The organism is Streptomyces sp. NPDC087420, assembly GCF_044744165.1.
Taxonomy (GTDB): Bacteria; Actinomycetota; Actinomycetes; order Streptomycetales; family Streptomycetaceae; genus Streptomyces.
In genome coordinates this window covers 1-115,343 of record NZ_JBIUXU010000007.1, presented here as the reverse complement: position 1 = coordinate 115,343, position 115,343 = coordinate 1, and the positions used below count along the sequence as shown (strand labels likewise).

At 71.3% G+C, this 115,343-nt stretch carries 85 protein-coding genes and 5 pseudogenes (1 of these 90 running past the window's edge); 52 read left to right on the top strand and 38 right to left on the bottom strand.

The genetic code is table 11. From position 1 onward, the window contains the following. Both ACIO1C_RS15900 and ACIO1C_RS15895 read right to left on the bottom strand, forming a co-directional pair. Positions 1-417, bottom strand: partial view of a hypothetical protein gene (locus tag ACIO1C_RS15900; protein ID WP_401863414.1) — the 5' end (the start) only. Its footprint begins 576 nt before the window's first position; the window shows 417 of its 993 coding nt (coding positions 1-417); it begins with the start codon at positions 415-417; the stop codon falls past the left edge of the window. A 124-nt stretch (positions 418-541) separates the two neighbouring features. After that, positions 542-1,249, bottom strand: coding sequence for a hypothetical protein (locus tag ACIO1C_RS15895; protein ID WP_401863412.1), 708 nt, complete (start codon positions 1,247-1,249; stop codon positions 542-544). A 212-nt stretch (positions 1,250-1,461) separates the two neighbouring features. Here ACIO1C_RS15895 and gcl point away from each other — a divergent pair, with 212 nt between their 5' ends. Next, positions 1,462-3,234, top strand: a complete 1,773-nt coding sequence (gene gcl / locus ACIO1C_RS15890; RefSeq protein WP_401863409.1) for a glyoxylate carboligase — start codon at positions 1,462-1,464, stop codon at positions 3,232-3,234. Between the two features lie 577 nt (positions 3,235-3,811). Here the strand turns inward: gcl and ACIO1C_RS15885 are convergent. Together ACIO1C_RS15885 and ACIO1C_RS15880 are read right to left on the bottom strand one after the other, a co-directional pair. Continuing rightward, entirely contained in the window at positions 3,812-4,702 is an 891-nt protein-coding gene (locus ACIO1C_RS15885; RefSeq protein ID WP_401863406.1) for a 2-hydroxy-3-oxopropionate reductase, read from the bottom strand. A gap of 138 nt (positions 4,703-4,840) precedes the next feature. After that, entirely contained in the window at positions 4,841-5,662 is an 822-nt protein-coding gene (locus ACIO1C_RS15880; RefSeq protein WP_401863404.1) for a TIM barrel protein, read from the bottom strand. Positions 5,663-5,890: 228 nt separating this feature from the next. On the opposite strand from ACIO1C_RS15880, the gene ACIO1C_RS15875 reads away from it, so the two are divergent. The 9 genes from ACIO1C_RS15875 to sigJ all read left to right on the top strand — a co-directional run bounded on the left by ACIO1C_RS15875 (position 5,891) and on the right by sigJ (position 14,093). Next, positions 5,891-6,838: a PhzF family phenazine biosynthesis protein gene (locus ACIO1C_RS15875; protein WP_401863402.1), complete on the top strand. Its 948-nt coding sequence runs from the start codon at positions 5,891-5,893 to the stop codon at positions 6,836-6,838. Between the two features lie 75 nt (positions 6,839-6,913). Then, entirely contained in the window at positions 6,914-7,246 is a 333-nt protein-coding gene (locus tag ACIO1C_RS15870) for a hypothetical protein (protein ID WP_401863399.1), read from the top strand. Next, positions 7,243-7,656: a helix-turn-helix domain-containing protein gene (locus ACIO1C_RS15865; protein ID WP_401863397.1), complete on the top strand. Its 414-nt coding sequence runs from the start codon at positions 7,243-7,245 to the stop codon at positions 7,654-7,656. Before ACIO1C_RS15870 ends, ACIO1C_RS15865 begins: the two co-directional genes overlap by 4 nt. 343 nt (positions 7,657-7,999) lie before the next feature. Further along, a complete protein-coding gene (locus tag ACIO1C_RS15860) occupies positions 8,000-9,469 on the top strand; it encodes an MFS transporter (RefSeq protein WP_401863393.1) in 1,470 nt (489 codons plus the stop codon). 207 nt (positions 9,470-9,676) lie between these two features. Beyond that, positions 9,677-10,186 (top strand): 2-oxo-4-hydroxy-4-carboxy-5-ureidoimidazoline decarboxylase, encoded by a 510-nt coding sequence (gene uraD, locus ACIO1C_RS15855; protein WP_401863391.1) that lies wholly within the window; start codon positions 9,677-9,679, stop codon positions 10,184-10,186. Positions 10,187-10,190: 4 nt separating this feature from the next. Continuing rightward, the gene (uraH, locus tag ACIO1C_RS15850) at positions 10,191-10,613 is read left to right on the top strand and encodes a hydroxyisourate hydrolase (RefSeq protein ID WP_401863388.1); all 423 of its coding nucleotides are present in this window, start codon (positions 10,191-10,193) and stop codon (positions 10,611-10,613) included. A gap of 5 nt (positions 10,614-10,618) precedes the next feature. After that, positions 10,619-11,554, top strand: a complete 936-nt coding sequence (gene pucL, locus ACIO1C_RS15845) for a factor-independent urate hydroxylase (RefSeq protein ID WP_401863385.1) — start codon at positions 10,619-10,621, stop codon at positions 11,552-11,554. Positions 11,555-11,607: 53 nt separating this feature from the next. Next, on the top strand, positions 11,608-12,993 hold the full coding sequence (locus tag ACIO1C_RS15840; RefSeq protein ID WP_401863383.1) for an 8-oxoguanine deaminase: 1,386 nt from the start codon (positions 11,608-11,610) through the stop codon (positions 12,991-12,993). 176 nt (positions 12,994-13,169) lie between these two features. Beyond that, on the top strand, positions 13,170-14,093 hold the full coding sequence (gene sigJ / locus ACIO1C_RS15835; RefSeq protein WP_401863380.1) for an RNA polymerase sigma factor SigJ: 924 nt from the start codon (positions 13,170-13,172) through the stop codon (positions 14,091-14,093). Positions 14,094-14,163: 70 nt separating this feature from the next. On the opposite strand, the gene ACIO1C_RS15830 is transcribed toward sigJ, so the two are convergent. The 4 genes from ACIO1C_RS15830 to ACIO1C_RS15815 form a co-directional block, all read right to left on the bottom strand. After that, a complete protein-coding gene (locus ACIO1C_RS15830) occupies positions 14,164-17,433 on the bottom strand; it encodes a GH92 family glycosyl hydrolase (protein WP_401864120.1) in 3,270 nt (1,089 codons plus the stop codon). A 354-nt stretch (positions 17,434-17,787) separates the two neighbouring features. Further along, positions 17,788-18,657 (bottom strand): chitosanase, encoded by an 870-nt coding sequence (locus tag ACIO1C_RS15825; protein ID WP_401863378.1) that lies wholly within the window; start codon positions 18,655-18,657, stop codon positions 17,788-17,790. Between the two features lie 160 nt (positions 18,658-18,817). Continuing rightward, complete coding sequence (locus ACIO1C_RS15820; RefSeq protein ID WP_401863377.1) at positions 18,818-19,627, bottom strand: chitosanase; 810 nt, start codon at positions 19,625-19,627, stop codon at positions 18,818-18,820. Positions 19,628-19,658: 31 nt separating this feature from the next. Then, positions 19,659-21,116, bottom strand: a complete 1,458-nt coding sequence (locus ACIO1C_RS15815; protein ID WP_401863374.1) for an MFS transporter — start codon at positions 21,114-21,116, stop codon at positions 19,659-19,661. Positions 21,117-21,279: 163 nt separating this feature from the next. Here ACIO1C_RS15815 and ACIO1C_RS15810 point away from each other — a divergent pair, with 163 nt between their 5' ends. Further along, the gene (locus ACIO1C_RS15810; RefSeq protein ID WP_401863371.1) at positions 21,280-21,681 is read left to right on the top strand and encodes a winged helix-turn-helix transcriptional regulator; all 402 of its coding nucleotides are present in this window, start codon (positions 21,280-21,282) and stop codon (positions 21,679-21,681) included. Positions 21,682-21,824: 143 nt separating this feature from the next. On the opposite strand, the gene ACIO1C_RS15805 is transcribed toward ACIO1C_RS15810, so the two are convergent. From ACIO1C_RS15805 to ACIO1C_RS15795, 3 genes are all read right to left on the bottom strand, one after another. Beyond that, the gene (locus tag ACIO1C_RS15805) at positions 21,825-22,409 is read right to left on the bottom strand and encodes a TIGR03086 family metal-binding protein (RefSeq protein ID WP_401863370.1); all 585 of its coding nucleotides are present in this window, start codon (positions 22,407-22,409) and stop codon (positions 21,825-21,827) included. Between the two features lie 138 nt (positions 22,410-22,547). Further along, positions 22,548-24,179, bottom strand: coding sequence for a malate synthase A (gene aceB, locus ACIO1C_RS15800; protein ID WP_401863368.1), 1,632 nt, complete (start codon positions 24,177-24,179; stop codon positions 22,548-22,550). A 267-nt stretch (positions 24,180-24,446) separates the two neighbouring features. Further along, positions 24,447-25,091 carry an NTP transferase domain-containing protein gene (locus ACIO1C_RS15795; RefSeq protein WP_401863365.1) on the bottom strand — a complete coding sequence of 215 codons (645 nt, stop codon included), beginning with the start codon at positions 25,089-25,091 and terminating at the stop codon, positions 24,447-24,449. A 226-nt stretch (positions 25,092-25,317) separates the two neighbouring features. On the opposite strand from ACIO1C_RS15795, the gene ACIO1C_RS15790 reads away from it, so the two are divergent. Next, a complete protein-coding gene (locus tag ACIO1C_RS15790) occupies positions 25,318-25,653 on the top strand; it encodes a DUF5955 family protein (protein WP_401863362.1) in 336 nt (111 codons plus the stop codon). A 65-nt stretch (positions 25,654-25,718) separates the two neighbouring features. Here the strand turns inward: ACIO1C_RS15790 and ACIO1C_RS15785 are convergent, their stop codons facing one another. Further along, on the bottom strand, positions 25,719-26,522 hold the full coding sequence (locus ACIO1C_RS15785; protein ID WP_401863359.1) for an IclR family transcriptional regulator: 804 nt from the start codon (positions 26,520-26,522) through the stop codon (positions 25,719-25,721). 278 nt (positions 26,523-26,800) lie between these two features. Here ACIO1C_RS15785 and allB point away from each other — a divergent pair, with 278 nt between their 5' ends. From allB to ACIO1C_RS15755, 6 genes are all read left to right on the top strand, one after another. Then, on the top strand, positions 26,801-28,150 hold the full coding sequence (allB, locus tag ACIO1C_RS15780) for an allantoinase AllB (protein ID WP_401863356.1): 1,350 nt from the start codon (positions 26,801-26,803) through the stop codon (positions 28,148-28,150). Positions 28,151-28,167: 17 nt separating this feature from the next. After that, positions 28,168-29,298, top strand: coding sequence for an allantoicase (gene alc / locus ACIO1C_RS15775; protein WP_401864118.1), 1,131 nt, complete (start codon positions 28,168-28,170; stop codon positions 29,296-29,298). Positions 29,299-29,431: 133 nt separating this feature from the next. Next, positions 29,432-30,058, top strand: coding sequence for a dihydrofolate reductase family protein (locus ACIO1C_RS15770; protein WP_401863353.1), 627 nt, complete (start codon positions 29,432-29,434; stop codon positions 30,056-30,058). Between the two features lie 75 nt (positions 30,059-30,133). Next, positions 30,134-31,357 (top strand): sensor histidine kinase, encoded by a 1,224-nt coding sequence (locus tag ACIO1C_RS15765; RefSeq protein ID WP_401863350.1) that lies wholly within the window; start codon positions 30,134-30,136, stop codon positions 31,355-31,357. Continuing rightward, positions 31,354-32,055 (top strand): response regulator, encoded by a 702-nt coding sequence (locus tag ACIO1C_RS15760; RefSeq protein ID WP_401863347.1) that lies wholly within the window; start codon positions 31,354-31,356, stop codon positions 32,053-32,055. The genes ACIO1C_RS15765 and ACIO1C_RS15760 overlap by 4 nt, the downstream gene beginning before the upstream one ends. Before the next feature lies 1 nt (position 32,056). Continuing rightward, entirely contained in the window at positions 32,057-33,244 is a 1,188-nt protein-coding gene (locus ACIO1C_RS15755) for a cytochrome P450 (RefSeq protein ID WP_401864115.1), read from the top strand. Between the two features lie 30 nt (positions 33,245-33,274). On the opposite strand, the gene ACIO1C_RS15750 is transcribed toward ACIO1C_RS15755, so the two are convergent. After that, positions 33,275-34,279 (bottom strand): Gfo/Idh/MocA family oxidoreductase, encoded by a 1,005-nt coding sequence (locus tag ACIO1C_RS15750; protein WP_401863344.1) that lies wholly within the window; start codon positions 34,277-34,279, stop codon positions 33,275-33,277. A 153-nt stretch (positions 34,280-34,432) separates the two neighbouring features. On the opposite strand from ACIO1C_RS15750, the gene ACIO1C_RS15745 reads away from it, so the two are divergent. The 7 genes from ACIO1C_RS15745 to ACIO1C_RS15715 all read left to right on the top strand — a co-directional run bounded on the left by ACIO1C_RS15745 (position 34,433) and on the right by ACIO1C_RS15715 (position 41,982). Next, positions 34,433-35,170, top strand: a complete 738-nt coding sequence (locus ACIO1C_RS15745) for a GntR family transcriptional regulator (protein ID WP_401864113.1) — start codon at positions 34,433-34,435, stop codon at positions 35,168-35,170. A 136-nt stretch (positions 35,171-35,306) separates the two neighbouring features. Beyond that, positions 35,307-36,335, top strand: coding sequence for a substrate-binding domain-containing protein (locus ACIO1C_RS15740; RefSeq protein WP_401863342.1), 1,029 nt, complete (start codon positions 35,307-35,309; stop codon positions 36,333-36,335). Continuing rightward, positions 36,332-37,408, top strand: a complete 1,077-nt coding sequence (locus ACIO1C_RS15735; RefSeq protein ID WP_401863339.1) for an ABC transporter permease — start codon at positions 36,332-36,334, stop codon at positions 37,406-37,408. The genes ACIO1C_RS15740 and ACIO1C_RS15735 overlap by 4 nt, the downstream gene beginning before the upstream one ends. Then, on the top strand, positions 37,405-38,202 hold the full coding sequence (locus ACIO1C_RS15730) for an ATP-binding cassette domain-containing protein (protein ID WP_401863338.1): 798 nt from the start codon (positions 37,405-37,407) through the stop codon (positions 38,200-38,202). The genes ACIO1C_RS15735 and ACIO1C_RS15730 overlap by 4 nt, the downstream gene beginning before the upstream one ends. Positions 38,203-38,482: 280 nt before the next feature. Further along, the gene (locus ACIO1C_RS15725; protein WP_327233695.1) at positions 38,483-39,646 is read left to right on the top strand and encodes an ROK family glucokinase; all 1,164 of its coding nucleotides are present in this window, start codon (positions 38,483-38,485) and stop codon (positions 39,644-39,646) included. Next, entirely contained in the window at positions 39,643-40,239 is a 597-nt protein-coding gene (locus ACIO1C_RS15720) for a hypothetical protein (RefSeq protein WP_401863335.1), read from the top strand. Before ACIO1C_RS15725 ends, ACIO1C_RS15720 begins: the two co-directional genes overlap by 4 nt. Positions 40,240-40,395: 156 nt before the next feature. Then, positions 40,396-41,982, top strand: a complete 1,587-nt coding sequence (locus ACIO1C_RS15715; RefSeq protein ID WP_401863332.1) for an MFS transporter — start codon at positions 40,396-40,398, stop codon at positions 41,980-41,982. A 41-nt stretch (positions 41,983-42,023) separates the two neighbouring features. Here the strand turns inward: ACIO1C_RS15715 and ACIO1C_RS15710 are convergent, their stop codons facing one another. From ACIO1C_RS15710 to ACIO1C_RS15685, 6 genes are all read right to left on the bottom strand, one after another. Beyond that, the gene (locus tag ACIO1C_RS15710) at positions 42,024-42,692 is read right to left on the bottom strand and encodes a class I SAM-dependent methyltransferase (protein ID WP_401863329.1); all 669 of its coding nucleotides are present in this window, start codon (positions 42,690-42,692) and stop codon (positions 42,024-42,026) included. Positions 42,693-42,746: 54 nt separating this feature from the next. Continuing rightward, on the bottom strand, positions 42,747-43,178 hold the full coding sequence (locus ACIO1C_RS15705) for a DUF2267 domain-containing protein (RefSeq protein ID WP_401863326.1): 432 nt from the start codon (positions 43,176-43,178) through the stop codon (positions 42,747-42,749). Between the two features lie 253 nt (positions 43,179-43,431). Then, entirely contained in the window at positions 43,432-44,760 is a 1,329-nt protein-coding gene (locus ACIO1C_RS15700; protein WP_401863324.1) for a glycoside hydrolase family 71/99-like protein, read from the bottom strand. A 130-nt stretch (positions 44,761-44,890) separates the two neighbouring features. Continuing rightward, the gene (locus ACIO1C_RS15695; protein ID WP_401863322.1) at positions 44,891-45,631 is read right to left on the bottom strand and encodes an SGNH/GDSL hydrolase family protein; all 741 of its coding nucleotides are present in this window, start codon (positions 45,629-45,631) and stop codon (positions 44,891-44,893) included. 404 nt (positions 45,632-46,035) lie between these two features. Then, a complete protein-coding gene (locus tag ACIO1C_RS15690) occupies positions 46,036-48,021 on the bottom strand; it encodes a heparinase II/III family protein (RefSeq protein ID WP_401863319.1) in 1,986 nt (661 codons plus the stop codon). 79 nt (positions 48,022-48,100) lie between these two features. Beyond that, positions 48,101-50,317, bottom strand: coding sequence for an ROK family protein (locus ACIO1C_RS15685; protein WP_401863317.1), 2,217 nt, complete (start codon positions 50,315-50,317; stop codon positions 48,101-48,103). A gap of 308 nt (positions 50,318-50,625) precedes the next feature. Here ACIO1C_RS15685 and ACIO1C_RS15680 point away from each other — a divergent pair, with 308 nt between their 5' ends. The 6 genes and pseudogenes from ACIO1C_RS15680 to ACIO1C_RS15655 all read left to right on the top strand — a co-directional run. Next, positions 50,626-51,594, top strand: coding sequence for an ABC transporter permease (locus ACIO1C_RS15680; RefSeq protein WP_401863314.1), 969 nt, complete (start codon positions 50,626-50,628; stop codon positions 51,592-51,594). Then, on the top strand, positions 51,591-52,520 hold the full coding sequence (locus tag ACIO1C_RS15675) for a carbohydrate ABC transporter permease (RefSeq protein WP_401863312.1): 930 nt from the start codon (positions 51,591-51,593) through the stop codon (positions 52,518-52,520). Before ACIO1C_RS15680 ends, ACIO1C_RS15675 begins: the two co-directional genes overlap by 4 nt. 95 nt (positions 52,521-52,615) lie before the next feature. Further along, entirely contained in the window at positions 52,616-54,241 is a 1,626-nt protein-coding gene (locus tag ACIO1C_RS15670; RefSeq protein ID WP_401863310.1) for an ABC transporter substrate-binding protein, read from the top strand. A 57-nt stretch (positions 54,242-54,298) separates the two neighbouring features. Further along, positions 54,299-57,436, top strand: coding sequence for an alpha-mannosidase (locus ACIO1C_RS15665; RefSeq protein WP_401863308.1), 3,138 nt, complete (start codon positions 54,299-54,301; stop codon positions 57,434-57,436). Between the two features lie 51 nt (positions 57,437-57,487). Further along, positions 57,488-60,520 carry an alpha-mannosidase gene (locus tag ACIO1C_RS15660; protein WP_401863306.1) on the top strand — a complete coding sequence of 1,011 codons (3,033 nt, stop codon included), beginning with the start codon at positions 57,488-57,490 and terminating at the stop codon, positions 60,518-60,520. Positions 60,521-60,877: 357 nt separating this feature from the next. After that, positions 60,878-60,982: pseudogene (locus tag ACIO1C_RS15655) on the top strand (NAD(P)-dependent oxidoreductase); the annotation flags it as partial. An 11-nt stretch (positions 60,983-60,993) separates the two neighbouring features. Here ACIO1C_RS15655 and ACIO1C_RS15650 read toward each other — a convergent pair. Together ACIO1C_RS15650 and ACIO1C_RS15645 are read right to left on the bottom strand one after the other, a co-directional pair. Next, a complete protein-coding gene (locus tag ACIO1C_RS15650) occupies positions 60,994-61,137 on the bottom strand; it encodes a hypothetical protein (RefSeq protein ID WP_401863305.1) in 144 nt (47 codons plus the stop codon). A gap of 83 nt (positions 61,138-61,220) precedes the next feature. Continuing rightward, a complete protein-coding gene (locus ACIO1C_RS15645) occupies positions 61,221-61,484 on the bottom strand; it encodes a hypothetical protein (RefSeq protein WP_401863302.1) in 264 nt (87 codons plus the stop codon). Positions 61,485-61,781: 297 nt separating this feature from the next. Between ACIO1C_RS15645 and pcaC the strand changes: the two genes are divergently transcribed. The 7 genes from pcaC to ACIO1C_RS15610 all read left to right on the top strand — a co-directional run bounded on the left by pcaC (position 61,782) and on the right by ACIO1C_RS15610 (position 67,802). After that, complete coding sequence (pcaC, locus tag ACIO1C_RS15640; protein WP_401863300.1) at positions 61,782-63,026, top strand: 4-carboxymuconolactone decarboxylase; 1,245 nt, start codon at positions 61,782-61,784, stop codon at positions 63,024-63,026. Positions 63,027-63,123: 97 nt separating this feature from the next. Then, entirely contained in the window at positions 63,124-63,756 is a 633-nt protein-coding gene (locus ACIO1C_RS15635; RefSeq protein WP_401863297.1) for an MBL fold metallo-hydrolase, read from the top strand. 108 nt (positions 63,757-63,864) lie between these two features. Beyond that, a complete protein-coding gene (locus ACIO1C_RS15630) occupies positions 63,865-64,644 on the top strand; it encodes an exodeoxyribonuclease III (RefSeq protein WP_401863294.1) in 780 nt (259 codons plus the stop codon). Positions 64,645-64,747: 103 nt separating this feature from the next. Further along, entirely contained in the window at positions 64,748-65,185 is a 438-nt protein-coding gene (locus tag ACIO1C_RS15625) for a DUF6278 family protein (RefSeq protein ID WP_401863292.1), read from the top strand. A gap of 180 nt (positions 65,186-65,365) precedes the next feature. Continuing rightward, on the top strand, positions 65,366-66,295 hold the full coding sequence (locus ACIO1C_RS15620; RefSeq protein ID WP_401863289.1) for a glutamate ABC transporter substrate-binding protein: 930 nt from the start codon (positions 65,366-65,368) through the stop codon (positions 66,293-66,295). Between the two features lie 8 nt (positions 66,296-66,303). Continuing rightward, a complete protein-coding gene (locus ACIO1C_RS15615) occupies positions 66,304-66,948 on the top strand; it encodes an amino acid ABC transporter permease (RefSeq protein WP_401863288.1) in 645 nt (214 codons plus the stop codon). Beyond that, the gene (locus ACIO1C_RS15610) at positions 66,945-67,802 is read left to right on the top strand and encodes an amino acid ABC transporter permease (protein ID WP_401863285.1); all 858 of its coding nucleotides are present in this window, start codon (positions 66,945-66,947) and stop codon (positions 67,800-67,802) included. Before ACIO1C_RS15615 ends, ACIO1C_RS15610 begins: the two co-directional genes overlap by 4 nt. Positions 67,803-68,023: 221 nt before the next feature. Here ACIO1C_RS15610 and ACIO1C_RS15605 read toward each other — a convergent pair whose 3' ends face one another. Beyond that, positions 68,024-68,761 (bottom strand): hypothetical protein, encoded by a 738-nt coding sequence (locus ACIO1C_RS15605; protein WP_401863283.1) that lies wholly within the window; start codon positions 68,759-68,761, stop codon positions 68,024-68,026. A 113-nt stretch (positions 68,762-68,874) separates the two neighbouring features. On the opposite strand from ACIO1C_RS15605, the gene ggt reads away from it, so the two are divergent. Then, positions 68,875-70,710, top strand: coding sequence for a gamma-glutamyltransferase (gene ggt, locus ACIO1C_RS15600; protein WP_401863281.1), 1,836 nt, complete (start codon positions 68,875-68,877; stop codon positions 70,708-70,710). Positions 70,711-70,807: 97 nt separating this feature from the next. On the opposite strand, the gene map is transcribed toward ggt, so the two are convergent. From map to ACIO1C_RS15585, 3 genes are all read right to left on the bottom strand, one after another. Beyond that, entirely contained in the window at positions 70,808-71,575 is a 768-nt protein-coding gene (gene map / locus ACIO1C_RS15595; RefSeq protein ID WP_401863278.1) for a type I methionyl aminopeptidase, read from the bottom strand. A gap of 66 nt (positions 71,576-71,641) precedes the next feature. Beyond that, positions 71,642-73,009 (bottom strand): pyridoxal phosphate-dependent aminotransferase, encoded by a 1,368-nt coding sequence (locus ACIO1C_RS15590; protein ID WP_401863275.1) that lies wholly within the window; start codon positions 73,007-73,009, stop codon positions 71,642-71,644. A 176-nt stretch (positions 73,010-73,185) separates the two neighbouring features. After that, positions 73,186-73,827: an NAD(P)-dependent oxidoreductase gene (locus ACIO1C_RS15585; protein WP_401863272.1), complete on the bottom strand. Its 642-nt coding sequence runs from the start codon at positions 73,825-73,827 to the stop codon at positions 73,186-73,188. A gap of 92 nt (positions 73,828-73,919) precedes the next feature. On the opposite strand from ACIO1C_RS15585, the gene ACIO1C_RS15580 reads away from it, so the two are divergent. The 8 genes from ACIO1C_RS15580 (at position 73,920) to ACIO1C_RS15545 (ending at position 83,250) form a co-directional block, all read left to right on the top strand. Then, entirely contained in the window at positions 73,920-74,369 is a 450-nt protein-coding gene (locus ACIO1C_RS15580; RefSeq protein WP_401863270.1) for a winged helix-turn-helix transcriptional regulator, read from the top strand. Between the two features lie 10 nt (positions 74,370-74,379). Next, positions 74,380-74,772, top strand: coding sequence for a PPOX class F420-dependent oxidoreductase (locus tag ACIO1C_RS15575; RefSeq protein ID WP_401863268.1), 393 nt, complete (start codon positions 74,380-74,382; stop codon positions 74,770-74,772). 236 nt (positions 74,773-75,008) lie between these two features. Next, positions 75,009-76,682: a hypothetical protein gene (locus tag ACIO1C_RS15570; protein ID WP_401863266.1), complete on the top strand. Its 1,674-nt coding sequence runs from the start codon at positions 75,009-75,011 to the stop codon at positions 76,680-76,682. Between the two features lie 176 nt (positions 76,683-76,858). Next, entirely contained in the window at positions 76,859-77,701 is an 843-nt protein-coding gene (locus tag ACIO1C_RS15565) for a nitrilase-related carbon-nitrogen hydrolase (protein WP_401863263.1), read from the top strand. Then, complete coding sequence (locus ACIO1C_RS15560) at positions 77,698-79,035, top strand: aspartate aminotransferase family protein (protein ID WP_401863261.1); 1,338 nt, start codon at positions 77,698-77,700, stop codon at positions 79,033-79,035. The genes ACIO1C_RS15565 and ACIO1C_RS15560 overlap by 4 nt, the downstream gene beginning before the upstream one ends. A gap of 142 nt (positions 79,036-79,177) precedes the next feature. Next, positions 79,178-80,581, top strand: coding sequence for a dihydropyrimidinase (gene hydA / locus ACIO1C_RS15555; RefSeq protein WP_401863260.1), 1,404 nt, complete (start codon positions 79,178-79,180; stop codon positions 80,579-80,581). A gap of 89 nt (positions 80,582-80,670) precedes the next feature. Beyond that, the gene (locus ACIO1C_RS15550; protein WP_401863258.1) at positions 80,671-81,672 is read left to right on the top strand and encodes a TIGR03842 family LLM class F420-dependent oxidoreductase; all 1,002 of its coding nucleotides are present in this window, start codon (positions 80,671-80,673) and stop codon (positions 81,670-81,672) included. A 60-nt stretch (positions 81,673-81,732) separates the two neighbouring features. Then, positions 81,733-83,250: an NCS1 family nucleobase:cation symporter-1 gene (locus ACIO1C_RS15545; RefSeq protein ID WP_401863256.1), complete on the top strand. Its 1,518-nt coding sequence runs from the start codon at positions 81,733-81,735 to the stop codon at positions 83,248-83,250. Between the two features lie 25 nt (positions 83,251-83,275). Here the strand turns inward: ACIO1C_RS15545 and ACIO1C_RS15540 are convergent, their stop codons facing one another. The 3 genes from ACIO1C_RS15540 to ACIO1C_RS15530 all read right to left on the bottom strand — a co-directional run bounded on the left by ACIO1C_RS15540 (position 83,276) and on the right by ACIO1C_RS15530 (position 87,831). After that, positions 83,276-84,331, bottom strand: coding sequence for a biotin/lipoate A/B protein ligase family protein (locus ACIO1C_RS15540; protein ID WP_401863254.1), 1,056 nt, complete (start codon positions 84,329-84,331; stop codon positions 83,276-83,278). A gap of 938 nt (positions 84,332-85,269) precedes the next feature. Further along, a complete protein-coding gene (locus ACIO1C_RS15535; protein ID WP_401863251.1) occupies positions 85,270-86,154 on the bottom strand; it encodes a TIGR03619 family F420-dependent LLM class oxidoreductase in 885 nt (294 codons plus the stop codon). A 117-nt stretch (positions 86,155-86,271) separates the two neighbouring features. Further along, positions 86,272-87,831 (bottom strand): dioxygenase, encoded by a 1,560-nt coding sequence (locus tag ACIO1C_RS15530; RefSeq protein ID WP_401863248.1) that lies wholly within the window; start codon positions 87,829-87,831, stop codon positions 86,272-86,274. 378 nt (positions 87,832-88,209) lie between these two features. Here ACIO1C_RS15530 and ACIO1C_RS15525 point away from each other — a divergent pair. After that, positions 88,210-88,464 (top strand): annotated as a pseudogene (locus ACIO1C_RS15525) (winged helix-turn-helix domain-containing protein); the annotation flags it as partial. A gap of 54 nt (positions 88,465-88,518) precedes the next feature. Continuing rightward, entirely contained in the window at positions 88,519-91,068 is a 2,550-nt protein-coding gene (locus ACIO1C_RS15520; RefSeq protein ID WP_401864111.1) for an ATP-binding protein, read from the top strand. Between the two features lie 142 nt (positions 91,069-91,210). Here ACIO1C_RS15520 and ACIO1C_RS15515 read toward each other — a convergent pair. The 8 genes and pseudogenes from ACIO1C_RS15515 to ACIO1C_RS15480 form a co-directional block, all read right to left on the bottom strand. Then, a pseudogene (locus tag ACIO1C_RS15515) lies at positions 91,211-91,558 on the bottom strand (integrase core domain-containing protein); the annotation flags it as partial. Positions 91,559-91,596: 38 nt separating this feature from the next. Further along, positions 91,597-92,301 carry a hypothetical protein gene (locus ACIO1C_RS15510; RefSeq protein WP_401863247.1) on the bottom strand — a complete coding sequence of 235 codons (705 nt, stop codon included), beginning with the start codon at positions 92,299-92,301 and terminating at the stop codon, positions 91,597-91,599. A 388-nt stretch (positions 92,302-92,689) separates the two neighbouring features. Further along, the gene (locus tag ACIO1C_RS15505; RefSeq protein ID WP_401863245.1) at positions 92,690-93,457 is read right to left on the bottom strand and encodes a hypothetical protein; all 768 of its coding nucleotides are present in this window, start codon (positions 93,455-93,457) and stop codon (positions 92,690-92,692) included. After that, the gene (locus ACIO1C_RS15500; protein ID WP_401863243.1) at positions 93,454-95,310 is read right to left on the bottom strand and encodes a class I adenylate-forming enzyme family protein; all 1,857 of its coding nucleotides are present in this window, start codon (positions 95,308-95,310) and stop codon (positions 93,454-93,456) included. The genes ACIO1C_RS15505 and ACIO1C_RS15500 overlap by 4 nt, the downstream gene beginning before the upstream one ends. Further along, on the bottom strand, positions 95,307-106,673 hold the full coding sequence (locus ACIO1C_RS15495; RefSeq protein WP_401863240.1) for an amino acid adenylation domain-containing protein: 11,367 nt from the start codon (positions 106,671-106,673) through the stop codon (positions 95,307-95,309). Before ACIO1C_RS15495 ends, ACIO1C_RS15500 begins: the two co-directional genes overlap by 4 nt. A 256-nt stretch (positions 106,674-106,929) precedes the next feature. Then, the gene (locus ACIO1C_RS15490; RefSeq protein WP_401863237.1) at positions 106,930-108,549 is read right to left on the bottom strand and encodes an ABC transporter substrate-binding protein; all 1,620 of its coding nucleotides are present in this window, start codon (positions 108,547-108,549) and stop codon (positions 106,930-106,932) included. A gap of 5 nt (positions 108,550-108,554) precedes the next feature. Then, on the bottom strand, positions 108,555-110,771 hold the full coding sequence (locus tag ACIO1C_RS15485) for a hypothetical protein (protein ID WP_401863235.1): 2,217 nt from the start codon (positions 110,769-110,771) through the stop codon (positions 108,555-108,557). Positions 110,772-110,936: 165 nt separating this feature from the next. Beyond that, complete coding sequence (locus ACIO1C_RS15480) at positions 110,937-111,245, bottom strand: hypothetical protein (RefSeq protein WP_401863233.1); 309 nt, start codon at positions 111,243-111,245, stop codon at positions 110,937-110,939. A gap of 164 nt (positions 111,246-111,409) precedes the next feature. On the opposite strand from ACIO1C_RS15480, the gene ACIO1C_RS15475 reads away from it, so the two are divergent. The 3 genes and pseudogenes from ACIO1C_RS15475 to ACIO1C_RS15465 form a co-directional block, all read left to right on the top strand. After that, positions 111,410-112,417, top strand: a complete 1,008-nt coding sequence (locus ACIO1C_RS15475) for a hypothetical protein (RefSeq protein WP_401863230.1) — start codon at positions 111,410-111,412, stop codon at positions 112,415-112,417. A 90-nt stretch (positions 112,418-112,507) separates the two neighbouring features. Next, the gene (locus ACIO1C_RS15470; protein ID WP_401863228.1) at positions 112,508-112,774 is read left to right on the top strand and encodes a hypothetical protein; all 267 of its coding nucleotides are present in this window, start codon (positions 112,508-112,510) and stop codon (positions 112,772-112,774) included. 10 nt (positions 112,775-112,784) lie between these two features. Then, a pseudogene (locus tag ACIO1C_RS15465) lies at positions 112,785-113,099 on the top strand (transposase); the annotation flags it as partial. A 391-nt stretch (positions 113,100-113,490) separates the two neighbouring features. On the opposite strand, the gene ACIO1C_RS15460 reads toward ACIO1C_RS15465, so the two are convergent. Both ACIO1C_RS15460 and ACIO1C_RS15455 read right to left on the bottom strand, forming a co-directional pair. Then, entirely contained in the window at positions 113,491-114,414 is a 924-nt protein-coding gene (locus ACIO1C_RS15460) for a pentapeptide repeat-containing protein (protein ID WP_401864109.1), read from the bottom strand. A gap of 69 nt (positions 114,415-114,483) precedes the next feature. After that, a pseudogene (locus ACIO1C_RS15455) lies at positions 114,484-115,224 on the bottom strand (transposase). Positions 115,225-115,343 lie beyond the last annotated feature (119 nt).

Below are 115,343 nucleotides of genomic sequence, written 5' to 3'. Positions count from 1 at the left end.
GTCCGGGCGCGGCAGATCGGGCACATCCACGGCGTAGAGCTGGGCCACCGGCACCATCGGGACGGGGCCGTCCTGCGAGATCCGCGCACTCTCGCCGATGAGGTCGACCGTGACGCGTTCTTCGGCACTCAGCAGGTCCGCGCCCTCGTCTCGGGGACGACGCCATGCCTGGGCGAGAATCCGCCGCCGCAGCCGTACATCCTCGGGTGCCGTCCCGAACTGATGGGGCCCACCGTGCTCCGGACAGGTCGGCCACGGTTCCCCCGCCGGCCACAACAGCGGACCGCCGATCGAACTGTCTGTTGTCGCAGGGGTGCCGGCACGGGGGTGCAGCCGTACGGCGGTGCGGGCGAACGGTGCGAGTTCGGGGAAGTGCGCGGCGATGTCGACCGGCCGGGGCGGGGTGGTACGGAGCATGCACGAGAGGCTATGCCCTGCGGGACGAGGTGATCGGTCCGTTGGGCCGCTCACCGATCTGACCGGAACCCGGACCCCGGAACCGGCCCTCGCCCGGCCGCCGGGCTACCACCCGGCCCCCGCGCTACCCGCCCGTCGTCACCAGTTCGTCCGCCGGGTCGTTCACCGGCTGCGGCGTGCCCGTGAGGTCCATGACGAACAAGGGGACGCCCAGGGTGTCGGCGCGGGCTCGGGCGTCGTTCGTGTAGCCCGCCAGGGAGAAGAAGACACCCACCACCGACGCGTTCAGGCCGTTGAGCCACAGGCACTCGACCGCGCGCAGTGAGGCCGGGGACGTGGTGGGGTCGACCTGGGCGAGCACGTCGGGGCCGCGCAGGTCGATGCCGGACGCGGGCTGTTCCGCCGCCTGCACCACGCCCTGGAAGCCCAGCCAGCGTAAGTAGAGCGCCGCCCCCGTCACCACGTCACGCGCGGTACGGATCGTCAGGGGACGGAAGGTGGGTCTCGGGGCCGCCGCCGCCCCGGCGGGCGGAGGTTTCGCGGGGCCGGTCGCGCGCGCCGCGGCCCCGCCCACCTCCCGTACCGGAATCCGCAGCACCGAACCGCACGGGCAGCCCAGCTCCGGCCGCGGCCAGTGGTCCTGCCGGCCGCACGCCGTGCACCGTACCCGTACCCACTCGTCCGTCCAGGTGCGGTGTGTGACCGGCTCCGCCGGGGCTCCCCGCAGCAGTGGCGGCTCGACCGGCGCGCCGCACGCGCACGGATACACCGTCGGCACAAAGGCATGGCTCCGGCTACAGGCCGGGCAGCGCACCGGAACGCTCTCTGCCATCAGAACCCCCTTCGAACACGCACCGCGGCCCATCGTCCACCACGAGCGTGGCCGGGGGGCGGACTTCGCCCATCCCTTGACGCGGTAGCGGGGCCCGCCTAAATTTGATTCCGTATAGCAGAACTAAACTTTCGCATTACGGAATTGGCGCTCTCAGGTGGCGCGACAGGGCCCGACTCCGCCAGCCGAAGCAGGAGCACTCCATGCCTCGAATGACCGCTGCCCGAGCCGCAGTTGAGATCCTCAAGCGCGAAGGCGTGACCAACGCGTTCGGTGTGCCGGGCGCCGCCATCAACCCGTTCTACGCCGCTCTCAAGGCCGCCGGCGGGGTCCGGCACACGCTGGCCCGTCACGTCGAGGGCGCCTCGCACATGGCCGAGGGCTACACCAGGACCCACCCGGGCAACATCGGCGTCTGCATCGGTACGTCGGGACCCGCCGGTACGGACATGATCACCGGCCTCTACTCGGCGACCGGCGACTCCATCCCGATCCTGTGCATCACCGGACAGGCGCCCCGGGCGGTGATCCTCAAGGAGGACTTCCAGGCCGTCGACATCGCGTCGATCGCCGCGCCCGTCACCAAGGCCGCGACCACGGTGATGGAGGCCGCGCAGGTCCCCGGCGTCTTCCAGCAGGCCTTCCACCTGATGCGGTCGGGCCGCCCCGGACCGGTCCTCATCGACCTGCCGATCGACGTCCAGCTGACGGAGATCGAGTTCGACCCGGAGACGTACGAGCCGCTGCCGGCCTTCAAGCCCGCCGCGACCCGCGCCCAGGTCGAGAAGGCGATCGCGCTGCTGAACGAGTCGGAGCGCCCGCTGATCGTCGCCGGTGGCGGCATCATCAACGCCGACGCGTCCGACCTGCTGGTCGAGTTCGCCGAGCTGACCGGCATCCCGGTCGTCCCCACCCTGATGGGCTGGGGCATCATCGCCGACGACCACGAGCTGAACGCCGGCATGGTGGGCCTCCAGACCTCGCACCGCTACGGCAACGCGACCTTCCTGGAGTCGGACTTCGTCCTCGGCATCGGCAACCGCTGGGCCAACCGGCACACCGGCAAGCTCGATGTCTACACCCAGGGGCGGAAGTTCGTCCACGTCGACATCGAACCCACCCAGATCGGCAAGATCTTCGCGCCGGACTACGGGATCGCCTCCGACGCCAAGGCCGCGCTCGAACTCTTCGTGACGGTCGCCAAGGAGCTGAAGGCGGCCGGCACCCTGCCCGACCGCACCACGTGGGCCGCGTCCGCGCAGGAGCGCAAGGCCACGCTGCACCGCCGTACCCACTTCGACAACGTGCCGCTCAAGCCGCAGCGTGTGTACGAGGAGATGAACCGCGCCTTCGGCCCCGAGACCCGGTACGTCACCACCATCGGCCTGTCCCAGATCGCGGGCGCGCAGATGCTGCACGTCTACCGGCCGCGCCACTGGATCAACTGCGGCCAGGCGGGCCCCCTCGGCTGGACGATCCCGGCCGCGCTCGGTGTCGCCGTCGCCGACCCGGAGGCGACGGTCGTCGCGCTCTCCGGCGACTACGACTTCCAGTTCATGCTCGAAGAGCTGGCGGTCGGCGCGCAGCACAAGATCCCGTACGTGCATGTGCTGGTGAACAACGCCTACTTGGGCCTGATCCGGCAGGCGCAGCGCAACTTCGACATCGACTTCGAGGTCAACCTCGAATTCGAGAACATCAACTCGCCCGAGCTGGGCGTCTACGGCGTCGACCACGTCAAGGTCGCCGAGGGGCTGGGCTGCAAGGCCATCCGGGTCACCGAGCCCGACCAGCTGCTGCCGGCCTTCGAGGAGGCCAAGAAGCTGGCGGCGGAGTTCCGGGTGCCGGTGGTGGTCGAGGCGATCCTGGAGCGCATCACCAACATCTCGATGAGCGGCAGCGACATCGCCAGCGTCAACGAGTTCGAGGACCTGGCCACCGAGCCGTGGCACGCGCCGACGGAGATCCTGCCGCTGAGCGGCTGAGCCGGGCGGGAACGGCACAACAGAGGGGGAGGGGTGGGGGGGGGGGGGGGCGGGGGCCCCCCCCCCCCCCCCCCCCCGGGCGGGGCCCCCCCCCCGGCCCCCCCCCGGGCGGGGGGGGGCGGGGGGGGGGGGGCCGCCCCGGGGGGGGCGGGGGGGGGCGGGGGGGGGGGGCCCCCGGGCGGGGGGGGGGGGGGGGGGGGGGGGGGGGGGGGGGGGGCCCCCCCCCCCCGGGGGGGGGGGGGGGGGGGGGCCGGCCCCCCCCCCCCCCACCCCTCCCCCTCTGTTGTGCCGGGAGACATGCGCAGACATGCGAGGACCGCGACGGCGGGGCCACCGCACTGGCTCGCCCGCCGTCGCGGTCCGCATGCTGTCCGGATCCGCCGGTCACCCCTGACAAGGGCCGGCGGAACCGGACGTCGGCACCGGAGCTGGTCTGCCGTCAGCTCCGGCGCGTGGTCGGAAGGTTGGCCAAGAAAGACAGGAGAGGGGTCCGGGCGGCGGCAGCGCCTGGGCGCGACAAGGACAGGTGTCAGCGCTGCCGCAGCCCGGGTTCAGGGGCGGTGCCAGGAGGGGAAGTTCACACCTGGTCACCGGAGAGGCGCTCCACGGAGCGCAGGAGGGCGGAGTGGTCGAGGCCGCCGTCGCCCTGCGCGCGCAGGGACGCGACGAGTTGGGCCACCACGGCCCCGACGGGCAGCGCCGCGCCGACGTTACGGGCGGCGTCGGTGACGATGCCCATGTCCTTGTGGTGCAGATCGATGCGGAAGCCGGGCTTGAAGTCGCGGTTGAGGAAGTTGTCCCTCTTGCGCGTCAGCACGGTCGAGCCGGCCAGGCCGCCGTTGAGGACGTCCAGCGCGGCGGCCAGGTCCACCCCGGACTTCTCCAGGAAGACCACGGCCTCGGCGCACGCTTGGATGTTGACCGCCACGATCAGCTGGTTGGCGGCCTTCACCGTCTGCCCCGAACCGTGCGGACCGCACAGCACGATGGTCTTGCCGAGGGCTTCCAGTACGGGCCTGGCCTCGTCGAAGTCGGCCTGCTCACCGCCGACCATGATGGACAGGACCGCCTCGACGGCGCCCGCCTCCCCGCCGGAGACCGGGGCGTCGAGGACCCGTACACCAAGGTCCGCGGCGTTCTTGGCCAGGTCGACCGAGGTCTGCGGGGTGATCGAGGACATGTCGATCAGCAGCGCGCCCCGCTTCGCGTGCGCCAGGATGCCGGCCTCGCCGTACGCGATGGCCTCCACCTGCGGCGAGGCCGGGACCATCGTGATCACGACGTCGGCGTCCCCGACCGCCTCGGCGATCGACCCGGCGGCCGTGCCGCCCGCGGCGGCGAGCCGGTCCAGCTTGTCCTGCTCCAGCGTGAACCCGGTCACCGAGTAACCGGCCTTGATCAGGTTCTCGGACATGGGGGAGCCCATGATGCCGAGTCCGATCCACGCGATCTTGGGGAGATTACTCATGCGGGGGCCTCTTTCGACACACGTACATCAGAAGGTCAGGTGCATCAGATGGTCAGGCGCATCAGGTGCATCAAGTGGTCAGTTGGCGAGTGGCCGGGGGGCGAGTGGTCAGGGGGCGAGTGGTCAGGGGGCGAGTGGTCACGTGGCGAGCCAGCCGAACGCCTCGGCGCTCGGGCGGTCGCCGGGCTTGTACTCCAGGCCGACCCAGCCGTCGTAACCGGCCTTCCGCAGCCGGTCGAGGAGATCCTCCAGCGGCAGCGATCCGGTGCCCGGCGCGCCACGGCCCGGGTTGTCCGCGATCTGCACGTGGCCGGTCTTGTCGGCGTACGTGTCGATGACCGTGGCCAAATCCTCGCCGTTCATCGACAGGTGGTAGAGATCGAGCAGGAAGGCCGCGTTCCCGAGGCCGGTGGCCGCGTTGACCCGGTCCACGACCTCGATCGCGGCGGGCGCGCTCACCAGGGGGTAGAGAGGGGACTCCGGTTTGTTGAGCGCCTCGATCAGCAGGGTCGCCCCGACCCGGTCCGCCGCGCGGGCGGCGAGGACGAGGTTGTCCAGGGCGAGGGTGTCCTGGAGGTGCGGATCGACGCCTTCGACGCGGTTGCCGTACAGCGCGTTGAGCGCCGTGCAGCCCACGGAGGCGGCGAAGTCGGCGGCGACGTCGACGTTGGCGCGGAAGCGCTCGGCCTCCACACCGGGTACGGACACCGCGCCCCGGTCGGGCCCCGGCAGCTGTCCGGCGTAGAAGTTCAGCCCCACCAGCCGGGTGCCCGCGTCGTCCAGCGCCTTCTTGAGCGCGTCCAGCTCGGCCTGCGGCGGTGTGGGGGTGTCGATCCAGGGCCACCAGAGCTCGACCGCGCCGAAGCCCGCCGCCGCGGCGGCGGCCGGGCGCTCCAGGAGCGGGAGTTCCGTGAAGAGGATGGACAGGTTCACATCGAAGCGCTGCTCGGAGTAACTCATGAGGGGCCAGGCGCTCCTTCCGTATTGCGGAAGTTATTTTCTGCTTGATGGAAGCCTGCCTGGGCGGCTCGGGGCCTGTCAAGTGCCGTTTCGGTAATTCCTCGGCCGCCCTCCGGTCCACCGGGGTCCGATTGGCCCCGGACAGGGCGATCGGGGCTCCCTAACGTCGGCGCCTGGGGGTCACTCGCACGCTCCCCGCACGCCCCGCGATCCCTGGAGGGACGTCCTGTGTCCGTCGGTTACCGCCACGTCGACGTGTTCGCCACCGGTCCGTACACCGGCAACAGCCTCGCGGTCTTCGGCGCCGACGGCGACCTGCCGGGCCGTACGACCGGCGGGCAGCTGCTCGCGATCACCCAGGAGGTACGGCACTTCGAGTCGGTCTTCCTCGCCCCGCCCGACGCGGCGGGGGTGGTCGGGGCGCGGGTCTTCGACCTGTTCGGCGAGCTGGACTTCGCCGGGCATCCGGTCCTCGGCGCTGCGGCCGTCCTGCACGAGCGGTCGGGCGCGGCCGGACCGCGCCGGTGGACCTTCCGGCTGCCGGGCGCGACGGTCGGCGTCACCACCACACCGTCCGCCGTCGGGGTCACCGCGCTGCTCGACCAGGGGCCGCCGCGTTTCGCGGGTGAGGTCCCGGCGGCCGGGCGGGCCGGGATCGCCGAGGCGCTCTCCCTGCCCGCCGGGGCCCTGGCCGATCTGCCCCTGGAGGTCGTCACCACGGGGCTGAGCTATCTGATCGTGCCGGTGACCTCGGGGCTCGCGGAGGCTCGGATCGCCCGCCCCGGGTTCGCCGAGCTGCTGGAGCGTTACGGGGCTCGGTTCGCGTACGTCCTCGATGTCGGGGCCCCCGGGGCGGCCGGCGGCCTCGGGGGACGGAATCCCGAAGGCCGGAGCTGGAACAACGACGGGGTGCTGGAGGATGTCGCCACCGGCAGCGCGGCCGGCTGCGTGGGTGCCTTTCTGGCCAAGCACGGGCTGGTCCCTCCGGATGCCGAATTCGCCCTCGCTCAGGGCCGGTTCGCGGGCCGTCCGAGCCTGATGCGGGTGATGCCCCAGGGGCCGCGGGACGCCCTGACGAACGTACGGGTCGGGGGTGAGGTCGCCCTGGTCGCCGCCGGGCGTCTCGACCGGCTCCCACCGGCGCGGGAGGGGGCTTCCGGCCCGGGTCCGGTCTGACGTCCGATCCGTTAAGGTCGACTTCCGGTACGACGGTCGAGGCTACGAGGTCGAGGCCACGACGGTGGAGGCGCGGTGCGACTGCGAGTGGAGTTCACGACCGAACCCTTCGACCTCGACGAGGCACCCGCGCACGCGGTGGTGGCCCGGGAGGTCGTGGGGAGCGCCTCGCTGGACTCCGTCGACGTCGGTCCGTTCGGCAACACCGCCGAGGGCGGCTCGGACGAGGTGCTGGCGGCGGTGAACGTGCTGCTGCGCGAGACGCTGGCGGCGGGCGCGACCCGGGTCTCGCTCCAGGTCAACGTGATCGACGCGGAAGCCGGGAGTGCGGAAACCGGGAGTCCGGGAGCCGGGAACGCGAGCGGCGGGAACGCGAGCGGCGCCCGCGGCACGGAGAGCGGTCGGTGACCGCGCCGCGCGACCACCCCCTCGTCGCCGCGGTCAAGCCGCTGGTGGACGCGATGGGCGGCGAGCTGATGGCGGCGGCCGAGGCGGAGCCCGACGATGTCGTGCTCGCCTGGGAGGGCGAGGACGTCCTCGCCGTACGGCTGCCGCAGCTCTCGGAGTCCCTGGACCACATCCTGGCCGCGCTGGAGCGCCGGCACGGCATGCCGCTCGCCGAGTTGGACCGTAAGTCCAAGCAGTCGGTCGTCCGGATACTGGAGGCGCGCGGCGCCTTCTCCGTACGGCACGGCGTGGAGACGGTGGCGAGCGCGCTCGGCGTCAGCCGCTTCACCGTCTACAACTACCTGAACTACGCCAACGAGCAGCGGGCGAAGGCGCGCGAGGACGGGGAGCGGCCGTCGGGCGACGCCTGACGCGTCGCTGAGCTGATCACTCGTCACATATTCCCTGGCGATTTCCCCGGCCCGGCCGACCGCGCGGCCACCCTCAAAGCTTGGCAAACATCAGGGCAAAGGCACGTTGTGCGGCGGCCGGATCCGCCGAGCTGAGGGTCGTACAGCGGCTCTTGCGCTCCGCACGGTGGCGACCGGATCACGTACGGACGCGTAACGGAAAGTCTTCGCCGAATAAGGGCGTATCACCCTATTTTTGGCGCAGGGCGGGCCTGCCTACTCTTACCGAATGAATGATCCCAATTCGGAAGAAAACGGATCTATGTCAACTGCGCCTCCTGACTCCCCCTCGGGTGCGTCCCGCGTGGCGGGCACCCTCTCGTCCACCCTCGGCGACTCCAAGTGGAAACCGGCGACCTGGGTCCTCCTGATCGTCCTCTGCGGAGCGCTCTTCCTCGACGGTCTCGACCTCACGATGGTCGGGGTCGCCCTGCCGGACATCGGCAGGGACCTGCGTCTGTCGGCCAGCTCGCTGCAATGGATCGTCAGCGGCTACGTCCTCGGGTACGGAAGTCTCCTGCTGCTCGGCGGAAGAGCCTCCGACCTGCTGGGACGCCGACGGGTCTTCCTCGCCGCCCTGTGCGTGTTCGGCGCGGCGTCCGTCATCAGCACCTTCGTCGACAGCGACATCCTGCTGATCGCCCTGCGCTTCATCAAGGGCGCGTCGGCCGCCTTCACCGTCCCGGCGGGGCTGTCGATCATCAACACCACCTTCACGGAGGGCAAGGCGCGAAGCCGCGCCATGGGGATCTACGCCGCGTGCGGCGCGAGCGGGTTCTCCCTGGGGCTGATCTTCGGCGGCCTGCTCACCGAGCTGAACTGGCGGCTCACCTTCCTCGTCCCGGGACCGATCGCCCTCGCGCTGGTCGTCGCGGGCCTGAAGGTCATCCCCCGTGTCCCGCACGGCAGGCTGAGCCTCTCCGGGCTGGACCTGCGCGGCGCGGTGAGCTGTACGGCGGCGCTGCTGCTCCTCGTGTACGCGGTGGTGGAAGCGCCCACGCACGGCTGGGGAAGCCTCTCCACCCTCGGGCTGCTGGCGCTGAGTGTGGTCCTGATGGCGGTGTTCGTGGTCCTGGAACGCCGGCACCCCACCCCGCTGCTGCGGCTGGGCATCCTGCGCTCCGGCCCGCTCGTCCACGCGAACATCTCGGCGGCGGTGATGTTCGGCGGCTACGTCGCCTTCCAGTTCCTGGTGACGCTGTACGTACAGAACTCCCTCGGCTGGTCCCCGATCCACATGGCCCTGGCCTTCCTGCCCGGCGGACTGATCGTGGTCCTCAGCGGCTCGAAGATCCCACTCCTCCTGGAGCGTTTCAGTACGGTCAAGCTGCTCCTCGCGGGCCTGACGGCCTTCGCGGCCGCCTACGCCCTGTTCCTGCGCGTCAGCCCGGGGCAGTCGTACGCGAACTTCATGCTGCCCACGATCCTGCTGCTCGGCGTCGGCTTCGCGCTCTGCTTCCCGGCGGTGAACGTGCAGGCCACGGCGGGCGTGAAGGACGAGGAGCAAGGACTGGCGTCCGGCATCCTGAACTCCAGCCTCCAGATCGGCGGCGCGATCGTCCTCGCGGTCGTCACGGCGATCCTGGGCACGGGAACGACACACATCCAGCACGCGCAACTGCTCCCGCACATGAAGACCGCGATAGGCGTCACCGTCGGCATCACGATCCTCGCGCTGCTGGTGACGATCGTCCAGTACACCCGCAACCGGCGCCAGGAGGCAGCGGCCGTGGAGCCCGCGCCGAGCGAGCGGCCCGAGTATTCGGAGGTATGACCTGACCCGGCCGGCCCGGACATGATCTGACCGGGAAGCACGAGGAGGCGATCAGGGCTTCGGCCCTGACCGCCTCCCGGCATGTGGTGGTGGTGTCCTGTGGTGGGGCGGAGAGGGCCCGTATACGAGATTTCAACAAAGTGTTGACGATGTGGGGGCGAGGGCGTTAGCTAGGCGCAGCCCGTTCAGCGCAGCCACGGAGGCACCGTGACGTATCGGCCACCGCCGGGCCTTGCCCGGTTCAACGTCTCGTCCGACAGTGCGGCCCTGGCCGTGCTCCGTGAGGTGTGTGCCAGTTCGGCGTGGGGGAGTGAGCTGCTCGCCCGGCGTCCGTACGCCACCCTGGACGACCTCCTCGCCGCCGCGGACACCGCCGTGGCCGCGCTGACGGAGGGCGATCTGGCCGAGGCGATGGCGGGGCACCCGCCGATCGGGCGGCCCGCGCCGGGGGACCCGGTCTCCTCCCGTGAACAGCGGGGGATGGCCGGCGCCTCCGACGCGCTCAAGGCGGAGATGCTCGAACTGAACCTGGCGTACCAGGACACGTTCGGCCATGTCTTCCTGATCTGCGCCACCGGCGCGACCGGCGAGCAGATGCGTGACGCTCTCAGGACCCGGATCGGTCATACGCCGGAGGAGGAGCGCGAGATCGTGCGCACCGAACTGGGCAAGATCAACCGCATCCGGCTGACCCGTCTCGTCCACGAAGGAGACTGATCCCTTGAGCACCCGCCCCGACCCCGGCAGTGAACCCCGCGACCACACCCCGGCGTCCGTGTCCACGCACATCCTGGACACCAGCGTCGGGCGCCCCGCCCCGGACGTCGCCGTCTCGCTCGCGGCCCGCGGTGGTTCCGGCGCCGCGTGGGCGACACTCGGCGGTTCGCGGACCGACGCGGACGGGCGCTGCACCCACCTGCCTGCGCTGCCGCCGGGCACCACACACGTACGGCTCGACTTCACCACCGGTCCGTACCTCACCAGCAGGACACAGGCCGAGGAGCGGCAGGACGCCCCCGCGCTACGGGACAGCGGTGCGTTCTTCCCGGAAGTGACGGTCACCTTCGCCGTCACCCCGGGCGAGCACTTCCACGTACCGCTGCTGCTCAACCCGTTCGGCTACTCCGTATACCGAGGGAGCTAGCAGGCATGCCCACCACGCTCGGACAGAACCAGTACGGCAAGGCGGAGAACCGGGTCGTCAAGATCACGCGGGACGGCCCCACCCACCACATCAAGGATCTCAATGTCTCGGTCGCCCTCTCCGGCGATCTGGACGAGGTCCACCACTCCGGCTCCAACGCCCATGTCCTGCCGACCGACACCATGAAGAACACGGTGTACGCGTTCGCCAAGGAGCACGGCATCGAGTCCCCCGAGCAGTTCGGCATCGTGCTGGCACGGCACTTCGTGACCACCCGCGAGCCGATCGGCCGGGCGCGCGTCCGGATCGAGGAGTACGCCTGGGAGCGGATCGGGACCGGCGGCGGGGGCGGGGGCGGTGGCGGTGGCGGTGAAGGCGGCGGGCACTCCTTCGTCCGCCGGGGGCAGGAGACCCGGGTCAGCCAGATCACCTTCGACGGCGAGCGGGTGGAGGTCGTCTCCGGACTCAAGGACCTCACCGTGCTGAACTCGACCGACTCCGAATTCTGGGGGTTCGCCAAGGACAAGTACACGACCCTCAAGGAGGCGTACGACCGGATCCTCGCGACCGACGTCTCCGCCCGCTGGCGGTACGGGTGGTCCGGCGACGAAGGCGGCGCGCCCGACTGGAACGAGTCGTACGAACAGGCCAAGGGCCACGTGCTCACGGCCTTCGCCGAGACCTACTCGCTCTCGCTCCAGCAGACCCTCCACCAGATGGGCACCCGGGTCCTGGAACACCGTGAGGAGATCGACGAGATCCGGTTCTCCCTCCCCAACAAGCACCACTTCCTGGTCGATCTGGCGCCGTTCGGGCTCAAGAACGACACCCCCGACGGAGCCGTCTACCTCGCCGCGGACCGCCCCTACGGCCTGATCGAGGCCACCGTCCTGCGCGACGGCGCCGACGCGCGGATCTCCCCGGACCTGACCACCCTCTGACCTCCGACCCGTGATCCCGCGTCCCACCCTCCCGTACAGGAAGAGGAACCGCCATGGCGGCACCGCGCGTCTCGCGCATCGTCATCGAGAACTGCGCCGTCGCGACCGTGGACGCGCACGACACCGAGTACACCTCGGGCCACGTCGTGATCGCGGACCACCTGATCGAGTCCGTCGGCGCGGGCCCCGCCCCCGCCGGTCTGGAAGACGTCGTACGGCGTGTCGACGGCACCGGCCATCTCCTGACGCCCGGCCTCGTCAACACCCACCACCACTTCTACCAGTGGATCACCCGCGGCCTCGCCACCGACCACAACCTCTTCGACTGGCTGGTGGCGCTGTACCCGGTCTGGGCGCGCATCGACGAGCCGATGCTCCGCGCCGCTGCCCGGGGCTCCCTCGCGATGATGGCCCGCGGCGGTGTCACCACCGCCATGGACCACCACTACGTCTATCCGCGCGGTGCGGGCGATCTGACCGGCGCGATCATAGAGTCCGCCACCGAGACGGGCGTACGGTTCACCCTCGCCCGGGGGTCCATGGACCGGGGCGCGTCGGACGGCGGCCTGCCGCCGGACTTCGCCGTCGAAACCCTGGACGGCGCCCTCGCCGCCACCGAGGAGGCCGTCGACCGCTACCACGACACCTCCTTCGACGCGATGACCCAGATCGCGGTGGCGCCCTGCTCCCCCTTCTCCGTCTCCACCGAACTCCTCAAGCTGGGAGCGGAGTTGGCCCGCCGCAAGGGAGTCAGGCTGCATACGCACGGCAGTGAGACCGTCGAGGAGGAGCAGTTCTGCAAGGAACGCTTCGGGATGGGCCCGACCGACTACTTCGAATCGACCGGCTGGCTCGGCGACGACGTGTGGATGGCCCACTGCGTCCACATGAACGACGCGGACATCGCCGCCTTCGGCCGTACGGGCACCGGTGTCGCCCACTGCCCCTCGTCCAACGCCCGTCTGGCCGCCGGGATCGCGCGGGTGCCGGACATGCTCGCCGCCGGCATTCCCGTCGGCCTCGGGGTGGACGGAACCGCCTCCAACGAGTCGGGCGAACTCCACACCGAACTGCGCAACGCCCTCCTGATCAACCGTCTGGGCGCCCACCGCGAAGCAGCTCTGACGGCTCGTCAGGCATTGCGCCTCGGTACGTACGGCGGGGCGCGGGTGCTGGGCCGCGACGGGCAGATCGGCTCGATCGAGGCGGGCAAGCTCGCCGACCTCGTGCTCTGGAAGATGGACACCCTCGCCCACTCCTCCATCGCCGACCCGGTGACCGCGCTGGTCCTCGGGGCCGCCGCCCCCGTCACCCTCTCGCTCGTCAACGGACGGACCGTCGTCGAGGACAATCACCTCACCACGGTGGACGAGGACGCCGTCGCCCGCTCCGCCAGGAGCGAGGCCCGGCGTCTCGCGCGGATCGCCGGACAGGACTGATCCGCCCCGGAACTCCGGTCGGGGGGGACGGCCCCCGGCCGGACCCCCGGGTCCGGGGACCCGCGGGCCCCCGGGCGCCGGGCCCCCGGCCCCCGGCCTCCGTCACAATCCGTCCGTCCGTTCCGTCAGGAGGGTGTAGGAAGACGCACCCCTGCTCGCACCGAGGACCCTGACTGATGGACGAACGACCCCTCGCCGGGCCCTCCCCGGCCGACGACTTCCTGGCGGAACGCTTCGAGACACACCGCCCCCAGCTGCGGGCGGTCGCCTACCGGATGCTCGGCTCGCTGACCGAGGCCGACGACGCCGTCCAGGAAGCCTGGCTGCGCCTCGGCCGCGCCGACAGCTCCCGCATCGAGAGTCTGGGCGCCTGGCTGACCACCGTGGTCGGGCGGGTCTGCCTGGACCTCCTGCGCACCCGCGCGTCCCGGCGCGAGGAGCCGCTGGGCGGGGTGTACGTCCCCGACCCGATCGTCAGCAGGGAGGACGGCGTCGACCCCGAGCAGGAGGCCCTGCTCGCCGACTCCGTCGGGCTCGCGCTCCTGGTCGTCCTGGAAACGCTGGCCCCCGCCGAGCGGCTCGCCTTCGTCCTGCACGACATGTTCGCCGTGCCCTTCGACGAGATCGCCCCGCTGGTCGGCCGTACGCCCACCGCCGCGAGGCAGCTCGCCAGCCGCGCCCGCCGCCGCGTCCGGGGCACACCGACCGTCCCGGACGCCGACGTCGGGCGGCAGCGGGAGGTGGTCGACGCCTTCCTCGCCGCGTCGCGCGGCGGGGACTTCGACTCGCTCGTCGCGCTGCTCGACCCCGAGGTCGTCCTGCGGGCCGACCACGGAGCGGCGGCCCCGCCCGCCCGCCGTGAGATCCACGGCGCGGAGGCGGTGGCGAACCAGTCGCTCACGTTCTCCCGCCTCGGTGCCGGGGGCGGCGGTGTCCTGCGGCGGGCCCTCGTCAACGGAGCCGCCGGCGTGGTCGTCTCCCGCGAGGGCCGGCCCCTGTCGGTCCTGGGCTTCACGGTGACGGCCGGGAGGATCGTCGCGATCGACATCCTCGCGGACCCTGAGCGACTGGCCCGGCTGGACCTCACGGTCCTGGACTGAGAGCGGGCAGGAAAGGGAAAGGGCGGGGCGGGGGCGACCGAAGTCGGCCCCGCCCCGCCCCGCCGTCCGGTCAGGCCGTCGCCACCGCGAACACGTGGATGACACCGCCGTCGGTCGTGTCCGGCAGCGTCACGCTCGCCAGCCGCTTCCCCGCCTCCAACGGGATCGGCGCCGTGGCGAAGACATCCGTACCGACCGGGTCCACCCCACCGCCCGACACATCGCGGTACGTGGTGTGGACCGCCACGACGTTGCCGAAGGACGGCTGCTGGCTGCCACCGCCCAACGTCCAGTCGCTGAAGCCGATCTGGGCCCGTTGGGTCGAGCCGTCGGTGTACGTGAGGGTCACCGCACCCGTCGTCGCGCCGTTGATCGCACTGCCCAGCAGACTCAGCTTCGTCGCGTCCGGCGAGCCCGCCGACAGGTCGAGGACCTGCGGCGCACCGCCGCCCACCACTTCGATGTTGTCCGGGTCACCCGGGTTCACCGCGGGCCACGTGAAGTCGAAACCGCCCGCGGAGACCGTACCGCCGGGCTTCGCGCCCGCTCCCGCGAGGGCCTTGGCCGAGTAACTCCAGCCCTGGCCGTCGAAGTTGGCCTGCGGGTTGTTGTCGTCCGCCGAGATACCGGCGTTGTTGAGGTTCCACAGCACACTGTCCCGCGCGGCGACCGTCACCGCGAGCGACGTCTTGGGCAGGGTCGTACCGGACGCCGAGGTCAGCGTCACCGGCACGGTGTAGAAGCCGGGCCGCGCGCCGGCCGGGGCCGTGACGGTGAACTTCTCGCTGCCCGAACCGCCCCCGGCCACCGCGAAGTCGCCCTCCGACGGCGTCACGGTGACTCCGTCCGGCGGGGTCGCCTTCCAGTGCACGGTGGTGGCCGCGTCCTCGATCGTCCGCACCCTGACCTCGGAGCCGGTCCCGTCGCCGCCCGGCTCGACCTTCACCTGGCCCGGCGCCGTACCGGTGAAGAACGGCACCCCGCCCTCGCGGAAGGACGGCGGGGCGTCGGCCGGAGCGCTGCCCCACGCCTTGTCCGGCTCGCTGCCCAGCGTGTAGTCCAGGGTGCCGCCGTGGGTGACGAAGGAGGCGGGCACCCACGGCTTGGCCGACTTCCTGCCGTCGGTGCGCAGCCCCCGTACGTACAGGTTCTCCGCCGAGGCGCCCGGCGCGTTGACCGTGATCTTCTTGCCGTGTCCGGTACGGATCACCGCGCGCGGGAACAGCGGCGCGGAGAGCACCAGATCGGCCCGGCTCGGCACCTGCGGGTACATGCCGAGCGCGGAGAAGACGTACCAGGAAGACATCGTGCCCGCGTCGTCGTTACCCGGAATGCCGCCCGGCTGGTCGGTCCACAGCTGGTCCAGCTCCGCGCGTACGGTCTCCTGGGTCTTCCAGGGCGCACCCAAGTAGTTGTACAGGTAGGGGGCGTTGATGTCCGGCTCGTTGGTGGGGTCGTAGCGGGTGGGGTCCTGCGCCGAGAAGTCGAAGGCGCCTTCGGGCGTACGGAAGAACGCGTCCAGCCGCTTCACGGCGGTCTCGTTGCCGCCCATCGCGCGGGCAAGGCCGGCCACGTCCGAGTAGACCATCCAGGTGTAACGGGCGCTGGTGCCCTCGACGAAGCCGCTCTCGGTGCCCGGCGAGAACGAACCGCCGACCCAGCTCCCGTCCGCCTTCCTGTCCCGCATGTAGCCGCCCTGCGGGGTCGCGTTCGCGTCGAAGACGTACCGCCACGCGCCCGAACGCTCCAGGAATGCCTTCTGGTTGGCCCGGTCACCGGTGGCGCCTGCCAGTTCCGACAGACCGTGGTCGGCCGCCGCGTCCTCCAGGGTCTCGGCCGCCCCGCCCCAGCAGTGGCAGCCGTCCGCCGGTACGTACCCCAGCTCCAAGTACTTGTCGAGCGCGGGGCGCTGTCCGACACACTCCACGTTGCAGCCCGCGCTGTCCGAGTCGTTGGCCGTCGGCACGGTCGCCGCGGTGATCAGTGAGCGCAGCGCGCCCTTGACGTCGAAGTCACGGCCCCCGAAGGCGTGGATCCCCGCGAGGGCTGCGGCCGACGGATCGCCGGACATCACACTGGTCTTGCCGTTCTCCAGCAGCCAGCGGTCCCATTCGCCGTCGCGCTGGTTCGCGTAGTTGAAGAGGGACTGGGCGTAGTCGCTGCCCGCCCTCGGGTTCAGCAGGGTCATCAACTGCACCTGCGCGCGGTACTGGTCCCAGCCCGAGAAGGTGCCGTACTGCGCCTTCTGGCCCTTCGCCAGCCGGTGCGGCTCGCGGTCCGCGCCCAGATACCGGCCGTCGACGTCGCTGGTCAGGGTCGGTTCCAGCATGGAGTGGTACAACGCGGTGTAGAACGTGGTGCGTTGGGCGTCGGAGCCGCCGCTCACCTTGATCTTGTCGAGTTCACCCCGCCACGCCGACTCCGCCCGCGAGCGCACCGAGGCGAAGGTCTTGCGGGGCGGGTTCTCGGCGCGGAGGTTGGCCTCCGCGTTCGCCGCGCTGACGTACGAGATCGCCACCTTCGCCTGGACCTGGGCGGTCCCCGGCGCGAACGTCACGTACGCGCCCGAGCCCTTGGCCGCCGCCGGAATGCCGTTCGAGCCGTAGCCGGTGCCACCGGAGGCCGAGGTCGACCCGGGGTTCAGGGTGGTGTCGGTCCAGGTGCCGGTCTTCGCGAACGGCTGGTCGAAGTGGGCGGTGAAATAAAGGGTGTAGAGGTCGTGGCGGTTGTTCGCGCTCTGCGGGCCGCAGAAGTTGCCGGCACTGACCGAGCCGGTCACGGTCCGCGCCGCCGCGTCCACCCGGACGGTCGCGTCGCCGCTGCCCGTCTCGGAGTTGGACGTACGGAACAGCATGCTGGCGGGCTTGTCCGCGGGGAAGCCGAAGCGCCCCGAGCCGGTGCGGGGGGTGGTGGTCAGCTCGGCGGACGCGCCACTGGCCAGCCCGACCTTGTAGTAGCCCGCCTCGGCGGTCTCGTCCGCGTGGGAGAACGTACTCGCGTACTTGGCGTCGGTGGTGTCGGCCGTGGGGGAGGAGTCGACCTCGCCGACGTACGGCATCACGGGGATGTCGCCGTTGGCTCCGTAACAGCCGACGCCGTTGAGGTGGGTGAGGCTGAAGCCCCGGATCTTCGTCGCGCCGTACTCGTACCCGCCGGGAGCGGGGGTCGAGACCTGGCTGCCCCGGGAGTTCTGCGGACTCCAGGCCAGCATGCCGAAGGGCTGTACGGCGCCGGGGTAGGTGTTGCCCGCGTTGGTGGAGCCGATGAGCGGGTCGACGTACGCCACGGTGTCCCGCACCTCGCCCCGGACGCCTCCCGGAGTTGAGCCGGGCGAGGTCAGCGAGGCGGCCGACGCGGGGACGGCGACGGCCAGGGAGAGGACCGTACCGAGCGCCGCCACGACGGCGACCACCGCGCCGCCCGGGGTACGGCGCCGGGGTGGGCGGAGCGCCGGCCGGAGCCGCCTCGCGCGAGCGCGACCTGAGGGGGTGTCTGACACCGTTCCCTGCCCTTCATCGGTTCGGACAACGCCTGAGCGGACAACGTTGTCATGATCGGGTCAGGATGGTCCTCCGGGTGATCGCCAGGTGTCAAGAGTGCGCGTGCGGCGCGCCGTACCCAGCGCCGCACGCGCACCGATCAGAGGAGCGGACCCTTTCGGACCCTTTCGGACCCGCTCGGGCCGCCGGACCGCCTAGCCGATGTGGAAGCTGTCCCCGTACACCTTCCAGTCGAGCGGCGGGTTCAGGTTCAGGTTGCCCTTGCTGAGGAACACGCGCTGGGCCGTGTCCACCCGGCTGGTGTCCGAGTGGGCCTCCTCCTGCTGCATCGCCCAGACGCGGGCGTCGAGGAAGGCGTTCAGCCAGGTGGTCTCGTTGCCGCCCTGGGCCGGGGGCTTCGCCTTGGTGAGCGCGCGCTTGCGGATGCCGCCGAAGCTCGTGCCGTCGTTGCCGTCACCGTGCATCACGATGGCGTCGTAGTAGATGAACTGGCCGAGGACGCCGACGCCGTCCGACTTGCCGCGGCTCACCGCGGGGTTGAAGTAGACGCGGTCGCGCTCGTCGTTCTGGGCGGTCTGGAACTTGGTGTCCTTGGCGGCCGTCTTCCAGGCGCTGACGAAGCCGGAGCCGAGGCCCGTGTGCGAGTCCGTGCCGTCGACGGCACGCAGCGCGGGCAGGTACTTGGCGAGCGCGTTGCCCGGCACACGCTGGGTGTAGAGCTCGACCAGGTCGAGCATGTCGTGCGTACCGGAGCAGAAGCCGATGATCCCGGCGGTGTAGCCGCGGCCGTCGCCGATGTCCTCGATGTAGCCGTACTGCGCCTTCCAGTCGAGCGAGGAGTTCTCCGCGCTCGACACGAGCTTCATGGCGATTTCCTTCTTCGCCGGGTCGTCGAGGCCGATCGCCGCGGCGGCCCGCGGGCCGGCGGTGGTGGCCGTGACGGCCCCGGGCGCGGGCGCCGTGTTCGCGACGGCGGTGGCCGGAATCGCCACCAGGGCGAGTCCGAGCAGGGCGTGGGGGAGGAGCTTGAGCCGGCGCGAGGAGCGTATGGGGGACGTGGACACCTGAGGCCTCCAGAGGGGGATTCCCGCGTGGGTTGTTTGTTAGGAAGCTTTCCTACCAAAGGATTCAGACCGCGTACACCCGTTCGATGCAAGGAAGATCTGGCGCCGGGGTGGTTCGGGCGGTTCTGCGAGGGAGTGTTACGCGCGGCGACCGGGGGCGTTACTCACCGGCAATGCGGTAACGGTCGCCGTACACCCGCCAGTCGAGCGGGGTGTCGAGGTTCAGATTGCCCTTGGCCAGAAAGAGCCGTTGGGCGGTTTCGATACGACTCGTGTCGGAGTGGGAGGGCTCGCGGCGGATCGCGGCGACCCGCGCGTCCAGGAACGCGTCGAGGTACTCCTTCTCGCCGCCCCCGTCGGCGGGCGTGTCGGCGGTACGCAGGGCCTCGGCCCGGATCGTACGGAAGCCGACCGTGCCCTTCGTGTCGCCCGAGCCGTGCATCACGTACGCGTCGTAGTAGATGAACTGCCCCAGCGCGCCCAGCCCGTCGGCCTTCGCGCGGGACACGGCCGGGTCGAAGTACCGCCGGTCGCGCTCGGTGTCCTGCGCCGCGCGCAGCGCGGGATCCCGGGCGGCCTTCTTCCAGGCGGCGGTGAAGGGGGCGCCGAGGCCGGCGTGGGAGGCGGAGCCGTTGACCGCCTTCAACGCCGGCAGGAAGGAGGCCAGTTGGTTGTCCGGGCGGGTGGCCGTGTACCGCCGCACGACCTGGAGGAGGTCGCCGCAGCCGGTGCAGAAGCCGACGATCCCGGCGGTGTAGCCGCGGCCGTCGCCGATGTCCTCGATGTAGCCGTACTGCGCCTTCCAGTCCAGCGAGGAGTTCTCCGCGCTGGAGACCAGCTCCATGGCGATCTCCTTCTTCGCCGGGTCGTCCAGCCCGGCGGGCGCGCCGGCGGCCGGGCCGCACGCGGTGCAGAGGACGAGCGCCACCAGGGCGAGCACGGACAACAGGCGGCGGAGCGTGGGGATCACGTGTCGGAACTTTCCTCGGGGTGCGGACCGCTCACGAGATTACGCGCGCGCTCCCGGCGGAGTTGTCCGTCGTGTCCCGCGTGTCCGCCGCGGTGTCCGTCGTCTCCTCGGTCGCCGTGTCCGCCGCCGTGTCCTTCGCCGTCTCCCCGGCCGGTCCCCGCCGCAGCAGGGCGACCGCCGCCACGAGCGCCGCCGTGGCCACCCCCGCCGCCGAGAGGAACGCGAGCCGGTAGCCGCCGCCCGTCGCCGAGGCCGCGTCCTCACCGGCCGCGAGGAGGTCCCGCGTACGGTCCGAGGCGAGGGCCGCGTGCACGGCGAGACCGAGCGCGCCGCCCACCACCTGCGTCGTGTTGAACAGGCCGGACGCCAGCCCGCCGTCCTCCGGTCGTACGTCGGCCATGGCCAGGCCCGTCAGGGCGGGCATCGCCAGCCCGAAGCCGACCCCGAGCAGGAGCATCACCGGCAGGACGTCCGTCGCGTACGAACCGTCCGTGGGCGCCCGCCCGAACAGCGCCAGCCCGCCGACGATCAGGACGAGCCCGCCGAACAGCAACGGCCGTGGTCCGAAACGGGCGTTGAGCCGCGCCGAGAATCCGAGCATCATCACCCCGATGACCACCGGCGCGGGCAGGAAGGCGACCCCGGTGGCCAGTTCGCCGAGGCCCAGGACCCGCTGGAGGTAGAGCGCGCCGAGGTACTGGAAGGTGAACATCCCGGCGACCATGAGCATGTGGACGAGATTGGCGCCGGTGACGGTACGGGACCGCAGCAGCCCCAGCCGCAGCAGTGGATCGGCGGCGTACGACTGCCGGGCGGCGAAGGCCGCGAGGAGCAGCACGGACAGCGCGCCGAGGCCGAGTGTGCGGGCCGATCCCCACCCGTGGTCGGTGGTCCGCACGAGTGTGTACACCCCGAGCATCAGCGCGCCCGTCACCAGGACGGCGCCCAGGTAGTCGGCGCCTTCGCGCAGGCCCTGCCCGCGGTCGTCCGCCAGGACCCGTCGCGCGGCGATCAGCGCGGCGGCGCCGATCGGCAGGTTGATGAGGAAGATCGCGTGCCACCCGAGGGCGGCGGTGAGGGCGCCCCCGAGAAAGGTGCCGATGGCGCCGCCCGCGGCGGCCGACGCGCTGAACACCGCGATGGCTCGCGCCCGTTCGTGACCCTCGGGGAAGAGGGCCACCAGCATGCCCAGCACCACCGCCGAGGTCATCGCCCCGCCGACGCCCTGGAGGAAGCGCGCGGTGACCAGCGTTCCGGCGCTGGGGGAGAGGCCGCAGAGCACGGACGCCACGGTGAACACGGCCAGCCCGGAGACGAACATCCGGCGGCGGCCGAGGAGATCACCCAGCCGGCCGGCGAGCAGCAACAGGCCCGCGAAGGCGATGAGATACGCGTTGACGACCCACGCGAGCCCGGCCGGCGAGAAGCCGAGATCGGACTGCATCGCGGGCATCGCGACGGTCACGATGCTGCCGTCCAGCACGGTCATGAGGCTCCCCGCGCACAGCACGGCAAGCGCCGTCCGGGGCGAAGGATGAGAGGGTGGAACGGTCTGTACGTCCCTGTTCATGGGTCCTGACCTCCAAAGGCGCACGATCTGTAACGGAGGTCATCGTGGGTGACCGTGAAGCTCGGCAGAAGGAGGCACTTCGATGTCCCAGGGGAACACGCGTGTAACCACCCAGGTCGTGCACGCGCAGGCCTGCCCGGTCCGGGAAGTTCTTGACAGGGTCGCCGGGAAATGGAGTGTGCTGATCATCGTGGCGGCGGCCCACGGGCCCATCCGCTTCACGGAGTTGGAGCGCTCGATCGAGGGCATCAGCCGCCGCATGCTCACACTGACGCTGCGGAACCTGGAGCGCGACGGACTGCTGACCCGTACGGCGCACGCGACGGTCCCGCCCAAGGTGGAGTACGAACTGACGCCGGTCGCCCGCGAGTTGCACGCGAGCCTGCTGGGCCTGACGGACTGGGCCGAGCGCCACCGGGTGACGATCGCGGAGTCCCGGGCGGCGTACGACGAGGCGCACGGGCGCGGACTCAACGCGGTCTGAGGCGCCCGACCCGACCCCCGACGCACCCGAACACGCCCGCCCGGCCCCCCGACCGGGCGGACGCGCCCCTAGGGGAGGCCGCCGAACTGCCGTCCCCTGCGCGGCGGTTCGGCGACACGCGCCCTGGTACGAACGGCGATGGGTTACGCCTCGGGCAGCCGGTCGGGCAGCCAGTCCGGCCGCCGGCCGCTCAGCCCGATCACCTGGTCCAGCAGCGGCGCGTCCCCGCCCACGGCGACCGGCGGTCCGAAGATCCCCTCCGCCGGCCGGGGCGCGCTGAGCATCCCGTACGACGCCCGCAGGCCCGCCTCGTCGGCCTCGTACACCTGACCCGTGGCGCGCGCCACGTCCCAGCCGTGCACCAGCACCTCGTTGAGGGCGACCACCCCGGCCACCTCGCCGGGCAGATCCACCCCGCCGACCCGGGTCCCGCCCTCCCAGGCGGCGGCATCCCGCCACGCGGCGGCCAGTTCGTCCAGCTGCCGTGGCAGTGCCTCGCGCCAGCCCTCCTCCAGCACGGGGAGGTTTCCCGGCTCGGGCGCCGTGTCCGTGGTCGCGCCCCGCTTCTTGGCCGCGGCGTCCCGGAACGCGATCGTCAGCCCGGCCAGATGCGCGAGGACGTCCCGGACGGTGTAGGCGGGACAGGGGGTCGGCCCGGCCAGCCGCTCGTCCGGGACCCCGGCCGCCACCCGGGCCGTCGCGCGGCACACCGGACCGAGATCGATCATGCCGGGCGCTGGACCCGGGCCTGCCCCTGCCGTCGCCTGCGTGTCCGTATCCGTATCTGTATCCATGCCAGTGCAGACCGCCCCCGCCGGCAAAACTCATCGCAGGCGGGGGCGGGAATGCTCAGAGGGCGGGAATCCTCAGCCGCGCAGCTGTTCGTACGCCGGGAGGGTGAGGAAGTCCGCGTAGTCCTCGTCCAGGGCCACCGTCAGCAGCAGGTCGTGGGCCTGCTGCCACTTTCCGGCCGCGAACGCCTCCTCGCCGCTCTCCGCGCGGATCGCGGCGAGTTCGTCGGCGGCCAGCTCGCGCGCCAGCTCCGGAGTGGCCCGTACCGTCCGTCCTTCGTGCTCGAACTCCACCCCGGCGTTGATCCACTGCCAGATCTGGGAGCGGGAGATCTCGGCGGTGGCCGCGTCCTCCATCAGGTTGAAGATCGCCACGGCGCCGCTGCCCCGCAGCCACGCCTCGATGTAGCGGATGCCGACCTGCACCGCGTTGCGCATGCCGTCGTACGTGGGCCGGGCGTCCAGGGAGTCGACGGCGATCAGGTCCCCCGCCGCGACATGGACGTCCTCGCGGAGCCGGTCCTTCTGGTTCGGCCGGTCGCCGAGGACCGCGTCGAAGGACGCCATGGCGATCGGGACCAGGTCGGGGTGGGCCACCCACGAGCCGTCGAAACCGTCCCGCGCCTCGCGGTCCTTGTCGGCCTTGACCTTCTCGAAGGCGACCTTGTTGACTTCGGGATCGCGGCGGGACGGGATGAACGCGGCCATGCCGCCGAGCGCGTGCGCGCCGCGCTTGTGGCAGGTACGGACGAGGAGTTCGGTGTACGCCCGCATGAACGGGGCCGTCATCGTGACCGCGTTGCGGTCCGGCAGGACGAACTTGGCGCCGCCGTCCCGGAAGTTCTTCACGATCGAGAACAGGTAGTCCCAGCGGCCGGCGTTCAGCCCGGACGCGTGGTCGCGCAACTCGTAGAGGATCTCCTCCATTTCGTACGCCGCCGTGATCGTCTCGATCAGCACGGTCGCCCGGACCGTGCCCTGCGCGATGCCGAAGTAGTCCTGCGCGAAGACGAAGACGTCGTTCCACAGGCGCGCCTCCAGATACGACTCCGTCTTCGGGAGGTAGAAGTACGGGCCCTTGCCGAGGTCGATCAGCCGCTGGGCGTTGTGGAAGAAGTACAGCCCGAAGTCGACCAGCGCCCCCGGCACCGGCTCGCCGTCCAGCTGGAGGTGACGCTCCGCCAGATGCCAGCCGCGCGGGCGCATCACCACGGTCGCGAGCTCGTCGGCTGCCCTGAGCGCGTACGACTTGCCGGTGGACGGATCCGTGAAGTCGATGCGGCGCTCGTAGGCGTCGATCAGGTTGACCTGGCCCAGGACCACGTTCTCCCAGGTGGGCGCGGACGCGTCCTCGAAGTCCGCGAGCCAGATCCTCGCCCCGGAGTTGAGCGCGTTGATCGTCATCTTGCGGTCGGTGGGGCCGGTGATCTCCACCCGCCGGTCGTCCAGCGCGGCCGGCGACGGCGCGACCCGCCAGGTGTCGTCCGCGCGGACGGCGGCGGTCTCCGGCAGGAAGTCCAGGCTGGAGGTACGGGCGATCTCGGCGCGCCGCTCGGCACGGTGTGCCAGCAGTTCGTCGCGGCGGGGGGTGAACCGCCGGTGCAGCTCGGCCACGAACGTGAGGGCCGCCTCGGTCAGGACCTCGTCCTGGCGGGGCAGGGGCTCGGCGTCCACGACGGCCAGGGGGGAGGGAGCTGGTGCGGACATGGTCTCTCGACTCCTTCGGCGAGCTGCCGGGTGGTGCCCGGCGGCCGGTTGCTCGCCTCGGACGGCACTGAGTGCCGTGGCGCCGGGATGCGGTCGCAGGTGTCCGCCCGGGGGGCGGGCACACGTGACCTGTGGATACTAGTTTCCTCATGGTGGAACTTCAATGGTTTGTTGATGTCGAGACTCTCCGCGTCGAGGCATCGTGGCGCGCAGTGCCACGGGTTGTCGCCGGTGGCGCGCCGGCTGTCCCCGTACCTCTGCGCACCTTTACGCGGGGGGCTCCAGGTGCCGCAGATCCTCCTCCGTGTCGATGTCGTACGCCCGCGCGACATCCCCGCACTCGACCAGCGTGATGTCGTTCTCATGGGCCGTCAGATATCCGCGTGCCCCGCGATCGCCCCGGGCATCCGCCGCGATCTCCACCCAGCGATGGCAGCCGAACAGCACGGGATGCCCGCGCTTCCCCCCGTACGCGGCCGACGCGAGCGAGTCGGCGGACCGGTGGTCGGCCACGACCCGGGCCACCGCCTCCGCGCCGATCCCCGGCTGGTCCACGAGCAGCACCACCACCGCCCTGGCGTCCGTGGCGGCCAGGGAGGTGAGCCCCGCGCGCAGCGAGGAGCCCATGCCGTCGGCCCACCCCCGGTTATCGACCAGGACACACCCCGGCAGCTCCGCCCGGCGCCGCACCTCCTCCGAGGCCGCCCCCAGCACCACGTGCACCGGATCGCAGCCCCCCGCGTGGAGCACCCCCGCCGCCCGCTCGACCAGGAGCGCCCCCCGGTGTTCGAGCAGCGCCTTGGGGCGCCCGCCGAGCCGCCGCCCCCCGCCGGCGGCGAGCAGCAGTCCGGCGACGCGCGGGCGGGTGCCGGGGGGACGGGAGCGGTTCCGTTCGTACGGTGCGGCGGCCATCTGCCCTGGATACCTCATCCCGGGGTGTGGCCGCATTTCGGGTCCGCGGGAAATCCTTTCGCATTCCCGCCGTATTCGGTCCATGGAGTGGCGCATACCGCTCGGGATGACGTTAACTTGCCTGCGAACCTTGGCGCTTGACCATCGCCGCGAGAGGTCGGACATAACGGCGCGGGCTTCCGTGCCAGGGCTGGGCCGGAACAGACGGCCTTAGGGGGGGACAGCTTTGTTGCGCAGCGTGGGGCAACCGCGGGTGACAGAGAGCTACGGGCGGGGTGAGCGGCGCGAGGAGCCCGGTGTCGTGGAGCTGCGGGCCGCCGTGTCGCGGCTGCGGCGCGAACTGGCCGCGTATCCGGCGGAGTTCCGGGACCGGGCGATCGCCGAGGACGAACTGTCCGCGCTCGCCACGATGGCCGCGAACGGGGCGCCCGAGGTGCCGCGCATGCGCCGCTCGCTGCTGCTGATCGTCGGCTCGATCGGTTCGGTGAGCGCGCTCACGTCCCCGCTGCTGGCGGTACGGGCGGCCGTGGACGTCTTCGGGAACGCGTCCCGCCCCCGCTGAGCGAGATCGGAGCGGCCTGAGAACGTCAGGCCTGCGGCGCGGACGCCAAGCCTGCGGCGCGGACGTCAGGCCTGCTGCGCCGCCGTGCTCGCCAGCGCGGCGGACAGGTCCCTGGCCACCTCCTGGAGCACCGGCACGATCCGTTCCGTGACCGCCTCCGTCACCCGCCCTGCCGGACCCGAGATCGAAATGGCCGCCGCCGTGGGGGAGTTGGGGACGGACACCGCGACACAGCGGACGCCCATCTCCTGCTCGTTGTCGTCGATGGCGTACCCGGCGCCCCGTACGGTCTCCAGGGCGGCCAGGAAACCCTCGGCCGTCGTGATCGTCTTCTCGGTGGCGGCGGGCATGCCCGTCCGGGCGAGCAGGGCGCGCACCTCCTCCGGCGGGGTGTGCGCGAGCAGCGCCTTGCCCACTCCGGTCGAGTGCGGCAGGACCCGCCGGCCCACCTCCGTGAACATCCGCATGGAGTGCTTGGACGGGACCTGCGCCACGTACACGATCTCGTCGCCGTCCAGCAGCGCCATGTTCGCGGTCTCGCCGGTCTCCTCGACCAGCCGGGCCAGATAGGGCCGCGCCCAGGTGCCGAGCAGCCGGGCCGACGACTCGCCGAGGCGGATGAGCCGGGGGCCGAGCGCGTACCGCCGGTTCGCCTGCTGGCGTACGTAGCCGCAGGCCACCAGCGTGCGCATGAGACGGTGGATGGTGGGCAGCGGCAGCCCGCTGCTCGCGGACAGCTCACTCAGCCCGACCTCGCCGCCCGCGTCCGCCATCCGTTCGAGCAGGTCGAAGGCGCGCTCCAGGGACTGGACGCCGCCGCTGGCGGTGGTCTTGGCGGCGTCGGTGGTGCTGGCGCTGGACGACGGCACGGCACGGTCCTTTCGGGGCGGGCGGGTGGGCAGGCACGCAGCCTACCGGGCCGGGCCCGGGGTGATCTTTTCGTGCTGTATGACAGCAACGGTACCTTCTGCCAGGCGAAAACTGGATTCCGCTCCGTGGAAATAATCCAGTGTAGCGCGCGGGCGCCCGGGCGGCGCGGGCTCCGGCGGGCCGGTCTTGACGGGGCCCGGCGGGAGGTGAAGACTCCTTCAACAGTTCGTTGAATTCCGTGGCGGGGAATTCCGTGGCGGGGAAGCGAGGGGCGCCCGTGTCCGAAGTGAGCCTGGTACTGCGCTCGACGCGCGTCGTCACCCCGGACGGGATCCGCCCCGCCTCGATCGCCGTGACCGGCGCGGACGGCAGGATCGCGGCCGTCCTCCCGTACGACTCCGAGGTGCCGCCCGGCGCACGCCTGGAGGACACCGGGGACGACGTGGTCCTGCCCGGCCTCGTCGACACCCACGTGCACGTCAACGACCCGGGCCGGACCGCCTGGGAGGGCTTCTGGACCGCCACCCGCGCCGCCGCGGCCGGCGGGATCACCACCCTCCTCGACATGCCGCTCAACTCCCTGCCGCCCACCACCACGGCCGCGAACCTGCGGGTGAAACGGGAGGTGGCGGCCCCCAAGGCCCACGTCGACACCGGCTTCTGGGGCGGCGCGATCCCCGGCAACGTCAAGGACCTGCGGCCGCTGTACGACGCCGGCGTCTTCGGCTTCAAGTGTTTCCTGTCGCCCTCCGGCGTGGAGGAGTTCCCCGAGCTGGACCAGGAACAGCTCGGCCGCTCGCTCGCCGAGATCACCGGCTTCGGCGGCCTGCTGATCGTGCACGCCGAGGACCCGCACACGCTGGCCGCCGCGCCCCAGCGGGGCGGCAGCGACTACGCGGGCTTCCTCGCCTCCCGGCCCCGCGCCGCCGAGAACGCGGCGATCACCCGGCTGATCGCGGAGGCGCGGCGGCTCGGCGCGCGGGTGCACGTCCTGCACCTGTCGTCGTCGGACGCCCTGCCGCTGATAGCGGCGGCCAAACGCGAGGGCGTGCGGATCACCGTGGAGACGTGCCCGCACTTCCTCACTCTCACGGCCGAGGAAGTCCCGGACGGGGCGACCGAGTTCAAGTGCTGCCCGCCCATCCGCGAGGCGGCGAACCAGGACGCGCTCTGGCAGGGGCTCGCCGACGGCACGATCGACTGCGTCGTCTCCGACCACTCGCCCTGCACCACCGACCTCAAGACCCCCGACTTCGCCACCGCCTGGGGCGGCATCTCCTCGCTCCAGCTGGGGCTCCCGGCCGTCTGGACCCAGGCGCGCCGCCGCGGCCACACCCTGGCAGACCTCGCCCGCTGGATGTCCACGGCCCCCGCCGCACTCGCCGGGCTGAACCGCAAGGGCGCCGTCGAGGCGGGCCGCGACGCCGACTTCGCCGTCCTCGCGCCCGACGCGTCCTTCACCGTCGACCCGGCCGCCCTCCAGCACCGTAACCACATCACCGCGTACGCGGGGAAGACCCTCTACGGCGTCGTGCGGTCCACCTGGCTGCGGGGCACCCGTATCGCGCACGAAGGCACCCTCGCCGAGCCCGCCGGCCGACTGATCGAAAGGAACGACCGACCTTGACGCAGGCACCCGCGCCCCTGACGCAGGCACCCCCGCCCTCGTTCACCGGTGACGCCCGCCCGTACGGCGGCGGTGATCCGTACGCCGACTACCGCACCGCCGCCTTCCCCTTCACCCACCTCGTCGACCTCGCGGACCGGCGGCTGGGCGCCGGGGTCGTCGCCGCCAACGACGAGTTCTTCGCCGAGCGCGAGAACCTGCTCGTCACCGGGCCCGCCGTCTTCGACCCCGAGCGGTTCGGGCACAAGGGCAAGATCATGGACGGCTGGGAGACCCGGCGCAGACGCGGCGCCGACGCCGGACGGCCGCACCCCGCCGACGGCGACCACGACTGGGCGCTGATCAGGCTCGGCGCGCCCGGCGTCATCCGGGGGATCGTGGTCGACACCGCCCACTTCCGGGGCAACCACCCCCGGGCCGTCTCCGTCGAGGCGACCTCGCTGCCCGGCTCCCCGTCCCCGGCGGACCTCCTCGCCGACACGGTGAAGTGGACGACGCTCGTGCCCCGTACCCCCGTCGGCGGGCACGCCGCCAACGGCTTCGTGGTCGGCGCCGAACAGCGCTTCACCCACCTGCGGCTCAACCAGCACCCCGACGGCGGGATCGCCCGGCTGCGGGTGCACGGCGAGGTCGCTCCCGACCCGGCGTGGCTCGCCGTGCTCGGTACGGTCGACCTCGTCGCGCTGGAGAACGGCGGCGTGGTCGAGGACGCCTCCGACCGCTTCTACTCCCCGCCCGAGCACACGATCCAGCCCGGCCGCTCCCGCCAGATGGACGACGGTTGGGAGACCCGGCGCCGCCGGGACCTCGGCAACGACTGGATCCGCTACCGGCTGGTGGACAGGGCCGAGATCCTTGCCGCCGAGATCGACACCGCGTACCTGAAGGGCAACGCGGCCGGCTGGGCGACCCTGTCCGTGCGGGACGCGGAGGCCGCGGAACCGGACGCCTGGACCGAGATCCTGCCGCGGACCCGCCTCCAGCCCGACACGAACCACCGCTTCGTCCTGGACCCGGCCGTCACCGCGACCCACGTACGGATCGACATCTTCCCGGACGGCGGGATCTCCCGGCTGCGCCTCTTCGGCTCCCTCACGGAGGAGTCCACGACCCGCCTGGCGGCGCGCCACCGGGAGCTGGGCGGCTGACCCTCTCCCGGGCGCGGAGACGAGGGCGGCGGCGGGGGCGCCCGACCGACGAGTTCCGCGGTCGCCGGAGGTCCCACCTGTTGATACACCGAACAGGAGCGCGGAAGTCGCGGGAGCGCAAGGGAGCAGCACCATGGAACTGACCGCCACCACCTTCGTCTCACTCGACGGCGTCATGCAGGCCCCCGGCGGGCCCGGCGAGGACACCGGCGGGGGCTTCCCGTACGGGGGCTGGGTCGTCCCGTTCTCCGACGACGACATGGGCGCCTTCGTCACCGAGAACTTCGGCCGCGTCGACGCCTTCCTCCTCGGCCGCAGGACGTACGACATCTTCTCGTCGTACTGGCCGCTCGTGACCGACCCCGCCGACCCGGTGGCGGGCCCCCTCAACACCCTCCCCAAGTACGTGGTCTCCACGACCCTGGAGAAGGCGGAGTGGGAGAACACCAGGGTCATCTCCTCGGACGTGGCGGAGGAGATCCGCCGCCTCAAGGCGCGGCCGGGGCGTGAGCTCCAGATCCACGGCAGCGGCGCTCTCGTCCGCTCGCTGATGGCCGAGGGGCTGATCGACACCTACCACCTGCTGGTCTTCCCGGTCCGCCTCGGCAGGGGCGCCCGCTTCTTCCCCGAAGGAGGGACCCCCGCCGCGTTCCGTACGACCGCCGCCAGGACGACCTCCACGGGGGTGGTCATCCACACGCTCAAGCCGGCCGGACCCGCCACGTTCGGCTCCTTCGACCTGCCGCCGGAGCGGAAGTAGACGCCTGTGTGACTTTGGTAGCCGGGCCGCTCCACGGGGTCCCCACCACCCCCCGGCCTGCCTAAATTGGTCCGCATGACGCGTACGGAACACCCCTGGCTGCTCCCCTCGGAGATGGTCGACCCGAGGGGGCCCGAGCTGCCCGGGGACCGGGGCAGGCCCCGCCCCCGCAGGACCGTGCGGGACTGGGTCACCGACACCCTGATGTTCCTGGGCGCCGCCGGTTTCGGGATGATCGCCACCGACACCGGCCAGGTGGCGGGCAACGCCGACGGTGTCGTCTTCCTCGACGTGATGCTCGGCGCGCTCGCCTGCTGCGCCCTGTGGACGCGGCGGCGCTGGCCCGTCGGCCTCGCGGTGGTGCTCGCGCTGGGCATGACGGTGGAGCCGGTGGCGAGCGGGGCCGCGATGGTGAGCCTGTTCAGCGTGGCCGTGCACCGCCCGTTCCGGCCGGTCGCCGCCATCGGCCTGCTGTCGATCGTGACCGGGACCGTGCAGTCCGTCGTACGGCCCGACCCGACGACGTCCTTTCTCACCTCCCTGATCGCCACGGTGCTCCTGGTCCTGCTGGCGGTCGGCTGGGGGCTGCTCGTACGGGCCAGGCGCCAGCTCGTCGTCGCGCTGCGCGAACGCGCCGTACGGGCGGAGGCCGAGGCCGACCTGCGCGCCGAGCAGGCGCAGCGGCTCGCCCGCGAGTCCATCGCCCGGGAGATGCACGACGTGCTCGCCCACCGGCTCTCCCTGCTCAGCGTCCACGCGGGCGCCCTCGAATTCCGGCCGGACGCGCCCGCGCCCGAGGTCGCCAGGGCGGCCGGAGTGATCAGGGACAGCGCGCACGAGGCGTTGCAGGACCTGCGGATGATCATCGGGGTGCTGCGCGCCCCCGGCGACGACGGCAACCGCCCGCAGCCCACCCTCGTCACCCTGGACGAGCTGGTCGCCGAGTCCCGCGCGGCCGGCATGAAGGTCACCCTCGACAGCGGGGTCGCCGACGTGTCCGCCGTACCGGCCGCCACCGGCCGTACTGCCTACCGCATCGCCCAGGAGGGCCTCACCAACGCCCGCAAGCACGCCCCGGGCACCGAGGCGACCGTCGTGGTGAGCGGCGGCCCCGGCGACGGGCTCACCGTCGAGGTGCACAACGCGGCCCCCTCCGGGGAGGTCCCGCGCGTCCCCGGCTCGGGCCAGGGGCTGATCGGACTGACCGAACGGGCCGCGCTGGCCGGCGGCCGGTTCGACCACGGACCCACGGGAGACGGCGGTTTCGCCCTCCGCGCCTGGCTACCGTGGGCCGCATGACCATCCGGCTGCTCATCGTCGACGACGACCCCCTCGTCCGCGCGGGACTGACCTTCATGCTCGGCGGCGCCGAGGACATCGAGATCGTGGGGGAGGCCGCCGACGGCACCCAGGTCGCGCCCCTCGTCGAGCGGTGCGCCCCCGACGTCGTCCTGATGGACATCCGCATGCCCGCCATGGACGGACTGACCGCCACCGAGGCGCTGCGGGCCCGCCCCGACGCCCCCGAGGTGCTCGTCCTGACCACCTTCCACGCCGACGAGCAGGTGCTGAGGGCGCTGCGCGCGGGCGCCGCCGGGTTTGTCCTCAAGGACACCCCGCCCGAGCGGATCGTCTCCGCCGTACGGCGCGTCGCGGCGGGCGACCCGGTTCTTTCACCGGCGGTTACACGCCAGTTGATGACCCATGTGGCGGGCACCTCCCCGGGCGCCACCCCGGACACCCGCCGGCGCGGCGCGGCCGGCCGGCTCGCCACCCTCGCCGACCGGGAGCGGGAGGTCGCGTACGCCGTCGGCCGGGGCAGGTCCAACGCCGAGATCGCCGCGGACCTCTATATGAGCGTGCCGACCGTCAAGGCCCACGTCTCCCGGGTCCTGGCCAAACTGGGGTTCAACAACCGTGTGCAGATCGCCCTGTTGGTGCATGACGCGGATCCGGCCACCGGCGACGGAGGCGACCGGGGCGGTGACGTACGGTGACATGATGGCGATCATCGAACTGGAAGACTACGGGCCGGACTTCAACAGCGATCCGTACCCGTTCTACGCGAAACTCCGCGAGTCGGGGCCCGTTCACGAGGTACGGGACGACACGGGCCAGCGGTTCTGGCTCGTCGTCGGGTACGAGGAGGGGCGCGCCGCCCTCGCCGATCCCCGGCTCTCCAAGTCGCCGGTGGCCGGCGGTCTGCCGGAGGAGGCGATGGGCCCGCACGTCCTGACCAGCGACCCGCCCGACCACACCCGGCTGCGGAAGCTGGTCTCCCGGGAGTTCACCGGCCGCCGCGTCGAGAGCCTGCGCCCGCGGGTCCAGCAGATCACCGACGGCCTGCTCGACGCGCTGCCGGCCACCGGGCGGGCCGACCTGGTCGACGTGCTGGCCTTCCCGCTGCCCATCACCGTCATCTGCGAACTCCTCGGTGTGCCGCACGAGGACCGGGACACCTTCCGCGCCTGGACCAACGGGTTTGTCGCGCCCCGGTGGCCGGGGGACGCGGAGGCCGCGGCCGGGGAACTCACCGCCTACCTCGACCACCTCATCAAGGACAAACGGGCCGCGCACCCCGGCGACGACCTGCTCTCCGCGCTGCTGCGCACCAACGCCCAGGACGACGACCGGCTCTCCGCCGACGAGTTACGTGCCATGGCCTTCGTCCTGCTGGTCGCCGGCCACGAGACGACGGTCAACCTGATCTCCAACGGGGTACGGGCCCTGCTCGACCACCCCGAGCAACTGGCCGCCCTGCGCGCCGACTTCTCCCTCCTCGACGGGGCGATCGAGGAGATGCTCCGCTACGACGGCCCGGTGGAGACCAGCACCAGGCGGTTCGCCCTGGAACCGGTCGCGTACGGGGACGTGGTGGTCCCGCCCGGCGACATGGTCCTGGTCGCCCTCGCGTCGATCGACCGCGACCCCGCCCGCTTCACCGCCCCGGACACGTTCGACATCCGCAGGTCCCGGACGCCGGGCCGGGGCGGCGGCCATCTCGCCTTCGGCCACGGCATCCACTTCTGCCTGGGCGCCCCGCTGGCCCGGCTGGAGGGCCGGATCGCCGTCCGGTCCCTGCTGGAACGCTGCCCGGACCTGGCGCTCGACCCGGCGGCGGGGCCGTACGACTGGCTGCCCGGCCGGCTGATCCGCGGCACGCGCCGGCTGCCGGTGCGCTGGTGAGCACGCCTTCCAGCGGGGCGCCTACGACCCTCAGGCCCCCGGGATCTCCGCCAGCGCCACCGGCCGGTGCTCACGGCGCGAGCGCTCGCACGCCTCCGCGATCCGCAGCGCGTGCAGCGCCTGCCGGCCGTCGCACGGGTTGTCCAGCTCGCCGTTGACGACCTGGATGAAGGCGTCCAGCTCCGCCTCGTAGGCGGGGGCGAACCGCTCCAGGAACCCCGGCCACGGGTTGTCGCAGCGCGGCGGGCCCTTCGGCTCGGTCGAGGTGATCGGCGTACGGTCGTCGAGGCCGACGGCGAACTGGTCCAGCTCCCCGGCCAGTTCCATCCGTACGTCGTACCCCGCGCCGTTGAAGCGGGTGGCCGTGGCCGTGGCCAGCGTCCCGTCGTCCAGAGTGAGCACCACCGCCGCGGTGTCGACGTCGCCCGCCTCGCGGAACATCGCGGGCCCGGCGTCGGAACCCGTCGCGTACACCTCCACCACCTCGCGGCCGGTGACCCACCGCATGATGTCGAAGTCGTGCACCAGGCAGTCCCGGTACAGCCCGCCGGACAGCGGCAGATACCCGGCGGGCGGCGGCGCCGGGTCCGACGTGATCGCCCGTACGGTGTGCAGCCGCCCGAGCTTCCCCGACCGCACGAGCTCCCGCGCGGCGGTGTACCCCGCGTCGAAGCGGCGCATGAAGCCCAGCTGGAGCACCGTGCCCGCCTTCTCGACATCGGCCAGCGCGCCCAGCGTCCCCGGCAGGTCCAGCGCTATCGGCTTCTCGCAGAACGCGGGCAGCCCGGCCCGCGCCGCCCGGCTGATCAGGTCGGCGTGGGCCGAGGTGGCCGAGGCGATCACCACGGCGTCCACGCCCCAGGCGAAGATCTCGTCCACGGAGGGAGCGGCGGTGGAGCCTGTCCGGTCCGCGACGAAGGACGCCCGTGCGGCGTCGGTGTCGGCGACCACCAGGGCCCCGACCTCACGATGGCGGCTGAGCACTTCCGCGTGAAACGTTCCGATGCGGCCAGTGCCGATGAGTCCGATGCGCATGGCCCCAAGGTGGCGCCACGCTCCTCGCCGTGTCAAGCATTTGTCCTGACAATCGAACTTCACCACTTCCCGCCGACATTCCCGGCGGCTACGCTCGGCGACGTGCCCCATCAGCCGAGATCGTCCCAGCCCGGGCAGGAGACGGAGCCCTCCCTGCCGCTCCAGCTCAGCGTGGACCGCACCAGCCCGGTGCCCCTGTACTTCCAACTGTCCCAGCAGCTGGAGGGCGCCATCGAACAGGGCAGGCTGGCCCCGGGCAGCCTCCTCGGCAACGAGATCGAACTGGCGGGCCGGCTCGGGCTGTCCCGCCCCACCGTCCGCCAGGCCATCCAGTCCCTCGTCGACAAGGGCCTGCTGGTGCGCCGCCGCGGCGTCGGCACCCAGGTCGTCCACAGCCAGGTCAAGCGCCCCCTGGAGCTGAGCAGCCTCTTCGACGACCTGGAGGCGGCGGGCCAGCGCCCCGCCACCCGCGTCCTGTGCAACACCCTGGAACCCGCCACCGCCCGGATCGCGGCGGCGCTCGGGGTGACGGAGGGCGCCGAGGTCCGGCTGATCGAGCGGCTGCGGTACGCGCACGACGAGCCCATGGCGTACCTCCGCAACCACCTGCCGACCGGCATGTTCGAGTGCGACACCGCACGGCTGGAGGCCACCGGCCTCTACCGGATGATGCGGTCCGGCGGCATCACCCTGCACAGCGCCCGCCAGTCGGTCGGCGCGCGGGCCGCCACCCCGGAGGAGGCGGGACAGCTCACCGAACCCACCGGGGCCCCGCTGCTCACCATGGAACGGACCACGTTCGACGACACCGGCCGGGCCGTCGAGTTCGGCTCGCACATCTACCGCGCCTCGCGCTACGCCTTCGAGTTCCAGCTGCTCGTACGCCCCTGATCCCAGCCGCCCGTGCGCCCCTGAATTCCACCTGTTCCGTACCCGACGGTTACCTGCCGGGGGCCCATGACCGATACTTGGGCGCCGGAACGGTACGGGACAGATCAGGAAGACAGATCAGGAAGGGCGCTGCGTCGTGGCAAAGGTCGGTACAGGGGTGCGCGCCATGGGCGCCGTGCTGGCTGCGGTGCTCGGGGCCTCGGCGCTCGCGGGATGCAGCAGCACAGGCGGCCTGCGGGCCGAACAGCGGGCGGCACGGGCCTCCGCGGAGGGACAGGCCGCGGGCCGGGCCGCGGTGTCCACCCCGAACTGGACCGTCGCCATGGTCACCCACTCCGGGGACGGCGACACCTTCTGGGACATCGTCCAGAGGGGCGCCGAGCAGGCGGCGGAGAAGGACAACATCAAGTTCCTCTACGCGCACAGCGACCAGGGCCAGGAGCAGGCCCAGCAGGTCCAGTCGTACATCGACAAGAAGGTCGACGGGCTGATCGTCACGCTTGCCAAGCCCGACGCGATGAAGGACGTCCTCGCCAAGGCCCGCAAGGCCGGCATCCCCGTGATCACGGTCAACTCCGGCGCCGAGCAGTCCAAGGCCTTCGGCGCGCTGAGCCACATCGGCCAGGACGAGTCGATCGCCGGGGAGGCCGTCGGCGACGAACTGGACAAGCGCGGCAAGAAGAAGGCGCTCTGCGTCATCCACGAACAGGGCAACGTCGGCCACGAACAGCGCTGCGCCGGGGCGAAGAAGACCTTCGACGGATCGATGACCAACCTGTACGTCGACGGCACGAACATGCCCGACGTCCAGGCCTCCATCGAGGCGAAGCTCCAGGCCGACCCGTCCATCGACACCGTCGTCACCCTCGGCGCGCCCTTCGCCGACGCCGCCGTCCAGGCGAAGAAGTCCGCCGACAGCAAGGCCGAGATCGACACCTTCGACCTCAACGCCGCCGTCGCCGCCTCGCTCAAGGCCGGGACGCTCGGCTTCGCCGTCGACCAGCAGCCGTACCTCCAGGGGTACGAGGCCGTGGACCTGCTCTGGCTCTACCGCTACAACGCCGACGTGCTCGGCGGCGGACGCCCCGTCCTCACCGGACCGCAGATCATCACGCAGAAGGACGCCGGGGCACTGGCGGGCTACACCGACCGGGGTACGCGATGACCACGAGCGCACCCCCCGTGAAGGACCGTCCCGGCGGACCCGCCGGACCGGGCGCGGGTGACGAACGGCTGCTGGGCGCCTCCCCGTTGCGCAAGCTCCTCGGCCGCCCCGAGCTGGGCGCCGTCGTCGGCGCCCTCGCGGTCTTCCTCTTCTTCGCGGTCGTCGCGGACTCGTTCCTGCGGATGTCCAGCTTCGGTACGGTCCTCTACGCGGCCTCGACGATCGGGATCATGGCCGTCCCGGTGGCGCTGCTCATGATCGGCGGCGAGTTCGACCTCTCCGCCGGGGTCATGGTCACCAGCTCCGCCCTGGTCACCTCGATGTTCAGCTACCAGATGACGGCGAACGTCTGGGTCGGCGTGTTCGTCTCGCTGCTGGTCACCCTCGCCCTGGGCGCCTTCAACGGCGTCATGCTCACCCGTACCAAACTGCCCAGCTTCATCATCACGCTCGGCACGTTCCTGATGCTCACCGGCCTCAACCTCGGCCTGACGAAGCTGATCAGCGGCACGGTCTCGACCAAGGCCATCGGCGACATGGAGGGCTTCCCCTCCGCGAAGAAGCTCTTCGCGTCCCAGCTGACCCTCGGGAACATCGAGCTGAAGGTCACCATCCTCTGGTGGATCGCCCTCGTCGCGGTCGCCACCTGGATCCTGCTGCGCACCCGCTTCGGCAACTGGATCTTCGCGGTCGGCGGCAACGCCGACGCGGCGCGGGCGGTCGGTGTGCCGGTCGCGAGGACCAGGATCGGCCTCTACATGGGGGTGGCGTTCTGTGCCTGGATCTCCGGCCAGCACCTGCTGTTCTCGTTCGACGTCGTGCAGTCCGGCGAGGGCGTCGGCAATGAGCTGACGTACATCATCGCGGCCGTCATCGGCGGCTGCCTGATCACCGGCGGGTACGGCTCCGCCGTCGGCTCCGCGGTCGGCGCGTTCATCTTCGGCATGACCAGCAAGGGCATCGTGTACGCGGAGTGGAACCCCGACTGGTTCAAGTTCTTCCTCGGAGCGATGCTCCTTCTGGCCACCCTGCTCAACGCCTGGGTGCGCAAGCGTGCGGAGGCGACACGATGACGGCCCTGGTCGAACTCGACGGCGTCAGCAAGTACTACGGCAACGTCCGCGCCCTCGAAGGGGTCTCCCTGGAGGTCCACGCCGGCTCCATCAGCTGCGTGCTGGGCGACAACGGCGCCGGCAAGTCCACCCTGATCAAGATCATCTCCGGGCTGCACCGGCACGACGCCGGCGACTTCCTGATCGACGGCGGGAAGACCACGCTGTCGTCCCCGCGCGAGGCTCTGGACCGGGGCATCGCCACGGTCTACCAGGACCTCGCCGTCGTCCCGCTGATGCCGGTCTGGCGCAACTTCTTCCTCGGCTCGGAGCCGACGCGCGGCTCCGGCCCGTTCAAGCGGCTCGACGTGGACCTGATGCGCGCCACCACCCGCGCCGAGCTGCTGCGCATGGGCATCGACCTGCGCGACGTCGACCAGCCCATCGGCACGCTGTCGGGCGGCGAGCGCCAGTGTGTGGCCATCGCCCGCGCCGTGTACTTCGGCGCGAAGGTCCTCGTCCTGGACGAGCCGACCGCCGCCCTCGGGGTCAAGCAGTCCGGCGTGGTCCTCAAGTACGTGGCCGCCGCGCGCGACGCGGGCCTCGGCGTGGTCCTCATCACCCACAACCCGCACCACGCGTTCCTCGTCGGCGACCGGTTCACGCTGCTCAAGCGCGGTGTCATGGCAGGCAGCCACACCAAGGACTCGATCACCCTGGACGAGCTGACCCGCCAGATGGCGGGCGGCTCCGAGCTGGAGGAACTGACCCACGAGCTGTCCCGTCCGGCCGCCCCGGGGCCGGCCGCGGAGTAAGCGCGGGGCCGCGCCCGACGTCGTACCGGAGCCGTACGGGCCCCGCGCGGCGGCCGTACGACCGGCCCGTGCCGGGCCCGTACCACCCCGTGAACCCCGGTCCGTGGCGACCCCGGGCAGGGCGGATGGCAGAATCGGCCCCGGCGGGCACCGTCCGCCGCCGCCGCCCGCCAGGGCCCGGCCCCGACCCCGCAGGGACAACACGACTCGTGCGAGCGATCAGCCGAGGACGCACTCGGTACGGCAGGCCTGAGCCGACGGACACCAGGGAGCCGGGCCGATGAGCACGTACCGCGACTTCGCGCACCGCGGGTCCGCCCGTGGCACGGTCCTCAGGACCGTCGGCACCAGGGAGCGCCGCTCTCTCCTCACCGCGCCCCGGGTGCCGACCGTCGGCATCGACATCGGCGGTACGAAGGTGATGGCCGGGGTCGTCGACCCGGACGGCAACATCCTGGAGAAGATCCGGACCGAGACCCCGGACAAGTCCAAGAGCCCCCGGGTCGTCGAGGACACCATCGTGGAGCTGGTCCTCGACCTCTCCGACCGGCACGACGTACACGCCGTCGGCATCGGCGCGGCCGGCTGGGTCGACGCCGACCGCTCGCGCGTCCTCTTCGCCCCGCACCTCGCCTGGCGCGACGAACCCCTGCGGGACGCGATCGCCGGGCGCCTCGCCGTCCCCGTGATGGTCGACAACGACGCCAACACCGCGGCCTGGGCGGAGTGGCGCTTCGGCGCCGGACGCGGCGAGGACCACCTCGTCATGATCACGCTGGGCACCGGCATCGGCGGCGCGATCCTGGAGGACGGCCGGGTCAAGCGCGGCAAGTACGGCGTCGCCGGCGAATTCGGCCACATGCAGGTCGTCCCCGGCGGCCACCGCTGCCCCTGCGGCAACCGCGGCTGCTGGGAGCAGTACAGCTCCGGCAACGCGCTCGTACGGGAAGCCAGGGAGCTGGCCGTCGCCGACTCGCCGGTGGCGTACAACATCATCGACCGGGTCAAGGGCAACGTCCACGAGATCACCGGACCACTGATCACCGAACTCGCCCGCGAGGGCGACGCCATGTGCATCGAGCTGTTCCAGGACATCGGCCAGTGGCTCGGCGTCGGCATCGCCAACCTCGCCGCCGCCCTCGACCCCTCCTGCTTCGTCATCGGCGGCGGCGTCAGCGCCGCCGACGACCTGCTCATCGGCCCGGCCCGCGACGCCTTCCGCCGCCACCTCACCGGGCGCGGCTACCGCCCCGAGGCGCGCATCGTCAAGGCCGAGCTGGGCCCCGAGGCGGGCATGGTCGGCGCCGCCGACCTCGCCCGGCTGGTGGCGCGCCGCTTCCGCAGGGCCACCCGCCGCCGCGTCGAGCGCTACGAACGCTACGAGCGGTACGCCCAGGCCATCCGTACCAGCCGTACGGCCCCGACCGAGGAACCGCCGTCATGACCACCCTCCCCCCGCACGTGCCGCAGCCGCAGCCGGTACGGCCGGGCGACGACGGCAAGCCCCCGGAGGACCGCCGTCACCGCAACCGCCGCCGCTGGCTGACGGCCATCGTCATCGTGCTGCTCGTCGGCGTCCCGGCGGGCTATCTGGTGGTCTCGGCCGAGCAGAGCCGCAGCAGCGGCCGCGACAAGGAGGCCGAGTCCTCGGCCACCGGCCTCCAGCCGCTGCGCCCCTCCAAGATGAAGCGCCGCATCTACGAGGTCCCGGTCCCCGGCGGCGCCACCGGTCTGCGCTACTACGAGACCAGCAACTGGAAGTCCAGCCGGCTGTACGTCCAGTTCGACGTCACCTCGGGACGGCTCGACACCTTCCTGACGGAGATGGGCGTCACCCGCTCCTCCCTCAAGGAGGGTGCCATCCCCATCTCCGCCCGTGACCAGCGCACGGTGGGCTGGGACTTCGACATCCCGGACCACGCCTGGGCGGGGGTGAGCCACAACCAGAAGGACCCCAGACCCAGCCAGGACGTGGTGGTCGACCTCTCGGACCCGGCCTTCCCCCGCGTGTACGTGGTGTCCACGGCGACGCCCTGACCACGGAGCGCTTCCGGCGCGGGGCCGGGCCCGGGTGGCTCACGCCCCGGACCAGGTTCGCCCGGCTGGCCCGCGCGGTGAAGGCGAGCCGGGACCGCCGGGGGGAGATAGTCGGTGGGACCGGTACGCCCCTCAGGCCGTGGACGAGGAGTGAGCATGCCTGATGCCGACCCCGAGGCGCCCGAACCGGGCGGATCCCGCCCCGCCCGCCGGGCCGGGCACGCCCCGCCCGCGCAGAACAAGTGGTGGACGCTGACCGCCGTGTGCCTGGGCACGTTCATGCTGCTGCTGGACATCACCATCGTGAACGTGGCGCTGCCCGACATCCAGCGGTCGCTGCACGCGAGCTTCTCCGACCTCCAGTGGGTCGTCGACGCGTACTCCCTCACGCTGGCCGCCCTGCTGCTCACCGCGGGCAGCCTGGCCGACATGTACGGCCGCAAGAAGCTCTACGTCATCGGCCTGGCGGTCTTCTGCCTCGCCTCGCTCCTGTGCGGACTCTCGAACAGTTCGCTGATGCTGCAACTGTCCCGGGGGCTCCAGGGCATCGGCGGCTCCATCATGTTCTCGGTCTCGCTGGCGCTGCTGGCGGACGCGTTCCGGGGCAAGGACCGCGGGGTCGCCTTCGGGATCTGGGGGACCATCACCGGACTGGCCGTGGCGATCGGACCGCTGCTCGGCGGGGTGCTCACCACCGGCCTGTCCTGGGAGTGGATCTTCTACGTCAACCTGCCCATCGGGGTGATCGCCGTCGCGATCACCGTGCTCAGGGTCGCCGACTCCCGCAACCCGGAGGCCCGCCACCCCGACTGGCCGGGCTTCGTCCTCTTCACCGCCGCCCTGTCGAGCCTCGTGTACGCGCTCATCCAGTCCAGCCACGACTCGTTCTCCGACCCAGTGGTCATCGCGTGCCTCGCGGCGTCGGTCGTGCTCATGATCGCGTTTGTGGTGGTCGAGCTGCGTGTCTCGCAGGCGATGTTCGATCTGGGACTCTTCCGGAAGCCGACCTTCACCGGCGGTCTGATCGCGGCCTTCGGCCTCAGTGCCTCCCTCCTGTCGATGCTGCTCTACCTCGTGCTCTACCTCCAGGACATCCTCGGGTTCAGCGCCCTGGGGGCCGGCGTGCGGCTGTTGCTGATCTCGGTCGGCATCCTGGTGATGTCCACGGTGTCGGGACGGCTCTCCTCCCGGATGCCGGTGAAGTGGCTGATCGGACCCGGCCTGCTGCTGATCGGCGGCGGGCTGCTGTGGATGCGCGGTCTGAACGCGTCGAGCGAATGGACCCATCTCATCCCCGGCATGCTCATGTCCGGCGCCGGTCTCGGCCTGGTCAATCCACCGCTGGCGTCGACCGCCGTCGGTGTGGTCCAGCCGGCGCACGCGGGCATGGCGTCGGGCATCAACTCGACGTTCCGCCAGATCGGCATCGCCACCGGCATCGCGCTGCTCGGCACCCTGTTCTCCAGCAAGATCAAGTCCTACGTGACCGACCACATCGCCGCGATCCATGGCGTCGGCGACATCGGCTCCCGGATCTCCACCGCCGTCCAGTCCGGCACGGTCACCCAGACGCTCGACTCCCTGCCGGCCGCGGCCCGGGCCCCGGTCGAGCACCTCGCCGCCGCGGCCTTCACCTCGGGCCTCAACGAACTCCTCCTCGTCGGCGCGATCATCGCGCTCGCCTCGGGCGTGATCTCGTTCTTCACGATCCGTACCAAGGACTTCGCGCAGCAGCCCTCCTGACCCCGGGCGCGGATCAATGTGCCGCTTCCGGCGGCCGGTGGTCAGTGGGGTCGCTTGGCCATGACCACCACGCCCGGGCCGGTCTGCTCGTCGGCGGGGAGCCGGAGTTCGGCGACGGGGTGCAGGCCGGCCTGCTCGATCAGGGCCACGAGTTGGTCCGGGCGCCATTTGTGGGTGGTCCAGCGAACGGGCACCCCTCCGTAGGCCTCGGTGCGCCGTGCGTCCTCGTCGCCGACGTGGGTCGCGGTGATGAAGTGGCCGCCCGGCTTCAGGGCGCGCGCGAAGTGGGCGAGGACCTGGGGGAGGACGTCGCGGGGGAGGTTGAACAGGGACCACCACCCGAGCACACCGCCGAGAGACGCCTCGCCGAGGTCGAGTTCGGTGGCGGAGGCGACGCCGAAGCGGCAGTGCGGGTAGAGGCGGCGCGCGTTCTCGATCATGCGGGGGGAGAGATCGACCCCGGAGACGTCGAGACCGCGTTCGGCGAGGTAGCCGGTCACCGTTCCGGGCCCGCAGCCGACGTCGAGGACGGGTCCGAGCCCGCTCACGGTGTCGGCGAAGGCGTCGATCGACGCCTTGAGCCAGGGATGCGTACGGATGTCGCCGAATCCCGTGGTCAGCACCATGTGGGCGTAGTTGTCGGCGACACGGTCGTAGGACTCACGGACCTCGTCGAGATCGGCCGGGCGGTCGATGGGGTGTGCGCGCATCGGCCCACCATAGGGGGCGTGACGGTACGTCGCTGTCAGGACGCCCGCGTTGTTTCAGGCGGCCTGGGCGCGTGACGTCTGGCCGAACAACGGGGCGTAGCCGGCGGGAAGTTGGGTCAGGAGGTGGGGGAGGAGGGCAGGCCCCACCAGGGTGGCGAGGTTGGTGAGGACGGTCTCGGTGTCCCAGCACGCGACGGCGTAGCCGGCGCCGGTCCGGGTGGCGATGTCCTCGACGAAGTCCCGGTCGGTCAACGGGTGGGCGGCGGACGCCTGACCGGTGAGGAGCGCGGAGGCCTCGGCGGGGAGGCAGCCGACGAGGAGGGCGCGGCCCTGATCCGTCAATTGCGGGGCGAGGGCGGGGAGTACGGCTCGCAGGGCTTCCTCGGCGCGCCGACGGGTGGGGTAGACACCGTCGTACCGGATCTTCTCCAGAAGCTGTCCGTACGTCGCTCCTGGTGCGGGCCGGGTCGCCTTGTTGAGGGTCATCGCTTCTCCATTCGCCCTTCTGACGTCACTCGTCTGCCCGCTTCCCGGGCAGCCACACCCGGCGATTCGAGTACGTTCGGAAAGGGAGAAGGAAGCCGTGGGAAGGAAGCCATGGGGAGGAAGCCGTGGGAAGGAAGCCGTGGGGAGGAAGCCGTGGGAAGGCCTGCCCCACCGCGGACAGCGGGGACGGGTGGCGGACGTCTCCGTCCGCCACCCGCTTCCCCCGCCGCCCCCCGGCAGGTGGTTCCTCGGGTCAGCCGACGGGCGGGATCGGGATCGTGGTGCTGATGGGGGCCGAGCCGTTGATCATCTTGGTGGCCGCCCCGGCGAGCCGCAGGTAGTAGTTGGACGAGACTTTGGTCCCGTCGGCGTCGAGCGTCAGGAAGTACTGGTTCGTGGGGATCTGTGACTTGTCGGTCGCGGCCGGCGCGATGGCGGTGGCCTCGTCGTACTCGTCGAACATCGCGATGAAGGCCGACTTCGTACCGCTCCGGGCGACCGCCACGGCCTGCTGCCACATGAAGTTTCCGGTCTTCCGCGGAATCTCGTTCTTGGGCGATCCGGGCTTCCAGTTGGACCAGGCGAAGCCCGGATAGATGACCGGCTGGTAGTCCTGCCCGTTCGCCCTCAGCTTGGCCATGTCGTCGATGAACAACTGCTGGTCGACGACGCCGTTGCCGACATTCCACGGGGAGACCATGTTGAGCGCCGCGTAGACGGAGGCGAAGCCCGGCTTGCCGTTGTAGTCGGTGCGCCAGCCACGCGGCACGCCGCCGATCACGTAGCAGCCCTTGCTCTTGAACCAGTTGATGAGCTGAAGCGAACTCGCCGCGGTTCCCGGCCGGTTGAGCACTCCGATGCCCCACAGCTCGACCACGGGCTTGCCGCCCTCGCGGGCGTAGGAGGCGGAGTTGGTCAGCCCGAGCGACCCGGTGATGGTGTTCGTCCAGTCGTTCTGGATCGTCGAGACCAGGTTGGCGTCGGTGAGACCGCTGATGTCGTACTCGATGTAGAAGCCGCGGCCGTACTTCTGGGCCGCGTCCCGTGCCTTCGACTGGATGTCGTTGCGCTGCTTGAAGCGGGGCTGGCCGGTGGCGGCGATGTCACTGCCGAATCGCTGGAGGGCGGCGCCGTCGATGCCGTACTGCTGCATCCACTTGAAGTGCTGGTCGACCACGGCGGTCGAGTACGAGCTGAACAGCTTGGCCGGCTGGCCGTTGCCGAGGTTCGCGTAGCCGGTCTGGTAAAGGCCCGCCGCCGGGTAGAGCGAGATGTCGGGGTACAGCTCGAACGTCTGGTTCCCCGGGGCCGGGGTCCCGCTGGCCCAGTGGGTCCAGGAGTTGATGGGGGAGCCGTCACCGGCGGCGGCGAACCAGCCCTGGTAGCCGGCGTACACCTTGCCCTTGACGCCGGGGGCCGCGGCGGCGGCGTCGGTCTGTGCCGACGCCGCCGTGGCGTCGGCTCCGGTGGTCCCCGCGTTCGCCGCGGACAGGTTGCCGGCACCGGCCCAGGCGGCGGCGCCCATGCCGACAGCGCCCGCACCGCGCAGGAAGGTACGTCGGGAATGCTCTCGTTCGCTCATGCTGATCCTCTGCGTGAATGTGTTGTGGGGGTACGTGCACCAGGGAGTACGTGCACATGGCGGACGGCCCCGCGTCGGGCAGCGCGCGTTGTCGTGCCGCGGGGCGTGGCCGCCGGAACGAGCCGGGCGGTCAGCGGGCCGTGGTCTGCCTCGCCGCGAGCGGGACGAGCGAGGACGGCACCGAGCGGAGTGCGTTGAACCACACCGTGGCCATCTTCTCGTAGCCGGCCTTGGTGGGGTGAATGCCGTCCGCGAGGTCCGAGGTGGTCAGCGCCTCGTACATCTTCACCAGGTGGACGCGTGAGCCCTTCTGGGCCACCAGCGAGGGAATCGCGGCGTTGTACGCCCTGACGCGGCCTTCGAGCGTGCTGTTCGACTGCGGCGGGATGGTCGCCACGAACAGTTCGCTCCGTGGCTTGGCCGCGCGAATCTTGTCGATCAGCGCGGAGAGGCGCCTGGGCGCGTTCGCGATGTCGTAGTTCTGGTTGAGGTCATTCGTTCCGATGAGGAGCATGACGGTGCGCGGGTCGCTCTGGCCCAGCCAGGTGTTGATGTTCGTGTCCAGCTGGTCGATGCGCCAGCCGGAGTGCCCCTCGTGGTCGCGGTCGCCCAGTGCCGTCGGGCCGTTGGTCTGGGTTCCGACGAAGTCGACGCGGTAACCGCCGGCGGCGAGGAGTTGCCACAGTTTCACGCGATAGCCCCCCGGATAAGGGGTGAAGCCGTCGGTGATCGAGTCGCCGAGCGGCATGACGCGTACCCCGCCGTTGGACTGACCGGGGACGGCCGCCGAGGCGGGGGTGCGGCCCAGCGCGGCTCCGGCGGCGGCGAGGGCGCCGGTGACGATCACCATTCGTCTGGTCGGCTGTTGCATGGGGAACTCCTTTGGGGGAGGGAGTCGGGGATCCCAGGTGGGGGAAAGCCAGGTGGGGGGAAAGCCAGGGGGGGGAAGCCAGGTTGGGGGGAGAGAGCGGGGCCGGCTTGGCAGACCGGCCCGCGTGTGGGGGCGCGGCACAAGGTCCTGCGGGTCCGAGATACCGCCCTGGTGCGGGGGCGGTTGAGTGCAAGGAAATTCAGTGGATTGTGTTACGTCAATACCTTCGGCCCGCTCAACCTGGGTGAACTCCCGAGTGGAAACCTTGTTACCTTCCGACCGCTGCCCTGTTTCGGGCGGGTGAACTGGCCATGTCGGGCGGAAAACACCTTCCTGGCACGTCACCCGGCGGTTTGTTCCGCGCCGCGAGGTGGATCGTAATTACTTTTACATGCGACCCCGGGTCACGTCTCCAGCGGCCGTGCCTCCACGGTGTGGCCGCCCTCGCTCGCCGGCCGGCGGGCCGTGAGGACCAGCCGGTGGATCGCGGGTCCCCAGACCCGGGTGAACGCGGGGTCGGTGAGCGGGATCGTCTCCGCCTCGGCGGCGAACGCCGTGGAGTCCCAGCTGAGTCGCAGACCCCGCCCGGCCGGCCGGACGACGGTCGCCGTGCCGTCCGGCCCGATCGTGACCGTACCGCTGACAAGGAAGTGCAGGGCCAGGGACGCGGGAGGGGTACGGCACCGCCAGGCGTCGGCCACCTCGACACGTTCGCCGGCGCCGCGTACGAGACGGACGGTCCTGGACCACGTCTCCAGGCCGGCCTCCGGCGGGTAGGCGGCCGCCAGATCACACGTCAGCTCGTCCGCGTCCGGGCCGCGGCGGGCGGCCACGGCCCCGGAGCGGAACCGCGCTCCCGGGGGCTGGCCGAAGCCGTTGACGACGGGCACGTTGTGGTACTCGCTGGTCATCGACCAGATCCCGTAGCGGTTCTCGTTGAACGTCTCCCTGCGGTACGTACCCACACCGGCGTCGATGACCAGCGGCTGCGCGTCGACGGCGATGATGAACGAGCCGACGTCGTTGTGGTTGTGGCTCTCGTCGTTGTGGCCGCCCTTGGCCGCCACGAGCAGCCCCCGCGCGGACCCGGGTTCCGCGCGGGCGACCAGCACCTGGGTGTCGGGCAGCCAGGTGTGCCCGGGCAGCGGGAAGGCGGCGGGCGGCGCGCCGTGCCACTCGGTGTCGAGCAGGTCGTCCAGGGCGCGGCGGAGGTCGAAGGGCTCGTCGTGGAGCGGGAGCGCCTCGTCCGGCTCGCGCAGGGCCCGGGCGTGCGCGCTCACCTCCGGCTGACCGGTGCGCCGGCCGAAGCGATGGAGCAGCGCGGGAGCGGTCTCGCGCGGACGGGCGGGACCGTCCGCGAAGTTGACGGCCCACCCGTCGCCGATCCAGGTGGACACGGGATAGCGGGCCATGGCACGGATCAGCGGATGGCCGAAGACGCCCGCGTCGGTGCCCAGCAGCGAGGTGAGGGTCTCCAGGCACTCGAAGAGGCTGGCACCGGCGCGCCACCAGTAGTGCGGCCCTTCGTCACAACCACCGTCCCGTGGATGGGCCCGGAGGTAGTTCTCCAGCCCCTGGAGGATGCGGCACACCAGGGCGGCACGGCGCTCGTCGGACTCCTCGGTCAGCGCGGTGGCCAGCAGCAGCTCCGAGTGGATCCATGGGTTCCAGTTGTTGAGCTTGGCCGTCGAACCGTCGTACCACCCCCACTCGTCCCGCTCCAGATAGGGCAGCAGGACCCGGGTGGACACCTCCTGGCGCAGCCGGCGGCGTACCAGCGGATCGTGCCGGTCCAGTTGATCGCCCACGAGCGTGTCGGTGAGGGCGAGCAGGACGGCCGTGCCCGAGGCGCCGAGGTCCAGAGTGGGGCGGCCGGGGTCGGCCAGCAGGCCGTGCCGGGGGCCGAGGACCCGGAAGTCGTGGGCGGGCCATGCCCAGGTCGTCTCCTCGCACAGGGCCCACACGCCGTCCATCACCTCGTCGGTGAACGCGTCCGTGTTGCCGGTCGTCCCGGCCGTCACCGCGGTGGCGAGGACGGCCCGGGCGAGCCGGGCCCGTCGTGCGAAGACCGGCCCCTGGTAGCCGGAACGGTCACCGTCGCGGGCGAATCGGGCGAACAGGGAGGCGGGCAGGCCCGGCCAGGGCAGTCCGAGCGACGCGGAGGCCGCCCCCAGGACACGGGTCCGGGTGTCGTCGCCGATCGCCCGCCACCGCCGGTCCGCCGGCGGGGGTACGGGGCTCCACCGGCCGATCCCGGGCATGCGGGCCGCGACCAGCGAGGGCGGGAACAGCCGGGTCAGCCGCGGGTATCCGGACCCGTCGTCGGGGTCCGCCGGCGGCGTGGTGCCGGGTGCCGCGGATTCGGGCTGCGGCGATGTCGGCGATGTCATCTGGTCGGTTCCTCTCAGAAGGGGGTGGGTGACGCGGGCGGACGGCGGGACCGTCCGTGGCCGGAGCGACCGGTCCGCCTCAGGCGGCCGCGCCGCTGTGGGTGCGCAGGCGCGGGGCGAAGGCCATGTGGAAGACGCTCGCCGCCGCTCCGACCGCGGCCGCGGAGGCGCTCAGCGTCGAGTACGTGACCCGCACCGTGCGGACCCGGCGGGCCATCGGGAAGCGGTTCACCGCCCCGGAGATCTCCGCCAGATACAGCTCGGCGACCTCGGGCGGCACCGCCGGGCCGCCGACGATCATCAACTCGGTGTCGTACAGATCCGTCATGGCGACCGCGCCCCGCGCCACGACGCGTGCCACGTCACGGATCGCGCCGGCCGCGCGGGCGTCGCCGTTCGCCGCCGCACCGCACACCGTGTCGTACGTGACCTCACCGCCCGGCACGGTGAGTCCCGCCTCCCTGGCCCGGGCGACCACGGCGGACATCGGGGCGCATTCGGGCACCATCTCGGGGCCGCCCCCGGGTGCCACCCGGCCGAGGGCGTAGGCCGTCAGCTCGCCGAACTCACCGGCGTTGCCCGACGTGCCACGGTACACATCGCCGTTGAGGAACGCTCCGCTGCCCGCCCCCGCTCCGAGGTAGAGGTAGACGAAGTCACTGCCGCTCTCACCGGCGCCGAGCCACCGCTCGCCGATCGCCGCTGCCGTCGCGTCCTTCTCCAGGAGCACGGGAAGCCGCAGGATCCGGTTCAGTTCGGCGCGCAACGGGACTTCACCCCACCCAGCCCACAACGGCGGGTCGAGGAGGACCCCCTCGTGCACGTCGAGCGGGCCCGGCGCCGCCACTCCGACGCCGAGGATCTTCGCCCCCAGCGAGCCCGCCGCGTCGACGGTCTCGGTTGTCGTCCGGGTCATCCAGTCCATGCACGACTGCGGATCGCTCTGCGCCGTGACATCGAGCGTGTGGGTGTCCCGTACGTTGCCGCACAGGTCGACCAACACGAGGGTGATCTTCTCCGGGTCGACGTGGATGCCGATGGCGCACGCCGCGTCCTGGGACAGCTTCAGCGGCACCCGCGGCTTGCCCTTGCCCGTCGAGCGGCGCTCCTCCTCCACCAGGAAACCGGTGGTGAGCAGGTTGCGCGTGATCCTGGAGACCGCCTGGGGCGTCAGCCCGGTGCGTTCCGCGATCTCGACCCGGCTGAGGGAACCCCTGACCCTGACGGACTCGATCACCAGCTTCTCGTTGAAGGAGCCCAATGCCGGCTGGTCGAAGGCGCGATGCACGGTACGACGGCGTGCGGCCGCCTCCTGCCGGCCCTGGCGCAGCCACCGGAAAGGCGTGCCCGGCGGCGACTTGGGCAGCTCCCGTGCCGCGTCGGCCAGCGAGTCCAGGGCCACGCGTGCCGACCGCGGCTGGTGCCGCAGTTCGAGCTGCGCCATCAGACAGACGGTCGAGGCCCACCCCATGGCCGCGGGCGCGGTGTGCCGCCTCGCGGTGTGCGGCAGCCCCGCGGGGCCGGCGGAGTCCCCCCAGGTGATGACATGGAGCCGGCGTGCGGACCACCGGGCGGCGAGGGAGGGCGGCAGGGGCGGAACGGGCGCCGCCTTCGGGGCCGGCCGCCGCCCGCCGGCTTCGCAGGACGCCTGTTGCGGTGGTGAGTCCTTGATCCGGGGGCCGGTGACGCGGGCGGGGTGGTCCGGGTAGTCCGGCTGCGTCCCGCGCATCATGGCGGTCAGCGCCGCGTAGCGCATCTGCCGCTCCTCGGCCGTCGCGGCGCCGACCCGTGGCTGCTGGCCGGAGGCGGCCTCGGCGATCACCACGAAGGCCGCGCCGTCCGCCGACGATCCGGCGGAGAGGAGTTCCGGGCGGTGGCAGGACAGCGGGGGATCGACCGGGAGCAGGAGGGGCGCGTCGGTGGCGCCCGGCCGGACCTGCCAGCGCTGCCACACCTTGCCGAGCGCGGTGTGGGAGAGCCCCAGATGATCGGCCAACGCCCGTGCCGACCAGACGCGTTGGGGCGGCGGCGGACCGGCGAGTGTCGCGGCGACGACGTCTGCCTCGTCGATGCGGGCGGGACGTCCGCTGCGTGGACGGTGCTCAAGTCCGGCCAGGCCGTGCGCCGCGTAGCGCTGTCGCCAGGCGGTCACCGTCGGGCGCGAGATTCTGAGTTCGCGCGCGCTCTGCGAGACGGACAGTCCCGCCGCCGCGTCCCGCACGATTCTGAGCCGGACGGCGCGGTCGCTCCTGTCCTTCGCCCAGGCGCTGAGTTCCGCGAGATCCCGGTCCGTCAATGACAATTCACCTGGCTTGTGCATGATCCCTCAGGAACCTTGTCTGTAAAAGTAGTTAGTGGCCATTCAGTTCGTGTCGGCCTGCTGGGGCGAGTGCCTCCGCCCTGGCGGCCAAGGGGCCTGCGACCTGGACGAACGCGCCGGGCACTGCCCTATCTCTACACCTCGCGAAATCGCCCTGCAACACTCGGGTAACGGGTTTTCACAGCTCAGAGGCATTGACGTCGAGCAATCCAAGGGATTTACATGGCCCCGCCGGTCCGGACGCGGACGAGGCCGCCCGTATCTCCGGGAAGGGACCAGACGACATGACCACAGTTGACCGGCCGACGCTCCGGCCGGACCAGCGGGAGAGGCCCCGCAAGGGCGGCGCTCCCGCGTCGCCCCGCCGCCGTAACAAGGCACTGTTCTGGTTCGCGGTCCCCGGCACCGTCGTGCTGTTGCTCTTCCAGTACGTACCGCTGCTCGGCAACATCATTGCGTTCCAGGACTACCAGCCCTTCACCGGCATCATGCACAGCAGGTGGAGCGGTTTCGACAACTTCAAGATCCTCTTCAACGGTGACCCCGCCTTCCTGCACGCTCTGGTCAACACACTGCAACTGACCCTGATCCAGGTGGTGTTCGTCTTCCCGTTGCCGGTTCTGCTGGCGTTGCTGCTGAACAGCCTCGTCAGCGAACGGGTCAAGCGGGTGGTCCAGAACGTGCTGTACCTGCCGCACTTCCTGTCCTGGGTCGTCGTCGTGGCCATCTTCCAGCAGATGCTCGGCAACGCCGGCCTGGTGAACGTCTTCCTCCAGGCACACGACCTGGGCACGTGGAACATCATCGGCAACCCCGATCTGTTCAAGGAACTGCTGACCTCCCAGGTGATCTGGAAGGACACCGGGTGGGCCACCATCCTGTTCCTCGCGGCACTCTCCCGGGTCGACACCGACCTGTACGAGGCCTCCGCCGTCGACGGCGCCAGCCGCCTCAGGCAGACGTGGCACGTGACACTCCCGGCCCTGCGCGGACTGGTGGTCCTGCTGCTGATCCTCCGGCTCGGCGACGCCCTGAGCGTCGGCTTCGAGCAGATCGTTCTCCAGCAGACCGGTCTGGAGAAGAACACCACGGAAGTGCTGGACACCTACGTGTACAACAACGGTCTCGTCGCGGGGCAGTGGGGCGTCAGCGCGGCCGTCGGCCTGGTGAAGGGCCTGGTCGGCGTGGCGCTGGTCCTGGGGGCCAACAAGATCGCCCATCTTCTCGGCGAGGAAGGCATCTACCGCAAATGAGCACACTCTCCACCGTGGGCCGCGGGTCCACGCGCTCCTACAGTGCCATCCCCGGCCAGTCGGGCGGCTCGCCGTGGTGGCGGTCGGTGAAGTTCCTCGTCCTGCTGGTGTGCGTGGCCCTGGTGGCGATCCCGTTCCTGGCGGTGCTCTCCACGTCACTCGCCGACACGGCCCAGATCAACAAGACCGGTGGGTTCGTGGTGTGGCCCGACCACCCCACACTCGACTCCTACCGGGCCCTCCTGGGCGGCGGCCTCGTGTCCCGGGCGATGCTCGTCAGCGTCGGTGTGACCGTCGTCGGCACCCTGGTCAGCCTGTCCGCGTCCATCTCGCTCGCCTACGGCCTGAGCCGGCCCGGCTCCTTCGGCCAGAAGCCGATCCTGCTGCTCCTGGTGTTCTCGCTGCTGTTCGTGCCCGGCCTGATCCCGAGCTACCTGGTCGTCAAGCAGCTTGGCCTGATCAATAGTTATTGGTCGCTGATCCTGCCCACCGCCGTGAACGCCTTCAACGTGATCGTCCTGCGCTCGTTCTTCACCAGCCTTCCCGGCGAGCTGATCGACGCGGCGCGCATCGACGGTGCGAGCGAATGGCGCATCCTGACCCGGATCGTCCTGCCGCTGTCGAAGGCGTCGGTCGCGGTGATCGGCCTCTTCTACGCGGTCTCGTACTGGAACGCCTTCTTCAACGCCCTCATCTACATCAACCAGTCGGTCAAGTGGCCGCTCCAACTCGTCCTCCAGACCTACGTGGTCAACAACGCCGCCATCGGACAGGGGCAGACGGCCGACCCCGCCGCCGCGCTGCCGCCCACGGTCGCGCTCCAGGCGGCCATCCTCGTCCTGTCCATCGTCCCGATCATCGTCATCTACCCGTTCCTTCAGAAGCACCTGACCAAGGGAGTGATGATCGGCGCGGTCAAGGGATGAGCCGCCCGGACGACGTTCACGGCGTCCGCGCCGGCCGCCGTCCCCGGGGCCCCGCCACACCCCGTACCGACCGCACGGAAGAAGGGAATCCCCCCATGGGTGCGCACCTCACCCGCAGAAACGTCCTCCTCGCGGGGCTCGCCACGGCGGCCCTGCCCGCCCTCGCGGCCTGCGGCGACGCCGAGGCCCCACCGCCCCCCTCGGCCAACGCGGCCGTGAAGCCGCCGGACTACGTTCCCTACCGGGGCGTGCAGCCCGACCTCCCCGGCACCAAGTCCGGGGTCCTCAACGGCTATTACCACTACCCGAGGCACCCGGTCGCGGCGGCCCCCGACGGCCCGCCGGCCGAGGGACCGCCCATCGACGTCATGACCCTGACGTTCACCCCCGTACCGCCGCCCGCGTCCAAGAACCCGATGTGGCGGAAGCTGAACGAGACCCTGGGCACCGAGCTCGACTACGAGATCGTGCCGGTGGCCAACTACCCGGTGAAGTTCGCCCTGACCGTGGCCGGCGGTGACCTGCCCGACGCCATGCTGGTGCTCCCCACGGCGCCCCGGCAGCCCGGCACACTCAACGCGCTCTTCGAGGACCTGTCGCCGTACCTCTCCGGCAGCGGAGTGCGGCGCTACCCCTACCTGGCGAACATACCCCCCGCGTCCTGGGGTCCCATGATCGTCGCAGGCGGCCTGTACGGCCTGCCGATGCCCCGCGCGAACAGCGGGTCCGCCATGTTCTACCGGTCCGACCTCTTCAAGGAGAAGGACCTGGACCCGCGTCCCACGTCGTTCAAGGACTTCCTCCAGCTGAGCAAGGACCTCTCCGACCCCCGGCACGGGAAATACGCCAACGGGGACCCCACGGTCACGCTCTACTTCATCCTGGAGATGCTGCACGGCGCGAACACCTGGCGCGAGACGAACGGGAAGTTCACCTGGTGGCTGGAGGAGAGCGACATCCTCCACCAGGCCCTCGACGCCATGCGCCAGTTGGTCAGGGCGGAGACGATCCACCCGGACGGCTTCACCACCCTCGGCAAGTTCAAGGACTGGTTCGGCAACGGCCAGATCGCCATGAACTACGACGGCAATCTGGCCTGGAACCAGTACCTCCTCCAGTACGGCGCCACCGACCCGGAGTTCGACATCGGCGCGATGATCGCGCCCGGGTTCGACGGCGGCGAGGGAACACACTGGGCCGGCCAGTCGAACTACGCGATGCTCGCCCTGAAGAAGGCGCCCAAGGAACGCATCGAGCAGCTGCTCCGGGCCTTCAACCTGCTCGCCTCGCCCTTCGGCACCGACCACTACCTGCTGCGCAAGTACGGGGTCGAAGGACACGACTTCACCTACAAGGGGCCCGACCCGATCATGACCCCGGTGGGCGCCACCAACGTGGTGCTCCCCACCAACATGACCACGGACGCCTCCCAGAGCCTCTACTACCCGCAGGACGCGGAGCCCGTACGGCGCCAGTACGCGTTCCAGCAGAGCGCGGTGGAAGTCCTCGTGCCCGACGCCTCGTACGGCCTGTACTCGGAGACCAACGTCACGTACGGCGGTCAGGCCAGGGTCGACATCATCGAGGGCCCGCTGAAGGGCTACATGCGGTCCAATGCGAGCTGGGACGACGTCCAGAGCGCCGTGAAGGGATGGCGCACGTCGATCGGCGACAAGATGCGCGGCGAGTTCGAACACGTTTGGGCCGGGCTGCACTCCTGACCCGGCCAGGCCCCCTTCACCCGAACCCGAGAACCACCACGAAAGGGATCTCGCACTGTGCACGACGACCGACGGATCACCGAGGCACGCGTCCGCAAACTGCTGGAGCGGGTCATCAGGCCCGCTCTGTACAGTGCGGCCCGCCCGCTCGCTCTCCAAGCCTGGCACGTCGACGGTGAGCCGGTGCCGTACGCCGAGGCCGAACGAGCCTCGTACGGACCGATGGCCCTCGGCGAGACCTGGGGCCGGCCCTGGGGCACCACCTGGCTCAAGGCGCGGGCCGAGATTCCGGCCGAGTGGGCGGGCAGCCGCGTCGAAGCCGTCTTCGATCTCGGGTTCGACCTGAGCCGCGGCCCCGGCGGGCAGGCCGAGGGACTGGTCCACATCGGCGGCGCCCCCGTGCAGGGACTGCACCCCTACAGCCGCAGCGCCCTGCTCACCACGGACGCGGCCGGCGGCGAGAGCGTCGACCTGATGGTGGAGCTCGCCGCCAACCCCAACATCTCCGGCAGCCAGGCCCGGGGCACCCACTTCGGCTCCCTGGAGACGGCGGGCGACGAGCACCAGTACCGCCTCGACCGGGCCGAGATCGCCGTGCGCGACGAGGAGGTCTGGCACCTGTTGCACGACATCGAGGTGCTCGACGAACTGATGCACGAGCTGCCCGAGGGGTCCGCGCGCCGCCACGAGATCCTCTACGCCCTGCGCCGGGCCGCCGACGCGCTGGACGCCCAGGACGTCAGCGGCACGGCGCGCGCGAGCCGGGACGTGCTCGCCGGCGTCCTGTCCCGCCCAGCCCACGCGTCCGCGCACACGGTGACCGCCGTCGGCCACGCGCACATCGACTCCGCGTGGCTGTGGCCCGTACGGGAGACCATGCGCAAGGCCGCCCGGACCTTCACCAACATGACCACCCTCGCGGCGGAGTATCCGGAGCTCGTCTTCGCCTGCTCCTCCGCCCAGCAGTACGCGTGGGTCAAGGAGCAGCAGCCGCAGGTCTTCGAGCGCATCAAGAAGGCGGTCACCGCGGGCACCTGGGTCCCGGTCGGCGGCATGTGGGTCGAGGCCGACGGCAATCTGCCGGGCGGCGAGGCCCTGGCCCGCCAACTGGTGTACGGGCGGCGCTTCTTCGCCGAGGAGTTCGACGTCACGCAGGAAGGGGTCTGGCTGCCCGACTCCTTCGGGTACACCGCCGCGTATCCGCAGCTCGCGAAGCTCGCCGGGGCGAAGTGGTTCCTCACCCAGAAGCTGTCCTGGAACGAGACCAACCGGTTGCCGCACCACACCTTCGACTGGGAGGGCATCGACGGGACGCGGATCTTCACCCACTTCCCGCCGGTCGACACCTACAACGCCGAACTGACTGGGCGTGAACTCGCCCACGCCGAGCGGAACTTCGCGGAGAAGGGCCCGGCCACCCGCTCGCTCGCGCCCTTCGGCTTCGGGGACGGCGGCGGCGGCCCCACCCGCTCGATGCTGGAGAAGGCCCGCAGGCTCCGCGACCTCGAAGGCTCACCCCGCGTCGAGGTCGGCGACCCGAACGCGTTCTTCGAGGCGGCCCGCGCTGAGTACCACAACCCCCCGGTGTGGCGCGGTGAGTTGTACCTGGAGAACCACCGGGGCACGTACACCAGCCAGGCCCGTACCAAGCGCGGCAACCGCCGCAGTGAATCCCTGCTGCGCGAGGCCGAGTTGTGGGCCGCGACGGCGGCGGTACGAGCCGGTGCCCCGTACCCGTACGAGCGCCTGGAGTCGCTCTGGCGGCGCGTGCTGCTCAACCAGTTCCACGACATCCTGCCCGGCACCTCCATCGCCTGGGTGCACCAACAGGCCGAGCAGGTGTACGGCGAACTGCGCGCGGAGCTGGAGGAGATCATCGGCGAGGCGGCCGGTCACCTCGGCGACACCCCCGACACCCCCGCCCACACGTTTCTCAACGCCGGCCCGTACGACCGCCGCGAAGTGGCCTTCCTCCCGGCGGCCCCCGCCGGTCCCGGCCTCCCCGGCGGCCAGCGCCTCTCCGACGGACGGGTGGCCGTGCTGGCCGAGGTCCCGGCCCTCGGCACCGGCGGCACGCCGGACACGCCCGCGACACCCGTCACCGCCCGCCCCGAGGACGGCGGATTCCTCCTGGCCAACGGGGTGCTCTCGGTGCGGATCGACAGCCAGGGCCTGGTGACGTCGGTGTACGACCACACCGCCCGGCGCGAGGCCATCGCCCCGGGAACCGCCGGCAACCTGCTCCAGCTGCACCCGGACGACCCGAACGTCTGGTCCGCCTGGAACATCGATTCCCACTACCGCGACACGGTGCACGACCTGCGCGAAGCCCACTCCGTGACCCTGGACGAGGACGGCCCGCTGCTGGCCTCGGTGCGGGTGGAACGCAGGTTCGGCGCCTCGGTCCTGGTCCAGCACCTGGAGCTGTCGGCCGAGAGCGGGCAGCTCACCGTGCGCACCGACATCGACTGGCAGGAGCGCGACACCGTCCTCAAGGCGGCCTGGCCGCTCGACGTCCACGCGGAACGGGAGAGCGCCGAGATCCAGTTCGGCCATGTGCAGCGGCCCACCCACGAGAACACCAGCTGGGACGCGGCCCGCTTCGAACTGTGGGCCCACCGCTGGGTCCATGTCGGCGAGCGGCACTGGGGAGCCGCCGTGCTCAACGACTCCACCTACGGGCACGACGTCCGCCGCGACACCCGCGAGGACGGCGGCACCACCACGACCCTGCGCCTCTCCCTGCTGCGCTCCCCGCACAGCCCCGACCCCCAGGCGGACCGGGGCCGGCACTCCTTCACCTACGCGCTGTTGGCGGGAGCGGGGATCGAGGAGGCGATCGCGGGCGGATACGCGCTGAACCTGCCGCTGCGTCCCGCGCGTGCCACGGCGGCGCCGCTGGTGACCCTGGACACCCCCGAGGTGGTGGTGGAGTCGGTGAAGCTGGCCGACGACCGCAGCGGTGACGTGGTGGTGCGGCTGTACGAGGCGTGCGGCGGCGCGGTCCGGGCGACCCTCACGGCGGGCTTCCCGCTCGCCCGGGTCAGTGACTGCGACCTTCTGGAGAACCCGGAACGCGAACTGCCGCTGTCCGGAGACCCCGCAGACCCCGCAGACACCGCCTCCGCCGCTTTCCGGATGCGCCCCTTCCAGATCCGTACCCTGCGGCTGCACCGGGACCCGGTGACTCCGTAGGACCCCGACTCCACAGGCCCCCCACTCCGTAGGCAAGAGGAGCTCCCTTTCATGCACGACGACCGGAACCTCGTCGAAGCCCGTCTGGAACGCGTCCTCAGGGAACGCCTCCGACCCGCCGTCCACCCCGTCTCCACCCCCCTGACCGTGGAGATCTGGACCGCCCCTGGCGAACCCGTGCCCGTGGCCGAGGGGCTGGCCGCCCCGACACGCCCCATCGCCCCCGGCACTCCCTGGGGCGCGCCGTGGGGCACCAGCTGGTTCAAGGTCACCGGCACGGTCCCCGCCGCGTGGTCGGGACGCACCGTCGAGGCCGTACTCGATCTCGGGTTCACCCCCCGTACCCCGGGATTCCAGTGCGAGGGCCTCGTGTACCGGCCCGACGGCACCCCGGTCAAGGGACTCCATCCGCGGAACGCGTACGTGCGCGTCGGCTCCCCCGTGGCCGGCGGGGAACAGGTCCACTGGTACGTCGAAGGCTCCTCGAACCCCGATCTCGAAGCGTCCGGCGTGCCGTTCCGGCCGACCCGCATGGGCGACAGGGCGACCGCGGGTGACGCGCCCCAGTACGTCCTGGGCGAGATGCGGCTGGCCGTCCTCGACGAGACGGTGTGGAATCTCGTCATGGACCTGGAGGTCCTCGGAGAGCTGATGGCCGAGCTGCCCGTGGACGGGGCACGCCGCTGGGAGATCCTGCGCGCGGTCGGCCGCGCGCTCGACGCCGTGGACCTCCAGGACGTGAACGGGACGGCCCGGGCCGCCCGGGACGAACTGGCCGGCGTGCTCGCCGCGCCCGCCGTCCGAGCGGCGCACCGCGTCAGCGCCGTCGGCCACGCGCACATCGACTCGGCATGGCTGTGGCCGCTGCGCGAGACCGTCCGCAAGGTCGCCAGGACCGCGTCGAACATGACCGCGCTGCTGGAGGACAACCCGGACTTCGTGTTCGCCATGTCGCAGGCCCAGCAGTACGCGTGGATCAAGGAGCACCGGCCCGAGGTGTACGCCCGGGTCAAGCAGGCGGTCGCGGACGGCAGGTTCGTGCCCGTCGGCGGCATGTGGGTGGAGTCCGACACCAACATGCCGGGCTCGGAGGCGATGGCCCGGCAGTTCGTCCACGGCAAGCGCTTCTTCCTGGAGGAGTTCGGCCTGGAGGACGACGAGGTCTGGCTCCCCGACACCTTCGGATTCGCGGCCGGACTGCCGCAGATCATCAGGGCGGCGGGCGCCACCCGGCTGCTCACACAGAAGATCTCCTGGAGCCGGACGAACACCTTCCCCCACCACACCTTCCTCTGGGAGGGCATCGACGGAAGCCGGGTCTTCACCCACTTCCCGCCCGTCGACACCTACAACTGCGAGGTGTCGGGGGCCCAGATCGCCCACGCGGCACGCAACTTCAAGGAGAAGGGCGTCGCGTCCCGCTCCCTGGCGCCGGTCGGCTTCGGTGACGGCGGGGGCGGCACGACCCGCGAGATGGTCGCCAAGGCGGCCCGGCTGCGCGACCTCGAAGGCTCGGCGACGGTCGAGTGGGAGAGCCCCGCGGCCTTCTTCGACAAGGCACAGGCCGAGTATCCCGAGCCGCCCGTGTGGGTCGGCGAGCTGTACCTCGAACTGCACCGCGCGACCCTCACCAGCCAGGCGCAGACCAAGCGCGGCAACCGCCGCAGCGAATCACTGCTGACCGAGGCGGAGTTGTGGGCCGCCACCGCGACCGTGCGCACCGGTGCGCCGTACCCGTACGAGGAGTTGGACCGTATCTGGAAGACGGTCCTGCTGCACCAGTTCCACGACATCCTGCCGGGCTCGTCGATCGCCTGGGTGCACCGCGAGGCCCGCGAGACCTACGCGCGCCTGGCCGGGGAGCTGGAAGCCATCATCGGGGAGGCGCAGCGCGCCCTCGCCGGTGACGTCTCGGGCGGCACGGAGCTGGTGTTCAACCCGGCGCCGCACGCCCGCGGCGGCGTGGCCGCGGGGGGTGCCTCCGCGCGGCCGGCCCTGGGGGACACGGTTGTGCCCGTACCGTGCGACGAGGGCGGATACGTGCTGGACAACGGCCTGCTCCGGGTGGTGGTCGATGGACGTGGTCTGGTGATCTCCGTGTACGACCACGCCGCGGGGCGGGAGGCGATCGCGCCGGGACAGGCCGCCAACCTCCTCCAGCTCCACCCCGACCTCCCCAACCAGTGGGACGCCTGGGACGTCGACGCCTTCTACCGGAACGTGGGCAGCGACCTGACCGACGTGGCCGAACTCGGTGTCGAGGGGGCGGCGGTCCGTGTCGCGCGGACCTTCGGCGCCTCGCGGGTCACCCAACTGCTGTCCGTCCCGGTGGACGCCAAGCGGCTCGACCTCACGACCGAGGTGGACTGGCACGAGACGGAGCGCTTCCTGAAGCTCGCCTTCCCGCTGGACGTGAAGGCCGACCGGTACGCCTCGGAGACGCAGTTCGGCCACGTCTACCGGCCCACGCACCAGAACACGAGCTGGGAATGGGCCCGGTTCGAGGCGTGCAACCACCGCTTCGTCCACGTCGACGAGCCGGGCTGGGGTGTCGCGCTGGTCAACGACGCGACGTACGGGCACGACGTGACGCGGGCGGTACGGACCGGTGCCGACGCCGGTACGACGACCACCGTGCGGGCCTCGTTGCTGCGGGCGCCCCGCTTCCCCGATCCGGAGACCGACCAGGGCGTCCACCGATTCAGGCACGCGCTGGTGCCGGGTGCGACGATCGGCGACGCGGTCCGTGAGGGCCACCACGCCAACCTTCCCGTACGGCGGATCACCGGCACCGCGACCGAGGTCGTGCCGCTGGTGACCGTCGACCACGACGCCGTCGTGGTGAGCGCGACGAAGCTGGCCGACGACCGGAGCGGCGACCTGGTGGTCCGCCTGTACGAGGCGCACGGCGCCCGGGCCCGCGCCACGGTGCGCGTCGACGGCGCGGACGCCGGCCGCGCCGTCCTCACGGATCTGCTGGAGCGTCCCCTCGCGGACGCCGGGCCGCCGGTGCGGACCGGCGGCGGGGTCGAACTTGTCCTGCGGCCGTTCCAGCTGGTGACCCTCCGGCTGCCCCGCACCTGACACCAGCCGTACCCGGCCACCTGACACCACGCACACCCGGCCACCGTCCCACCGCCGTGTGTGTCACGGACCCGGCCGTCGCCGGGTCCGTCCTCCCGCCGGAACTGCGGGCGCGGCTGTCCGCGGTGGTCCGCCTCGCCCCGGATCCGGCGGGCCCGGATACTGGACGAGGTGCCGCTACCGGGACGGGTGGGCCCGCCTCCAGCAGCCGTTCGGGCGCCGACGGGCAGACGGTGGGCATCGTCGGAGCCTCGCGCATCGGCCGCCGGGTGATCGCCGAACTGGCCAGGTCGGACGCGGGCTACCAGATCCTGCTCAGCGACCCCTGCGTGACGGACGACGCCCGACGGAGGCGCGCTGATCAACACCGCTCGGGGCGCCGTCGTCGACACGGCGGCCCTGACCCGGGAGTGCCGCGACGGCCGCCTGGAGGCGTACCTGGACGTCACGTTCCCCGAGCCGCTGCCGCCCGATCACCCGCTGCTGTTCCTGCCGAACGTCCTGGTCACCCCGCACATCGCGGGAGCGCAGGGCAGCGAGGTCCGGCGGCTCGGGCGGTACGCGGTCGCGGAGGTCGAGCGGTGGGTGGCGGGGGAGCCGCTCCTGGGCGAGGTCACGCGCGAGGCGCTCCCGCGCCTGGCGTGACGGAGCGGTGGCCGTCGCCGTCCGGGATCCGGCCCGCGAGGATCGGTGAACCGCGCTACTTCTTCTTGCCGCTCTTCGCCGGGGTCTGCGCCAGGGTGCTCGCCGCCGCCGCTTTCTCCGCCTTGGTGGCCTTCTTGCTGTTCAGGACCTTGCCCGCGGCCGAGGCGGCCTTCTTGCCGGTCTGCCCCTCGCTCTTCGGCGCCTGCGACACCGCGCTGGCCGCCGCCGTCTTCTCGGTCTTGGTGGCCTTCTTGCCCGCCAGCGACTTCCCGGCCGCCGTCGCGGCCTTCTCCCCGGTCTGAGCCTTGTTCTTCGACATGTGAGTCCTTTCGACAGCGGATGCGCGCGTGACGCGCGTGCTCCGCGGAGGGCTGTTCGTGCCTTGGTGCGCGTCTACCCCCCAACACCCCCGGCACGCCGGTCCAGTTGACACGAAGACGCCGATCGCGCGTGCCGGTGTCCGCGTTTCCCGGGGGATCCGCCGGCGCGCAGCGTGCCGTTACGGCTGCCCCGGCCGCCTTCGTGGGACTCCGTGAGATGTGAGAGCGTGCGGGGCGTGAGTCTGACGACAGAGAAGACCCTCCAATACCGCTCTGACGGGCCGGAAGACGGTCCTGTGTTGATCTTGGGCCCGTCCCTCGGCACCACCTGGCACATGTGGGACCGGCAGGTACCCGAGCTGGCCCGCGGTTGGCGGGTGATCCGCTTCGACCTGCCCGGGCACGGCGGCGCCCCCGCGCACCCCGCCACCAGCGTTCCCGAACTCGCGCAGCGGCTGCTGGCCACGCTCGACGCGCTCGGTGTGCAGCGCTTCGGGTACGCGGGCTGTTCCGTCGGCGGTGCCATCGGCGCGGAGCTGGCGCTGCGCCGCCCCGACCGGATCGCGTCCCTCGCCGTGGTGGCCGCCTCGCCCCGGTTCGGCACCGCCGACGAGTTCCGCCAGCGGGGGGTGATCGTCCGCGCCAACGGCCTCGACCCGATGGCCCGTACCGCGCCCGAGCGCTGGTTCACGCCCGGCTTCGCCGCCGCGCAGCCGGCCATCGTCGAGTGGGCCGTCCAGATGGTCCGTACCACCGACCCCGGCTGCTACATCGCCGCCTGCGAGGCGCTCGCCGCCTTCGACATCCGCGCGGAGCTGGGCCGTATCACCGTCCCGACCCTGGTCCTGGTCGGTGCCGAGGACCAGGTCACCGGTCCTGCCGAGGCGCGCACCCTGGTCGCCGGCATACCGGACGCCCGGCTCGCGCTCGTCCCCGGCGCCTCGCACCTGGCGCCCGTCGAGCAGCCCGCCGCCGTCACGGACCTGCTCGTCCACCACTTCTCCACGGCCTGGTTCAACCCCTCGGACACCGCCACCGGGCTGACCGTGCTGCCCGACCGGGCCGTCGCCCCCGCCGTCTCCCCGACCGTCGGCCCGGTGGCCGAGATCGCCCCCGCCGAGCAGCCGCGGGCCGTGGGCGGCCTCCCCGGCGCGGTACGCCCCGACCCGTACGAGCCGGGCATGCGGGTACGCCGTGAGGTCCTCGGCAACGCGCACGTGGACCGGGCCATGTCCGCCGCGGACGACTTCTCCGGCGACTTCCAGGAGCTGATCACGCGCTACGCCTGGGGCGAGGTGTGGACCAGGGAGGGCCTGGACCGCAGGACCCGCAGCGCGGTGACGCTGACGGCGCTGGTGGCGGGCGGCCATCTGGAGGAGCTGGCCTTCCACACGCGCGCCGCCCTGCGCAACGGCCTCACCCCGGCCGAGATCAAGGAAGTGCTGATGCAGACGGCCGTCTACTGCGGGGTCCCCGCCGCGAACTCCGCCTTCCGCGTGGCCGCGACCGTGATCCAGGAGGAGACCCGCCCCCAGTCGTAGGAGGATGGGACTCCGGGGGCGTAGGAGGATGGGACCCGGGCGGGATCGGGCCCACAGCGTTCGGTCCCCCAGCGCTCAGAGGGAGAGGTGCTCCGCGGTGAGGCTCACCAAGAAGACACATGCCTGCGTCCGGCTGGAGAAGGACGGGCGGACGCTGGTCATCGACCCCGGGATGTTCACCGAGGCGGACGCGGCGGTCGGCGCCGACGCCCTGTTCGTCACGCACGAACACCCCGACCACTTCGCGGAGGACCGGCTGCGGGCCGGGCTGGAGGCCAACCCGGCCGCCGAGCTGTGGGCGCCGCGCAGCGTGGCCGACCAGATCTCCGCGGCCTTCCCCGGCCGCGTCCACGCCGTGGGCCACGGCGACACCGTCACCGTGGCCGGGTTCGACGTCCGGGTCCACGGCGAACTGCACGCCGTGATCCACCCCGACCTCCCGCGCGTCACCAACGTCGGCTATCTCGTGGACGGCTCGCTCTTCCACCCGGGCGACGCGCTGACCGTGCCCGACCAGCCCGTCGACACCCTGCTGCTGCCCCTCCAGGCGCCCTGGAGCAAGGTCTCCGAGGTGATCGACTACCTCCGTGAGGTCAAGCCGGTGCGTGCGTACGACATCCACGACGTGCTGCTCGCCGAGCCGGGCCTGGGGCTCTACGGGAGCCTGCTCGGGTCCCTGGGCGGTACGGAACACGACAGGCTGGCGCCGGGCGCCTCGGTGGACGTCTGAGGCGCGACCGGGACGGCGCGTCCGGGACGGCGCTTCCGAGGCGCCGGGGGGCGCCGTCCTGGCCCGCCGCTCCGGTGACTGTCCGACCCCGCCGATAGGCTGGGGAGCATGCGCATCGCGACCTGGAACGTCAATTCGATCACTGCCCGGCTGCCCCGGCTGCTGGCCTGGCTGGAGAGCAGCGGGACGGACGTGTTGTGCGTCCAGGAGACCAAGTGCACGGAGGAGCAGTTCCCCTCCGAGCAGCTGAAGGAGCTGGGGTACGAGTCCGCGGTCCACGCGACCGGCAGGTGGAACGGGGTGGCGCTGCTCTCCCGGGTGGGCCTGGAGGACGTCGTCAAGGGCCTGCCCGGCGGGCCCGAGTACGAGGGCGTGAGCGAGCCGCGCGCCGTCTCCGCGCTCTGCGGGCCTGTCCGGCTCTGGTCGGTGTACGTGCCCAACGGCCGCGAGGTCGGCCACGACCACTTCGCGTACAAGCTGCGCTGGTTCGACGCGCTGGGCTCGGCGGTGCGGGAGGACGCGGCGGGGGAGCGCCCCTTCGCGGTGCTCGGTGACTTCAACGTCGCCCCGACCGACGACGACGTCTGGGACCGGTCGCGGTTCGACGGCGCCACCCATGTCACCCCGGAGGAGCGGGCCGCGCTCGCCGCGCTGCTGGCCGAGGGGCTGACGGACGTGGTGCCCCGCCCGCTCAAGTACGACCATCCGTTCACCTACTGGGACTACCGCGAGTTGGGCTTCCCCAAGAACCGGGGCATGCGGATCGACCTGGTGTACGGGAACGGGCCGTTCGCCACGGCCGTCAAGGACAGCTACGTCGACCGCGAGGCGCGCAAGGGCAAGGGCGCCTCGGACCACGCCCCGGTCGTGGTGGACCTCGACCTCTGAGCAACCATCCGGCTCCGGGCGCGGTCTCTCCGTGCGGGACCACCCCGGCGCCCGGCCGCGCGCCCTATGGTGACCCGGCCGGGGGAATGGCAGGCTGAGCAGTATGAACATCCCTTTCTTGGACAACTGGCGCAAGCGGCACGGCGACACACCCGGTTTCCCGGCCGCCTCCGCCGCCGGGGAGTCGGCCGGTGTCGCCGAGCTGCTCTCCGAATGCGAGCTGCTGCGCGTCCGGGCAGGGCAGAGCGGGCTCGAACTGGACGACTCCCCGGCGTCGTTGGAGGCACTCGACCAGCTGCCGCCGCGCTGGCGCGACGACCCGGAGGAGCTGCCCTGGCTGGGCAACGACGCGGGCCTCTATCTGGGCACGGTCATCGTCCGTACGATCCCCGGCGCCGTCTGGAACATCTGGCCCGACGGCCATCCCGTCGTACGGCTCGCCTCCGGCCGGGAGATCCAGGTCGTCGAGGCGGGCGTCGAGTGGGCCGGCACGGGCGCGCCCGAGCTGTCCCAGGTGTACGCGGAGGCCCAGGAGGTCTAGGGCCTGGCGTTTGGACCCCGGTGGCGTCGCGGAGTCCGGCGCGCGAGCGCCCGTACCAGCGCGCCTGTGCAGTAAATACGGCTTATGCCCGATTTTAGCGTGTCGGCCGTGAAGTCCCTTGTCCGGCTGGATAGTTTGCGCTGACCTCGACCGGTCGAGAGGGGGTGAGTGCGGACCGTGATGCCCGGCAGACCGCCGCGTACGGCGCGCACGTTCACGGCTGCGGCGCTCGTCCTGCTCGCCGCCGCGCTCGGCGCCGGCTGCGGCAAGGACGGCAGCCCACCGGTGAAGGGACCCCGGGTGGGCGCCCTGCCCCGGTACGCCGTGGACGGCGGCTTCCGGCTCCCCGCGTCGGCCACCTGGAACCAGGCGAAGCGGCGCGGTCACCTGGTCGTGGGGGCCAAGGAGGACCAGCCGTACATGGGCGAGAAGGACCCGGCCACCGGCGTCTACTCCGGCTTCGACATCGAGATCGCCCGGATGATGTCCGCCTCCCTCGGCTTCGCCCCCCGGTCCGTCAGCTTCCGTACGATCGCCTCCGCCAACCGCGAAACCGCCCTCCAGAACGGGCAGATCGACTATTACGTCGGCACCTACACGATCAACGACAAGCGCAAGAAGCTCGTCGGCTTCGCCGGTCCCTACTACCTCGCGGGGCAGTCGCTGCTCGTCGGCGCCGGCGAGAAGGACATCAAGGGCCCCGCCGACCTGGCCGGCAAACGGGTCTGCTCGGCCGCCGGGTCCACCCCGTACCAGCGGATCCAGCAGGACCACCCACGCGCGGAACTGGTCGCGTACGACGCCTACTCCGTTTGTGTGGACAATCTGCTGACCTTCCAGGTGGACGCCGTCACCACGGACGACACCATCCTCCAGGGCTTCGCGGCCAAGGTCCCCGACGAGCTCAAGGTGGTCGGCGAGACCTTCTCCGAGGAGCCGTACGGCATCGGCGTCCCGCGCGGCGACCACGCCCTGCGCCTGGCGCTCGACGACGCCGTCGAGGCCCACCGGAGGAACGGCGACTGGCAGAAGGCGTACGACGCCACCCTGGGCCTCTCCGGCCGCCCCGCGACCTCCGCCCCGCCCGTCGACCGCTACCCGGCGAGCTGAGGCCGGCCATGGACGTACTGACCCAGAACTTCTCCCTCTACCGCGAGGGCTTCCTGAGCACCGTCGAGCTGACGTTCTACGCGTCGCTGATCGCGCTGTCCGTGGGACTGCTCATGGCGGCCTTCCGGGTCGCCCCCGTCCGCGCCCTGCGGGCGGTCGGCGCGACCTGGGTGAACATCCTGCGCAACACCCCCCTGACCCTGCTGTTCTTCGCGGTCCTGCTCGGGCTGCCGCGCTTTGGACTGGTCCTGCCCTTCCGGCTGTTCGCGGTCCTCGCGCTCGGCTGCTACACCTCGGCGTTCATCTGCGAGGTGGTGCGCTCCGGCATCAACACCGTGCCCAAGGGCCAGGGGGAGGCCGCCCGCAGCCTCGGGATGACCTTCCCCCAGACCCTGGCGTACGTCGTGCTGCCCCAGGCGTTCCGTACGGTCATCCCGCCGGTCGGCTCCACCCTGATCGCCCTCGCGAAGAACTCCGCGATCGCCGGCGCGTTCAGCGTCACCGAGCTGCTCGGCACCTACCGGACCCTCAACGAGCGGGGGTTCAGCATCGTCTGGACCTTCGTCTGGATCGCCGTCGGCTACCTGATCATCACCCTGTCGCTGAGCGCCCTCTTCGGCGTCATGGAGAAACGCTGGGGGATCGCCCGGTGAGCGAGTCGACGGTCCTCTACGACCTCCCGGGCCCCGGCACCCGCCGGCGGCACGGCCTGTACGCGGTGGTGTCGACCGCCGCGCTGGTGGGTGTCGTCTGCTGGCTGCTGTTCCTCCTGCTGGACTCCGGGCAGTTCGCCGCCGTCAAGTGGACTCCCTTCCAGTACAAGGGGATTCAGGAACTGCTCCTGCGCGGCCTGGGCAACACCCTCAAGGCCTTCGCGCTCGCGGCCGTGCTCTCGCTGGGGCTGGGCGTCGTGCTGGCCGCCGGGCGGCTCTCCGCCCACCGGCCGGTCCGGTGGCTCGCCACCCTGCTCGTCGAATTCTTCCGGGCCATGCCCGTCCTGGTGATGATCTTCTTCATCTTCGTGGCGCTGCGGGTGCAGGCACTGCCCGCGCTGGTGGCCGGACTGACCTTCTACAACGGCTCCGTGCTCGCCGAGGTGTTCCGTACCGGAGTCAACTCGGTCGAGCGCGGGCAGCGGGAGGCCGCGTACGGGCTGGGCATGCGCAAGACCCAGGTCATGAGCTACGTGCTGGTGCCGCAGGCGGCACGGGCCATGCTCCCCACGATCGTCAGCCAGTTGGTGGTCGCGCTCAAGGACACCTCGCTGGGCTATCTGATCACCTATGAGGAGTTTCTCCACGCGGGAAAGCTCATCGCGTCGAATCTCGACTACGATTTGCCGTTCATCCCTGTGGTGATGGTGATCTCGCCGATCTACATCGGGATGTGCATGCTGCTCTCCTGGTTCGCCCACCGGCTGGCCAGGCGGCAGCGGCGCAGTCCGAGAACAGAGGCCGCGGGGGTACCCCCGGCCGAACCAGGGACGCTGCTGCCGGGCGCGCAGTAGCTCAGGGGCAATGGCCCGTCCGGCAGCAGCCGGAGATCACTTCTCGTACCGAGGACCGGCGTGCGCCAACGTCCGGCCGGGGCGGGTGGAAGGTCAGCTGCGAGCCGGTCGGGTTGTGCTCGATGTGGAGCGGGCCCGCGTCGCGGAGGTAAGCGGCGGGGGTGCCGTTCCGCGGCGTCCGGCCCGTACTCGTACGGTCGCTCCCGTTTCCCGTCTCCCGCCTACGCCGCGTCCGCCCCCTGCGGGGCCTGCCGGGCCTGCTGGGCCGCCCGCGTCACGTCCGCCACCAGCTCCACCACGTCGGGGCCGTACGCCTGCGAGTTGACCACCTTCAGCAGCAGGCAGAACGAGCCGCCGCCGTACTTGCGCGCCAGCTTCTCGTGGTGGCGGGCCAGATAGCGGGAGGCCGCCTGGTTGGTGATCGCCCGCTGCCCGCAGAAGAGGAAGACCGGGCGCGCCCCCTCGCCGGCGGTGAGCCGCGCGAGCAGGACGTACTCGGCGACCCCCGGCTCCGCCGCGTACCGCTCGGAACCTATTTCGTACGCTCCCCGGTCCGGCCCCGGCTCCGACTGCGTGTTGATCGTCACACCGGGCAGCAGCGTCTGGAGGTGGGCCGTCATCCGGCGGTTCGAGGCCGGGCCGCCGAGGCAGAACTCCGTGCGCTCACCGAAGCCTTGCTGGGTGGCGTCGTGCTGGACGATCCTCGCGTGCGCGCCGCAGTCCTTGATGAGGGCGGACAACTCCAGCAGGGCGAAGACGTCGTAGCGGTGGACCGCGCCGTCGCCGCCCGCCTCCCGGTTGACCACGAGCAGGCAGTCGGAGTGCCCCGGGAGCCCGAAGAAGGCCTGCTTGCGGCGCAGTGCCCGCCGCCAGAGATAGGTGCGGAAGATCCACCCCAGAGAAGCGGTGACCCCCGCGGCGACCACGCCCAGCACGATGTTGCGTACGTCGTCCGTCATGGGCGCGCATGCTAGCGGGGGCGGGCCGCCACCGCACCACTGTTCGAGACGGTCCTGGCGGGCAGGTTGCCGTGAAGTTACAGTGCGCGGACGGTTCCTGACTGGAGGTACGGATGCATCGCTCCGCTGTTCGGAATGTGTCGGCCGTGGCCGTCGCCGCGGCCATGCTCGCGGTGGGCGCGGCCGCGCCGCCCTCGACGGCGGCCCCCGGGGCTTCGGCTAAGACCCCCGCCACCAAGCCGCCGGTGAAGACGCCGGTGGCCGCGGGATACGGGGGAGCGGTGGCGAGCGTCGACGCGGACGCCTCCGCCGCCGGGATCGAGGTGCTGCGCCGGGGCGGCAACGCCGTGGACGCGGCGGTGGCCACGGCCGCGGCGCTCGGAGTCACCGAGCCCTACTCCGCCGGGATCGGAGGCGGTGGCTACTTCGTCTACTACGACGCCAGGTCCCGTACGGTCCAGACCATCGACGGCCGTGAGACCGCCCCCCGGTCCGCCGACTCCGGACTCTTCCTGGAGGACGGCAAGCCGATCCCGTTCGCGGACGCGGTGACCAGCGGGCTGAGCATCGGCACGCCCGGCACCGCCGCCACCTGGGACACCGCGCTCGACGCGTGGGGCAGCAGGTCCCTCGGGCAGCTGCTCCAGCCCGCCGAGAAGCTCGCCAAGGACGGTTTCACCGTCGACGAGACCTTCCGCACCCAGACCCAGGCCAACCAGGCGCGGTTCGCCGACTTCCCGGCGTCCGCGAAGCTGTTCCTGCCCGGCGGGCAGCTGCCGGTCGTCGGCTCGACCTTCAAGAACGCCGATCTGGCGCGTACGTACGCGGAGTTGGGGCGCCGGGGGACCGACGCCCTGTACGAGGGCGAGCTGGCCCGCGACATCGTCCGTACGGTACGGACGCCTCCCGTCGACCCGAAGGCGACCCGCGTCGTCCGCGCCGGCGACCTCAGCACCCGGGACCTCGCCGCGTACCGGACGAAGCGCCAGGCACCGACGAAGGTCTCCTACCGGGGCCTCGACGTGTACGGCATCGCGCCGTCGTCGTCCGGCGGTACGAGCGTCGGCGAGGCGCTCAACATCCTGGAGAACACGGACCTTTCGAAGGCCACCCAGGCGCGGTACCTCCACCGCTACATCGAGGCGAGCCGGATCGCGTTCGCGGACCGGGGCCGCTGGCTCGGTGACCCCGCCTTCGAGGACGTCCCCACCCAGGGGCTGCTGTCGCAGCGCTTCGCGGACTCACGCGAATGCCTGATCAAGGACGACGCGGTCCTCAAGAGCCCGCTGGCGCCCGGCGATCCGGCCAACCCGACGCCGTGCGCGCCGGGCGGCACCGCCGCGCCGACCACGTTCGAGGGCGAGAACACCACGCACCTGACGGCCGCCGACAAGTGGGGCAACGTCGTCGCGTACACCCTGACGATCGAGTCCACCGGCGGCAGCGCGATCACCGTGCCGGGGCGGGGCTTCCTGCTCAACAACGAGCTGACGGACTTCTCGTTCGCCCCGGCCAACCCGGCGGTCCACGACCCGAACCTGCCCGGGCCCGGCAAGCGCCCGCGCTCCTCGATCTCCCCGACGATCGTGCTGGACCGGCACGACCGGCCCGTCCTGGCGCTCGGCTCGCCCGGCGGCTCGACCATCATCACCACGGTTCTCCAGACCCTGACGGGCGTGGTCGACCGGGGTCTGCCGCTGGTCGACGCGATCGCCGCGCCCCGCGCGAGCCAGCGCAACGCGGCGGCCACGGAGCTGGAGCCAGGGCTGTGGAACAGCCCCGTGCGGCAGCAACTGGAGGCGCTGGGGCACGTGTTCACGCAGAACCCGGAGATCGGCGCCGCCACCGGCGTCCAGCGACTGCCGGACGGCCGCTGGCTGGCGGCGGCGGAGACCGTCCGCAGGGGCGGCGGCTCGGCGATGGTGGTCAGCCCGGCCGGCAAGCAGTAGGCCGGCAAGCAGTAGGCCGGCAAGCAGTAGGTCGGCAGGCAATAGGCCGGCCGGCAAGCAATAGGCACGGCACCTGAGGACGGCCCGCGCCCACGGCTCACAGAGCCGTGAGGATGCGCGGGCCGTCCGTCGTGATCGCGACCGTGTGCTCCGTGTGCGCCGCGCGGCTCTTGTCCAGCGTGCGGATCGTCCACCCGTCGGGGGCGGTGTAGTGCCGGTCCGTGCCGCTGGCGATCAGCATCGGTTCGATCGCCAGCACCATGCCGTGGCGCAGCGGCATCCCCCGGCCGGGACGGCCCTCGTTCGGGACGCCCGGGTCCTCGTGCATCGTCCGGCCCACGCCGTGCCCGCCGAAGCCGTTCGGTATGCCGTACCCGGCCGCACGGCAGACGCGGCCGACCGCGTGCGCGATGTCGCCGATGCGGTTGCCGACGACGGCCGCCGCGATCCCCGCCTCCAGCGCCGCCTCGGCCGTCTCGACGAGCCGTACGTCCGCCGGTCTGGCGCGGCCCACCGTGAAGCTGACCGCCGAGTCTCCCACCCAACCGCCCAGCGTCGCCCCGCAGTCGATGCTGACCAGATCGCCGTCGTGCAGCCGGTAGGTGTCCGGGATGCCGTGGACGATCGCGTCGTTGACCGACGTACAGATGACGGCGGGATAGGGGAGGGGCGCCCAGGCGGGGTGATAGCCGAGGAAGGGAGAGTCCGCTCCCGCCTCGCGCAGCACGGCGCGGGCCCTCTCGTCCAGGGCGCGCAGCGGGACCCCCACGGCCGCCGCGTCCCGTACCGCCGTCAGCGCTTGTGCGACCACCCGGCCGGCGGCCCGCATGGCATCCAAGGACGCATCGGTTTTTATCTCCACCATCCCCGTAACGATACGGTTCGGCGGCCACGCCGGGTCCTCCCTGCGCCCCCGGGTTGAGGGTTCTCCCTACGCCCCCGAGATGAGCCGGTCCACCGCCGGGGTGCCCGACGTGTAGCCCCGGCCGTTCGTCACCGGAGGCAGGGGCATGGCGGCTGGCGCGGGGCCCAGGGGCGCGGCGGGCCAGACCTGGGCCGGGACCAGCCCGAGGCCCTGGGGCTGGGCGGCCGGCTGCGGGGCGGCGAGGCCCCTGGCCGGCACCGGCACCTGCGCGAGCATCGGCTGCGGTACGGCCGGCGGCAGCGGGGCCGGGGTGACCTGGCGGCCGTACAGCACCTGCTCCATCCCGGAGATCAGGCGCTGCACCTCGTCCGCCCGCCGCACGACCAGCCGCAGGAACCGGCTGGACGATCCCACCTTGTTGCCGCACTCGCGCACCAGCACCCCGTGCTCCGCCAGCAGCCGGTCGCGCAGCACCGCGCCGTCCACGCCCTCCGGGAGCCGCACGAACGCGAAGTTGCCCTGTGAGGGGTAGACCGTGAGCCCCGGCAGCTGGGCGAGCCGGGCGATCATCGCCTGCCGGTCGCGCCGGGCCAGCTCCAGGCTCTCGGCGTACTCCTGGCGGTGCTCCTTCAACATGAACACCACATGCTCGGCGAAGGCGTTGAGGTTCCACTTGGGAAGCATCGAGCGGACCTTCCCGGCGAGCGACGGATTGGCGACGAGATAGCCGAACCGGACTCCGTGCAGCCCGAAGTTCTTGCCGAGGCTGCGCAGGACGATCACATTCGTACGGAGCGGGGCCTCGTCCACGACGCTGGTCTCGCGCGCCGCGTCGGCGAACTCCAGGAACGACTCGTCCACGACGACGAGGTCGAGGTCCCGGAGGGAGTCGCACAGGTAGAGCACCTGGGCCTTGGTCAGCAGCCCGCCGTCCGGGTTGTTGGGGTTGCAGATGACGGCGGTACGGGAGCCCCGGTCCTGGACAAAACGCACGAAGGCCTGGGGGTCCAGCCGGAAGCCGTGCGCCTCCGGCAGCAGGAACATGTCGCAGCGCTTGCCGGTCTCCATCGGCTGGTCGGTCCACCGCCCGAAGGTCGGGACGGGCACCGCGAGCGAGTCGCGGACCAGCAAGTGGTCGATCCAGGTGATGAGTTCGGTGGAGCCGTTCCCCATGGCAACGGTCTGCGGATTCAGACCGAGGACCTGGCACAGCTCGGCGGTGATGGTGTCGGCGCCGCTCGGATAGTAGGTGAGGATGTCGCGGATCCTCGCGCCCAGCGCCTCGAACATCGCGGGGGTGGGGAAGTACGGGTTGCACGGGACGCAGAAGTCGGCGATCCGGCCCGCCGCCCCGCCGCCCGCCCGGTTGAGCATGGAGATCGAGGGGCTGTGCGCGGTGGACGCACGGAAGAGTGCGGTGACATTGCCGGCCATGGCCTGCCTTCCCTGCCGGGGGCGGCCCACCGGGGATGTGCGGACCGCCCCTCTATACGGCCGCGGCGGGGGGCGCGTTCAGCGGAGGGGCCGAGGGGGAGGGGTGAACGAGCCCGGGACGCGCGGGAGTTCACCACGGGACGGCGTACCTGGTGTGCTTGCTGTGCTCGGTGTGCTCAGTCCGCGACGGCCAGCAGGACGCGGTGATGGCGCGGCTTCTCGATCTCGTCGACCACCGCGATCGCCAGGTCCGCGTGCGCGAGCCGGCCGGGGCCGTTCACTTGGCGGCCCAGTGCCGTCCGGTACCGGCCGGCACTGGGCGCGGCGGCGTCCAGGTCCATCGGCGGCGCGATCACCAGCCAGTCCAGCGCGCCGCCCGCCGCGACGAGCGTGTCGAACTCCGACACATGGCCCTGCGTGAAGGCCCGGTACGCCGCCGGGAAGTCCGGCGCGTCCATGACCCGTACGCCGGGCGCCGTCTCCAGCGCCGAGGCGATACCCAGCGCCACCAGGCGCCCGACACCGGCCCGGGCCAGCCCGGCGATCATGGCCTTCGCTCCCGCGACGAAGAACTCCTCCGCCCCGATGTCCAGCCGGGCGGCCGTGTTGACCGCCGCGTCATGACCGGCGGCCGTCGCGGCCACGCTGTCCGGGTCCGTCGCGTCGCCCCCTACCACCGTCACCCCGGTCCGGGTGAGACCCCGGTGCCGCCCCGGATCCCGGACCGCCGCCGTGACGCGGTGGCCCCGGTCCACCGCCTCGGTCACGACCGCCCGGCCGACCCGTCCGCCCGCTCCGAAAACAATGATGTCGCTCATGCCGGGGACCGTAGAACGCCGACCCCCGGTTACCGCAAGGGAACCGGCCACGCGGCCACGGCCCCGGCACGCCGTCCCCTATCGTCGGAAGGATGACCCAGAAGACGAGAGAACCGTTGCCGGCGGACCTGTTCCCGGACCCGCGCTGCTCGCACGGGCCGCGACCCTTCCGGGTCGGCGACAAATGGTCGGCCCTGGTGTTGCGCTGTCTGGAGGGCGGGCCGCGTCGCTTCACCGAACTGCGTGTTCCCCTGCACCACATCAGTGCCAAGGTGCTCACCCAGACCCTCCGGGCGATGGAGCGCGACGGTTTCCTCACCCGTACCGCGTACGACGAGAACCCGCCCCGGGTCGAGTACGAACTGACGGCGCTCGGGCGGGCGTTGATCGTTCCGCTGGACACCCTGTGCGCCTGGACGCGTGATCATCTTCCGCAGTTGACGGAGGCGAGGGCGGCCTCGTCGCCCTTCTCGTCGGAAGCGGGGAACGCCGGTGCCGGGGAGCCGGGCGAGGGGCGTGCCTGCGGGCCCGGGAGCGCGTAGTCTCGCGTCCGTGACCACCCTCGACGAAGTCGGCGAACTCGGCCGCGCCCGCTATGTCAGCATCACCACCTACCGCAAGGACGGCACGGGTGTCGCCACCCCCGTCTGGCACGCCGTGGAGAACGGTGAGCTGTTCATCTGGACCAGGGACGACGCCTGGAAGGTCAAACGGATCCGCAACAACGGCCATGTGGTCCTGGCGGCCTGTGACGTGCGCGGACGCATCGCGCCGGGCGCGACCACCGTCGAGGGCACGGCCCGGGTGCTGGACGTGTCCGAGAACGACCGGGTGCGTCGGCTCCTGACCCGCAAGTACACCTGGCAGTTCTGGGCGATCGACCGGCCGGCCCGGATTTTCCGGCGCGGCAAGACCAAGACGGTCGGAATCGCCGTCACGTTCTGAGCGGCGGCCCCGGCACCGGCCCTGGCACCGGCCCCCGTGCGGACCCCCGTACCGGCGCACTGGCGCAGCGTGGTGTGCCGATCACACCGCACCGTCCCGGAAAAGTGCGCGTAGCCGTCCTGTAACACGGCTGCGGTCGAATGCCACCTGACCGCAGGGCAGGCACGGGGGGTCAGAACGGGGCAGCGATGACGGTGCATCAACTCCCGGCAGAAATAGGCGCGTTCGCTCGGTACTTGCGCGACCTGACGTCGTTGCTCGACCCGGGCGGCGGCTGGTACGGCGTGTTCAGGCAGCGTGACCCCGACGGGCTGCGCGCCTGTTTCGACGGCGTCGAGATACCCCCGTGGGACGTCGTGGAGTCGCTGCTCCAGGACTTCGGCGCGGGCCGGGACACCGAGCAGGCGGCGGCCGAGGCGGCACGCGCGCGCCGGCTGCACGCGGCGTCCGCCGCCGCGTACGACCGGCGGGCCGGTGGCGAGGAAGCGCTGTCGGAGCGGCTGCGGCTGATGCTCCGCGAGCAGGCGTACGCCGTGGAGCGGGCCGACGAGCTGGTACGGCAGCTCCGTACGACCCCGGAGGGCTCGCCCGAGGGCGGGCAGCTGGCGCACGACCTCGCGTGGGTGCGTGACGACCACGCGCGCGCGTCCGCGCGCTGCGCCGAACTCCGCTCCCGGCTCACCGCCCTGACCACCCCGGGGCGCGGCGGACCGGCCCCGCGCCCGGTGGCGCCCGAGGGCTGGTTCCGCGCGGAGGAGTCCCCGGCGGACGAGGAGTCCGTGTTCGGCACCCGCGACCCGGCCCCGCTCCGGTCCGCGCCCCGCGACACCGCCCCGGGCTCCGCCCGGCACGCGGGCGGGGGTACGGGCGCGGGCGGGACCGGCGGCGCCCCGTCGTCGTGGACGGGCGAACCGCGTGCGGCCGGCGCCCATGGCCAGGCCGCCCCGCAGGGGCCGTACGGAAGCGGGAACGGCCCCGCCCCCGCACCTCGCGACGGCGCGTGGGGGCCCGGAGCCCCGTTACAGCGCCAGGGACACGGCCCTGCGAGCGTGGGTCAGAGTGCGGGCTCGGGCCCGCGGGCCGGCGACCCCGGTGCCGTACGGGACAGCTCGCCGCAGTGGGCCGGGGAGATCCCAGGGGCCGCGCCCCGCGACGAGGAACCCGCGCCGCCCCGGCAGAAGAAGCGCGGCGCCGCCGCCAAGCGCAAGCCGCGCGGGGCCCGGTTCGCCGGACTCGACCTCGACGACGACGCCGACGAACCGGTCGCCACGCCCCTCACCGCCGCCCCGCCCCCCAGCGCCCGCGACACCCCGCGCGGCGCCCGCTTCGGCGGCGCGCTCGCCGATGCCGCCCGCCCCGCCGAGCCCGTCCACTCGCCCGAGGACCTGCGCGCCGCCGCCGACCTGGTCGCCTCGCTCGTCGGGCTCCGCGCCCAGGGCCGGTCCGGCGAGGCGCACGTCCTGCTCTGCGAGGCCGCCGGACGACCGCCCGGCCAGCTGCCGCTGCTCGCGGCCGAACTGAACCGCGCGGGCCTCGGCGCCGACTGGGCCGAGCTGCTCTGGGAGGCCGCCTCCCTGCCGCCCGCCCAGCTCGCCGCGGCGGCCGGGGCGCTCGCCGTCGCCGGCCGCGACGACGACTGCGGCCAGCTGCTCCGCCAGGGCGCCTCCCGCCCCGCCCAGGAGATCGCCGACGCCGTGCTCGCGCTGGGCGAGGCGGGCCGGGCGCACGAGGCGCAGGCGCTCCTGAGCACCTTCGTCCAGGCCCGTACGCCGGAGGACGCGGCGCGGATCGCCGTACCGGATCCGCGCCGTCTCGTACCGCAGCTCCTCGACGCGGCGCGGGCCGTCTCGGCCGGTCACGAGCGGGATGTCGTGCATGCCCTGCGGCTGGCCGGGATCGGGGCCGCCTGACCCGTCGGCGCTCCGATCCGCCCGTTGTCGACCGCTCGGGTGTGAAACTTGATCGACTCTGCGGGTTAACGACGATGGTCTTGCCCCCGTGTGTGGCGGGGCTTACGTTCTCCTCCTACGCATCGCATCTACGTGCGTAGAAAGCTCGTCGACGATCCCGCCCAAGGAGCAGTCCCGTGGCCAGAGTCGTACGCGCCGCACTCGTCCAGGCGACCTGGACCGGCGACACCGAATCCATGATCGCCAAGCATGAGGAGCACGCCCGCGAGGCGGCCCGGCAGGGCGCGCGGGTGATCGGCTTCCAGGAAGTCTTCAACGCGCCGTACTTCTGCCAGGTGCAGGAGCCCGAGCACTACCGGTGGGCCGAGCCCGTCCCGGACGGTCCCACCGTCACGCGGATGCGCGAGCTCGCCCGGGAGACCGGGATGGTGATTGTGGTCCCCGTCTTCGAGATCGAGCAGGCGGGCTTCTACTACAACACCGCCGCCGTCATCGACGCCGACGGCACGTACCTCGGGAAGTACCGCAAACACCACATTCCGCAGGTGAAGGGCTTCTGGGAGAAGTACTACTTCAAACCGGGGAACGCCGGCTGGCCCGTCTTCGACACCGCCGTCGGCCGGGTCGGCGTCTACATCTGCTACGACCGGCACTTCCCCGAGGGCTGGCGCCAGCTCGGCCTGAACGGCGCCCAGATCGTCTACAACCCGTCCGCCACCTCGCGCGGCCTCTCCGCCCACCTCTGGCAGCTGGAGCAGCCGGCCGCCGCCGTCGCCAACGAGTACTTCATCGCGGCGATCAACCGGGTCGGCCAGGAGGAGTACGGCGACAACGACTTCTACGGCACGAGCTACTTCGTGGACCCGCGCGGCCAGTTCGTCGGCGAGACGGCGAGCGACAAGGCCGAGGAACTGCTCGTCAGGGACCTGGACTTCGGGGTGATCGACGAAGTGCGGCAGCAATGGGCGTTCTACCGGGACCGCAGGCCCGACGCGTACGAGGGACTGGTGCAGCCGTGACCGGCACGACGGACGTCCCGCAGGCCACCGGGCGCCCCGGCACCCCCCAGGGCACCGACCGGCTCCTCGACCGCCACCGCGCGGTCCTCCCCGACTGGCTCGCCCTGTACTACGACCGGCCCCTGGAGATCACGCACGGCGAGGGCCGCCACGTGTGGGACGCCGACGGCAACCGCTACCTGGACTTCTTCGGCGGCATCCTCACCACGATGACCGCCCACGCGCTGCCCGAGGTCACCAAGGCGGTGAGCGAACAGGCCGGGCGGATCATCCACTCGTCCACGCTCTACCTCAACCGCCCCATGGTCGAACTCGCCGAGCGGATCGCCACCCTGTCCGGCATCCCGGACGCCCGGGTCTTCTTCACCACGTCCGGTACGGAGGCCAACGACACGGCCCTCATGCTGGCCACCACCTACCGCGCGTCGAACCAGATCCTGGCGATGCGCAACAGCTACCACGGCCGGTCCTTCTCCACCGTGTCCATCACCGGTAACCGCGGCTGGTCGCCGACCTCGCTCTCCCCGCTCCAGACGCTGTACGTGCACGGCGGGGTCCGCGACCGGGGCCCGTACGCGCACCTCGGCGACGACGCCTTCATCGAGGCGTGCGTGGCCGACCTGGAGGACCTGCTCGGCCACAGCCGCGCACCGGCCGCGCTCATCGCCGAACCGGTGCAGGGCGTCGGCGGGTTCACCGCCCCGCCCGACGGGCTGTACGCCGCGTTCCGCGAAGTCCTCGACCGGCACGGCATCCTGTGGATCAGCGACGAGGTGCAGACCGGCTGGGGGCGTACGGGCGAGCACTTCTGGGGCTGGCAGGCACACGCCGCGAGCGGTCCGCCCGACATTCTCACCTTCGCGAAGGGTATCGGCAACGGCATGTCCATCGGCGGGGTCGTGGCCCGCGCCGACATCATGAACTGCCTGGACGCCAACTCCATTTCGACCTTCGGCGGCAGCCCCGTCACCATGGCGGCCGGCCTCGCCAACCTCTCGTACCTGCTGGAGCACGACCTCCAGGGCAACGCCCGGCGGGTCGGCGGACTGCTGATCGAGCGGCTGCGGGGGATCGGCGCGGGGGTCGACGCCGTACGGGAGGTCCGCGGCCGGGGCCTGATGATCGGCGTCGAACTGGTGAAGCCGGGCACCGACGAGGCGTCGCCCGAGCGGGCGGCGGCCGTACTCGAAGCGGCGCGCGCGGGCGGGCTGTTGATCGGCAAGGGCGGCGGCCACAACACCAGCGTGCTGCGGATCGCCCCACCGCTCTCCCTCACCGTCGCCGAGGCGGAACAGGGCGCGGCCATCCTCGAACAGGCCCTGCGGGGCATCTGATCCGTCCCGACCGCTCCGGCGCGGCGGCCAACAGCCGCTCGGGCCGGGGCAGTCGGCCCAACAACCGCCCGCGTCAGGGCAGTCGGACCAACAACCGCCTCCGCAGGGGCAGTCGCACCGCAAGAAAGGGAGCGCCACCACCATGAGCACCCGCACCCTGATCCGTGGCGGGCTTGTCATCACCGCCGCCGAGGAGACCCACGCCGACGTCCTGATCGAGGACAGCAGGATCGTCGCCCTCGCCGCGCACGGGTCCACGGTCGCGGAGGGCTGGACCGCCGAGCGGACGATCGACGCGACCGGGAAGTACGTCATCCCCGGCGGGGTCGACGCCCACACGCACATGGAGATGCCGTTCGGCGGCACCCTGGCCGCCGACACCTTCGAGACCGGCACCCGCGCCGCCGCCTGGGGCGGCACCACCACGATCGTCGACTTCGCCATCCAGTCGCCCGGCCGCGCGCTGCGCGAGGGCCTCGACGCCTGGTACGCCAAGGCGGACGGGCAATGCGCCATCGACTACGGCTTCCACATGATCGTGGCGGACGTGAACGAGAGTTCGCTGAACGAGATGGACCTGCTGGTCCAGGAGGGCGTCACCTCCTTCAAGCTCTTCATGGCCTACCCCGGCGTCTTCTACAGCGACGACGGCCAGATCCTGCGGGCCATGCAACGGGCCTCCCAGAACGCCGGGTTGATCATGATGCACGCCGAGAACGGCATCGCGATCGACGTCCTCGTGGAACAGGCGCTCGCCGAGGGCCGCACCGACCCGCGCTACCACGGCGAGGTACGGAAGGTCCTGCTGGAGGCCGAGGCCACCCACCGCGCGATCCAGCTCGCGCGGGTCGCCGACGCACCGCTGTACGTCGTGCACGTATCGGCCGAGGAAGCGGTCGCCGAGCTGGCGCAGGCCCGCGACAAGGGGCTGCCGGTCTTCGGCGAGACCTGTCCGCAGTACCTCTTCCTCTCCACCGACAACCTCGCCGAGCCGGACTTCGAGGGCGCCAAATACGTCTGCTCGACCCCGCTGCGGCCCAGGGAGCACCAGGCGGCGCTCTGGCGCGGGCTGCGCACCAACGACCTCCAGGTGGTCTCCACGGACCACTGCCCGTTCTGCTTCACCGGGCAGAAGGACATGGGCCGGGGCGACTTCTCCAAGATCCCCAACGGGCTGCCCGGGGTGGAGAACCGGATGGACCTCCTCCATCAGGCCGTGGTCGAGGGGCACATCACCCGCCGCCGCTGGATCGAGATCGCCTGCGCCACCCCGGCCAGGATGTTCGGCCTCTACCCGCGCAAGGGCACCATCGCGCCGGGCGCGGACGCCGACGTCGTCATCTACGACCCGCACCACGAGCAGACGCTCTCCGTCGCCACGCACCACATGAACGTCGACTACTCGGCGTACGAGGGCAAACGGATCACCGGGCAGGTGGAGACCGTGCTGTCCCGGGGCGAACCCGTCATCGACCGGCGGGAGTTCACCGGCCGCGCGGGCCACGGCCAGTACACCCCGCGCGCCACCTGCCAGTACCTCGACTGAGCACGGGCGCCGAACGAACCAAGCGAACCAAGCGAACGATGTGAACCAAGCGAACCAAGCGAACCAAGCGATCTAGGAGTGGCACGGCCATGGACTTCGGACTCGTCCTCCAGACCGACCCGCCGGCCTCGGCGGTCGTCGGGCTCATGCGGCGCGCGGAACGCAACGGGTTCCGCTACGGCTGGACCTTCGACTCGGCGGTCCTCTGGCAGGAGCCGTTTGTCATCTACAGCCGCATCCTGGAGCACACCACCAGCCTGATCGTGGGCCCCATGGTCACCAACCCGGGCACCAGGACGTGGGAGGTGACCGCCTCCACCTTCGCCACCCTCAACGAGATGTACGGCAACCGCACGGTCTGCGGGATCGGGCGCGGCGACTCGGCGATGCGCGTCGCCGGCCGCAAGCCCAACACCCTGGCCAGGGTGGGCGAGGCGATGGAGGTCATCCGCGACCTCGCGGAGGGCCGCGAGGCGGTCGTCGACGGCCAGAGCCTGCGGCTGCCGTGGGTACGGGACGGGAAACTGCCGGTCTGGATGGCCGCGTACGGGCCCAAGGCCCTGGCCCTCGCCGGGCAGAAGGCCGACGGCTTCATCCTCCAGCTCGCGGACCCGTATCTGACCGAGTCGATGATCAAGGCGGTCCGCACCGCCGCCTCGGACGCCGGGCGGGACCCGTACTCCATCACGATCTGCGTGGCGGCGCCCGCGTACGTCGGTGACGACCTCGCCCACGCCCGCGACCAGTCGCGGTGGTTCGGCGGGATGGTCGGCAACCACGTCGCGGACCTGGTGGCGCGCTACGGCGAGCACTCCGGGCTGGTACCCGACGCGCTGACCGACTACATCAAGCAGCGCGAGGGGTACGACTACAGCCACCACGGGCGCACGGACAACGCGTCGGCGGACTTCGTCACCGACGAGATCGTGGACCGGTTCTGCCTGCTCGGTCCCGTCGAGGCGCACATCGAGAAGCTGGAGGCGCTGCGGGCCCTGGGCGTCGACCAGTTCGCGCTCTACAACATGCACGACGCGAAGGAAGCGACGATCGACGCGTACGGCGCCGAGATCATCCCGCACTTCCAGGACTGACCCGCTCTCCCCCTCCCCTGCCGTGTTCTTCGTCCCCTCCGTACGAAGGGTTCCGCCGCGATGACCGCGATAACCGAGACCGGAACAGACGAGGGCGGCCGGGTCGAACTCGCGCCCGGCGCGACCCCCGGAGACAGCCGCTTCGTCAACGAGGACCTGCTGCCGGTCCCGGTCGCCCGCCGCACCTGGACCACGTACAACTTCGCCGCGCTGTGGATCGGCATGGCGCACAACATCCCGTCCTGGCTGCTGGCTTCGGGCCTCGTCACGCTCGGCATGGACTGGAAGCAGGCGGTCCTCACGATCGCCCTGGCCAACCTGATCGTGCTCTTCCCGATGCTGCTGACCGGGCACGCGGGACCCAAGTACGGCATCCCCTTTCCCGTCCTCGCCCGCGCCTCCTTCGGTTTGCGCGGCGCCAACCTGCCCGCGCTGATCCGGGCGGCCGTCGCCTGTGCCTGGTTCGGGATCCAGACCTGGATCGGCGGCCAGGGCATCTTCGTCCTGCTCGGCAAGATCTTCGGCGGCTGGGCGGAGGCGTCGCGGGTCGGCGGCCAGCCCTGGACGCTGTGGGTCTGCTTCGTCCTCTTCTGGGCGCTCGAACTCGCCATCATCTACCGGGGGATGGACACCCTCCGGCGCTTTGAGAACTGGGCCGCGCCGTTTGTCATCGTCGGCGCGCTCGTGCTGTTCCTCTGGATCACCGTCAAGGCCGGCGGCCTCGGCCCGCTGCTCGACCAGCCGTCGAAGCTCGGCTGGGGGGCCGACTTCTGGCCGGTCTTCTTCCCGTCCCTCATGGGGATGATCGCCTTCTGGTCCACGCTGTCGCTCAACATCCCCGACTTCACCCGCTTCGGCGCCGGACAGCGCGCGCAGATCTGGGGGCAGACGCTCGGACTGCCCACCACCATGACGGTCTTCGCGCTGCTGTCGGTCTTCGTCACCTCCGGCTCGCAGGCGGTGTACGGAGCGGCCGTCTGGGACCCGGTCGCCCTCGCCGCCAAGACCGACAACGTCTTCGGGCTGCTCTTCGCGCTGGTGACCGTACTGATCGCGACGATCTCGGTGAACATCGCGGCCAACGTCGTCTCACCGGCGTACGACCTCGCCAACCTGGCGCCGAAGCTCATCAACTTCCGTACCGGCGCGCTGATCACCGGCGTCGTCGGGGTGGTGATCATGCCGTGGAAGCTCACCGAGACCCCGGAGCTGTACATCTTCACCTGGCTCGGTCTGGTCGGCGGTCTGCTCGGTACGGTCGCGGGCATCCTGATCGCCGACTACTGGGTCGTCCGGCGGACCGTCCTCGACCTGGCCGACCTCTACCGGCCCGGCGGCCGCTACTGGTACACCAACGGATGGAACGTCAAAGCCGTGTCGGCGTTCCTCGTCGGGGGCCTGCTGGCGGTGGGCGGGTCGCACTCGGCCGAGGGCCAGGGGCCGTTCCCCGAGGACGGGCTGATCCCCTTCCTCAAGCCGCTCGCCGGCTACGGCTGGGCGGTGGGCCTCGCCGCGTCGCTGGTGCTCTACGTCGTCCTGATGCTGCCCGAACGGCGGGCGGTGGGGGCCGAAGCCTGACGTACTGGCAACCGGGTGGACACCCCTACGGCACCCGCGCCGTCCATGCCCGGCTGCTGAACTTCGTCGCGGCGAGTTCCCGCGCCCGCGCCATCTCCTCCTCGGTGACGCGGCCCTCCGTCAGGCCGTACCGCCCGCGGAAGGACGCGATCATCCGCTCGATCACGGCCTCCCGCGACAGACCGGTCTGCCGCCGCAGCGGGTCCACCCGCTTCTTCGCGCTGCGCGTCCCCTTGTCGGAGAGCTTCTCGCGGCCGATCCGCAGCACGTCGAGCATCTTGTCGGCGTCGATGTCGTACGCCATGGTCACGTGGTGCAGTACGGCGCCCCGCCCGCTCGCGACCCGCTTCTGCGCCGCGCCCGCGATCTTGCCCGCGTCCGTCGCGATGTCGTTCAGCGGCTGGTACCACGCCTTCACGCCCAGGTCGCCGAGCGCGCCGAGCACCCAGTCGTCCAGATACGCGTAACTGTCCGCGAAGCTGAGCCCCTTGACCAGCGCCTCCGGCACGGAGAGCGAGTACGTGATGGTGTTGCCCGGCTCGATGAACATGGCGCCGCCGCCCGAGATCCGGCGGACCACCGTGATGCCGTGGCGCTCCGCGCCGGCCGGGTCCACCTCGTTGCGCAGCGACTGGAAGCTGCCGATCACCACGGCGGGCGCGCCCCACTCCCAGATGCGGAGCGTCGGCGGGCGGCGGCCGGCGGCGACCTCGGTGGTGAGGACCTCGTCCAGCGCCATGTGGAGCGCCGGGGACTCCGGGGCCGCGTGGATGACCTGCCAGTCGTAGTCCGTCCAGTCGGTGGCCCGCGCCAGGGCACGGCGTACGGCGACGGCGACGCCCTCCGACGTCAGGCCGTACATCACCGTCCCGGCGGGCAGCGCCGCGTCGATCCTGGACGCGAGGGCGGCCGCGTCCGTGTCGGCGGGAGCGCCCTCCAGCGCGGCGTCGATCGCCTCGATGGCCTCGTCGGGCTCCAGGAAGAAGTCCCCGGCGACCCGGACCCCGCGCAGCACCCCGTCCGCCGTGTCCAGGTCCACGACGACCAGCTTGCCGCCGGGGACCTTGTACTCACCGTGCACCGCGTACCTCCGCTACGGTCCGTGCCGCCTCGCACCCGTGGCGGAGCTGGGCATGATCACCCACAAATCGTACTGCTGGACCACCTGGGGCCGCGGACGGTCGATAGCCTGCTCGGCGAACAGATGAACGAGACGGCACGGTCGGACGGGACGACACGGTCCAGCGGGACGACGCGGTCCACCGAGACGGCACGGTCGAACGAGACAGCAAGGCGGCGCACGCGTGTTCACCACCCGGCCCACCCTCCAGGGCACCTTCGGCATGAAGGTGTCCGGTGGACGGCACTGACCTGCGGCGATGCCGCCAATATGGCCTCTGATCTGGACGGATGTCTCTTTCCGTGTCTTTCACGTTTGTGCTGAGTTACACAATCGACTCTCCCCAGACGCTCCCCAGCGGTGCCCGTACTCCCCAGATTCTCCCCAGGCGGCGTCCCTCCAGCGATCGTGTGCTGGAGGGACGGGTATCTCTGGGCGACGTTCACTAGTCACCAGGAGTGATTGCCGAGAGCTGGCCTTGCGGGATTTGCCTGGACATTTTCGGGCCGAGGGCGGCGCGCAGGTCAACTGATGCAGGTCGACCTTTTCCCGCCCTGCTGGGATGCGGCGACGCTCGGGACTGCAGCTTCTGACACCGGAACACCCCCGCGCTGGCGGGGAAGACCGCGTGCTGGGCGTGGCCAGCTGGAGCATCGTCCTCACGTGCTGCCATCCGCATGAGAGTGATTTCGTGGACCTGGCCGACATTCTCGGCACCCGCCGGTGACCGAGCAGCCGTGCACTGTGTGCCTGTCCATGCAGGCCGCGAAGTCGCTCACAGTGTTCCCCGAGTACACCACGGAGACGGTCCGCGACGTCCTGGACATAGCGGTGCGCTCCCCGTGGGGTTGGCCCCAGTGGAACGGACGCGTCTGATGGGCGAAACCTGGCCGCGCCGGTCAGGCGTTACGCGCGCGTTCCAGGATGTGGCCGACCAGTTCGAGCGCGTGGTCGATGTCCTGTCCGACTTCCATGAGGTCGACGAAGGCGTGCTCGACGGGGGTGTGCCGTTCCGCACCGGTGAGGGCGTCGACGATCTGGTCGACGGTGGCTTCTGCGGTGGGGTAGACACGAAGGATGAGATCGATCTGGGCGGGGTCCCGGCCGTGTTCCACCGCCCTGCTCCTGAGCTGGTCGACGGGGCCGTTGATCTGGGCGGCGTTGAACTCCCAGGGTGTGCCGTGGCCCGGCCTCACCACGGGCAGCCAGCCGTCCGCGCGCCGGGCTGCCCGGCTCATGGCCGCCGGGGCGTATCCGCCCAGGTAGATCGGCGGTCGGGGACGCTGTACGGGCTTGAGATCCGCGTACGTCGCCGGAACGGTCCAGTGCTTGCCGTGGTACGCGACCGGATTCTGGGACCAGTAGGCGTCCAGGGCGTCGAGGCACTCGTCCAGACGTGCCCCGCGCTCCGCCATGGGAACGCCGGCGGCGGTGTATTCCTCCGGCGACCAGCCCACCCCGAACCCCAGGACCAGCCTGCCGCCGCTGACCAGGTCGATGCTGGTCAGGGAGCGGGCCAGCAGGGCTGGCGGATACCAGGGGGCATTGAGGACGTTCGTACCGATCTGGACCCGCTCGGTGGAGACCGCCGCGATGGACAGGAGGACGAACGGGTCGAGGAGCGCGTGGAAGGCGGTGGGGATGGTGTCGCCGCCGCCGTATCCCACGGTCGGGTTGACCGGGGCTAGCAGCCGGTCACCCACCCACAAGCTGTCCGCGCCCAGTTGCTCGGCCTGCCGGGCGAATCGCGCGACCTCGCGCGGGTAATGAGCCAGATCTCCCATCTGCGGGAGTGTGAATCCGATACGCACCATGTTCTCCACTTCGTGCAAGGTTGCCCGGTCGGCGTACGGCGCCGGCGCGCCGCAGGGTCCGGGCGGGTCATGGCCCACTCGTGTGTATCAGGTGCGAGGACCCGGCGGGGCGCTGCGGCGGGGGGTGGGAGTCCCGTGGACACGTTCGGAATAGGTCGCGAAGTCACGGGCCCCCTGCTCCCGCAACAGGGTACGTACCTCGGACGGCAGCGACGAAAGGGTGTTCTCGATCACCTCGGGGTCCGCTTCGTACAAGGTCATGCCGAAGACCAGGGGCATGCTGCCCGGCGGCAGGCCCGCGCCGCTGGTGCCCGCCATGGCACGCCATTCCGTGGCCGTCACGTACTTCTCCGCCAGCGGCAGGATGTGCCGCTCCTCCAGCGTCATGTGCTCGTGGAGCACATCGGCCAGGCGGTGCAGCACCTGCGCCAGCGCTTCGGCCCGCTCGGTCGTCGCACGCTTACGCCACGCGGTCAGCGCTGCGGTGACCTGCGTCCCAAGTTCTTCGATCCGTTCGTGGTGTCCCTCCATCATCTGGACGAGGGGAGCGATTTTGCCGCTCCCGCGGTCCAGGAGCCTGGGCCACAGGTGGACGTCTTCAGCTCGGTGGTGAGCCTCCAGCACTCCGGACAGGAAAGTGACGTGATCAGCCACCACGGCCAGGCGCTCCGCGTCTTCGGCCGCCACACCCCGCACCAGCGCCGGCAGAGCCGCGAACTCGCGCCGGAACATGGTGTGCACCATGTGCATGTCCCGGGTGTCGGCCTGTGCCTGGTCGAGCACGATGTCGAATTCGATCAGGTGGAAAGGCGCTTGGACGCCGAATTCCGCGGCGCGGACCTCGTCGTCGATCACCACGACAGGCCGGATCAACTCACTTTTCACTCCGAAGACGGCATCGGAGTCCAAGTAGGGACTTCCCTCGGCAAACAGATGAGTGGTAACCGGGCGATGTCCCTGTGCGCCCGCGATGAAATGGAGGTGCGCGGGCCTGTACGCGTGCCTTTCGGATGCCCGCAACAAGTCACCGACGGGGCCGTCCGTGGGCACGGGGTAGTGGCGCGGGACGACGCTGCGCAACCAGTACCGACCGTCGCTGTCGGTGGTGAACAGGCCGCGCAGGTTGAGCGCCGGCTGCTTGTCGGGCTGCTGCACGTCGTAGAGGCCGTCGCCGTTGGCCTGCCATATGTCGACCAGGGCTCCGGGCAGCGGCGTGCCGTCCATCGAACGGACGTGGCCGGCCACTACGCATGGGGTTCCGTTGGCGTCCAGCGAGATGTCCGCTCCGAGTTCACGAGGCGGCGAGTCGACCATGTGGAACGGGCCGAGCACGGTTGACGGGGTCGCGCCGACGGGCTTTCGGTTGTTGATCGCGTCGACGAGCATCGAGACGCCCAGAATGTCCGAGAGCAGGATGAATTCCTGGCGTACGTCGTCGCACTTCTGGCCGGCGGCGGTCAGGAAATCAATACCCTGGAGCCACTCCTCCGGCGTCGGCTCGACGTCGCGCACGAAATCATGGAGGTGTGAGACGAGGCTGCTGAGAAGGGTCTTGAGGCGCTCGGTGGGGGCATTTTGCCAGCTTGCGTTCACCAGGGCGGTTGCCGAGCCCTCGTCGAAGCCGGGCGTTACTGGAGCGGTGGCCACGGTTGTCCTTTGCGGGGTGGTGTCCGGCGGCGGTCGTCACCGGCCAGGTGCCACTCTTCGGCGTCGGTGCAGACAAAACGCATATTCGGCGCGCATGCCCGGGCCTCGGCGGGATCCGGGCGGGCGCGGCCCGGCGGACTTACGCTGTACGGCAGGGAGCGTGCAAAGGGGTGGCTGCCCGCCCCGTCGGACGGGCGGATACCTTGACGTATTCTCCCTATTGTCCTAGTTTAGGGCAATATTGCGCTCATGAAGGTTGCTTTTTGTTCTCATAGGTGAACGCATCGTCCCCGTCGTTGACGGGTCTCGCTCCCGGGGCGGCGCACCGCATTCGTCAGGAGCGCGAACAAGACTTCACTCGACGAGCAGAGGAACGGCGTGGTGGCGGGGCAAGGCTTGAGGTTCTCTCTCCTGGGTCCGGTCCGCGCGTGGCGCGACACCGCCGAGGTTGCCTTGGGGCCTCGTCAACAGCGGGCGGTGCTGGCCGTGTTGCTGTTGCACAACGGTTCCCTGGTCTCTGTCGACCAGCTTGTCGACGCCTTGTGGGGAGGTCGCCCGCCGACCTCCGCTCCCGCTCTCGTACGCACCTATATCACCGGATTGCGCAGGGTTCTGCCTTCGAGCGACTGCTCTATCCGGACCCGGAGCGGCAGCTACGGTCTCTCGGTACCCCTCCAGAGTGTGGACGTGGAACGAGTTCGGCGGCTGATCTCGCTCACCCATGAGGCTCGGGATCCCGCCGACCGGGCCGCCGCCGCCGCCCGGCTGCGCGAGGAATCCGGTCTCTGGTCCGCCGGCCCCCTGGGTGACCTCGGCAACTCTTTCGCTCCGGCGTTGAGAAGTACCCTGGAAGAACTGCGCCTGCTCGCAGTGGAGGAGTGCGCGTTCGCGGACGTCGAGTCCGGCCGCCACGCGTCGGCGGTGGCTGAACTCGTCGGCCTGGTCAGGGCCCACCCCCTGCGCGAGCGCTTGCACGAACTTCTGATGCTCGCCCTCTACAGGTCGGGACGCCAGGCCGAAGCGCTCGCGACCTACGACCAGGTGCGACTCCTGCTCCGGGAGGACCTGGGCGTGGATCCCGGCCCGGGGCTCCGGACGCTGCACCTCCAGATTCTTCAGGCCGACCCGAGACTGTCCCTGCCGGAGGAAGGGCCGGACAGCCACAGCATGAGCTCTCGGGTCCAGGAAGCCGTATCCGGCAAAGAGCCCGCAGGAGAAGCCGGTTCACCACCGCATCCCGCACAGCTGCCCCAGGATCTGACACTGTTCGTGGCCCGCACCCGGGAGTTGGCGTACCTGGACGCCCTGGTTCCCGGCCCCGACGCTCCTGCCGACGCGGTCACCGTCGTCACCATCGACGGATCTCCCGGGACGGGCAAGTCGACACTCGCCGTGCACTGGGCCCACCGGGTCGCCCACCACTTCCCGGACGGTCAGCTGTACATCGATCTGAAGGGCTTCAGCGGCACCCGGCCGGTGCGTCCCGCGGAGATCCAGCAGAACTTCCTCCACGCGCTCGGCGTACGGCCCGAATCCATGCCACCCGCGGGCGATCCACGGACCGGCCTCTACCGCAGCGTGATGTCGGACAAGCGTCTCCTCCTGATCCTGGACAACGCCCATGACGCGGACCAGGTACGCACGCTGCTGCCGGCGGCACCGGGTTGCCGGGTCGTGGTGACCAGCCGCAACCGTCTTGCCGCCCTGGTGGCCGGTGCGGGAGCGCATCCGCTGACCTTGGACCTCTTCGATCCCGACGACGCCCGGGAGAGCCTCACCCGCAGGGTCGGTCTCACCCGGAGCGGGGCGGAACCGCGGGCGGTCGACGAGATCACCGGACTCTGCGCCCGATTGCCCCTGGCCATCGCGGTCGTGGCGGCCCGCGCCCAGGCACACCCTCATTTCTCGTTGGCAGGCATCGCCGCCGAACTGCGGAGCACCCACGGGAGCCTGGATGCCTTCACCGGCGACGGGTCCATCGACGTCCGCGCGGTTTTCTCCTGGTCCTACCACCAACTCAGCGCACCCGCCCGGGAGATGTTCCGGATGTTCTCCCTCCACCACGCACCCGACCTCTCCACGGCCGCTGCCGCCAGTCTCGCCGCCTCCTCACCGCGGCAGGGCCGCGCACTGACCGGGGAGTTGTCCCGTGCCCAGATGATCTCCGAACCGCATCCGGGACGCTTCACCCTGCACGACCTGCTCAGGGCCTACGCACTTGAGCTCAGCGAGGACGAGGACTCCGAGGCCGAACGCGGCGCGGCCCTTGGGCGCCTGTTCGACCACTACCAGCACAGCGCCTACAGCGCCCACCTGCGGCTGCGCCCGCACAACCCAGCCCCCCCGCCGCCGGCGCCACGGGCGGGCGTCCTGCCAGAGAACCTCCGCGACCTGGACGCGGCCCGCGCCTGGTTCGACGCCGAGCGGCTGGTACTCGCCGCCACGGTCGAACACGCCGCCGATGCGGGTGTGGCCGGGAGCGCCTGGCAACTCGCGCTCAGCCTGGGCCTGCACTACCAGCGCAGTGGCCGGTATTTCGACTGGGCGACCACCATGCGCCTCGCCCTGGAGGCCGCCGAGCGAACCGGGGACCGGGTGGGGCAGGCCCATATGCACCGCAGCCTCGCCGGAGCCCGTCACTACCTGGGCGACAGCGATCAGGCCCTCGTGCATTTGCGGGAAGCGCAGGCCCTCTTCACCGAACTGGGGTGCAGCCGTGAGCGCGCCTACGTCCACAGCAATGTCGCGACCGTCCTGGCCGACCAGGGCCACCACCGGCAGGCGGAAGGACAACACCGCCACGCGCTGGAGCTGTACCGGAAGGAACACCACCGCGCGGGTGAGGCGAACGCCCTGGAAGGCATCGGGGAGTGTCGAACCGCTCTGGGGCAGCATACGGAGGCCATCGAACTGGTCCAGGAGGCGCTTGATCTCTACCAGTTGCTTGATGACCGCAATGGCCAGGCCATCTGCTGGTGCTCGCTGGGTGATGCGCACACCGCACTCGCTCACCTCGAGCAGGCCGACGAGTTCTACCAGCGTGCCCTTGCGATCGACACCGAGTTGGGCAACCGCGCCAACCAGGGAGAGGACCTGCTGCGCATGGGCGACAACGGCTTGGCAATGGGCAAGCCGGACCGCGCCCGCAGCTGTTGGCTCCAAGCCCTGGCGATCATGGATGAACTGAAGCATCCCAAGGCACTGCTGGTGCGAGAGAAGCTCGCCGCCCTGGGTTAGCTCTGGCCGCGCTCGTGATCGGAGGGGCTTCCGCAGGCCCGGGCCAGTTCGCGGGCGATGAGGATGTGGCCTGCTGCCAACAGATGCGTACAGCGGATAGGTCGGCGAGCGCGCGGCGACTGCCGACGACGAGGTGGTAGGTGTATTGACTCGCAGGGTTGTTGACGCGGGTGAGGGGTGGCTGGCCTCCGAGTGCGGTGTGGCAGCGATGGTGGTTGTAGCTGTGGAGGAAGGTGTCGGGGGCTGCGGTGCGCTCCTCGTTGGTGGTGTAGGGCCGCAGGTAGGCCCATTCTTCGAGGAGGGTGCGGTTGAAGCGTTCGGCTTTGCCGTTGGTCTGAGGCCGGTAGGGGCGGGTCAGCTTTCCTGTGGCACCGATCTGGGTCAGGGCTTGTTTCCAGGCCAGGCCCTTGTGGTACGCCCAGGCGTTGTCGGTCAGTAGGCGTTCGATCCTCGGGATGCCCTGTTGGTGGAAGAAGGTGGCACGCGGCCAAGGATCCCGACGCTGACGCCGGGCGGGAGTCGGGGCCGTCACCGATACGAGTCCCGCCGTGGAGCGCCAGGACAAGGCTTGCGCAGGGCCGCGTAGTTGACCGCTTCGCGGATCATGCCGCCGGACATGCTGGAGCGCGCCTGTCCGTCGCCGGCGATGATCTCGACCACGGCGTTCGCGACGAGGAGACCACCGTGCTCCGCGATCATCCCGGCCGGCATGCTCAGTTCGTAGGCCAGCTCGGAGGAGGTGAGGTCGGGCCGGGCGGCGAGCATGTAGGACGGAAAGTCCTCGCCGGGCCGGACACGCTTCTCGTCGACCAGGCCCTCCATGATGGTACGGACCCTCCGACCGGCCTCGGACGCGTCGGCACCGGCGTCGAGGACTTCCCAGATGTCCGTCAGTACCTGCTCACTCTGCCAGCCCGAGGCGCCCAGGAGTTCACCGGCGACCATCACGGTCAGGGGCCGGATGAACTCCGCCGCCAGGTCCACCGTGCCGGGTCCGCCCTCGCCCGCGAGGAGCGTGATGAGTTCGTCGGCGGTGCTCCGGATCATGGTCCTGAGCCTGCGGTACTGCGGATGGCGGGGGTCCTGGAACGGCTTCGGCGCGGCGTCCCACGCCGCCCGGTGGCGCCCGTGGTCCGGACCGCCCCCCACCATCATGTTGTCCGCGGTCAGTGCGGGCAGGAGCGGCCGGTCGGCCGGGACGCGGCCTTCCTCCAGGGCGCGCCAGTACCGCATGCCCTTGGGCCACAACTCGTCGTTCTGGAGGACGTGCAGGGCCTCGGCGTACCCAGGACGAGCCAGGCCGGGACGCCGAGGAGTTCGACCGGTGCCACCGCGCCGTGCTGACGGCGCAACCGCTCGTGAACGATCTCGGGACGGTCGCGGTACTCAGGCCCCAGCAGAGCCTCCGGCGCGAGCGATTCGAGAGTGTCGGCCTCGGCGAAGTTCCGGGTGGCCGGCTCCATGTCAGTGTCTTCCCCTACAGGTGCGGCCTGCCGCGCGGCGGAACCGGCGATCGACCGCCGGCAGCGAGCACACCGTACGGTACGCCGTTCCCCCGGACCGGGGGCGTCCGTCCGCGCGTTCATGAGCGGTGTGCGGACCCGGCGGTTCCGGTCCGGGGTCAGGGGTACGGGCTGTCGTCCGGGCCGGTGATGTCGGCGCAGGTGGTGGCGGGGCTCTTGTCCTTGGCGAGGAAGATGGTCTGCGCCATCATCCGGTATCCCGACATCCCCTCGCGCAGGGTCTCGATGGACTCCTCCGGGTGCACGGAGTCGATCACGGCGTTCGGACCCACCGCGTTGAACTGGTGCGACACCCCGCGCGGTATCTGCATGTCCACCCAGGAGTTCGGCGGCACGATCACGTTGTGGCGTTGCCGGTCCACACCGGCGGGCGTACCGGGCAGCGCGTCGGTGAACGTGTTCAGGGAACCGGTCCAACCCGGGGCGGGGCGTACCGTGTTCGGGGACAGGCTGGAGACCCGGATCGTGGTCCCGGGGCCGGTCATCATCCGCACGAACCGCAGTCCGGTGTGCAGGTGCATGCGCGAGCAGATGTCGCGTGCGGAGGTGTCGTAGAAGTCCATCAGGTAGCGGTCGGCGAAGAAGCCCTCGAAGGGCGGCTCCACCATGTAGACGTCGCCTTCCTCGAACTCCTGCGCCTGTTTGAGCGCACCGGCCGGGGTCGGACTCGCCTTCTCCCTGCGGTGCGCCGCCCGGACCAGGCCGGCGAGGGCGTCGACCACGGCCAGGGCGACGTCCGGCGGGAGGGTCACCACCGGGGTCAGCCGGTTCCGCCCGGGGTCCTGGTGCCGCCGGACGTCGAGGATCTCGTCCTCGCCGTCGGGACACTGCTTCATCCGGCCGGTCGTTTCGGCGCCTGAGGTCATCCCGTCACTCCAGTGTCGTTGTTCGGTCCGGAATCCGGCCGCTGTGCCCACAGCACACCGCCCGCGTCGTACCGCCCGGCACGGAGTACCGAGCACCCCGAGGCCGGGAATCCGCGGTCCCGCAGCCGGGTCAGCCGTGTCCAGCGATCCGTCTCGCCGCTCCCGGTGGGGCTGTCCAGAAAGGCCAGGAGCGGACCCAGCGGCCAGCCGGGTCCACCGGCCGCGGGCCCGTGCGTGAGCACGAGCAGGGCGCCGCCGCCGAAGCGCGCTTCGGTGCCGAAGGGCACCGGCGGCCCCTCATACCCGTGGCGGGCCGCCACGTCCGCGGCGAGTTCTCCGTGCACGGCCAGGGGCCATTCGGTGAGCAGCGTTCCGCGCCACCGCGCCTTGGCCCGGGACAGTTCCGCGTCGTCCTCGGTGTGCCAGTGCTCCCGCAGGAAGTCGAAGGCGCCGAAGACGGCTTCGTCGCCGGCTCGCGGGTGGTCACCGGCCTGCGCGGCCAGCGCACGCAGGCCGGGGTCCTCGGCCCCGGAGCGCAGCAGGTGGTGCGCGGTGGCCGCGGCGTACCCCAGCAGCCGTTCGTACCGTGCGGGGGCCAGCCGGCGCGCGGCGAGGGCCCGGCTCATCGCTGTTCGCCGGGGCTTGCCGGTGGACGTCGTCAGGAACCCGCCGAACTGGAGCGCCGCCGGGCGCTGCGGCGCCCGCTCGTACAGGTCGCGTACGGCGGCGACCGGCTGTTCCGCGGCGATCAGCCCGATGTCGTGGCCGAGTGCGGGTTCGTCCACGGCGACCGCCGCGAAGCGGCCGGACAGGCCCGCGCGGCGCCAGCCGTGTTCGAGGTCGAGCGGGTAGTGCTTCTCGCCGCCCCGGTTGATGCGTTCGCCGGCGCGCCCGCGCAGCACCAGCAGGCCGTCACGGAGTTCGCCCAGATCGCCGGTGCGCAGCCAGCCGTCGTCGGTGACCGTGGCGGCGGTCGTACGGCTGTCCTGCCAGTAGCCGGTCATCAGGTCCGGGGTTCTGATCCACACCTCGCCGGACTCCAGCCGCAGTTCGGTGTCCGGCAGCGGCGCTCCGACCGGGGGCACGTGCTCCAGGTACTGGTCGCGGAACTCGGCGTCGTCGAGCCGGGGCATGGTGAAGCTGAAGTTGACCGCCTCGGTCAGGCCGTAGCCCTGCCGCAGGCGCGGGCCGTACCTGCGGTGGAAGCGGCGGGCGAGGTCGCTGGTCAGCGGGGCGGCTGCGGTGATCAGGTACTCCAGGCCGTCCGGCCAGTCGGGACCGGTCTCCACCAGGTCCGCCAGCAGGGCGGGCACGATGGACGCGGTCCTGGCCCCGGCGGCGCCCAGCGCGGCGAAGTAGCCGACCGGGTCGAAGCCGGCTTGCAGGGTCAGCGGCGTACCGGTGAGGTGTGTGCCGATCAGGGACATGACCAGCGCGTTGCAGTGGTACAGCGGGAGGCAGGTCCCGTGCGGGCGGTCCGGTGTCAGTCCGTGCAGCGCCGCCGTCCTGGCCGCGTTGCCGCGTACCGCCCGCCGGCTGAGCATGACCCCCTTCTGCGGGCCGGTGGAGCCCGAGGTGAACATGATGAAGGCGAGATCGTCCGTCGGGGCGTGGATGTCGGGCGGGCCGGTATGGTGCAGCCCGCGGACGTCCACCAGGGCCGTCGCGGACACCCGCTCGGCGATGCCCGCCACCGCCTTGTCGGTGGCGCGCGGGTGCTGGGGGACCGCGACGAGCCCGTGGTCGAAGCAGGTGAGCAGGGTGTCCGCCAGCGCACGGCCGCCCGGGAGCCTGATCACCACCCGGGCGCCCGGGGGCAGTTCGGTGAGGGCGTCGGGCACGGTGCCGGTCAACGCGGCCTCCTCAGCAGGTCGCGGAGCTGGACTCCGATGTCGTCCACGTGCTGCGGCTGCATCACCTGATGGTGGAGCGCCGTAATATGACGGATCGTCAACTCCCCGCCGGTACAGGGCCGCCACCGCTCGTGGTGCGGTACGTCACGGGGCGTACGTGCCCCCGCTTCGAAGTAGGTGGTGTCTCCCGGGTAGCGCGGTGGCCGGTAGGCCCGCGCGAGCCGGTCGTTGTGGCGCGACACCGCGATGACCCGTCTGATGTCGTCCTCGGTGAACCGGGCGAACAGGCTGCCTTCCCGGTGCAGCAGCGCCGAGACGGTGTCGAAGTCGAGGTCCGCCTCGGCGAACTGTTTGTCGTCGAAGCCCGCGGCCGTCAGCAGCACCCGGAGGACACGCTGGTCGTCGACGGGCCGTTCCGGTCCGCCTTCGGTGCCGACGACCGTGTCCACCAGGAACAACGACCCGGCGGGCTCGCCCAGTTCGTACAGCCGGACGGCCATCGCATGCGCCACGAGTCCGCCGAAGGACCAGCCGACGAGGTGGTAGGGGCCGCCCGGGCGGACCGAACGCAGCAGGTCCACGTATCGCTCGGCCATCGCCTCGACGGTGCCGGGCAGCTCGGCCACGCCGCCGGGGCCCTCGGCCTGGATCCCGTACACCGGGTGGTCCCGGTCGATGTGCCGCAGCAGGCCCGAGTACAGCCAGCTGATCCCGCTGAGCGGATGTACGCAGAACACCGGCGCCGCCGGGCCGTCCGGCCGGAACGGCACGAGGTGCGCGGGCGTGCCGCCGGCCGGTGCGCGCTCCAGCAGTCCGCTCAGCGCGGCGGGAGTGGCCGCCTCGAAGACGTTACGGATCGTCGGTTCCAGCCCGAGCACGGCCCGCACCCGGTCGGTCAGCCGGGCCGCGAGGAGCGAGTGGCCGCCCCGTTCGAAGAAGTTGTCGCCCGGACCGACCCGGGGCAGGTCCAGCACCTCGGCGAAGATCTGGCACATCAGGTGCTCGCGGAGGTTCTCCGGCGGCGGCGAGTCGCCTGCCGACGCCCAGTCCGGTTCGGGCAGCCGGTCGCGCAGCAGCTTCCCGTTGGCGCTGAGGGGGAGCCGGTCCAGCGCGAGCAGACGGGTGGGCACCATGTAGTCCGGCAGGTGCCGGGCCAGGTACGCGCTCACCGGCCGCAGGTCGGCGCCGGCCGGGGCGACGCCGCCGGCGGGAACGACGTAACCGACCAGGCGGCGGTCGTCGGCCTTCCTGTCGTGTACGGCCACGGCGGCGGCCTCGACGTCCTGGTGCCGGGCGAGCACGGCCTCGATCTCACCGAGTTCGACACGGTGTCCGCGGATCTTCACCTGGTCGTCGGTCCTGCCGTGGAAGCGCAGCACCCCGTCAGCGGTCCACGACGCGAGATCGCCGGTGCGGTACATCCGGCGCCCCGCCGGGTCGAAGGGGTCCGCGACGAACCGGGTCGCGGTCAGCCCCGGCCGGTGCAGGTAGCCCGTGGCCACGCCCGCGCCGGCCACGTACAGCTCACCGGTCACGCCCGGTGGTACCGGCCGCAGCCTGGCGTCGAGCACATAGCACCGGGTGTTCCACAGCGGCCGTCCGAGAGGCACCGTGGCGGTCGTGACGCGGCCGACCGCGTGGGTGGTGGACCAGACCGTGGTCTCCGTGGGGCCGTAGCAGGCCAGCAGGGACGCCGTGAGGCCGGTCAGTGCCTCGGCCAGCTCACGCGGTACGGATTCGCCGCCGACGACCGCGCGGATGTGGCGCAGCCGGTCCGGCCGCCGGGTCACGAGGGCCTGCCACAGCGACGGCGTCGCCTGCATCACGGTGACCTGGTGCCGGTCGAGCAGGGCGGACAGCTCGTCGGGGTCCCGCAGCGCGCCCTGGCCGGCGAGCACCATCGTCGCGCCGGTGACCAGCGGGAGGTACAGCTCAGGTTTGGACATGTCGAAGCTCGCGGGCGCGACGGCCAGTACACGGTCCCCGGCGCCGACCGCCAGCCGCTCGCGCAGGGCGAGCACCAGGTTCGTCAGCGCGCTGTGGGGCACGACGACGCCCTTGGGCCGCCCGGTGGAGCCCGAGGTGTACGTCACGTATGCCGTGGTCTCCGGCACGGACGCCGGGTCGTCGGAGCCGGCGGTGACTGTGAGCGCGGGGGCGTGGCGCACCACCAGCAGGGGGCGGGCGTCCGCCAGCAGCGCCGCGATCCGTTGCGGCGGCAGTGCGGGGTCCACCGGCAGGTAGGCGGCGCCGAGGGACTGGACCGCGAGGAGAGCGGCCGGCAGGTCGGGGTCACGTCGCAGCTCCAGCGCGATCAGGCTGCCGGGACCGGCGCCACGGGCGCTGAGCCGCGCCGCGATGCCGGCCGCCCGTTCGGACAGCTCCCGGTAGGTGAGTACGGTTTCCCCGTGCCGTACGGCCGGTGCGCCGGGAGTACGGAGCACCTGGGCCGCGAACAGGCCGGCCACGGTGGTGGCGGGCACGTCGTGGGCGGTGGAGTTCCAGCGGCCGGTCAGTTGCTCGCGCTCACCGGGGACGAGGACCGGCAGGTCGGTGATCGCGCGGTGCGGGTCCGCCACCACCGCCCTCAGGAGGTGTTCCAGCCGCGCGAGCAGCAGCCGGGCGGAAGCGGGCGTGAAGAGTTCGGTGTCGTACTCCAGCACGCCTTCGACGCCGTCCTCCGCCCCATGTTTCGCGTGGTGCTGGCGCAGGCTCCACAGCAGGTCCATGCGGGAGGCGCCGCCGTGCGCGGCGAGCGGTTCGGCCCGTACGCCGGGCAGGTCGAACTCCGCTGGCGGTGTGTCCTGGAAGGCCAGCATCACCTGGAAGACGGGGTGGCCGGACAGGGTGCGCGGTGGGTTGACCGCCTCGACCACCTGCTCGAAGGGCACTTCCTGATGGGCGAAAGCGTCGAGGTCGGTGGTCCGGACCCGCTCCAGCAGTTCGGTGAACGTGGGTGCGCCGCTGAGGTCGGTGCGCAGCACCACCGTGTTGACGAAGCAGCCCACGGTGTCGTGCAGCGCGTCGTCGTGCCGGCCGGCCACCGGGGTGCCGACGGGGATGTCCTCACCGGCGCCGAGCCGCGACAGCAGCACCGCGACGGCGGCGTGCATCACCATGAAGAAGCTGGTGCCGGTGGACCGTGCGAGCCGGGTCAGCCGGGTGTGCAGGCCGGCCTCCAGGGCGAATTCGACGCTCTCGCCGCGATGCGCGGACACCGGCGGCCTCGGGTGGTCGAACGGCAGCGGCAGCGCCTCCGGGGCCCCGCGCAGCGTCCGCGTCCAGTAGGAGATCTCCGGGCGGAGGTCGAGACCGCGCTGCCACAGGGCGTAGTCCGCGTACTGCGTGGGCCGGCTCGTCCAGCGCGGGGCCTCGCCCGCGACGCGTGCCCGGTAGGCGGTGGACAGGTCGCGGGCCAGCGGTGCCAGCGACCAGCCGTCCGCGGCGATGTGGTGCAGCAGGATCAGCAGGGCGTGCCGCTCGGGCGCGGTCTCGAAGAGCAGGACGCGGACGGGGAGTTCGGTGGTGAGGTCGAAGACGTGGGTGGCCGCGTCGGCAAGCAGGCCGGGCAGTTCGGCCTCCGATGTGGTCACGCGCCGGAACGGCGGCTCCTGCGCCGTACCGATGTGCTGGTAGGGCTCGCCGTCGATCTCGGTGACGGTGGTACGCAGGCTTTCGTGCCGCAGGAGTACGTCACCGAGGGCCGCGCGCAGGTGCTCCTCCGACAAGGGGCCGCTCAGCCGGACCGCGAAGGACATGTTGTAGACCGCGTTGGGTCCGGCGAACCGGCTGAAGAACCACAGTCGGCGCTGTGCGGGAGAGAGCGGGATCCGCTCCGGCCGCGCAGCCGGGACGAGCCGGTCGCGCGGTGCGCCGGCCTGCTCCGGCAGGAGCCGCGCCAGGTCGGCCACGACAGGGGCGTCGAAGAGGGTACGGATGCTCAGCTCGCATCCGGTCTCCGCCCGCACCCGGTTGATCAGGCGGGTGGCCAGCAGCGAATGCCCGCCCAGATCGAAGAAGCTGTCCTCCGCGCCGACCCGGGGGACCCCCAGTGTCTCCGCGAACAGCGCGCACAGGAGCCGTTCCCGCCCGGTCGCGGGCGGGCGGCTCACCGGCAGCGCGGACTCCGGTCGCGGCAGGGCTCGGCGGTCCAGCTTGCCGTTGCCGGTCAGCGGTATCCCGTCGACCGGCAGGATGAACGCGGGCACCATGTACGCGGGCAGGACCGTCCGGGCGTACGCGCGCAGTTCGGCCGGGGCGGGCTCCCCGGTGGTCACGGCGTAACAGAGCAGTCTGCCGCCGTCCGCGTCCGGGTCGGCGAGCACCACGGCGCGCTCCACGGCGGGGTGCCGTTCGAGGACCCGCTCGATCTCCCCGGGTTCGATCCGGTAGCCGCGGATCTTCACCTGCTGGTCCGTCCGGCCCAGGTACTCCAGCGTGCCGCCGGTCCGCCGCCGCGCGAGGTCCCCGGAGCGGTACATGCGGGCGCCGGGCGCGCCGAAGGGGTCGGCCACGTAACGGCACGCGGTGAGCGCGGGCCGTCCGAGGTACCCGAGCGTCACACCAGGACCGGCCACGTAGATCTCGCCGGGGCAGCCCGGCGGCACCGGCCGCAGCGCGTGGTCCAGCAGGTGCAGTCGCAGGTCGGGCAGTGCGGTGCCTATGATGCCGGCGGTCTCTTCGGGATCGGTCAGCTCGGCGTAGGTCGCGTGCACGGTGGTCTCGGTGATCCCGTACATGTTGACGAGCTTCGGGCGGCCGGGGCCGTGCCAGGAGCGGATACGGGAGGGCTCCAGCGCCTCGCCGGCGAACACGACGACCCGGAGCGCGGGCAGCGCGGGCGGCCCGTCCGGCTCCGCCTCCGCCTCGGCCCGCATGAGTTGGTAGAACGCCGAGGGGGTCTGGCTCAGCGCGGTGACCCGCTCCCGGGCGAGCAGGTCGAGGAGTGCGCGGGGTGACGTGGCGACCTCGTCCGGCACGACCACCAGGCGGCCCCCGCGTCCCAGCGCGGTCCACAGCTCCCACACGGAAACGTCGAAGGCGTACGAGTGGAACAGCGTGTGCACGTCGTCGTCACCGAAACCGAACCGGCTGTCGGCCGCCGCGAGCAGCCGCCCGACGTTGTGGTGCGACACGACGACGCCCTTGGGGGTTCCGGTGGAGCCCGAGGTGTAGATCACGTAGGCGACGCTGCCGGGATCCACGATCAGCCCGAGGTCGTCCGCCGCGTAGGGAGCGGCCGGGTCGGTGCCGTCGAGCACGAGCTGCTGATGGGGCACCGCGAGCGGCTCGCCCGTCACGACGAGCACGGGATCGGCGGCGGCCAGCACCTGCCGTACCCGCTCCTCGGGGTGGGCCGGGTCCAGGGGCAGGTAGCCGGCTCCCGATTTCAGCACGGCCAGCACCGCGACCACGAGGTCCGTGGAACGCCCCAGCACCAGGGCCACCAGGCGGCGCGGTCCGGCCCCGCGCGCGACGAGGAGCCGCGCGAGGCGGTTCGCCCGCGCGTTGAGTTCCCCGTACGACAGGGTGGTGTCCCCGCAGGTGAGGGCGGGGGCCGTGGGTCGCCGGCGTACCTGGGCCTCGAACAGTGCGGGCAGCGCGAGCGGGGCGGCCGGTGTGGACGAGGCGGAAGGGGCGGGCTGCGCGGCCGGGCCGTCCGGCACCGGCGGGTCGGCCTCGTCCGGCAGCAGCAGGCCGAGCCGGCCCAGGCTCGCCCGCGGATCCGCGGTCATCCGGTGGAGCAGCGCACCGAGCCGGTCGAGGAGGCGGCGGGCCCCCTCCTCGTCGAACAGGTCGGTGCTGTGGTCGAGGCTCAGCCGCAGGCGGCTGCCCGGCATGGCGATGAGCGTCAGCGGGTAGTGCGTACCGTCCCGGCCCTGGATGTCCCGGAGTTCCAGGCCGGGCACGAGGTCGCGCAGTTCGTCCGCGTCGACCGGGTAGTTCTCGAAGACCACGACGGTGTCGAACAGTTCGGCGTGCCCTGCTATCGCCTGAAGGCGCGTCAGGTCGGCGTGCTGGTGGTCCAGCATGGCCAGTTGCTGGGCGCGCAGTTCGGCCAGGGACTCGGCGACCGACCGGTGTGGGTCGAGACGGACCCGCACCGGGACGGTGTTGATCAGCAGGCCGACGATGTGTTCCGCACCGGGCAGTTCTGCCGGCCGGCCGGAGACCGTCGCGCCGAACACCACGTCGTCACGGCCGGTCAGGGCACCGAGGAGGACCGCCCACGCCAGTTGCACCACGATGTTGGCGGTCAGTCCGTACTGGCGCGCCACGGCGTCGACCCCCGCACTCGTGGCGTCGTCCAGCGCGGTCGTCACCCTGTGCCGGGCCCCGGCCGAACCATGCCGTCCCGCCCCGCCGACCAGTGTCGGACCGTCCACGGAGGAGAGCAGCGCGCCCCAGGCGGCCTCGTCCGCGCGAATGTCCCTCGTGGACAGCCAGTCGAGGAAGTCGCGGTACGGAATCGCGGGCGGCAGCGCCCGGCCGGCGTAGAGCGAGAACAGCTCCCTGATCAGGATCGGCATGGACCAGCCGTCGAGCAGGAGGTGGTGCGTGGTCAGCACGAAGGTGTACCGCTCGCCGGCACGTCGCAGCAGGGCCGCGCGGACCAGCGGAGGGCTGGCGAGGTCGAAGCGCCGCCTGCGGTCGGACTCCAGGAAGCGCTCCAGGTCGTCGTGCGCGGCCATCTCCTGCCACTCCACGGCGAAGTCCGGGGTGACGACCTGTACGGGACGTCCCGACGGGCTCTGCCGGACGGCCGCGGAGAGCTGGGGATGGCGCAGGAGCAGGCGGTGGAGCGCGTCGCGCAGCGCGGCGGGGTCCAGTGTGCCGCCGAGTTCGAAGACGAACTGCACGAGGTACGGGTCGGTCCCGTCGTGGTCGTAGAGCGAGTGGAACAGCAGTCCCTGGGCCAGTGGGGGCAGGGGCAGTGCGCCGGTCGCCCGGGCGCGGGCCCGGCGGGTCAGCGCCGCCAGCACGTCGAACCACCGGGTCGCGAGTTCTTCGACCCGGGCCCCGGTGAGCAGCGCGCCCGGCCAGGACCAGTGCGCCACCAGCCGGGGGCCGTCCGGGTGATCGGTGATGATCGTGTCGAGTTCCACGGTGTGGCTCATCCCCAGCCCGCCACCGGTGGCCGGGCCGAGCACGGCGGCGTCGGGCAGGACCGCCCAGTCGCCGTCACCGACGTCGAGACGGCCCAGGTAGTTGAACGCGAAGTGCGGCGACGGCCGGGCGGCCAGCACCGGGCCGCTCTGCGGGTTGAGGTGGCGCAGCAGGCCGTACGCCAGCCCTTGGCGGGCGGCGTCCCGCGTGCGGGCCCGCACCCTGGCCACCGCTCCGTCCAGCGCGGTCGGATCCGTGCGGGCGTCCGCCCAGGAGCAGCCGGGGTCGAGTTCCACGGGGAACAGGGTGGTGAACCAGCCGACCGTACGGGACAGATCCAGGTTGGCGGCGAACTCCTCGCGCCCGTGGCCTTCGAGGTCCACCAGCACCGCGTCCGGTCCGTCCCGCCAGTCGGCGGCGGCCAGGGCGAACGCGGTCAGGAGCAGTTCGTGCACCGAGCAGTCGAAGGCCGCGGTGGCCTCGGTGACCAGCCGCGCGGTGAGCGCGCCGGGCAGGGTGGTGGAGTGCCGGCGCCGGGTGGCCTCGGTGTCCACCCCGCTGTCCAGGGCGCGTCGGGCGACGGGTGCGTCCTCGGGCGGTGTGCGCCACCGGCGGAATTCGTCGAGCACGGACGCGTCGTGTGCGTGGTGCACCAGGGCTTTCGCCCACTGGGGGAAGGGAGTTCCTGTCGGTTGCAGCCGCGGTGTGTCCCCGCGCCTGACGGCTTCCCAGGCGACCCGGAGGTCGTCCTGGAGGATGCGCCAGGAGACGCCGTCGACGCTGAGGTGGTGCACCGTGAGGGTCAGCTCGCCCGGCTCCCCCGGTCCGGGATCCGACCATCTCGCGTGCACCACCTGGCCGTCCTCGGGAGTGAGCGCGGCGTCCGGCCGGTTCAGTTCGACGGTGGCGCCGGGCAATACCTCCAGGGACCACAGCGTGTCCACCGTGGTCAGGGAGAGTCGCAGCATGTCGTGGTGGTCCACCAGCGCCTGCACCACCGCGCGCACCTGCGCCGCGGTCATGTCCGCCGGGGTACGTACGGTCAGGGACTGCACGAACCCGTCGATCGGGCCGCCCCGTTCGCGCAGCCAGTGCATGATGGGCGTCAGCGGGACCGTGGGGTCGTCCGCGTCGCCCAGCCGGACCTGACGTCCCGTTTCCTGCCACGCGCCGGCGCCCTCCGCGAGGCCGGAGACGGTGGGTGTGCGGAACACGTCCGGGGTGCTGATGGCCAGACCGGCCCGCTGCGCCGCGCCGGCGAGTTGGATCGCCTTGATGCTGTCGCCGCCGAGCTGGAAGAAGTCCTGGTCGAGCGGGACGTCGGCCAGGCCGAGGACTTCGCGGAACAGCGTGGCGATCCGGTGCTCCGCCGGGGTACGGGGCGCCTGTGCCGTCTCCGTCCTCCCGGTGCCGGGAGCGGGCAGTGCGGCCCGGTCGAGCTTGCCGTTGGGGGTCAGCGGCAGCCGGTCCACCTCCACCACGGCCGAGGGCACCATGTACGGGGGCAATCGGTCCGCCACCTCACCGAGCAGCGATGTCGTGTCACCCGACGCGACCACGTAGGAGACCAACTGCCGTACGCCCGGCCGGTCCTCGCGCAGGACGGTCGCGGCCTGCCGCACGCCGGGCCGGCCCAGCAGGGCGGCGTCGATCTCGCCCAATTCGATCCGGTGGCCGCGCAGCTTGACCTGTCCGTCGGCGCGCCCGGCGAACTCCAGCCGCCCTTCGTCGTTCCAGCGGGCCAGGTCGCCCGTGCGGTAGACGCGGGCGCCGGGCGGGCCGGACGGGTCGGCCACGAAGCGCTCGGCGGTGGCGACCGCCCGGCCGAGGTAGCCGCGCGCGATCCCCGTACCCCCGAGGTACAGCTCGCCCACCACACCGGGCGGCGTCGGTCGCAGCGCGTCGTCGAGTATCAGCACCCGCTTGCCGTCCAGCGGCGCGCCGATGGGGACCGTGCCGGTGTCCCCGGGCACTTCCGCCACCACGAACCTGGACGCGAACACCGTGGTCTCGGTGGGCCCGTAGCCGTTGACGACGGTGAGTTCCGGCAGTGCGGACAGCACGGCGCGTACCGCCCCGGGGGACACCACGTCACCGCCGGTCCAGACCTGGCGCACCCCGGTGAGGCACGCGGGGTCCTCCGTGGCGATCACATGGAACAGCCCCGCGGTCAGCCACAGTCCGGTGATCCCGGTGGCGGCCGTGACCCGGGACAGTACGGCCGGGTCCAGCCGTCCCGGCGCGGCGACGACCACCTCACCGCCGGTCAGCAACGGAACCCACAGTTCCAGGTTGAACGCGTCGAAGGCGTGGGGGGAATGCAGCAGCACCCGGTCCGCGCCGCCCTCGAACCACCACCGGTCGGCGGCGAGTCCGGCGAGGTTGCCCTGGGTGACAGCGACCCCCTTGGGCCGTCCCGTGGAGCCGGAGGTGAACATCACGCACGCCAGCGCTTCCGGCGTGACCCGTGGCTCCGCCGCGAACCCGGTCCCCTTCGCCCGTACGTCCAGCTGCCTCACACCACGGTCGCGTGCCCGCGCGACGATGCGATCCCCTTCGGTCTGCCGGTCGGTGAGCAGCAGCCGTACTCCCGCGTCGGACAGCACGGCTTCCTGCCGGGAGAGCGCGTCGTCGCGCTGCAACGGCACGTAGGCCGCACCCGACTTCACCACCGCGAGGGCCGCGACGACCAGGTCCACCGATCGTTCGAGCAGCAGCGCGACGGTCCGCTCCGGGCCCGCGCCGGCCGCGGCGAGTGCGGCGGCCAGCGCCGAACTCCGTTCGTCCAGTTCACGATAGGTCAGCCGCTCGCCCGTCCCGGCCGAACGCACCGCGAACGCACCGGGCGTACGGCGCACCTGTCCGGCGAACCGGCCGACGGCCGTGCTGGCGGACGCCACCGACGAGCGTCCACCCGTGCCGAGGGCGGCGCTGTGCCGGCGTTCCGCCACGGTGGTCGCCGCCATCCGCGCCACCGGTGTGTCCCGGCCGGCCTCCGCCACCTGCCACAGCACGTGCGCGAAGCGGCCGGCGACGTCGTGCAGCAGCTTCTCGCCGTGGTTGGCGGGGTTGGCGTCGAAGTCGAGGCGCAGTACGCCGTCGCCACGGTCGTAGGCGACGATCGAAAGGTCCTCGGAGGGGGGCGCCTGAAGGTTGTGGACGGTCGCGGTCACCGACCCGAACCGTAACGGCCGGTCGAAACGCTGGATGTTGAGCACCGGGCCGAAGAACTTCCGGCCGTCCTCGGGGTATCCCAGTTCGCGCCGCAGGTGCTCGCCGCGGTACCGCTGGTGCCTGCGTACCAGCCGAAGTTCGGTGGCAACCTGGTCGAGCAGGGCCCCTACGGTGGCGGCCGGATCGACGTGCAGCCGCAGGGGGAGGACGTTGGCCGACATGGCGGGCACGGTCAGGGCGGGGTCGGCCGGGCGGCCGGCGACCGGCAGGCTCAGGACGATGTCCCGGCTGCCGGTCACCGCGTGCAGGTAGACAGCGGTCGCCGCGGTGAGCAGCCGGGTCCAGCGGTGCCCGAGGCGCTGGGCACCGGCCCGCAGCGCGGCGAACTCCGCTGCGGGCAGCACCCGGGTCAACCGCAGCGAACCAGGAGCCGGGGCCGGACGGGTACCGAGGCTCAGGACGTCCGGCCGCCCGGCCAGCCGCTCCAGCCACCGGTCCCGGTCGGCGGCGCGGTCGGCGCCCTCCCGGTAGGCGGCCTCGGCCCGTACCAGGGAACCGAGTCCGGTCCAGCCGCTTTCCGGGACATCGCGCCCGTCGTGCAGACAGGTGTAGATGTCCGCGACGCGTTCGGCGAACAGGGCCATGCCCGCGCCGTCGAGAGCGATGTGGTGAACCCGGAGGAACACCAGCGTGCGGGCGTCGGTGACGCGTAACACCGCGCCCAGGAACAACGGCCCGGCGTCGCCGTCCCCGGCCGTGCGGGCCCGCATCCACTTCTGTGCGGCGGCGTCCGGGTCGGACTCCCCGCGCAGGTCCACCACTTCGACGGTGTGTTCCGGATCGGGGAGAAGCCGTTGCACCGGTAAGGAATTTCCGGTCTCACCGATGTGGACGTTGATCGCTTCGCAGTCGTCCGCCGCCCTGGAGACCGCCGTGGCGACGAGGCCGGCGTCGACGCCGCCGTCCAGGACGAGGTACTCCGCCCACCGGTAGGAGCCGGGACGGCCGAGCCCGGCACGTTCCGCGAGCCAGACCCCGAGCTGGGCGTCGGTGAGGGGCAGTTCAGGGCAGCTTTCGGACATGAGAATGAACATCCCCATCGGTCGTGCCGGCGTGGTGCCGGCGCCTGCCGTCGGATGTGGCCTGGGCTGATCAAGGAGTGGTCATTCCTATCGAAACACAGCAGGCAATGGGAGAGTAAAGACTCGGCAATATGTTCTATCTCACGTTTGATGACGGGCCCGCCACACACGGGGACGCCCGACGACAACGGACCCGGCGGGGGCGCTACGTCAGGAGCGAGCGCGCCGGCCGGGTCCGGTGGTGGCGGGACACCCCTCAGGGGGCGCGGCTGGGAATGACACAGTTCTTCGGCTGTTCCAGGCCGACGGGCCAGCCCAGGCCGACGAACCTCAGCCGGCCGAGGCCCTTGCCGGCCGGCTCCAGTTGGACGACCGCGACCGGCTTGTCGTACGCGTTCCCGCCGCTGGTCAGGCAGATCAGGCCGCTCGTGCCGCGCACCCTGTGCCGGGACTGGAGCAGTGACCACTGCCTGCCGACGTCCTCACGGCCGGGCACCGTCTCGGCGCCGCCGCCCTGGGCCTCGTGCAGTGCCGTGCCGATGGTGACCAGGCCGTCGTACACGAGCATCGTCCGGGAGTCGGCCAGGTTCAGTCCGTCCCCGAGCCGTACCCCCTCGCCGCGTGCCGTCTCGATCTGCTTCTTGAGGGTGTCCAGGGCCGCCTTGGGCTCGGTGAGGTACTGAGGGAGTTCCTGGCCGGTGGGTGGGCGGCCGTGGTCCGCGACCCACTGCTCGGTCCAGCGGGCCAGCTCGACGGTCCAGGCGTCCGGGTGCGCGGGGGCGGCGTACTGCACCGTCACCTTCGCCCTGCCGCCCTCGCCGCGCAACTCGTCCCAGTCCTTCGCCGTCATGTCCTGCCGGAGCGAGGCGGCGTCGGAACCGCTGACGATGGTGTAATGCCGGTCCTTACAGCCGACTTGGGCGAGTTTGAGCGCGAAGATCCGCAGGTGCAGTGTGCGCCCCGCGAAGTAGACGGTGTCGGCCTCAGAGTCACAGATGTTGTTGGCCGCCTGGGTGAACTGGTTGCCGGTCGAGCCCGGTTCGTCGATCGCCGGAGACTCGAAGGACATCGCGGCGGGACCGGGCGGGCCCTTCTCCTCGATGCCGCTGAACGCCTTCGCCAGCGACTGGTTGTAGTTGTCGGGGCGCTTGTCGTACACGAGCACGGTCTTGAGGTTCTCCCGGCCCCGCTCGCCGTTGAAGTTGGCCAGCGCCCGGGCCGCGTCGAGGTTGGTGGGGATGATCCGGGCGAGGCCCGGGAACCGCAGCCGCGCCATCCCGTCCGCCTCGTCCTCGTTCGCTATCCGGTCCCCGCTGATCCGGGAGGCGAGTACCGGGACCTTGTGTTCCGTCAGGCGCCTGACGGCTTGCTCCGTGGCGTCGAGGCTGAGGTTGAAGCCCGTGACCGCGCGCAGCCGGTCCTCGGACGAATCGGCCATCTTCAGCAGGGTGTCCACGACCTTCTCCTGCCGCCCGTAGTTCCGCCCGGGGTTGGCCAGCACCAGCCGGATCTTCGGCGGTTCCCCCTCGCCCTCGTTGGCCTGCCGCTGCCCCAGATACGCGCCTTGGAGGTCGCTGCGCATCTGCCGGCGCAGTGCCGGCCTGTCCGACTGGAGCGGCAGCATCATCGCCACGGTGACGTGGGGCTCGCCGTCGATCCTCTTGTTCTCGTCCGCGATGGCCCGGGACACGTCGCGGATCTCCGGTGTGCCGAAGTCGTAGCCCGTGCCGTCGACCCCGATGCACTCGCCGCTGATCCGCTCGATCCCGTCGGTGCAGGTGTCCGGTTTCTGGAGGATGGAGTAGGCGAACAAGCCGCACGTCAGGACCGCCCCCACGGTCAGCAGCGTGTAGAGGATCTTCTTCCATTGGGGCATCCCCGTTACCTCCTTCGCCCGAGCTGATCGGTACAGGTGCAGCGCAGCAGCGGCTGCTCGTTCTCCGCCAGACCGCTCCAGTCCGTGGCGGTCCTGCCGAGCTGTCCCGCGCCGTCGAACTCCATGATCGAGAGAAGGTCCAGCAACTTGGCCAGGGTGCGGGCCGTCTCCTTCCCGGTCGGTCTGGTCCGCTCCTCGCACAGCCACACCGCGTGCAACAGCTGGTCGACGGTGCGGCGCAGCGCCGGTCCTTCCGCCGTCAGCAGACCCTGGGCGCGTTCACGCCGGGCATCCGCTCCGCGCGGGTAGGGCGCCTGGGCGATCTCCAGCAGCTCCGCGCACCACTCCCGGGGGCGGCCGGGCAGTGTGGCGGCCAGATGCCGGACCACGTCGTCCGCACCGCCGGACACCAGGTGGTGGTTCATCCGGTGTGTCATAACCGAACGGAACGCCGTACCGCCCGGAGCCCCACGCCCCGGAGCCCCACGCCCCGGAGCCCCACCCCCCGGAGCCCCGTCGTCCGCCGCCGCGCGACTCGCGTAATGGTCCCGCAGCAGGTGGTGGTCGGCGTACCAGGCGGCGCCGTCCGGGCGCAGCCCGTACAGCCGGTGCACCAGCAGTTGGCGCAGCCCGAAGTCGCCCACGAAGTGCCGCTCGCAGCTGGGCCACCCGGTGTCCGTGAGCAACTGCGACACGTGATGGGCCGTCAAGTAATGCACGTGGCCCGACTGGTGGTGGCGGAGCAGGACGTCCGCGCACTCCTCGTCGTGTGCCACCGACAGGTGGGTGAGCAGATCGAGCCACTGGTCACGCAGCTCGGTCGGCAGCCGCACCGGTAACTGGTCCAGGACCAGTTCCTTCAGCAGCACCGCCGCCACCGGCTGCTCGGGGGCGCCGTCGCCGGGCAGCCGTAATGGGGCATCCAGTACGTCGCGGTCGTTGGCGTCCGCCGGCATCCGGAAGGCGGCGGTGGCGGCGGCCAGCCGGATCACCGTGTGCGGTCGTCCGCCGCTCAGCCGCGCCACTGCGGCGTCGATGCGGCGGCGGTTCGTGCCGCCCTCCGGCTCCGCGCGCTGCTGCATGCGCTCGGTCTCCCGGCGCAGTTGGTCGCCGGTGAGGAAAGGCATACGGAGGACGAGCATCCCGTCGGCCAGCGGGGCGCGGTCCGCTCCTCCGCCGGTGCGGCGGGACCACGCGGGCGGACCGCCGTCGGACGGCCGGAACTCCGCCGGGGGCACCACCTCGTCGGGGGGCAGGCCGCCGTGCAGAAACGCGCCGCCGTCCGCGCTGCGCGCCGTGCCCACGATCACCACGCGGTCGCGCTGCCCGCCCCGGCGGTCCGCGAGCACGGCACGCAGCAGTCGCTCTCCCAGGGGCGACTCGGCGTGGTCCAGCAACAGCCCCGGGCGGCCGACCCGGAGGAACCAGCCGCGCGGCGAGGCATACGACGCCTCAAGGTCCTCGCGCAGCGCCCGGAAGAGGAAACTCTCTGCCAGCTCCCGGGCTTCGCCGCCGGCCTGGAAGTCGACGGCGAGGTTGCGCAGCCCGTGCTTGGGCTGGCCGGCCGCGCCCGGGTACGTGCCGTAGATCCGCTCCAGTTCCGCCCTGCCCCGGGGGGCCAGGCGCTCGAAGAGGGCGTCCAGCAGGGCGTTGCTCACCGCCGCCGAGTAGGGGTCGAGCGCTTGGCCGGAGAGGGTGATCAGCAGATTCCGGAAGCTTCCGCGCAGGACACCCCGCCAGAAGTCACCCGTCCTGAGGATGGCGATGCGCTGCTTCTGCGGCAGGTCCTCGTACCGTTCGACCTCCGTCCCGACCGCCTCGGGAGTCCCCTCCCTGGCGCCGGTCGCGATCATGGCGAGGCCCGCGAACAGACGCGGGAAGGCGAACGAGCCCCCTGCCCCCTGCCAGGTGCAGAGCCGCCGGGCGCCCTCGACCAGCAGTTCGGTCGTGTCCGAGCGGGCGCCCGGCTCCGCCTCCGCCCGGTCCGCGTACACCGGTGAGCCGCAGTCCAGATAGATCACCGGGACCATGGTGGCGAAACGGTCCCGTACCGCGCGCAGCAGCCGACCCTTGCCCATGCCCGGTCCGCCGGTGAGCAGCACCACGGGAAGGTCGGGGTCGTACAGCCTCTCCCGGCTGCCGCCGGACGGCGACCGCCCGAACAGGCGCGCGAAGAAGCCCTCCTCACCGAGTAACTTCTCGAACCCCAGATCGTCACGCACGGGCCCCCCATGAAATGCCGTTCCGCCCCGGGCCATGGTCGCGGACGACCGACGCGCCGGAACGAGGCCAGTGGAACACGAAACCTTCCATGGAGCAACGGCCGCCACGGGGACGGGAGTTGCCGAATCCGCTGTGCCCCGGAAGCGAAGGAACGGCCCCTGTGGTCAGACCAGGGCGGTTGCCGGCCGGGCGCGGCCACCTCCCTTTACGACCTGGTCGGTGCAGGCGCGCCTGAACGCGGCGGACACGTCCGTGCCGAAAGCGTTCTGGAGGGCGCGGCCGAGTTCGCCGCTGTCCCAGATCCAGGGCACGAGGTCTTCCTGCCAGGCGGGGTGGGAGTAGATCTCGATCGACGTGTCCCACTGGCCCGGCAGTTGGCGCGCGAGGTCGCGGGCAGCGTCGCCGATGAAGCGCCGGTTGCTCGTGTGCACGCTGGTGCGGTGCCGATCCGCGCGCATGACCAGGTCGGCCATGGTGGTTCCGTTGCCGTCCGGGGGCAGGTGGTAGACGCCGTCGTCACTCCGCCGGAAGCCGCTCTCCGGCGATCGTCGGCTATGTTGCGCCGTGACCGCGGCCCAGGCTTCTCGGAAGCGGATGTTCGATCCCGCCCGGCGGTCATGAATGGGAGAATCGTTCCATGCCGGATCTCTTGCCTTCAGACGACTCGGACGCAGGGACTTCCGCTCTCGACACCAGCGTCATCCCGCTCGGTGAGCGCGCCCTACGGGGCGTTCTTGGGCACGTAGTCTCTGTCGGCGACGAGGCCGAGGCGACCTACCTCGAGGTCAAGAGCCCACTCGACATGAACAGCAAGGCGACCGCGGCCAAGATCGCAAAGTTCCTCCTGGGCGCAGCGAACCGGCGTCCGGGGGAGGCGGCTCGACACTTCCACGGCTACGCGGTCCTGGTCATCGGCGCACGGAAGAACAGCGCTCCCGGAGTATTGCGCGGAACCGAGGCGCACGAGCTTGAGGACCGGCTCCGCCCCTACCTCGGGCCCCAGTTCCCGGCCTTCGAGTTCGGCCGGATCGGCATCGACTCCGATCACGAGGTCCTGTTCGTCATCGCCCAGCCGCCGGAGGATGGCCAGACGATCTTCCCGTGTCACAAGAGCTATCAGAGTGGCGACCGCCGCGACAGCCTCGAGGACGGCGCGATCTACGTTCGAGGCACCAGCAACACGAGGCCCGCACGCTCCGGAGAGGTCCTCGCCCTCGTTGAGCGCGTCCGCCGGGGCGGGAGGCCACCGATTGACCTTGAGGTGCAACTGCTCGGCCCGATCTGCAGGGTCGACCGCGTGGACGAGGCCCTGGAGAGCCTGCGCCGCTACGAAGAAGAGCAGTTCACCAAGCAGCCGACATCGGCTGAAGACACTCTCGCCTCGACACCGTTCATATTGCCGTCGAGCGTCTTCGGCAGCCCGAAGCCGCTGTCGACGGAGGACCGAGAGCAGGCGCTCGCCGCATGGCAGAGCAAGAAGGCCGAGCACATCGCCAAGGGTCGGGAGCACCTCCTAGGCGTCGGGCTGCCGGGTGCCGGCGTCCAGGTGGTCAGTCGCGATCGTTTCGTGGCCAAGCCGCACCTGATTCTGACGTTCCATAACTGCCAGGTGCTGGACTACCTCGACCCGGACGACGCAGACTAGAAGGCCGTCGAACCAGTACTGGGGCCGCACGAGCCGTTCCTACCGAGCTTCGACCACTCGACTATCCGGCCCCTCCCACGGGGCTATCCCGTGACCTGGAGCACCCACGGCGAGGACGCCGAAGTTGTGCTCACGCCGGAGTCGTTCCGTCCGAACGTACTTTGGACGAGCGACCAAGACGACTACGTCATCATCGCGAAGGATTCTCATGCCAGTTCGGTGGAGGTCTCGTGGGAACTTACCGAGGACGGCAACGACGCGGTGACCAGTGGTGAGCTCCGGGTGCCCACCGAGCTCCTCGTTGACGCGGCCGACCTGTTCAAGTCGGTCTTCCTCAGCACGGACGAAGACCTCTGATAATGATCTCGTGGTGGGTCGTGGTGACCTGACGGATGTGGCGTGGGAACGCGTAGCGCCCCTGCTGCCAGGTGTTGATGGTCGTAAGCGGCAGTGGCGTGATCATCGGCAGGTAATCAACGGAGTGTTATGGCGTTAGCGGATGGGTGCTCCCTGGCGTGCACTGCCGGAATGCTATGGGCCGTGGCAGACGGCCTACGAGCGGTTCGCCCGCTGGGAGGCGGACGGAACCTGGGCCCTTCGGCTGGAGCAGGCCCAGGTCCGAGTGAGATACCCGCGGAACCCTGGTGATCACTCAAACGGACACTACGAGTTCAACCTGAGTGCATGGACCATGGGCCGCCCATGGGACGGCCAGACCCCGGACTGAGCGGAGCACGGTGCGTGCTCCGCTCGGAGTTCTCTCTTCAGCAGTCGTCGGTGAGCGGCGGGCGAGTGCCGCTCCGGAACCGGAGATCCTGGGTGAATGTGGAGAGCGGGCGTAGCCGATCCCGGATGTTTGTGGTCGGCACCTAATCGCTGGCTGGAGTCGGTACTTTTGCGTGGTCGTACAGTTCGAGACGACCGTCTAGAGGAGGCCCCAGCCCTCCTCGACGCTCTGGCCCATCCGCCATGCTGCCTGCGCTGCGAGGTCGTGGCCTTGGTGCGCCGTCCTGCCCTTCTGTAAGGACGGACCAGACCATCCTGACCGTCCCCGGACGCGACGGGGCCCGTGGTCATGGACGCGCATCTTCGACTCCGGCGAGCCGTGCGATCACGTCCGGGTGCGCCGCGATATCAGGCGGCAGCTTGGTGTCAGACCTCGGAAAGGCTGAAACGGCCTGCTCGACGGTCAAACTTCGGCAGTGGGTGAGATCCGCGCTGTAGAGCTGGGCGTTGGTGAGATTCGCACCGTCAAGGTCGGCGTTGGTGAAATCTGCCTCGTGGAGGTGGGCACCAGTGAGATTCGTGCCGTGAAGCCATGCGTTGGTGAGGTTCGCGCTGTGGAGACCGGAGTTGGTGAGGTTCGCGTCGTGGAGCTGGGCACCAGTGAGGTTCGCACCGTCGAGCCGGGCGTTGGTGAGGCAGAGCCAGGTCAGGTCGGCGGTTTGGGCCGGATCGATGTGGCGGCGTGAGCCGGGAAAGGTAAGGGCGGTCAGGGCTGCCTGGACGTCGGCATCCGGAACCTCCTGTGGCCATGGGTCGGGTGCGGTCCGGTTGAGAGCCTCCCGGAGCGCGGCCGCCCCCATCGCTCCTCTCCCTGCAGCGGAGTCCGCAGGAGCCGTGGCAGGAGGTACGCGCCGGCGTATGAAGGCGTTCAGGACCTGAGCGGCGTGGGTGGCCTGGTCGGGAGAGTCCTGCACGATCTGCTCCAGCGCAAAGACACCCCCGATCCGTACGTCCAGCTCGTCCGATCCGAGCCGCTCCAAGGCCTTGGTGAAGCGGTCGGTGACCTGCCCTCGGCGGCTGAGCCGGTAGTTCTGCGCCGTGCATGCCAGCGCCAGCGCTGCCGCGGCCTGGATCAGCGCCAGCCGGAACTGCCCCTCCGCCGAAGCCCGCACTTCGGGAGCCAAGCCATCCCACTCAGGCCGGGCCATGGGCACCACCGCGCGGAGCGCCGGCCCGCCCCACCACACCGTCCCCACCACGATCACCATCACGGCGACCAAGGCGAGGAATCTACGACGCCGCTTCACAACCGCTTCATGACATACGACTAAGACCGTGTCCTATGTGGTGAGGCGGGCGAGTCGTTTGTAGCAGCAGATAGCGGCGGCGAGGCCGAGAAAGGCCAGGTAGTTGCGGGGGTAGCGTTCGTAACGGTGGTTGAGACGGCGGTAGCCGGTCAGCCAGGACATGGTGCGTTCGATGACCCATCGTCGGCGTCCTAACCGTTCGCTGGACTCGACTCCTTTACCCGCGATGCGTACGCCGATGCGTTTGCCCCATAGCCATTTTCGCAGGTGGGGGACGTCGTATGCCTTGTCTGCGTGCAGGCGTTGGGGCTTGAAATAGCGGCCGCGGTGGGGGTTGTGTCTCAGTCCGTTCGCGTCCGACAAGACGTGCATCTTGGAACCCTGCCTGCCCCGGTCCACGGGGCTCGGACCTGTGAGTTCGCCCCCTTTTTAGCCCTCACGTGCGCTGAGTTGAGAACGGCCCGTGACAGATCGAGCAGGCCGGCGTCGTCCAGGCGATGAAGGGTCTCCGCGTGCAGCCGACCCCACACACCGGCTCTGGACCAGATACAGGAACCTGCGGTGGGCCGTCGACTTCGATATCCCGAAGCACGGCGGCAACGCCCGCCAGGCACATCCGCTGACCAGGACGTAGATGATCGCGGCGAACAGCGTCTCATCAGGCGTGTCCTGCGTCCCGCCGCCCTGCGGCCGCACCTTCGACGGCGGGATCAGCGGCTCCGCGATCTCCCACAGTCCGTCCGGAACAATCCAACTCCACGCACCCCGCCCCATGACCGACCCAACGAGCCAACCCCACCTAGGGGTCGTCTTCAAAGGTCAGATCCAGAGCAGTATCGAGGCGATGGTGAGGGCGGCTTGGTAGGACTCACGGGTCTTGTCGTAGCGAGTGG

Bases quoted from the DNA above. Each gene is read 5' to 3' on its own strand.
- ACIO1C_RS15580 (WP_401863270.1), top strand. From the start codon at position 73,920: ATGACCCAGAAGACGAGAGAACCGTTGCCGGCGGACCTGTTCCCGGAC.
- ACIO1C_RS15690 (WP_401863319.1), bottom strand. From the start codon at position 48,021: ATGACATCGCCGACATCGCCGCAGCCCGAATCCGCGGCACCCGGCACC.
- ACIO1C_RS15815 (WP_401863374.1), bottom strand. From the start codon at position 21,116: ATGACCGTGCTGGACGGCAGCATCGTGACCGTCGCGATGCCCGCGATG.
- ACIO1C_RS15535 (WP_401863251.1), bottom strand. From the start codon at position 86,154: ATGGGAGATCTGGCTCATTACCCGCGCGAGGTCGCGCGATTCGCCCGG.
- ACIO1C_RS15620 (WP_401863289.1), top strand. From the start codon at position 65,366: ATGCCCGGCAGACCGCCGCGTACGGCGCGCACGTTCACGGCTGCGGCG.
- ACIO1C_RS15495 (WP_401863240.1), bottom strand. From the start codon at position 106,673: ATGTCCGAAAGCTGCCCTGAACTGCCCCTCACCGACGCCCAGCTCGGG.
- ACIO1C_RS15770 (WP_401863353.1), top strand. From the start codon at position 29,432: ATGGAACTGACCGCCACCACCTTCGTCTCACTCGACGGCGTCATGCAG.
- ACIO1C_RS15490 (WP_401863237.1), bottom strand. From the start codon at position 108,549: ATGCCCCAATGGAAGAAGATCCTCTACACGCTGCTGACCGTGGGGGCG.
- map (WP_401863278.1), bottom strand. From the start codon at position 71,575: ATGGTGGAGATAAAAACCGATGCGTCCTTGGATGCCATGCGGGCCGCC.
- ACIO1C_RS15710 (WP_401863329.1), bottom strand. From the start codon at position 42,692: ATGCGCGCACACCCCATCGACCGCCCGGCCGATCTCGACGAGGTCCGT.
- ACIO1C_RS15765 (WP_401863350.1), top strand. From the start codon at position 30,134: ATGACGCGTACGGAACACCCCTGGCTGCTCCCCTCGGAGATGGTCGAC.
- ACIO1C_RS15810 (WP_401863371.1), top strand. From the start codon at position 21,280: ATGTCCCAGGGGAACACGCGTGTAACCACCCAGGTCGTGCACGCGCAG.
- ACIO1C_RS15475 (WP_401863230.1), top strand. From the start codon at position 111,410: ATGCCGGATCTCTTGCCTTCAGACGACTCGGACGCAGGGACTTCCGCT.
- ACIO1C_RS15725 (WP_327233695.1), top strand. From the start codon at position 38,483: ATGAGCACGTACCGCGACTTCGCGCACCGCGGGTCCGCCCGTGGCACG.
- ACIO1C_RS15545 (WP_401863256.1), top strand. From the start codon at position 81,733: ATGACCGCGATAACCGAGACCGGAACAGACGAGGGCGGCCGGGTCGAA.
- ACIO1C_RS15695 (WP_401863322.1), bottom strand. From the start codon at position 45,631: ATGCAACAGCCGACCAGACGAATGGTGATCGTCACCGGCGCCCTCGCC.
- ACIO1C_RS15750 (WP_401863344.1), bottom strand. From the start codon at position 34,279: ATGCGCATCGGACTCATCGGCACTGGCCGCATCGGAACGTTTCACGCG.
- ACIO1C_RS15705 (WP_401863326.1), bottom strand. From the start codon at position 43,178: ATGACCCTCAACAAGGCGACCCGGCCCGCACCAGGAGCGACGTACGGA.
- ACIO1C_RS15805 (WP_401863370.1), bottom strand. From the start codon at position 22,409: ATGATCGATCTCGGTCCGGTGTGCCGCGCGACGGCCCGGGTGGCGGCC.
- ACIO1C_RS15630 (WP_401863294.1), top strand. From the start codon at position 63,865: ATGCGCATCGCGACCTGGAACGTCAATTCGATCACTGCCCGGCTGCCC.
- ACIO1C_RS15625 (WP_401863292.1), top strand. From the start codon at position 64,748: ATGAACATCCCTTTCTTGGACAACTGGCGCAAGCGGCACGGCGACACA.
- ACIO1C_RS15885 (WP_401863406.1), bottom strand. From the start codon at position 4,702: ATGAGTAATCTCCCCAAGATCGCGTGGATCGGACTCGGCATCATGGGC.
- ACIO1C_RS15840 (WP_401863383.1), top strand. From the start codon at position 11,608: ATGGCGGCACCGCGCGTCTCGCGCATCGTCATCGAGAACTGCGCCGTC.
- ACIO1C_RS15615 (WP_401863288.1), top strand. From the start codon at position 66,304: ATGGACGTACTGACCCAGAACTTCTCCCTCTACCGCGAGGGCTTCCTG.
- ACIO1C_RS15680 (WP_401863314.1), top strand. From the start codon at position 50,626: ATGACCACAGTTGACCGGCCGACGCTCCGGCCGGACCAGCGGGAGAGG.
- aceB (WP_401863368.1), bottom strand. From the start codon at position 24,179: ATGTCCGCACCAGCTCCCTCCCCCCTGGCCGTCGTGGACGCCGAGCCC.
- ACIO1C_RS15670 (WP_401863310.1), top strand. From the start codon at position 52,616: ATGGGTGCGCACCTCACCCGCAGAAACGTCCTCCTCGCGGGGCTCGCC.
- ACIO1C_RS15895 (WP_401863412.1), bottom strand. From the start codon at position 1,249: ATGGCAGAGAGCGTTCCGGTGCGCTGCCCGGCCTGTAGCCGGAGCCAT.
- ACIO1C_RS15720 (WP_401863335.1), top strand. From the start codon at position 39,643: ATGACCACCCTCCCCCCGCACGTGCCGCAGCCGCAGCCGGTACGGCCG.
- ACIO1C_RS15480 (WP_401863233.1), bottom strand. From the start codon at position 111,245: ATGGCCGACCTGGTCATGCGCGCGGATCGGCACCGCACCAGCGTGCAC.
- ACIO1C_RS15795 (WP_401863365.1), bottom strand. From the start codon at position 25,091: ATGGCCGCCGCACCGTACGAACGGAACCGCTCCCGTCCCCCCGGCACC.
- pucL (WP_401863385.1), top strand. From the start codon at position 10,619: ATGCCCACCACGCTCGGACAGAACCAGTACGGCAAGGCGGAGAACCGG.
- gcl (WP_401863409.1), top strand. From the start codon at position 1,462: ATGACCGCTGCCCGAGCCGCAGTTGAGATCCTCAAGCGCGAAGGCGTG.
- ACIO1C_RS15585 (WP_401863272.1), bottom strand. From the start codon at position 73,827: ATGAGCGACATCATTGTTTTCGGAGCGGGCGGACGGGTCGGCCGGGCG.
- ACIO1C_RS15605 (WP_401863283.1), bottom strand. From the start codon at position 68,761: ATGACGGACGACGTACGCAACATCGTGCTGGGCGTGGTCGCCGCGGGG.
- ACIO1C_RS15880 (WP_401863404.1), bottom strand. From the start codon at position 5,662: ATGAGTTACTCCGAGCAGCGCTTCGATGTGAACCTGTCCATCCTCTTC.
- ACIO1C_RS15760 (WP_401863347.1), top strand. From the start codon at position 31,354: ATGACCATCCGGCTGCTCATCGTCGACGACGACCCCCTCGTCCGCGCG.
- ggt (WP_401863281.1), top strand. From the start codon at position 68,875: ATGCATCGCTCCGCTGTTCGGAATGTGTCGGCCGTGGCCGTCGCCGCG.
- ACIO1C_RS15505 (WP_401863245.1), bottom strand. From the start codon at position 93,457: ATGACCTCAGGCGCCGAAACGACCGGCCGGATGAAGCAGTGTCCCGAC.
- ACIO1C_RS15590 (WP_401863275.1), bottom strand. From the start codon at position 73,009: ATGGCCGGCAATGTCACCGCACTCTTCCGTGCGTCCACCGCGCACAGC.
- hydA (WP_401863260.1), top strand. From the start codon at position 79,178: ATGAGCACCCGCACCCTGATCCGTGGCGGGCTTGTCATCACCGCCGCC.
- ACIO1C_RS15645 (WP_401863302.1), bottom strand. From the start codon at position 61,484: ATGTCGAAGAACAAGGCTCAGACCGGGGAGAAGGCCGCGACGGCGGCC.
- ACIO1C_RS15730 (WP_401863338.1), top strand. From the start codon at position 37,405: ATGACGGCCCTGGTCGAACTCGACGGCGTCAGCAAGTACTACGGCAAC.
- ACIO1C_RS15510 (WP_401863247.1), bottom strand. From the start codon at position 92,301: ATGCGGTACTGGCGCGCCCTGGAGGAAGGCCGCGTCCCGGCCGACCGG.
- ACIO1C_RS15700 (WP_401863324.1), bottom strand. From the start codon at position 44,760: ATGAGCGAACGAGAGCATTCCCGACGTACCTTCCTGCGCGGTGCGGGC.
- ACIO1C_RS15550 (WP_401863258.1), top strand. From the start codon at position 80,671: ATGGACTTCGGACTCGTCCTCCAGACCGACCCGCCGGCCTCGGCGGTC.
- ACIO1C_RS15675 (WP_401863312.1), top strand. From the start codon at position 51,591: ATGAGCACACTCTCCACCGTGGGCCGCGGGTCCACGCGCTCCTACAGT.
- ACIO1C_RS15735 (WP_401863339.1), top strand. From the start codon at position 36,332: ATGACCACGAGCGCACCCCCCGTGAAGGACCGTCCCGGCGGACCCGCC.
- ACIO1C_RS15715 (WP_401863332.1), top strand. From the start codon at position 40,396: ATGCCTGATGCCGACCCCGAGGCGCCCGAACCGGGCGGATCCCGCCCC.
- ACIO1C_RS15755 (WP_401864115.1), top strand. From the start codon at position 32,057: ATGATGGCGATCATCGAACTGGAAGACTACGGGCCGGACTTCAACAGC.
- ACIO1C_RS15660 (WP_401863306.1), top strand. From the start codon at position 57,488: ATGCACGACGACCGGAACCTCGTCGAAGCCCGTCTGGAACGCGTCCTC.
- sigJ (WP_401863380.1), top strand. From the start codon at position 13,170: ATGGACGAACGACCCCTCGCCGGGCCCTCCCCGGCCGACGACTTCCTG.